Genomic DNA, 115343 nt, shown 5'->3' on the forward strand with positions numbered 1-115343 from the left:
ATCATCGATCACACGCCAATGGGAAGATTTGGAACTCCAGAAGATATTGATGGTGCACTTTTGTTTTTATGCAGCGATATGTCAAAATTCGTAACAGGAACTATCTTAAAAGTTGACGGCGGTTTTGCTGCAACAAGTATCTAAAAACTAACTCACAAAACAACATAATACACAATGGAACAAACATTAAGATGGTTCGGACCAAATGATCCTGTTTCTTTACAAGATATTGCACAAACCGGAGCAACCGGAATTGTAACAGCTTTACACCATATTCCAAACGGAGAAGTTTGGAGTATTGATGAAATTATCAAAAGAAAAGTTGAAATCGAACATCAGGACGGCGATCCTAAAAAAGGTGCTTCGGGATTAACGTGGTCAGTTGTAGAAAGTATTCCGGTTCATGAAGACATTAAAAAACAGACTGGAAATTACATTCAATACATTGAAAATTATAAAGAAAGCATTCGTAATCTGGCTTTATGCGGTATCAAATGTGTGTGTTATAATTTCATGCCTGTTTTAGACTGGTCAAGAACCGATTTATCCTATACTGTTGAAGACGGATCAAAAGCACTTCGTTTTGATATAAATGCATTTGCAGCTTTTGAATTGTTCATTTTAAAAAGACCAGGCGCAGAAAACGAATATTCTGATGAACAAAAACAAAAAGCAAGAAGCTATTTTGAGGCGATGACTGCCGAAGATAAAGTTAAATTGCAGCAAAACATTCTTGCCGGACTTCCGGGTGCCGAAGAAGCGTATACGGTAGAAGATTTCTTAATAACCTTAAGTGCTTACAATCATATTGACAGACAGGCTTTAAAGAATAATCTTTTTCATTTTTTAAAAGAAATTATTCCGGTTGCAGAAAGCAAAGGTGTTTTGATGGCAATTCATCCAGATGATCCTCCTTACCCAATTTTAGGCCTGCCAAGAGTTGTAAGCACCGAAGAAGATTTGATCGAGTTAATGAACGCTGCTCCATCTAAATCAAACGGGTTTACAATGTGTACAGGTTCTTACGGTGTTCGTGCCGATAATGATTTACCGGGAATTGTAAGACGTCATGGCGATAAAATGAATTTCATCCATTTAAGAAGTACACAACGCGATGAAGAAGGAAGCTTTTACGAAGCCAATCACTTGGAAGGCGATGTTGATATGTACGAAGTTGTAAAAGCAATTCTTGAAGTCGAAAAAAGAAATAACAGCAAATTACCAATGCGTCCGGATCACGGACACCAAATGCTGGATGATTTAAAGAAAAAAACAAATCCGGGTTATTCTGCTATCGGTCGTTTAAGAGGACTGGCAGAACTGCGCGGACTGGAATTAGGGATCAAACGATCTTTATAATTGGTTTTGACACCAAGGCGCTAAGGCACGAAGTTTTTTATTTTTTTGTTTCACGCTCCCGATAGCTATCGGGAGCGTGAAACAAAAATCTTTTTAATCCTTTTAATCTGTGGCTAAAAAAACTTCGTGCCTTAGCGCCTTGGTGGCAAAATCAAACAAAAAACTAACTAACCACAAAACCACAAACCATGATTCGCCAAGCCATTATTATCTCCTGTGGCTTTTTTATGAATACCATATTGGCGCAGGAAATACCAAAAATTATTACTTCACCCAAAACTAATTATCTTCCGGATTTTAGCTATGCAGGCTATCATTTCGGCGAAAGCCCAATTCCTGAAACTGCCGGAAAAATTATTAACGCAGCAGATTTTGGAGTAAAAGCCAATGACGAATTAGACGATTCAAAAGCACTTTTAAAAGCCTTTAAAGCAGCAAATGCTGTTGAAGGAAATGTAATTCTGCAATTGCCGGCAGGACGAATTATTCTAAGCGATATTTTGTATATCGAACGAAGCAATTTTGTACTTCGAGGCGCTGGTTCTAACGAAAACGGAACCGAAATTTACTGTCCAAGGCCCATGATGTATCTTAAAGATTCTGAAGTTTTGGCTGAACTTCGCGAATACTTAACCACTTTTGATAAAAGACAACGCGAACCAGAAAACAATATTGATCTTCCTTTTTCACAATATGCATGGTCAGGAGGTTTTATCTGGACGCAGGTTCCGGGTGAACGTGTAAAATCGTATTTAGATAAATATGAACCAGAATCCAGTCCGTTGGCGAAAGTGAGTTCAGGAAAAATAGGCGAACATATTATTACGGTTTCTGATGTAAAAGGATTAAAAGCCGGCGACGTTGTCGAATTGCAATTGTTTAATAAAGACGGCGAAAATGGCGAAATCATCAACGATCTATATCAGGGAGCTAAAGTAAAACCGGGTTCACATCATTGGAAATTTCCCAAACTTCCTATCGTGAGACAGCAGGTTGAAATAACCAAAATCTCTGGCTCTAAAATTACTTTAAAAACACCTTTAACCATTTCAATAAAACCAAGTTATCAGGCGCAATTAGTCGAATGGAAACATTTAAATGAAGTTGGAATCGAACATCTTCGTTTTACGTTTTCTGATATTCCCAGCGTCGCACATCATGTTGAACCCGGAAATAACGGTATTTTCCTGACCCGTCTTTTTAACAGCTGGGTTAAAGATGTAAAAATCACCAATGCCGACAGTGGCATTCTTGCTGAAGAAGTTTCTAACGTTACCATTCAGGATATTACGACAGATGGGCCGCACTTAGCGCATTATACAGTAACATTAGGCGGTGTGCATAATATTCTGGTTAAGAATTTGAAAATTTACAATTCAGCCGTTCACCCATTAAGTTTCAACACTTTTGCTACTAAAAATGTCTATCAAAACTGCGAAATATTTACAGATCCTGTTTTAGATCAGCACTCTGGAGCCAATCATCAAAATTTATTTGATAATATTACGGTTCATGTAAAAGCCAATAAAAACAATAGTTACGCATTGTTTGGCGGCGGAGGCGCTGATTACTGGAAACCTTCTCACGGACCTTTCAGTACTTTTTGGAATTTAAATGTTCAGGTTGAAAATCCAGATACATCAAAACCCGTTTTATTGTACGGAATGAAAGACGGCGCTTTAGCCAGAATTATTGGTGTTCACGGAAATGCAAAATTTGAAATCAAATACGACATTGATCCCTACATTGAATTTTTAAACATGCCAATTGAGAAGATTCCTTCGCTGTATGATTATCAATTAAATAAACGTTTGAAAAAATAAATTTAAACACATAGAAACATAGCTTTTAAGAGCGTAAAAAGGCGTTTCACTTGCATAAAAAATCATAGGTTTTGCGTGAAAGCTATGTGTGAAAAACTAGTTTTTTAAAAGTCTTGTTTATAAAAAGAAAAATCTATGTTTCTATGTGTTTAAAAATTAATCTCGCAAAGCCGCTAAGTCGCAATGGGAAAATTAAAAAAGAAAACTTTTGCTACTCTGCGAGAAACTCAATTCACAACATAAATCTGTGTGCTATGAAACTTAAAATAGCTCTTTTATTATTTGTCTTTGTTTCTGGGAATTTGTTTTCCCAAAATAAATACCGACTTAAAAACTTTTCTACTACAGACGGACTTTCGCAGAGTTCTGTTATTGCCATCCATCAGGATAAATTTGGGCAGATGTGGTTTGGAACCCGCGATGGTCTAAATAAATACGATGGCAGCCGATTTACTATTTTTAGGAATGAAGCTTCTAATAAATATTCAATCAGCAACAATGATATTTTAGCCATTGAAGAAGACAACTCAGGAAAAATCTGGGTAGGAACTTACAATGGGCTAAACTGTTACGATCCTGTTTCAAATCGTTTTACAAGATATCTTCATACTAAAACCAATCATACAATAAGCAATAATGCTGTTTGGAGTATTAAGGAAATTGGCGGCGAAATGTGGTTTGGAACTTCAAAAGGACTAACGATTTACAACAAAAAATCGGGATTGTTTACTTCAGTTTTTCATTCAGATGATGATGCTTCTACTCTTCCAAGCAATAATATTCTGAGCATTATAAAAACAAAAAATGGAGCTGTCTGGATTGGAACAACAAAAGGATTGTGCCAGTTAACTAGTCGAAAAAACGGAAAATTAAGTTTTAAAAATTATCCGTTAAATGCGTCTGATTTATTAAACGTACAATCGGTAATCGAAGAAAAAGACGGCTGTTTATGGGTTGGAACAAAAAACAAAGGACTTTTAAAATTTGATCAAAAACAAAAATCTTTTGTTTCTTTTTTATCAGCCGAAAAATACCGCGAAATAAATACTGATATCCGCTCATTAGTAATTGACAACCAAGGTTCTTTGTGGATTGGAGCTTACGACGGAATTTATATTTTGGGACAAGATAAAAGTCTGCAGAAAATTAACAATACCAATAACAACAACGGAATCGACAAAGTAAAGTCGGTTTTTATGGATAAAAAAGGGTCGATCTGGATTGGCTGTTATTACAAAGGCGTAAACCTTTGGGATATTTCAAACGTAAATTTCTCTAACTACAATCAAAACTCGAAAAAGATTCCGATGAGTTTTGATGTTGTGAGTTCTATTATTTCAGATAAAAACCAGAATATTTATTTTGGAACTGAAGGCGGCGGAATTACGATTTTCAATAAAAATACCGAAGCTGTAAGCTACATCAACAGCAAAACCGGACAAACCAATAAAAATGATATCAAAGCAATGTGTCTTTCTGACGATTATATTTTATGGTTTGGAACTTTTTCAAAAGGATTATCAGCTTACAATACGGTTTCGAAACGAATTGAAGACAACAGAATTACTCCTGACTTAACCGAATTTTTAAAGGAAAGCGGTGTTTATTCGCTTAAATCAGAAAATAAAATTTTATGGATTGGAACTTTTGGAAAAGGCTTAATTCGTTACGATACCGAGAACAAAACATTTGAGATTATTGGCAATGACAACACTAAACCCGTTTTCCTGACCAATAATATGGTTCGCAGTATTTTAATCGATAAACAAAATTCAATCTGGCTGGGAACACAAAATGGTTTGAATCGTATTTCACTTCGAAATTTCAATCCTAAAAAATATACGATACAGCATTTCTTTTACAACCATTCTTCTTTGTCCGGTGATGATATTCTGACTTTGTTTGAGGATTCTCAAAATAAAATCTGGGTTGGAACAAAAGCAAAAGGTTTGTATTATTTTGATGGGAAAAAATTCAGCCAAATCAATCTTAGAATCGGAAATACCATCATTACTTCTATCCACTCTATTTTAGAAGATGACGAGAAAAACCTTTGGATCAGTACAAATCAGGGAATTATTAAATACAGCACAATTAAAAAGACGGTTGTAATTTATGACCAAAAAGACGGTTTGGCAAGTAATGAATTTAATGATAATTCGGCTTTAAAATTAGGATCAAATCAATTTTATTTTGGGAGTCCTTCGGGCGCAACGTTTTTTGATGCAACCAAAATTTCCTTGAACAATTATGCGCCTCAGGTTTTAATTACTAATTTAAAAATTAAAAATGAAACCGTAAATGCGCATGATAAAGACGGTATTTTAGAGCAGAGCATTGGTTTTACCAACACCATTACTCTCGATTATGACAAAGCGAATTTCTCGATTAGTTTTGCGATTCCAAATTACATTCGATCAAAAAACAACCAATACAGTTATCGTTTAACTGGTTTAGAAAATAACTGGACGACAACTAAAAACAGCGAAGCCAATTTTGCAATTCAAAATCCTGGAACTTATACATTTGAAGTCCGCGGCGCAAATAATGACGGAGTATGGAATCAGACTCCAACCACTTTAACGGTAATTGTAAATCCGGCTCCGTGGCGCAGTATCTGGGCATTTTTATTATACGGAATCGTGATTGGTTTGGGCTTATACGGTTTAATCTGGATTATGAAATCGAAAGCCAGACTGAAACAAAAACTTGAACTGGAATATCTGGAAACGCAGCGAATTGAAGAAAACAACAAATTAAAACTGGATTTCTTTACTAATATTTCACATGAATTCAGAACGCCTTTAACTCTTATTTTAGGTCCGTTACAGCAAATTCTGGCCGATTATAACGGAACCAATGAAATGTATAAAAAACTTCTGGTTATTGAAGGAAGCGCGAATCATCTTTTGAGTCTGATTAACCGTTTAATGGATTTTAGAAAACTGGAAAATCATCAGGTTACGCTGGAATCTGCAAACGGAAATATTGTAAAATTTACCAAAGAAATCTTTTTGTCTTTTATTGAATATGCCAAAGACGGCGGTTACGATTACAGTTTTGAAACTGAGAACGAAGAAATTCTGGTTTATTTTGACCGTTACAAACTCGAGCGTGTGTTTTACAATTTGATATCAAATGCTTTTAGATATACTCCAAAAGGCGGCTCGATAAAAATTAAAATCAATCACGACCAGCAGAATCTGTTTATTGCTGTCGAAGATTCAGGAGTAGGAATCTCAGAAGAACATATCGATAAAATTTTTGATTTGTTTTTTGAAGTTCCAACCCATAATCAAGTTCAGAAAAACTATAATAAAGGCACCGGAATTGGGCTTTCGATTGTAAAAAACATTGTGGAACTGCATAAAGGGAAAATCGACGTTACAAACAAAACCACTGGAGGCGTTATTTTTAAAGTAACATTACCGCTTGGACGTGAACATCTCCTTGACAGCGAAATTATACCTGATTTTAAAATCAGTGATGATATTGAACAATATGCAGCTCAATTAGAACCTTCGGAAATTACTGAACATGAAGACATCGAAGATTTAATTGTAAACGAAGAAAAGCAGACTATTTTAATTGTTGAAGATCATAAGGTTTTGAGAAAGTTCATGAAAAATCTTCTCAAAAAAGATTATAACATTACTGAAGCAGAAAATGGTAAAATTGCTTTAGAAAAAGCTTTAAAGTTTGTTCCAAATTTAATTATCAGCGACGTTATTATGCCTGAAATGGTGGGAACTGAATTGTGTTCAAAAATCAAAGAGAACATCAAAACCAGTCATATTCCGGTAATTTTGCTGACTTCCAGATCTTCATTGGTTTATAAATTTGAAGGACTGGAAAGCGGTGCCGATGATTACATCAGTAAACCATTCAATTTAATGGAATTCAGGCTTCGCGTTAAAAACCTTCTGAATACGACTGAACGTTTAAAAATCAAGTTTTCAAGCGAGGATAGTTTTATTCCGTCAGAAATCACGGTTTCTTCTCTGGATGAAGAATTATTGAAAAAGGCATTTAAAATTGTGGAAGAAAACATTTCTAACGAACAATTTGATATTCCGTTTTTCTGTTCAGAACTGGGCGTAAGCCGAACGATGTTATTTCTAAAAATCAAAGCTTGGACGAATTGCACGCCAAATGAATTTATTCATGAAATCAGGTTAAAACGTGCGGCTCAATTATTAGAACAAAACAAATTAACCGTTTCAGAAATCAGTTATAAAGTCGGTTTCAACAATCCGAAATACTTTAGCAAATGCTTTCAGAAAAAGTATGGAGAAACTCCGTCACAATACTCCGACAAATTTTATAAATCTTCGGTCATAATTTAAAAAATCCACTGTTTTAAAGGGTTAAAAAAGGGTATCTGTATTATTGGATACCCTTTTTTGTATTTCTATATCGTTTTCGGCGTATACATTTGCGATATGAAAATCAAAAAAACAAACTTCTTATTACTGCAAATTTTGTTTGTCATTATCATAATCGGAATGAGTTTATTGCTTTTCTACTTTATCTAACATTAACCTTTAAAACCAAAAAATGAATGTGTACAGACCGAAAAATCAAATCGTTTAAATGGTGTTTACTGGTATCTTTTTTACTGGTAAATATTGTGATGCACGCACAGGAACGAAAAGTGACTGGAAAAATCACTTCGAGCGAAGATTTGCTTGGACTTCCTGGTGCTAATGTCTATATTAAAAATTCGTCTGTTGGAGCAACAGCCGATATGGATGGAAATTACACTGTAATTGTAGGAGAAAAAAATGCTGTTTTAGTTTTCAATTTTGTCGGGTTTCAAACTGTAGAAATTCCGGTTGGAGCCAAAAGTATTATCAATGTAAGTTTAAAACCAGATACAAAAGCACTTGATGAAGTTATTGTAGTAGGTTATGGAACCCGTAAAAAAAGTGACATTACAGGATCTGTATCTTCTGTAACGGCAAAAGAACTGACTTCTTTTCCTGTTTTAAATGCAGAACAGGCTTTACAAGGCCGTGCAGCGGGTGTTTCTGTAATGACCAATAATGGTGGTGAACCGGGCGCTCCTGTAAAAATAAGGGTTCGCGGGGGAACTTCTATCAATGCAAGCGGTGATGCGCTTGTTGTGGTTGATGGTTTTGCAGGTGTTTCTATGCCGGCTCCGCAGGACATTGCTTCGATTGAAGTTTTAAAAGATGCTTCGGCGACTGCAATTTACGGTTCAAGAGGTTCAAACGGGGTTATTATGGTAACTACCAAAAAAGGAAAAGTTGGAAAACCAGTAATTGAATTCAGCAATTCTACTTCGGTACAATCTGTAAATAATAAACTGCATTTATTAAATGCCGATCAGTTTGCAGCTTACCGTAAAAGTTTTACAACGCATACACAAGGTCCGGCAAATACAGACTGGCAGGATGTAATTTATCGCGACGGAATGATTTCGAATACGCAGTTATCTTTTTCAGGCGGATCTGAAAATGTGAGATATTATGTGTCTGGAACTTATTTTAATCAAAACGGAGTTGTAATCAATTCTGGAATTGACAGATATACCATTGTAAGTAATCTTGAGGCCGATTTGTCTCCTAAATTAAAAGTGGGTTTAAATACTTTTACCAGCAAACAGAACAAAGAAGGAATCATCAGCCAGACAGGTGCCGGAGGAACAGGAGCTGCAGGTGTAATTGCAGCAGCGTATCGTTTTATGCCGGATAAAGGAATTTATAACGAAGACGGTACTTATACCACAACCGCTCCAATTGGAGATGATATTGACAATCCGTATGCAACAGCTATGGAAAATATTCTGGAAACTGTTTCTATTGTAAACCGAAATAATTTCTTTGCGCAGTATCAAATTACAAAAGACCTTGACTTTAAAACAACTTTAGGTTTAACTGATAATAATTCGCAGACCGGAAGATTTATTCCGTCTACTTTAATTGCCGGAAAAAATATCAAAGGAGAAGCTTCTGTAAACAATACCAGATTTTCTTCTTTCCTTACAGAAAATTATCTGACTTTCAAACGTGAAGTAATCTCAAAAGGTATGTTAACGGTTTTGGCTGGATATTCATATCAAAAAAACAAAAACGAAAACTCGTATGCCGCTTCCAGAGGATTTTTAACCAATACCAATTCGTATAGAAATCTGGGTGCCGGAACTGTTTTCTTAAAACCGGAATCAGGTTTATCTGAAACAGAATTAATTTCTGCTTTTGGAAGGTTAAACTTTGATTACGACGATAAATATCTGTTTACGTTTACTGCCAGACGAGATGGTTCTTCAAGCTTTAGCCAAAACTACAAATACGGAACTTTCCCTTCTGGAGCTGTTGGATGGAATATTGGTAAAGAAAATTTCTTAAAAGACAGTAAAACGGTTTCAAACCTTAAGTTAAGAGCTAGTTACGGAGCAACAGGAAATCCTTCTATTGGCGCCTACTCTACTCTTTCCAGATTTTCTGAAATTTATTATGTAAGCGGTGACGTGATTACAAACGCTGTACAGTTAACTTCACTTGATAATCCAAACCTAAAATGGGAAACCTCGTATCAGCAGGATTATGGTATTGATTTAGGTTTATTTGATAACAGAATCAGCATTACTGCCGATTATTATAAAACGATTACTAAAGATTTATTGTTTAACAGACCACTTCCGGGAGTTTCAGGAATTGCTTCACAGCTTCAAAACGTGGGTGAATTAGAAAATAAAGGATGGGAATTGGGTATCACTTCAAGAAACTTTACTGGTCCTGATTTTACATGGTCGACAAACTTTAATATTTCTTCAAACAAAAACAAAGTATTAAAATTAGCAGATAACAAAGATCTTTTAATCAATTCTGCTCCGGGTCATTTCTTAGCAACTGAATCTCAGATTTTAAGAGTTGGACAGCCGGTTGGATCTTTCTTCGGATTTATTTATGATGGCGTAATACAGCAGGGAGAAACAGTATTGCCAGGAAACTTTGAAACTGCTCCGGGAGGTGAAAAATTCAGAGATGTAAACGGCGACGGAAAACTGGATTCTCAGGATAAAACGATTATCGGAAATCCAAATCCTGACTTCATCTTTGGTTTCAACAACGATTTTACCTATAAAAATCTGGATCTGAATATTTTCTTTCAGGGTTCACAAGGAAATCAAATCCTGAACTATACTTTAATGGAACTGGCTTCTGGAAACAATAATGCTACAACTGAAGTTTTAGACGCCTGGACGCCTACTAATACGGATACAAATGTTCCGGCAAATGCAGCAAGAACGAAAAGAATCACTTCAAGATTTGTTTATGATGGAAGTTACATCCGCTTGAAAAATGTTTCTTTAGGATATAGTTTAGATGAAAAAGTGGTTTCGAAATTAGGATTAAGCAAAGTTCGTTTCTACATCAGTGCGCAAAACCTTTGGACAATTACCAATTATCCGGGTTCAGATCCTGAAACGAACTACCTGAACGATACCAACTCAAGAAGTAATACCAATTTAGGATTGGATTATGGAGGATATCCAAACGTAAGAACGTTTACAGCAGGATTCAATTTAAAATTTTAATCTAATAACCTCTTTGGATTTAATGTTAAACACATAGTCCCGAAGCCTCGGGATAGATTTTATGTATTGAAATTAATTACATCCAACTAGTTCTAATAAAAATATTATGAAAAAATATATAGCTTTTCTTTGTTTCGGAACACTCGCTTTTTTCAGCTGTTCTGATCTGGAAGAAAAACCGGTAGGAATTATTCGTCCGGCGAACTTCTTTAACAATACAGACGATTTGCAAGCCGCTGTAAATGGTGCTTTTGCAAACATTGCCCATAATAATTACTGGGGAAGAGAATTTACAATTGCTTTAATGCTTCGCGATGACATGGCCGATATTGGCGACAGAACAACACAGGCTGCGCGTATCGATGTAAACGATATGTCTATGAACGATACCAACGCGCTTGTAGCAAACTTTTGGCCCCAATCGTATGTAATTATTACAGCAGCTAATCAGGCAATTGAAGGTGCTAAGAAAACACCGGGAGATCCTGCAAAAGTTAACGCAATTGTAGCTCAGGCTTATTTTGCAAGAGCATTTACCTATTATCATTTAGTACGTCTTTTTGGAGACATTCCCTACATTGATTTTGTTGTAAACGATGTTTCTCAGATCAACTCTATGAGCAAAACCAAAGAAGCAGATGTGTATCCAAAAATCATTGCCGATTTAGAGTTTGCAAAACAATGGCTTGAAGATAAACCAAAAGTAAAAGCTGTTCCGGGTAAAGGCACTGCGGCCGGATATTTAGCCTCTGTTTACCTGACTTTAGGAAATTTTCAGAAAGCATACGACGAAGCTAAATATGTAATTACAAACGAAACAAAATTTGGTTTAGGTTTAGATGCTGATTTTCAGGATTTATTTAACGCTACAAAAACGGCATCTTTAAAAGAACCGCTTTTTACAGTTGATTTTAACAACTTAACATCAGGAAATTACGGCCAGGATTATACCGCGTTTTTTACAGGATCTTTAAAAGATGACAGTTACAGCTACGGACAAGGATTCTCAGTCGCAGTTCCTTCCTTAAAAGTATTTAATACCTGGGATCAAAGAGATTACAGAAGAGCGGTAAGTTTTGATACCATTATTAGAAAGAAAACTGGTCCGGGCGGTGCTTTGCAGGTTTATCCTTCAAGCGACAACGAAAAAGCCCCGCGTCCGCATATTGCAAAATATTTCCGTTTTCCTGGAAAAGCCGGTGCTAACGGAAGAACTTCTCAGCACAACTACATTACAATGCGTTTTGCCGAAGTTTTATTAACAGCTGCCGAAGCATTAAACGAAATCACTCCGGGAACTACAGAGGCAGATGGTTATGTAAACCGTGTTCGTGCCAGAGCCAGAAACAAAGCAGGAAAACTGGTTTCTTTTCCGGCAAACGTAACTCCGGGACTTTCTCAGGCCGATTTTAGAAAAATGGTTATTGACGAAAGAAGATTAGAACTGGCATTTGAATATGTAAGATGGTATGATATTAAAAGGCTTAAAATTGGTTTAGAAGTTTTTGGCCCGTCTGGTTTAGAACCGCACGCTAATTTCGATCCAAACAAAGATTATTTATGGCCATTGCCAGGAACAGAATTGGCTATTAATCCGAATCTAAAACCAAACAACCCTGGTTATTAATTTAGCACAATTAGTATTGAACCCGGATGAAACGGATTTTTTAATCACGTTGCGTATAATTAGGTTTCACGCAGATTTAAAAAGATTTAAGCTGATTAAAATTGTTTTTTTTAATCCGCTTTATCTGCCAAAATCTTTTTAAATCTGCGTGAAATAAAAAAATCCATGCAAAATCAGCTCCTGATAACTATCAGGACTACGATAGAGAATCCGTACAATCCGCGTATAACATTTTAGTATAGAAACTAAAAATAAAGATTAATTAGTAATATGAATAAAGTTAGTTTCATTTTAATCCTTGGGTTTGCATCGCTTGCAACAGCATGCAAATCTGGGGTTAATCCTCAAACAAAAAGTACAACGGCGACAAATAATTTACTTGAAACGCGTTACAAAATGCTCCTCGATTACCCGGTCGATTCTATGTCGATGCCGAGAAGCATGAATATTAAAACCCTTGAGATTCGCAAAGTACCATCGAGAGACTGGACCAGCGGTTTTTTTGCCGGAAATCTTTGGCAGTTATACCGTCTTACAGGCGATTCTAAATACAAAGAAAAAGCTCAAAAATGGACTCCTTTCAGTAAAAAGGAAAGCGTTAATAGCAATTCGCATGACGTAGGTTTTAAAGTGTTTTGCAGTTTTGGAGAAGCGCTGAAAGTGGAAAACAAGAAAGACTATGAAGCCGTAATTGTTAAAGGCGCCGAAACTTTATGCACAAGGTTTAATCCAAAAGTGGGTTCGATTCGTTCTTGGGATTTCAACAAGGAAATCTGGGATTATCCGGTAATCATCGACAATATGATGAATCTGGAACTGCTTTTTGAAGCATCTAAAATATCAGGAAATCCAAAATACCGTGACGTTGCTATTAAACACGCTAACACAACATTGAAAAATCAGTTTAGAGAAGACAATTCATGTTACCACGTTATCGATTATAATCCGAATACTGGCGAAGTCAGAAAGAAAACCACACTTCAGGGTTATAACGACGATTCGGTTTGGGCACGCGGTCAGGCTTGGGCGGTTTACGGATTTACAATGTCATATCGATATACCAAAGATCCGGCCTATTTGAAACAAGCCGAAGGAACAGCAAAGTTTTTTATGACCAATAAAAACCTGCCGGAAGACGGAATTCCGTATTGGGATTTTAAAGATCCAGGTATTCCAAATGCGGCACGAGATGTTTCGGCTGCAATGGTTATGGCATCTGCTTTATATGAATTATATGGTTATACAAAAAATAACAGTTATTTGGCTTTCGCTGATAAGCTGATGGCTTCGGTACAAACCGACAAATATGTTTTAGATACTAAAATCAAAGCGCCGTTTTTATTTGATCACAGTACCGGAAACTGGCCGAAACATGACGAAATTGACGAACCAATAATCTACGCCGATTACTATTTTTTGGAAGCTTTATTAAGACGAAAGTAAGTTAAGGGACTGAGGTGCTAAGATACTGAGGGACTAAGGTTTCCAGCCTCAGCACCTCAGTATCTTAGAACCTCAGCATCTTAGAACCTCAGAACCTAAAAAAACTTATGAAGAACTCATTATATCAAAACAATACATTTTCAATTTTTGCGCTTTTTGTTTTTTTTCAGATTTGTCTGAGCAGCAGTTTTGCTCAGACAAAGATGAATATTAACGACAACTGGCTTTATTTAGAAAATCATACTCCAAACCTGACCGAAGCGCAAAAAGCTTCTAACTGGGTTTCTCTGAACTTACCGCATACCTGGAATGCCGAAGATGCAACCGATTTAGTTCCGGGCTACAGGCGCGATGCAAGCTGGTATCAAAAAAAATTAAATATCACACAGATCGACAAAAACAAGGTTTATTCCTTATACTTTGAAGGATCAAACGTAACGACCAAAGTTTATGTAAACGGTAAAGAAGCCGGATCACATATTGGCGGATATATTGGTTTTTCAATCGATATTACAAATTTGATTAAGGAAGGAAATAATGAGATTTTTGTTCGTGTGGACAATAGTTATGATATCGAAATTATCCCGTCTCAAAAAAGTGATTTCTTTATTTACGGCGGTATCACGCGCGATGTCTGGCTGGTTTCAAAATACAAAAATCATATCGAAAATATAAAAATCACTACTCCGGAAGTTTCTGCTAAAAAAGCTTCGGTACAAATTGTTTCTTCTTTTGTAAATCCAGATAATTCAAAGGATTTATCATTGACGGTTACTTTAAAAAATCCGAAAGGAAAAAAAGTAGCAAGTAAAACAATTCCGGTTACTGATAAAACTTCGACCATCACTTTTGAAAACATCAAAAACCCGGAACTTTGGGATACCGAAAAACCGAATTTATACAAACTAACCGCTGTTTTATCTGAAAAAAATCAAATTAAAGACAGCGTTGCCGAAAAAGTAGGTTTTAGATGGTTTGAATTTAAAGATCACGGCCCCTTTTTCCTTAACGGAAAACGTCTGCTTATTCGCGGTACACACCGTCATGAAGAACAAGCCGGAGTTGGCGCTGCCATGAGCAACGAACAGCATTGGGCAGATATGAAATCAATAAAAGAAATGGGTGCAAATTTTGTCCGTTTAGCCCATTATCCGCAAGATCCGGAAGTTTATAAAGCCTGCGACGAATTAGGTTTATTGGTTTGGGATGAACTTCCCTGGTGCCGAGGCGGCATTGGTAATGAGGTTTGGAAAACCAACACTAAAAATATGCTGGCCGAGATTATAGACCAAAATTACAATCATCCAAGTATTATTATCTGGTCTTTAGGAAACGAAATGAACTGGCTTCCTGATTTTCCTGATGGCGATAATCCAGAAAAAACAAATGTCTTTTTAACTGAATTAAATGACATCGCTCATAAACTCGATCCCACAAGAAAAACGGCTATTAGAAAATATTATGAAGGTTCTCATATTGTTGATGTTTTCTCGCCGTCAATCTGGTCAGGATGGTATTCTGGAAGTTACAAAAGTTATCAAAAAGCAATTAACGTTTATAAAAAAGAATACAAGCATTTTATTCATGCTGAATACGGCGGAGACAGCCATGTAGGCCGTCACAGTGAAAATCCGGTTACGGGTGAAAATGTTATAAAAGCTGAAGGCTGGGAAGAAGCGATAGTTCAGACGAAAGTTGCAAACATTGCTCAAATTGGCGATTGGAGCGAAAATTATATAGTCGATTTATTTGACTGGCATTTGCATATATCCGAGAATGACCCGGCGTTTGTGGGTAATGTACAATGGGCATTTAAGGATTTTGCAACGCCGTTACGTCCAGAAGATGATATTCCGTACATGAATCAAAAAGGACTTACTGATCGAAACGGAATTCCGAAAGATGCGTATTATGTTTTTAAAAGTTATTGGGCAAAAGAACCTTTTACTTATATTGAATCGCATACATGGACAGAACGTCAGGGACCTGAAAATACACCGAGAACGATCAGTGTTTTCAGTAACTGCGATAAGGTAACTTTATCTCATAACGGAAAATCATTAGGAGAAAAACAGCGAAATCTTTCTCTCTATCCGGCAAATGGCTTAACATGGGATGTCAATTTTACAAAAGGTGAAAATATTCTAATTGCTGTTGGAAAAACGAAAGAAGGAAAAACGGTTTCTGATACGCTGCAAGTTAATTATCGTTTCAATAAAAATGATACAGCAGTTTCATTACAATTATCATCAGAAAAGCTGAAAAATGGCAATTATCTCGTAACCGCAATTGCAGTTGACAATAATAATTTGCGTTGTCTGGATTATGAAGCGAGTGTTTATTTTCAATGTTTAAAGGGAGGAAAAACACTAAAAAATCAAGGAACACCAACCGGAAGCGAATCCATAAAAATGGCAAACGGAAAAGCTTCAATTGAAGTGATTCCTGATGGTTCTGGCAATCCTATTGAAATGACGGCATTGAACCAGAGCTTTAAAGGAGAATATTTGAAGATTCCAGTTAATTAACTTAACCGCAAAGAGCGCAAAGGAAAGTTCGCAAGGCACGCAAAGCTTTGCGAACTTTGCGTAAAACTTAGCGCCCTTTGCGGTTAAAATATATTTCAGAATAAAACAAAAATAATTTTACAAAATGAAAAAAATTCTAACAATATTATTCCTGACATCGTTCTCAATTGGACAATCGCAAGGTTTAATTTCTAATGTACCAAACCGAAACACAACTTCTTTAAACGGAGTCTGGAATTATATTATCGATCCGTATCAAACGGGTTTTTACAGCTTTCACTTAGATCAATACGATAAAAATGAAAAACCGGCAAAAGGAGCATTTTTCAGTAATTATCATGCCCAAAATAAACAGGAACTGGTAGAATATGATTTTGATAAATCGCCCACAATCAATATCCCAGGCGATTGGAATTCTCAGGTTGCTGAGCTGAAATATTATGAAGGAAATGTTTGGTTTAAAAAATCATTTGATTATAATTTAAAAGATAAAAAACGTCTGTTTTTATACTTAGGAGCCATTAATTATAAAGCTGATGTGTATTTAAACGGAAAAAAACTCGGCACACATGAAGGCGGTTTTACACCATTTAATTATGAAGTCACTTCGATTGTACAGCCAAAAGGCAATTATTTGGTAATAAAAGTGGATAATACACGCCATAAAGAAGATGTGCCGACTGTTAATACGGACTGGTGGAATTACGGCGGCATTACGCGCGATGTGACTTTAATTGAAGAAGAAGCTTCTTTTGTAGAAGATTATACTATTCAGCTGAAAAAAGGTAATAAATCGGTTATTTCCGGTTTTATCAAAATCAATAATTTTAATGCTTCACAAAATAACATTTCGATTTCTATTCCTGATTTAAAAATCAATTTTAAAGGAAAAGCGGATGCTCAGGGAATTTTAAACTTCGAAATTCCTGCAAAAAAAATCTCGTATTGGTCTCCTGAAAGTCCGAAATTATATGATGTAACGATTGACTTTAACGGACAAAAACTAAAAGATCAAATTGGTTTTAGAACTATCGAAACAAACGAAGATAAAATTCTGCTTAATGGAAAACCTGTTTTCTTAAGAGGAATTTCAATTCACGAAGAAAATGCTAAAGGCGGCCGCGCCAATTCTGCTGAAGATGCTTTGCGTTTATTAAACTGGGCAAAAGAAATGGGTTGCAATTATGTTCGTCTGGCGCATTATCCGCATAACGAAAACATCATTCGCGAAGCTGATAAAATGGGAATAATGGTTTGGGAAGAAATTCCGGTATACTGGACTGTAGAATTTACAAACAAAAACACGTATCAAAATGCCGAAGATCAATTAACGGCTTCTATTAAAAGAGATAAAAACAGAGCCAGTATTATTATTTGGTCAATGGCAAATGAAACACCAATTTCTGAAGCCAGAAATACTTTCATTAAAAATTTAGCATCACACACGAGATCATTAGACAATACGAGATTAATCAGCGCTGCTTTATTAACCAAAAAAGAAACTATTGATGATCCAATTGGTGAAGTTTTAGATGTTGTTGCTTTCAATCAATATTTAGGCTGGTACGGCGGTAATTTAGAAGATGCTGAGAAAATAACATGGAAATCGAAATACAATAAACCTATTGTTGTTTCTGAATTTGGCGGCGATGCAAAAGCTGGTTTTCATGGAGAAAAAAACGAGCGCTGGACAGAAGAATATCAGGAATACCTATATATTCAGAATTTAAAAATGATTGAAAAAATCCCGCATCTAAGCGGCACAAGTCCTTGGATTCTGGTTGATTTTAGATCTCCAAAAAGATTACTTCCGGGAATTCAGGACGGTTACAACCGTAAAGGTTTAATTTCAAATGACGGTGAAAAGAAAAAAGCTTTTTATATTATGCAGGATTGGTACTTGAAGAAGAGTAAAGAGTAAATAGTGAAGAGTAAATAGTGAAGAGGAAGGAGTTAAGAGGAAAGAGTGAAGAGTGAAGACCATTACCAATTCATTAACAAAAAACCGACTGTAAATTATATGATTTTTCTTCATTATTAACTTACTTTGTAGTTATTCTAAAAAATTGTAATCCTATGAAAAAATTTTATTTAATGGCAGTTACCTTGTTTGCTGCCTTTACAGTTCAGGCACAAGATGTGGTGAAATTTGCTCCATTAGACAATAGTCCTGTTGATATTTCTTATTTCCCAAACAAAGCGGTTAAGTTCAAAAAAACAGATAATCCAAATCCGGTTGTCAAAGTTATTTATGCAAGACCTTCGGCAAAAGGAAGAACTATTTTTGGTGATGTTGTAAAATTTGGAGAAATCTGGAGAGTTGGTGCTAACGAAAATACAGAAATCAAATTCTACAAAGACGTAACAATTGGCGGTAAAAAAATACCTGCTGGATACTACAGTTTATTTGCTATTCCGGAAAAAGACAAATGGACTATCATTATCAATAAAGAACTGGATTTATGGGGCGGTTATGCTTATGATGAAAGTAAAGATGTTGTAAGAGTTTCTGTTCCTGTTAAACCAGTAAACGAAACTATCGAAGCTTTATCTATTGCTTTTACAACTCAAGGTAACATAGCAAACCTTGTTATTGGATGGGATAAAACAACAGTTGAATTACCAATTACGGTTAAATAATTGATCGTTTTTTTGATATATAAAAGAGAGACATTTTTCAATGTCTCTCTTTTTTTATTCTCTATATTTATATACAATTCTCCCCGTGGTTGAAACCACGAGCTATATTTGAAAATAGGAATCCAAAAAAAATAAATCCCTTTAAATAAATCTCCTCGCATCTACAAACACAATCCTTTGCTGACATAACCCGTGGTTTTAACCACGGGGACGCAATCAAAACACAATCACTCATACCCGTGGTTTCAACCACGGGCTATATTGAGAATAAAACTCAAAAAAAAGGAAATATTTTCAATCTCCTTTTACGTTTTAAACCTTAGCGGTGTCTATAATTTTATCCAGCGTAATTGGTAAATCCCGTACACGTTTTCCTGTTGCATTAAAAACAGCATTTGCAATTGCTGGCGCCATTCCTACTAAAGCTGTTTCTCCCAGACCTTTTGTTCCCATTGGGTTACTAATTGGGTCTTTTTTGTTAACGAAGAAAACTTCTTGTTTTTCAATATCCGCATTTACGGGAACATGATAATCGGCAAAATTATTATTGATTGGACGGCCAAAACGGTGATCGATTTCTAATGCTTCCATTAATCCCATTCCAATACCTCCTACTGCACCGCCAAACATTTGTCCGGCTGATGTTTTTTGATTAATAACCGTTCCAATATCAGCACAAGAAACCACGTGTGCCAATCGTATTTTCCCTAAATTCGGATTCACTAATACTTTTACAAAATGAACTGAAAACGAATAAATAGAATATTTCTTCGCTTCTTCAGCTCCTTTTGAGAGATTTTCAACTTCTAATCCTTCTAATTTATTAGCGGTTAGTAAAGAAGTTAAAGTCATCGTTTTTTTTGTATCTTTTTTAGCAGCAATCAAACCATTTTCAAAAGTCAAATCCGTAATGGCAATTCCTTTAAAAGTTGGGTTTTGTGCAGCCAATTCTAATACTTTACTAACTAGTAAATTACAAGAATCATGAACCGCAGAACCTACAGACGAAGTCGTAGCCGATCCGCCCTGTGTAGGACCTTTTGGTAATCCGCTTTTTCCCATTTCAATGATGACATTCTCGGCAGGAAGGCCTGTAATTTCGGCGCCAATCGCCGTCATCATGGTTGCTGTTCCGGGTCCCATATCATTTACACTGCATTGCAGTACTAAATTTCCATCTGGTAAAAATTTTGCTTTTACAGAAGTCGGGCTTCTATAACAGCCAAAAGTTCCCGTTCCCATTCCGTAACCCACCAGCCAGTTTCCTTCTTTTACAGAACCGGGTTCATTTTTGCGGTTTTTCCATCCAATGCGTTCCATTCCGCCTTCGTAACATTCTAAAAGATACTTACTACTCCAGGGTTTATTTTGTTCCAAATCTTTCTCGGCATAATTCAGCTTTCGAAATTCAATTGGGTCCATGTTTAATTTATAAGCCAGTTCGTCCATGGCACATTCTAAGGCAAAAGAACCCGTAGCTTCTCCCGGACCGCGCATCCAGATTGGTGTGCAGGTATCCAAAGGCACAATTCTGTAACGTGTCGACACATTGGCACAATCATAAATAAATCGGGACATATTTACCGTTCCTTCCATAAAATCCTCGTAGCTAGATGTCATGGCAACGGCTTCGTGCGTTAAGCCAGTAAGTTTTCCGGCTTTTGTTGCGCCAAGACCCATTTTCTGAATCGTATAAGGTCTAAAACCTACATTGGTAAACATCTGCTCGCGGTGTAAAACTAATTTTACCGGACGGTTTAATTTCTTAGAACCAATTAAGGCTGCAATTTCATACGGCCAGGTGTGTAATCCCATTCCAAAAGCACCTCCTAGATATTCAGAATGAACCTCAACATCTTCAACTGGAACTCCAAAAACTCCAGCCACACTTTTTCTTGTTCCTTCTACACCTTGACTTTTAGTATATAAAACAGGTTTATTTCCGTCCCATTTGGCAATAATATTCGCCAATTCCATCGGGTTATGCACTTCTGTCGGAATCGTATATTCGGCCTCTAAAATCACTTCTGCATTTTTATATCCGTCATGTTCACCTCGGTGGTAATCATTCCCTTTATCTGTTTCGACTTTTTTCTCTTTATCAGCTGCTTTTTTTAGTTCAGTCGAATGTTCTTCTTTAAAATAATCGGCCTTAATTAAACTCGCTGCATATTGCATACGTTCAAAAGTATCGGCAATAACCAAAGCAATTGGCTGATCGTAATACAAAACCGAATCGTCTTTGAAAATCTGCAAAGGCTGACCAAAATTATGTTTGTCTTTTACTTTTTCGTAACCAACAGGTTTATCTACATTTAAATGCGTAATAACCGCCAAAACTCCCGGCGCCCATTCGGCTTTTTTAGTATCAATGGTTTTGATTCTTCCTTTTGCAATCGTGCTTCCCACTAAACAGGCGTAGACAACACCAGCCGTTTTATATTCTGCCGAATAAGTTGCTGAACCCGTTACTTTAGCAAATCCGTCAACTCTATTAATATTACTTGTCTTGCTCATAATTCTAATTATTTTGATGCTGCTATAGTAAGTGCTTCTGTTATGGCATTGGCTCCAAGTGTAATCTTAAAATCATTATCACCGTATCCTCTTGCGCCTTTCATTGATAAATTGGCCGCCTGTCTAAATATTTCTTCTGAAATTGTTTTCCCTTTCAGAAATTCCTCTGCATCTGTTAATCTCCACGGTTTATGCGCGACACCGCCCATAGCCAGTCTAACATCATTTATCACATTATTTTTTAAGTCTAAAGCCACAGCAACCGAAACCAATGCAAAGGCATAACTTGTTCTGTCGCGAACTTTTAGATAATGTACATTTTTAGTGAAATTATTATCCGGAATTTCAACTGAAGTAATTAATTCCTTTGGTTCTAAAGTATTGTCTTTTTCGGGCGTATTTCCCGGCAGTCGATGAAAATCTGTAAATTTAATTTGTCGTTTGCCTTTTGGTCCTTCTACCAAAACCTGTGCATCTAATGCTGCCAAAGCCACACACATATCGCTTGGATGAACAGCTATACAACTGTCTGAAGCTCCAAAAACAGCCGACATTCTGTTTGAACCTCCAATCGCACCACAGCCGCTTTTTGGAACACGTTTATTACAAGGCATATCAGTATTGTAATAATAAGAGCATCTTGTTTTTTGTAACATATTGCCTCCAACTGTAGCCATGTGTCTGATTTGCTGCGATGCTCCGGCCGCTAAAGCCAAAGACAGCAAAGGATATTTTTCTTTTATAGAAGCATCTTCGGCAACCTGACTGTTTTTTGCCAATGCGCCTATCGAAACTTTTCCTTTTAAAAATTCTATTTTTTTAAGATCCAGTCCGTTAATGTCAACCAGTTTATCCGGCGCCACAACATTTTTTTTCATTAAATCAACCAGATTGGTTCCTCCCGCAATAAACATCGCTTCTTTTTCTTTGCTGATATTGGTTACCGCCGAACCCGATGATAATGCTCTAATTATTTGAAAGTTTTTCATAGTTCCTTCCCTCCTTCCTTCACTTCGGTTATGGCATCAACAATGTTGTGGTAAGCGCCGCAACGGCAGATATTGCCACTCATATATTCACTGATTTCTTCTCTGCTGTTGGCGTGGCCTTCTTTGATACAGGCAATTCCCGACATGATTTGTCCCGGCGTGCAATAACCGCACTGAAAACCGTCATGTTTGATAAAAGCTTCCTGCATTGGGTGCAGTTTTTTTCCTTTTGAAAGTCCTTCGATTGTGGTTACCTGTGCATTTTGCTGCATGGATGCCAGAGTCAGGCACGATAAAATTCTTGTTCCGTTTACGTGAACTGTACATGCACCGCATTGCCCATGGTCACAGCCTTTTTTGGTTCCTGTAAGCTGTAACTGCTCTCTTAACAAATCCAGTAAAGTAGTTCTTGGTTCGATGTTAAGATTGTGTTTTTTGCCGTTTACCTCGATAGAAAGCGGTACTGTTTCTAAATACTCCGCTATTTTTTCATCCCATTTATTCTCTGAAGCCATTACCAGCGAAGGCGGCGTAAAGGCCAAAGCAGTAAAAAGACCCGATTTTTTTATAAAGTCACGACGGGAATTTGAGTCATTTTCTGCTGCCGTATTCGGATTTGTTTTTTTAGAAGCCATTCTATCTATCTTTAAATTAGCAAAATCACTTGGGTATTCTAACAAATTTAACAATCTTAATCCACAAAAAGTTATGAAATTCAAACATTACTCTTATTTAGAATAATTACAATTTCGCTTTGAGATTTAACCGCAAAGAGCGCAAAGGTTTATTATTATAGATTGGTGATAAAAACGCAAAGTTCGCAAAGCTTCATCTACACAAAGCTTTGCGAACTTTGTGTTTTTGTAAAAATCCAGCTTATACAAATCTTAGCGTCCTTTGCGGTTAAGAAAAATTATGCACATTTGTTTTTACATTGAAAATTGTACTTTTACAAGACTAAGTTTTGATTTATGCCGCAACAGCAAAATATTTATCTGGATAATAATGCCACAACCCGTGTTGATGAACGAGTTCTCGAAGCTATGCTTCCTTATTTTACAGATTTATATGCCAATTCTACCAGTCAGCATATTGCAGGATTAACGGTTAAAGAAGCAATTGAAAATGCAGCGTGGCAAACTGCTGATTTAATAAATGCTGATGCAGAAGAAATTATTTTTACATCTGGAGCAACTGAGGCAATCAATTTGGCAATAAAAGGTCTTGCAGGTCAGGAACGCAAACATATTGTTACTCTTGAAACAGAACATAAAGCAGTTCTTGAAACTTGTCGCTTTATGGAAAGTATCGGCTTTAATGTCAGCTATCTTCCTGTTGAACGTGACGGGCTTTTAGATCTTAATCTTTTAAATGAAACTATTACAGATAAAACACTGGTTTTCATTGGAATGATCTCTAACAACGAAACAGGTGTCATACAAAATGTCAGTGAAATTTCTGCTATTTTAAAACGCAAAAATGTTCTTTTTTTGTGTGACGCTACCCAGGCTGTTGGAAAAATTTCTATTGATGTAAAAGCTTTGGGAATTGATCTTTTAACAATGTCTGCTCATAAATTTTACGGACCAAAAGGAATTGGTGCTTTGTATCTTTCGGCGAAAGCCAAAATAAAACTGCTTCCGCAGATTAAAGGCGGCGGACATCAGAAAAAACTGCGAAGCGGTACACTGAATGTTCCCGGAATTATTGGTTTAGGAAAAGCAGCAGAAATAGCTGTCAATGAATTAGAAAATGATAAAATCAGAATTGAAAGACTTCGAAATGCATTAGAAAAAGGGTTATTGCAATTTAAAGGTTCTTTTGTAAACGGAAATATTCAGAACCGAATTTACAATACCACAAATATTTGTTTTCCCGGGGTAAATTCAGAACAGTTAATTATGGCTTTGGGGAATATCTCGGTTTCGAATGGAGCGTCGTGTTCGGCGGTTACTTCTGAGCCTTCACATGTTTTAAAAGCAATGGGATTGTCTGATGAAGAAGCTTTGAGTTCGATTCGTTTTAGTCTGGGAAGATTTACTACGGAAGAAGAAATTGACATTGCTGTTGAACGTATTTTGACTTCGGCTGAGCAATTGGTTTTGCCTCTAAAGCGCTAAGTTTTTATTAAGCCTCAGATTAATTCAACCTTTGCTCCTTTGCTCCTTTGCTCCTTTGCTCCTTTGAACCTTTGCTCCTTTGAACCTTTGCTCCTTTGAACCTTTGAACCTTTGCCCCTCTCAAAAAATAAGCTTATTGTAATCTTCTTCAGTATCAATATCGATACTGCCTTTTTCAAAAGGAATTGAAGCTGTATCTTCAAAATATTTTTTAATAAGTTTCTTTGCCCCTTCCTGCCCTTTTAAATCCTGTAACTCTTTAAAGTACTTTTTGTGGAATAAAACGGGTGTTCCCACAGTTTCAGAATATGCCGAAGCCGTAATTCCTTTTCCTGTTTTATGATATTCGTTTATAAGATTTTCAAAAATAAAACTACTCACAAAAGGCTGATCGCAGACTGCAAAAATGCATTGTTCACAATTGGGATTTAAATGCAGTAATTCATTAAGTCCTTTCACTATTGATGATGCCATTCCGGTTTCCCAATCTTCATTAAAACAAGTTGTGACATCAAAGGAAAGAAGTTCTTTTTCTATGATTTTGCTGTTTGATCCTGTTACAGCTATTACAAATGAATCCGGTACTTTTAAAGCTTCTGAAATTGTGTTTTTTAAAAGTGTTGATTGGTTGTATTGCAGCAATTGTTTCGGACGTCCTAATCTGGAAGAACTGCCGGCGGCTAAAATTACAATACCGGTTTTATTGTGAAATTTATTCTCCATAATGAATTTCATCGTGAATTTTTCCGGTTTTGAATTTCAGGGAAGTTCCGGTTTTTCCTGTGGCAAAGGCTTTTATTTCTGAAACAATTGATAAAGCAATTTCTTCAGAAGTTTCGGCTCCAATATCTAATCCAATTGGGCTGTAAATGCGTTTTAATTGTTCTTCGCTGATTTTTATTCCTTCATTTTGAAGATCATTGAGCATTCGCTGCAGTTTGGTTTTGGGGCCGAGGATTCCAATGTACTGACAGCTGGTTTCAAAAAGCATTTTCAAAACCGCTAAATCGTATTTGTAATTGTGGGTCATTAAAACAAAATAGGTTTGATCGTCGATTAGAATATCTTCTAAAAAGTGTTCTGGTTTTACGGCATTTACTTTATCTGCTTTTGGAAAACGTTTTGATACAGCGTGAGTGGCGCGGCCGTCGCCAATAATAACTTTCCAGCCCAAAATTGAAGCCATTTTTACTAAAGGCTGCACATCGTTTCCTGCTCCGGCAATAACAAGCGAAATAACAGGTTTTATGTATTCTATCAGGGCTTCGGTACTGTTTTCTCCCGGAAGTTTTTTTACTGCAGAAGTTTTGGTCTGCATTACTTCATTTACATCAGAAATTAGATCTGGAATATCATTGTGACAGCTTAACACGGGACTTTCTTTTCTAAAAAATAATGCTGTTCCTATTTGATGGGCATTTCTTTTTAGAGAAAAAACAGTAACTATTACGGCTTCTTTTCTTTCTAATTCCAGTTGTTGTAAAAGCTGAATTGGATTATTAGGGATTTCATCATTTATATATTCAAATAAGATATGTACAATTCCGCTGCATCCAAGCTGCAATCCTAATTCAATATCATCTTCATTATTGGTATTATAAGTAATGAGTTTATTTTGTTTTTGATTAATGGAAAGCAGTGCTTTTCGCAGTGCATCTCCTTCCAGACAGCCTCCGCTTATTGCTCCTGTAAGCTGGCCGTCTTCGGTAACAAGCATGCGCGCTCCGGGTTGTCGGTACGAAGATCCTTCAACTTTAACGACTGTAGCCAAAGCTGTTTTTTTTCCTTCCGAATTTGCTTGTGAATAGGCTTTGAGAATTTCGCTGATTTCTTTCATAAAAATAATGTTCATCAAAAAGAATTAGAATTGATGACGCTTTCATACTTTAAAAATAAAAAAATATTATAAACTTAACGAGTGTGTTTCAGTTTATAATATTTTGAATTTAAAAATCGGGATTTGTTATTTCTTAAGTTCTAAGGAATAATTGAGTTTCGATTTTATTATTTTTTTGCTGCGGTCGAGCATATAAATCTTTTTGGTATCTGAACTAAAATAGCCGTAATAAATTTGTTTTTCGGCTGGTTTGTCCCAATTTAGAATAAAAGTTGTGCCGTTTGGATCACTTTCCAGGCCTCTTTCGGTGTTAAAATTTCCTTTCTCTACAAACTCTTTTTCGGGTGATTTTCCTTTATAGATGCTGGATAATTCAAACTTTTGGTCTTCCATTGTTCCGTTTCCAAGATCAATTTTTAAAACTGTCTGAATACCGCTGCAATCTGCACAAGGCAGTAAACCTTCGTATACCAAAACATTTGTAACAACAGTATTTTCGGTTTTTACAGCTGTTGTATCTGTTTTGGTTTTTACAATTTCATCTTCCTTTTTTTTCGAATTACAAGCCGTTAACTGAATTGCAACTGCTAATAAAATAACTAAATTTTTCATCTTCTTTAGATTTATTATTCTTTCAAATATACCAAATTTTCTTACGTTATTATTCAAAAGCTTCTATTCTCAGTCCTAATACTTAACAAATTAAAAACGATAATTTTTTCTTACAATATCATTTATGTCATCAAGTTTTGTATTTTTATCAATAGCAAAATATTTATAGTTAACTTAAAATAAAACTACATGGGAAAATTTGTAATTACCAAAAGAACCAATGGTGAATTTCAATTTAATTTGAAAGCTGGCAACGGCCAGACAATTTTAACAAGTGAAGGCTATACAACTAAAGCGGCCTGCACAAACGGAATTGAATCTGTAAAAACAAACTCGCAGGATGATAATCGTTATGACAGAAAAGAAGCTAAAAATGGTAAACCTTATTTTAATTTAAAAGCTAGCAACGGCCAGATTATAGGAGCTAGCGAAGTGTATGAAAGCGTTTCTGCCAGAGAAAACGGAATCGAATCTGTTAAGAAAAATGCTCCGGATGCAGCTGTTGATGATCAGACATCTTAAATATAATAAACAAAAAACGAGGCTCTTAAGCCTCGTTTTTTTGTTATAATTGACCGAATTTCTTTTTATATCGGTTTAATTCTTCTTCTGTTTTATTTAAAAGCTTTTCCAGAAGTTTTATTTTATCTTCATAGAGTTCCTTTAAGGCTTCTCCATTATTAGAATTAATTAATATATTTCCGTTGTTGCTGTTTCCTTTTACGGTATTAAAATTGTTGAAATATCTCTGACTGTCGAAACTAATAATATCTTCTACACTAACTTCTAAAATCTTCGCAATTTCAACTAATTTGACGTAAGATAAAATGGTTTTTCCTTTTTCAATTTTACTATAACCTGCCTGCGTGACACCAAGTTGATCTGCCATATATTCCTGAGTATAATTTTTTAACTCTCTAATGCTTTTTATTTTACTTTTTATTGAAGTTGCCATAAGTTTGATTTGGGTAAGGGCGTATATAGCTGAAACAGCTGCTACTAAACTTAGGGGTATTGCAGCTATAACTTTTTATTTTGGAATCTAAATACTGCTTCAATTGTAGGTGAGAAATGAAGCCTGATTGTTTATTTTTTTCTAATTATAGTTATATAACCATAGACCATAGACCAGAGCAATAACAATAAACGCTAAATCGTAATTAGAAACATTGTTCAATAATCGATTCATTGTAATGTCTGTTTTTTTGTTTCTCTAAAATTCGGTTAAACTCAAAATTTAGGTAGTTGTCGATCTGCTTGCCAATCGCCGGGCGATCCTGAGCATTTATTTTTATTTTGGTTTCTTTTCGGTAGATATCTTTTACAATAACGAAATAATCGAACTCTGTATTGTTGTTAAATCGCATAATACTTAAAAAAGTGTAACACAATAAAGCGGGTATTACATAATAGAGTTCCATTAAATTGGTAAAAATCATGCAGTAATAGGCTAAAATGGTGACTGCAATAAAAGCTGCATTTACAAAGAGGTAGGTTCTCTTTTTTTTGAGCAGTCCAAGTTCTACAATTTCGTTAAAACTGTACTGCCATTTTTTTGATCCGTAGCAAAACTGCACTTGATCATGGGTAAGGGAAATGAACATAATAATACTAAATAATTAAAAACACAAAATTCTAAGAAAAGTTTTGGGAGACTCTTATCAGAATTTGTCTTAGGCTTAAAAAAATGTTTTTGGAGATGCTTAAATTTATGAACACATCATTTCACAATATTACGCATAATCACCTTTTTTTTCTTACAAACCAGCTTATAGAATATAACCAGAGGTTGTAATTAATTCTATTTGTATTTTTTTACTTATATTTTTACTTCTCTCATTTGAGATTTTCCCTATATATTGAAAATAAAAAAGAGGACTTAGCAGCCCTCTTTTTATATAAAATTTATTTTTCTCTAATCTAATAAAAAAACAATTAGTCCTCTTGCTCCATGCGCACCTAAAACTAACGATTGTTCGATATCTGCCGTTTTTGATGGTCCTGCAATAAAAGTCCCGAAACCATATTCCTGATTCCCTATTCTTTCATATGCTTGCTGCATGGTTCTAACAATATCTTTTTTATGAACAATTATTGCTAAATACTGTGCAATAAAAGGCGAAACACGCTGTCCTAAAATATCATCTGTTACCCAGAGCCCGCTGTTTTCTGCAACTCCAAAATGTGCTTTTATAACTGTAAGCTCAACATCCTGAAGCGAATGCGGATCGACATTGTTCCAGTCTAAAGAAGCTATTTCTGAAAGTTCCGGAAGTGTTGTAATTATTCTTTTGTCAAGATTATAATTTGCTTTTATATAATCGATGATTTCCTGATAGTTTGATACTTCAACCGGATCTCCGCCAATTCCTTTTAAAACCGTTTTATAAGTTTCGAGTGTATCAAAATTCTCGGAACCTAAAAGATTTAAATCCGGCAGTTCCGTAACCAAATCAGGCTGATTCGCTTTTATTCTGTTTAAAATTTCGGCTTTACTGCTCATTGTCTTTTGTTTTAGATTCTCTCGAATTTTTCTTGTACCATTCTCTAAAAGATTCCTGCGGCACATCTGGCATTTCGCGCTGGTCGTACCATTTGTTCATTTTATTATTTACCATTGCCGGAACATTTTTCATTACAAATCTTCCTGATTTTCCTGCAATATTAAAAATCGTTGGATTGGCCAAAACTGTTGCCATCGTTTTCATGGCTATGGTTTTTGTTTTTGGCGTATAACCGTCTTTTACCAAAACCTGACGCCATTTGTACAATTGATCGTGAATATCAATTTTTACCGGACAAACGTTGGTACAGGAACCGCAAAGCGTGCTGGCAAAAGGCAGATCGGCATTTTTACTCATATCTAAGTTAGGTGCCAAAATAGAACCAATTGGTCCCGCAACCGCATTATGGTAACTATGTCCGCCGCTTCGTCTGTAAACAGGGCATGTATTCATACAGGCACCGCATCGAATACATTTTAGTGAATTTCTAAAATCTTCGCGTCCTAACTGTTTGCTTCTGCCGTTGTCGACAATTACAATGTGAAGTTCTTTTCCGTCTCTTGGTTTCTTAAAATGACTAGAAAAAGTCGTTATAGGCTGTCCTGTGGCACTTCTTGCTAATAATCTAAGAAAAACGCCTAGATGTTTTCGCTGCGGAATGAGTTTTTCAAATCCCATACAGGCGATATGAACATCGGCTAAATGTGCGCCCATATCGGCATTTCCTTCGTTGGTGCAGACCACAAATTCTCCGGTTTCTGCCACTGCAAAGTTTACTCCGGTTAAAGCTGCTTTTCTGGTCAGGAAAGTATTCCTTAAACTATGACGGGCAGATTCTGTTAAGTACTGCGGGTTAAAATTGCCTTTTTCGGTTCCAAGATGTTCGTGGAAAGTTTCGCTTACATCTTCTTTTTTAAGGTGAATGGCAGGGAGTACAATATGACTTGGCGGTTCTTTACGAAGCTGTACAATGTATTCGCCTAAATCTGAGTCGATAACTTCTATGCCTTTTTCGGCTAAATAATCGTTTAAATGGCATTCTTCTGTAAGCATCGATTTTGATTTCACCATTTGCTTTACATCATGTTTTGCCATGATCGAATGCACTATTTCGTTGTGTTCTTTTGCATCGGCTGCCCAGTGTACTATTATTCCGTTTCTTTGGGCATTAGCCTCAAATTCTACTAAATAATCGTGAATATTTGAAAGTACATTGGCTTTTATTCTTGAAGCCGTTTCACGAAGAAGCTCCCAGTCATCAATATTATGAGCTGCTTTATCGCGTTTCGCACGAACAAACCAAAGTGTTTCGTCATGCCAGTTGACACGTTCCACATCTTTGTTGAATTTTGTTGCGGCTTCGCTGTGCGGTGTTATTTTTTCTGATGACATTTTTAATTATTTAAAAGTCAATTTTGAAATGTTTATAATGGTTTATTTAACCGCAAAGTGCGCAAAGAAAAAAACGCAAGGTACGCAAGGATCAAAATTAACTTTGCGAACCTTGCGTAAAACTTTGTGAACTTTGCGGTTAAATTTTATACTCAACATCTATTTTTAGTTTTCGAGTGAATTTAATATTTCAGCAATATGGATGGTTTTAATTCTGCTTTTTTGTCTTTTTAAAATTCCATCTAAATGCATTAAGCAGGACATATCTCCTCCTGTAATATAATCTACATCGTGACTTTCGTGATCTTTAATTCGGTCTTGTCCCATTTTTACAGAAACGGCTTCTTCGGTAACACAAAATGTTCCTCCAAAACCGCAGCATTCGTCTTTTCTCGTTAAGGCAACCAAATCAAGATCTTTAATACTATGAAGCAACTGCTCTGGTTTTGAGAAAAACGGTGCGTTTAGTTCTGACATCTGCGAAAGTTTTAAACCGCGTTGTCCGTGACAGCTTACGTGCATTCCCACTTTATAAGGAAATCTTCCGTCAATGTGGTCAATTTTTAAAACATCAGTTATAAATTCTGTCAGTTCGTAAACTGTGTTTCGAATTGCCGTTGCTTTTTCTTCCTGTTTTTCGTCATGTAAATGGTCTTTTACATGCAGAACACAGCTTCCGGAAGGACATACGATGTAATCAAATCCGGTAAAATTAGCTATAAAATTGGCATCACAGCCTTTTGTTAAGTGTGCATAACCACTGTTTGCCATTGGCTGGCCGCAACAGGTCTGTCCCATCGGAAAATGAACTTCACAGCCTAATTTCTGCAAAAGCTCGTATGTCGCAATACCCACTTTTGGATAAAACTGATCGACATAACACGGTATAAATAGCCCGATTTTCATTTTTTATTTTTTTATTTTTTGCCCGCAGGTTTGGCAGATTAAACCGATACTCGCAGATTTTCTAAAATTAAATCTGCTGTAATCTGCGGCATACATTTTAATGTTTGTAAAATTTCAAATCAATTAAGTCATTCTGGATTGGTTTAGGATTCCAGTTTTGGTGAATGGCCAATGCGGCTCCCAAAGCACTTGCCTGCGCCATTGATGCGGCGTAAACTTCTACATCCGGGAATGCTTCTGCCAGTAAATTCATGAAAATGGAATTTTTGCTGAAACCTCCGTCTACAAAAATTTTCTTTACCGGACTGTTATGAATGACTAAATTAGTTGAAAATACTTGTTGTTCCACCAAATCCAGCATTAATTGATGGTAGGCAGTTTCGTAGCTTTTAAATGTCGAAAGGTCTCTTTTTTGAAAAGGGCATTCTTTCAGTATATCAAAATTATACTTTTTAGGGTAAATAATCTGGAAATTTAAAGCTCTTAAATTTGATACGATGTTTTTATCAAAGTAAACTTCTTTGTATGTATCAACGGGAACGTTAAAGTGTTCTGCTAAACGTTTGGTTTGTACTTCGTGTTCGTTTCCTGCAAAAAGTCTTGCTGCTTTTACAGGCTTTTCTGTGTATTGCAAATAGCATAAACAATCATTTTGCAGTTCTTCAAAAGTCAGTGCTTTGTTATTAAACGGATTTAAGGAAATACTCCATGTTCCTGTAGATAATAAAACAAACGGTTCTGTAAAATTTATGGTATACGGAATAATGGCCGATGAACTGTCGTGAAGTCCTGCTCCTACTGCCAGACCTTCTTTTGTTTTTATAACATCTTTTCCATAATAAAACGGCGGAATTTTATTTGAAATACCTTCGCTTTTGAGCCATTTATGGTATTTCATTTTTTTGAAATTCCAAAGATTGGTATGACAACCTACGCTTGTAATATCGGTATAAGCTTCATTGGTTAAAAGAAAACTCAAAAATTGAGGCAGGTGTAAACAATATTTTACCTTTTCGAATAATTCTGGTTTTTCTTCTTTTAAACGGTAAATCTGCATTCCTGAATTTAAACTTCCCAAAACAGGAGAAGCTGTTTTAACAGCAAATGTTTCTTTTCCTTTGTATTTATTGTAAAAGTCATTTTTTAAATCTTCCGGATAATCTTTTAAATAATTATACAGAGGAGTTAAAACTTTTCCTTCTTTATCAATGTAGACAAAACTCGCACCATAAGTGCTGAAATTGATGGCATTTAAAACATAATTGGTTAAAACTTTTATTTCTTCTAAACGCTCAAAAATCCAGCTTTTAAGCAGTTCTATGTCTTCGCAGGGAAATCCGTCTTCGTCGACTGTTTCGTCGAAATTAACTGATTTTTCCCAGACAATTCTATAGTTTTCGTCAAATAAAAATACTTTTTTGTTTGTTTTACCAATATCAAAAATTGCAACTACATTCATTTTTTTAATTGTAAATTGTAAGTTGTGAATTGTGAATTGTGTTCAGTCTTTTTATTAACTCATAATTCACAACTCACCATTCATAATTATAGTCCTGTTGCCAATGTTTTTAGTCCTCTTTCTCCAATTAGATTTTTTCTTACAGAAACGTTTCTGTATAATTCTACAGGATTTAAAGCTGCGCCAGAACGTAAACGAGCCTCAGCAACTAATGCGCGAACATCTGTACGGAAAGCATTTTGAAGAATTTCCTGTGCTTTTACCACATCATTTTCTTCTTGTGCTTTTTCTAATGCTTTTCTGTCTACAGAAAGTGCTTGTGCATAAGCGATCATAATAGCTTCTACAGACTGCAGCAAATCTTCTAACGGATCTTTGATGTTGTGTGACGCGTCGATCATCCAGCCTAAATCTTTGGCGTGGTTCATTCCTCTTGCGTCCATTCCTTCAACTAATTCATTGAAAATCAAAAATAACTGATAAGGTTTTAAAGCTCCGGCAGTTAAATCGTCGTCTCCGTATTTTGAATCGTTAAAGTGGAATCCGCCCAGTTTGTTTTCCATTAATAATAAAGAAACAATCTGCTCGATGTTAGCATTTGGCAGGTGGTGTCCTAAATCGACTAATGTCTGCGCTTTATCGCCTAACTTTTTAACATACGAGTAAGACTGCCCCCAATCTGCTACGGTCGTTGAATAAAAGTTAGGCTCAGCACATTTGTATTCTAAAAATAATTTCCAGTTTGAAGGCAGGGCATCGTAGATTTCTTCTAAACTTTCTAATGTATTTTGATATGCTTTTCTAAAGTTTAATTGTCCAGGAAAGTTAGAACCATCGGCAAGCCAGATTGTTAATGACTCAGATCCTAATTCGATTCCGTGTTTAATAACTTCTATATTGTGTGCAATCGCCTGTTTGCGGACTGATTTGTTTACATTTTGTAATGAACCATACTTATAAGTATGTTCTGAGTCTGCCTGATCCTGAAATGTATTCGAGTTCATGGCGTCAAATTTTAAATTGTGCTGTGCAGCAAGTGCTTTAATAGCTTTGTAATCTTGCGGAATATCCCACGGAATATGAAGCGAAATTGCTCCCGAAGCGCTGTTTAATTTGTGAAGTAATCCAACATCTTCGATTTTTTCTTCGATTGAACGAGGTTCTCCTCCGCCTGCAAAACGTCCAAATCTTGTTCCTCCTGTTCCTAAAGCCCAAGATGGAATAGCAATTTGAAAGTCGATTAATTTTTGGATAATCGCCTCTGTATTATCAATTTCTGATGCTGTAAAAACCAATTTATTTTGGTGTTTTTTTAATAATCCCTCGTTATGAGATTCAATATGGTTTGATCCGATTATCATAATACTTTATATTTTAATAGCGTTTACAAGATATGCAATTTAACTTTATTCGTGTATTTTTAACACATAAAAAAATCGATTGCGTAATTTAGGCATTTTTACTCCTTTATTTCAAGTAAAAATCTATGTGACGCAAATAATTCTGAATTGGTTAAATTATATTCCTTAACTCTTTGTTTAACTTTATTTTTGGGTATTCTGGTCTGTGTGCAAAATTTATGTCTAAAAAAAATCTAACGCTCGAAATATCGAACGTTAGACCACAAAAAACCACTTTTGCTTAAACAAACTTATAAAAAAACTTAAATAATTTTTATCTATAAAAGCCCATTGCAACACCGCCGTCTACGTTTAGCGCATTTCCTGTAGATTTACCAAGTAAACCTCCAACAAAAGCAAAACAAGCATTTGCAATATCATCCGGCAATATAATTTCGTTGAGTAACGTACGTTTTGCATAATAAGCCGGAAGTTCTTCTACTGTAACTCCGTATGCTTTTGCACGGCCTTCTGCCCATCCTCCAGACCAAATATTTGAGTCTGAAATTACAGCATCAGGATTTACTGTATTTACACGAATTTTATCTGCTCCCAGTTCTGCTGCCATTAAACGTGTTAAGTGCGCCTGAGCAGCTTTTGCTGAACCATAACCAGGGTTATTTGGACCAGCCACAACAGCATTTTTAGAAACGATGTTTACGATATCACCTCCAAAACCTTGTTTGCGCATTACTTCGATTCCGGCTTTAGAAACAATAAACTGCCCTTTAACCAAGATATCGTATAATCTGTCCCATTCTTCCAGAGTATGTTCTGCGATAGATTTTGAAATACTGATTCCGGCATTGTTTACTACAATGTCAACACCTCCAAAAGCTAAAGAAGCTTCGTCTAATGCTTTTTCTGTACTTGCTTCGTCAGTAACATTTAATAAAGTGCTTGAAACGGCATCTTTACCAAATGCTTTAACAAACTCAGCAGATGCACCTTCTAAACGCTCTTCGTTGATATCATTGATTACAACACAAGCACCTTCCTGAGCGAATTTTTTAGCGATAGCTTTTCCAATTCCTCCTGCAGAACCTGTAATAAGAGCTACTCTTCCAGATAATGCTTTTGGTTTTGGCATACGCTGTAATTTTGCTTCTTCTAATAACCAATATTCAATATCAAAAGCTTCCTGGTGAGGCAGTGAAGTGTATTCTGAAACCGCTTCTGCGCCTTTCATAACATTTACTGCATTTACATAATATTCTGATGCCAGACGTGCCATTGTTTTATCTTTTGCAAAAGTGAACATTCCCACTCCAGGATATAAAATCACAACCGGATTTGGGTCACGCATTGCAGGAGAATTTGATTTCTTGCAGGCATTATAATAGTCTTTGTACATTGCACGGTAAGCTTCAAAAGCCGGAGCCAGTTTTGCTTTAACCGCATCAACATCTGATAAATCTTCGTTTGGATCTAATTCTAAAACCAGAGGGCTGATTTTAGTTCTTAAAAAGTGATCCGGACAAGATGTTCCTAATGGAGCTAATTTTGAAAGATCATTAGAATTGATGAATTCCAATACTCTTGCATCATCTGTATAATGTCCAATCATTTGGCGTTCTGATGAACAGAAACCTCTTAAAATTGGAGCCACTTTTGCAGCTTTTAATTTTCTATCTGCTTCCGGAAGACTTTCAATTTTTTGTCCTCCAAAAACCGGACGTTTTTTTCCGTAGTTGCTTTCTAAATATTCAGCACATTTTTCGATTACTTCTAATGTGTTGATGTAGCTTTCGTATGCTGTATCTCCCCAGGTAAATAAACCGTGAGAACCTAACATGATTCCTCTTAGTTTTTTACCTTTCTTTTCAGCTTCTTCTAAACAGCTTCTTAACTGAAGTCCTAAGTCAAAGCCCGGACGCTGCCAGCCTACCCAGCCAATTTCTCCGTCAAATAATTCTTCTGTAATTTTTGCTCCGTCTTTTGCAGCAGCAATTGCAATTGCTGCATCTGGGTGCAAGTGATCGATATGTTTGAATGGAAGAAAACCGTGCAAAGGTGTATCGATAGAAGGTGCTTTTGAAGCTAAATCGAAAATACAGTGGTTGAACAATTCTACCATTTCATCTTCAAACTCAATTCCTCTGTAAACATTTTCAAGATTACGAAGTCTGTCTAAGTACAAAGCCGCACAGCCAGATTTTGTTAAAGTTCCAATATCACCTCCAGAACCTTTAATCCACATAACTTCTGAACTTTCTCCTGTTAAAGGATCTTTATCAGTAATTTTTACAGAAGTATTTCCTCCTCCATAGTTTGTCAGTCTTAAATCGGCTCCTAATAAATTAGAACGATAAATGAAAAGCGCTACTTCATCTCCCGCTAGTTCTGCGGCTTTAGCATCATCCCAAAGGTAGCTTACGTGCTTAAAATTTGTATTAATTGTTTTTGTATTCGACATATACTTTATAATTATTTCTTGTATTATTTATAATGAGTTACCAATTCCTACCAAAATGATCGCAAGCATAATAAGCCCGATTCCCCAGAAAAAAGTTCTTAATGTTTTTTTCGAAACTCCTTTCCATTCTTTTAAATAAAAACCCCAAAAGTTTGCTGTTAAAATAATGGTTGCCATATGCAGAATCCATGAACTGGCACCATTTCCTAATTTGCTCTCTCCCATTCCGTAAAAGAAAAACTGTAAAAACCACATGGTTCCGGCAAGTGCAGAAAACAAAACGTTTTTAGTAATTGGAGTAGATTTATCGGTATAGTTTTTAATTGTTTTATTTTTAAAGTTTAAATAAAGACACCAGATAAAGTTGGTTGTTAATCCTCCCCAAAGCAGTACAACATAGGTTACGTTGTTTTGGAATAACGGATTTGCACCATTTACTATAGCATGTTCTGCCATTGGTTTTCCGGCTTCGATTCCGTAATTAAAAAATGAACTTAAAATTCCTGAAATCACAGCTACAATTAAACCTTTTACCAAATTGAAGTCTTTGTCCTTATCTTCATGACCTGTTGCAAAATCCTTTTCTTTCAGCATTCCAGCTTTTCCAGAAATAGCAATACCTATAAGATATACTACAACTCCAAATAAAACCAGCTGTCCGCCAGGAGTAGAAAGCATGTGTGTAAATGAAATTTTTCCTTCTGTTGGAACAATATCATAATAAATTGAAGGAACTAAAGCTCCAAATGCAGAACAAAATCCTAATGTAATTGAATTTCCTAAAGACATTCCTAAGTAGCGAACGCCCAGACCATAAGTAAGTCCGCCAATTCCCCAAATTAATCCCATTAAAAAAGTAAAGGATTTAATTGCAGGTGAAGCGGCAATGATAATTTCTGTAAAATTTGGAATCGTTAAATAAGCCGCAATAGGCGGTACAATTAACCAAGAAAAGAAACCGCCCACAAGCCAGTAACTTTCCCAAGCCCAATCTTTAACTTTTTTAAAAGGCATATAAAAACTACCTGAAGAAAATCCTCCGATAGAATGAAAAATAATTCCTAATAATGATTCCATTCAATAATTTGTTTTTGGTTAATTGTGATAGTTAGTTTGGTTTTGTAAAATAATATAATGTAAAAATTAAAACTGTCCTGTACTATCCTTTATGATTTGTGTATTTTATGTTAAAAATGCGCACTAATTGCAAAGAACGATTGGTTTATATTGGAAAAATAAATTAAAAAACCCTATTTTAGCAATCGATTTCGTAATTATATTTCCGATAATTTAATATTAAATTAACCTAAGTGCCTGAAAATAAAGTAAGCCTTTATTTAATTTATATTTTTTGTAAGGAAAGTAGCAAAATCAACACATAAAGCGTTTTTTCAAGTTTGCTTTTTTAAAAAATACAATTAAAAAAATTGGCTGCATGTTTTCTCATGAATCCAATTTGCAACATACAAGCATGATTAAATTAATTAAAATAGACGAAGATTCGAGGGTTCCAAAATACAAACAGATTGTAGACTCGATTTTGCAGAATATTGCTAACGGAAATTTAAAAATAAATCAAAAAATTCCCTCTATAAACAGTTTCAGCGAGGAGTTTTATATGTCTCGTGATACAGTTGAAAAAGCTTATAATATTTTAAAAGAACGAAAAATCATTTCTTCAATTAGAGGAAAAGGATATTATATTACGAGAACAAAACTGGAGTCTAAAGTCAATATTTTGTTTTTGACCAATAAACTAAGCTCGTATAAAATGAAAACCTACAGTGCTTTTATTAACACTTTAGGAGCCAATGCGCATGTCGATCTTCAAATTTATCATTGTGATGAAACGCTCTTTTTAAATATTCTCGACAAGTTTGAAGGCGCTTATGATTATTATGTTATAACAACCCATTTTAAAACCGATGAACTGAAACATTTAAGTTTTACAGATGAAGTTGTAGACGCCATTAAAAGAATTCCGCAGGAAAAGCTGGTAATTCTGGATAATATAAAACTGGGAACGGGAGATGATGTTATTAAAATCTATCAGGATTTTGAAAACGACATTTACAATGCATTAAAAGAAGGTTTAGAAAAAATAGCCAAATACAAACGTCTTATTTTAGTTTATCCGGATAAAGCAGTTTATCCATATCCGAGAAGAATCCTCCACGGATTCAGGAAATTCTGTGTTGAACACGAAATCAATTTTGAGATTTTAAGTGAAGTTTACGACGATATGATTCTAAAAAAAGGGGATTTGTTTATTACCATTGAAGAATCTGATCTGGTGAATTTAATGAAGCAGATTCGCGATGAAGAGTTTGTTTTAGGAAAAGATATCGGCGTTATCTCTTATAACGATACACCTTTAAAAGAATTGCTGGGCATAACGGTTATGTCTACTGATTTTAATATAATGGGAGAAACTGCAGCAAGGCTTATTTTGAATAAAGAAAAAGGACATTTTAAAGTACCGTTTAATTTTATTGATAGAAATTCTATTTGAGGTACTGAAATGCTAAGATACTAAGGTTCTAAGATACTAAGGCACTGCGTTTTTTTGTCGATTATATTAAAGTCAAATAAAAGGCTTTAGTCAAACTTTACCGTTTTGGCTAAAGCCTTTTATTGTGTTGTTTATGAAATGGTTTCATATTATAATTTGCAACCATATTTGCTCTTTGTAAAGCATAAGTTTTTTCTTAAAAAGTTAATTTTAAGCCCTTTAAAAATACCAGACAATTCTTTTGTACAATTAATCCATTGAATTATGAAAAAAATCATTTTCCTGGCAGTAATCGTATTTTTAATCACTACGGCCTGCAAAAAAGAAACTGCTTTAGATAAAACAAATACGGCAGATAACTCTGTTTCACCAGATTCTGTAACAGCCATTGCAAAAGAAGCATGGATTTACGGTTATCCTGTTTTTTACAATTATAAAATGATTTATGCTACTGCCCTCAATAAACAATCCGGAGAATTTGTTGGTTTTAATAAATTCAAAAACATTGCCATGAGTGCTACACCATCTGACACATTGGTTGTTACGATAAATAATGATACCCCTTATTCGATGGCGTCATTAAATGTTTCTGATGAGCCAGTTGTAATTGAGCTTCCAAAAGTTGAGGAAAACAGATATTATGTTATGCAGTTTGTAGATCTTTATACCTTTAATTTTGAATATCTTGGGTCGCGCGTGTCAGGAAATAATCCGGGAAAATATCTTATCGCTGGTCCTGACTGGAAAGGTGAAACTCCAAAAGGCATTAATAAAGTATTAAAATCTGAAACCAACTTAATTTTTCTTGTCGGCCGTACACAGCTTCATTCTCCAGAGGATGTGTCAAATCTAAAAAAAATACAAGAGCAGTATAAATTAATGCCGCTTCATGAATATACAAAACAGCCGGTCCCACAGGTTAAAAAGTATGATTTACCGCTTCCTGTCTGGAAAGAAGATGATTACAGTACACCTGAGTTTATCAATGTTTTAAACGCATTATTACAATATGCAAACGTAGACAGCAGTGAAACGAAACTTCGGGAACGTTTTGCTAAAATTGGGATTGTTCCGGGCAAACGTTTTGACAGTTCAAAATATTCACCTGAGACTATAAAAGCTATCGAAAAAGGAATTATCGAAGCCAAAAAAGAACTAGAATCCGGAGTTACTAATCTTAGAGATTTCGGAAATCTGTTTGGTACAAGAAAAGCTCTTGAAAACAATTATATGAACCGTGCCATTGCCGCTGCAGCCGGAATTTACGGAAACACGAAAGAAGAAGCTGTTTATACAGGAAGCGCTGTTGATAAAGATAACCAGCCTTTAGCCGGAAATAAAAATTATATTTTAAAATTCAGTAAAAACCAGCTTCCTGAGGCTAAATATTTTTGGAGCATAACCATGTATAATCTTCCTAAACGCTTATTGGTTCGAAATCCAATTTCGAGATATTCGATAGGCAACAAATCAAAAGGCTTAAAATATGAGTCAAACGGAGATTTAATTATTTACCTGCAGGCTTCTTCACCGGGAAAAGATAAAGAGAGCAACTGGCTTCCGACTCCTAAAAATGAAAACTTTAATTTTGTTATTCGAATTTACGGTCCAAATGAAAAAGTAATAAATGGCTCATGGAAAATGCCATTGCCGGAAATTGTCAAATAATATATGTGCATAAAAAAGCCTGAAATATTTAAAATTTCAGGCTTTTTACTTTTTTAAAAGCTCTTATTTAATCACTTTATCATAAGGAATATACTGATCCCATTCCCATGGTGTGTATTTATCCTGAATTCCTGTTTCTAACAGGTATTTAATTATTTTTCCTGTGCTGTAGCTGTTTGACATTATAAGCATTCCAATTCCTTTATCCGGAAATACAATACTATAATTCTGAAATCCTGAACCCTGCCCTTCTTTAAATGCTCCCGGTCCGTAAGGCGATTTTACCAGTCCCCAGCCTAAACCGTATGAAAGTTCAAGATTGTCATACCAATTGCCGTCTTCTAACGCGCCGGGTCCAAATTGGTTTTTAGAATGAATACGAATCTGCGGACTAAACAATTCTTTGTATGATTTTGAACTCAGTATTTTTTTATTCAGTATTGCAGATAAAAATTTACTGTAATCTTCAATTGTTGTTTCCAGTGTTCCTGCTCCTCTTGGTGCGTTGTCTTTGTCTTTTTCCTGTTTTTTTCCTTCTTCATCGTATCCGTATGCATAATCTTTCTCAAATTTTTCCTGCCATTTGTAACTGGAAGCTGTCATTCCCAAAGGTTTAAACACTCTTTCCTGAGCAAGTTCTTCTAAAGGTTTTCCGGTTATTTTTTCTAAAACTACCTGAAGATATGTCAATCCTTCTCCTGAATAACTGTAACGGCTTCCCGGTTCAAACTTAATGCGTAATTTTTCGTCAGATTCAAACCAGCGCCAGTTTGGGAGTCCGGTTGTGTGATCCAGACACATTCTGGCCGTAATTTTAGTGTATTCGGGATAATCCTTTAATTCTTTAAAATCTTCGTGCCATACTTTCGGCTCATACTCGTAAATTGGTTTGGTAAGATAACTTTGCAAAGGTTTGTCTAAACTAATTACACCTTCGTCTACCAGTTTCATTACTACAACAGCAAATACCGCTTTACTCAAAGAAGCTCCGTATAGATTGGTATGCAGATCTAATTTTTTATTATTTTCGACATCGCTAAAGCCGAAAGTATTCATATAAACCGGTTTTTTAGAATTGAAAACCGTAATGGCAAGTCCTTTTACATCGGCTTTGTTCATAAGATTTTTAATGGCCGATGTTAAGCTGTCCTGAGAAATAGTGCTTCCGTCAAGCCTTTTAATCAAAGCTGCATTTTGTGAGTGAACACCAAAAATGCCTGCAAAAAAAATAAGTAAGAAAAAGTGTTTCATATTCAGTTTTATTATATTGCTGTTTACTATTTACTGTGCGTAACCTTATAATTTCTTTATAAAACTTTTCAAACAGCAATTTACATAAAACAGCTTGATAATAAGTCAAATAAAAAAACTAAGAATCTTAAAATCAATTTAAATCCCATTTTAATTATTATATTTCAATCCAAAAAATCATACAAATATATTTTCCATACAACCTTAAGACAATACTTATAAATAACCATTTTTGATGAAAAACATAAAAAATGATCTGAATAAAAAGTTACTGCATCAGAATAATTCTGCCGATTTAAAAAATATCACGCAATTAAAAATCTGCCAGAAAACTGCACAAAATTTTGCCGAATTAGAAAACGGGATTGCTGTTTTAAGTGATCTATATCATAATAAAAGTTATGTGTATTCTGGGAAAATTGCAGATGAACTAAACATTTTCAAAAAAAATCAAATGCAGGAATTAGAAAGCATTTGGGAAGAAGAACTTTTTGATAAATTGAATAATGAAGATGTTCTGCAAAAATATCTTCTGGAACTTCAGTTTTTTCAGTTCATTAAAACAGTTCCAATTCATGAAAGAAGGGATTTTTGCGTGATAAGCAGATTAAGATTCAAAGACAATACAGCCAATAAATCTTTACTGCACAAGATGTTTTATTTCTCGAATGAACATGAAGATATCGAACTGGCTTTATGCCTTTATAATTTCGATTTTTCTCAGGCTTTTCATTACGAAGGGAAGATTATAAATACGGCAAACGGAAAGGTTATGCAGCAAAATGAAGCCGGAAATTTTTCTTTTCTTTCTTCAAGAGAAAAGGAGATCCTAAAAATGCTGCAAAAGGGTAAACAGAGTAAAGAGATTGCGTCTCTGCTCTTTATCAGTAAAAATACCGTCAGCCGGCACAGACAGAATATTCTCGAAAAAATGAAAGTAAACAATACGGCAGAAGCCTGTACACTTGCTGTAAAACTGAAGTGGATATAGTTTTTTTTGAGGTACTGAGGTGCTAAGCTACTAAGGTACTAAGATGCTGAGATGCTAAGGTGCTAAGTGCTGGATTTTATAATAAAAAAGCCCGAACGTTGTTCGGGCTTTTTTATTTCTTAATCTTAAATCCTATTAGAATTTATACGTTACGCTTCCCATAAAAGTACGAGGCGCCTGAACGTTGATTGTTGTATAACCGTTAAAGTACAATTCGTCTGTAAGGTTGTTTACTTTTAATGAAACTCTGTATTTAGGCTGATCGTAGTACAAAGCAGCGTTAATTACAGCGTAAGATGGAAGTTCGAAAGTTTCAGTTCCGCTGTTGTAAATATACGTAGCGTCTCCGTAGTTACCTCCAAATCCTAAACCTAAACCTTTAAATGCAGCATTTTGTAAATTATAGCTGATCCAGTAGTTAATTAAGTTTTCTGGTCCTGCAGTTACAGGTCTTAATCCATTTAATTTAGAATCGTTGTTTGAATACCCCACAAGAAGGTTTAATCCTGGAATTGGGTTTGCTGTAACTTCTAATTCAAAACCTTTACTGTATTGAGTTCCGTTTTGTACACTTGCGTTTGGTAAACTTGGATCTGCAGTTACAATATCTTTTACTTTAATATCGTAGTAGCTAAGTGTAGCGCTCACTTTGTTTTGGAAAGCATTTACTTTAATACCTCCTTCAAACTGGTTTGCTCTTTCCGGATCAAATTTTTGCAATTGAAGATTTCCTCCAACATTTGCATTAGCATATCCTACGTTAGTAAAACTATTTTGGTAGTTACCAAAAACAGAAACCTGGTCTTTTATTACTTGGTACACTACACCAAATTTTGGAGAAAATGCATTTTGTGAAAAATCACCTGCTTTTTGACCTGTAGTATCATCTGTAGTTCCTTGGTTTTCATAGTGATCAAAACGCACCGCTGCTGAAACAATTAAACTTTCTGTAATGTTGATAGCATCTGCAACATAAGCACTATAGGTTGAAAGTGCGCTGTTTGTTTTATAATCTGATCCGTTTACAAATTGAGCATTTACAGCCGTTGGATTAAAGTTATTATAAGTTGGTGCAGCTCCTGTATAACTTATTTTATCAAAATCTTCACCTGGAAGAAGTCTGTATCCTAATCTGCTTGTTGAATGGAATAAATCACCACCAACTAAGAAACGGTTTCTCATGCTTCCGAAAAGTAAGAAGTCACCATTAAAGTTCTGCTGGAATTCAATTGCATTGTCTTTTCCGTTAGCATTCCATGCATTTCTAGATAAACTTTCGTTTGGTAAAAGGTAGAACCAAGTTTGTGGTCCAGAAGCTCTGTTAGATGTACTGCTGAATACAGACTGAGAAGTCCACTCATCAGAAATTTTATAATTTGCCTGAGCAAAAACGTTGAATGTTTTTGTATTGGTTATGAATTCGTCTCCCCAAAATGATCTTTTGAAATCCATTTTAAGATCTTTTGCATTGTTAAATCCTATGTCAGCAATTGATACTCCAAACGGAAGATAGATTAAAGGCATACCTGAATTATTTTGGTCACCAATTTCGGCATCAAGAGATAAAGTCAATTTATCGTTTACTTTATAAGAGAATGATGGCGCCACAAAGAAACTTCTTGAAGATCCGTAATCCTGAAAAGTATTCGTATTGTTATAAGAAGTATTTAATCTAAATAATGCTGTATTGTCATCGTTTAATGGTGTATTGATGTCAGCAGAAACACGGTTAAATCCGTAGCTTCCTGCCTGATAAGCAATCTCTCCTCCAAAAGTTTCATACGGTTTTTTAGTTACACGGTTAATTAAACCTCCGTAAGAAGAAAGTACGTTTCCAAATAATGTAGCAGAAGGTCCTTTGATAACCTCAATTCTTTCAAGGTTTGCAGCATCAGAATTACTGTTTACTTTTCCTGCAATACCATTTCTTACTAAACTTTGAGTAGTAAATCCACGTAATGAGTACCAAGAACCTCCATCACCTGCACGGTTAGTCGCTCCCCATAATTGGTATAAACCCGGAACGTTTTTCAACGCTTCGTCTTGGTTGGTTACCAATTGGTCTTTCATTAACTCTTTAGTAACTACGTTGTAAACTTGTGAGTTTTCAAGGTTTTTAACCTGCATTCTCGATACGTATTCACTTTCTGATTTTGTGTATTTGTTTGCATTTCCTTTTACAAATACTTCAGTAAGGTTTTCTGATGTAGTAATTAATGTAAAATTTTCTATAATTTCATTCGCAGAACTAACGGTAATGCTTTTTTCTTTTGATGAAAATCCTACTGCCGAAACTCTTATAGTATAAGTTCCCGGTTTAACATTTTTTATTTCGTAATTTCCCTGCGCATCAGTTGTAGTTCCAACACGTGTTCCTTTTAGAGTTACTGAAACGTTATCTGCAGCTTCATTTGTTGATAATGAAATCATACCTTTAATGGTAGCCGTTTGTGCGGATGATGCTACACTTGTAAGCAGCATTAAGCAGAAACTTAACAGCGGAAATAATATTTTTACCTTCATTTTTATTTAGATTTATTTTGAATAAGGCAAATTTATATGTTGTGTTAAACTCTTCCAAATTATTTTTATTTATTCCAGATAATAATCTTTTTGTTTGCATTTATAGTTGAATTATTATTTTTTTAAGTCAAAAAAATCAATAATTCTTTTTTTTAACAAAATTTCCTATGTTAGCATAACAAAAAAAAGATATCAGTAAAAGTAGTTTCTGACATCTTTTTTATTATTTTATCTTCAATTGCCTGTAGTTAAGGATTTCTATCTCTTTAGTGGTAATAAAACAATATTTGGTTTAGGCGCTTGTTTCATGTCTTTTCCCATGTAAAAACTGGTATGTGGCGGCTGGTTATAACCAACATTCTGCCAGGCAACACTTAATCGATATTGAGGATCGTGCATTAAAGTGTACTGTTTTACATTTGTTGGAATTATCGTAGAATAAATCCTAAGTTCTTTATTATCTTCAGATCTTAAAATTAATTCTTCCCGCCAATCTCCCAGAATATCTGCCGAAAGTGCCGGAGTCGATTTAGTTCCGTTATTAGAAACTGCTCCTTCTGCTGTAAACAATCTTCCTGAATTGTATTTGTCAATATAGTTAGAATTTAAAAGTTCTCTAGAAGTATCGCCGTCCCAATAAATTAAAAAATTAGTCGAACTTGGTGCTTTACCAATGTTATTTCCTTTCATATCATGCAGATACGGCGAGCCAGACCACCAGCACTGCGCACCTTTTCGGGTCGCATCAATATTATCTGCAACGCCCCGGCCTACATCTTCATTAAGAGAACCTGTAAACAATACTTTTCCGTCTTTGGCCGAAAATAGAGTGACACCAGGTCCCGTTGTACCATTTTCGATTTCATGAATGCCAAAAACTTCCAGACCCGGAATATCCAGATCAAGATCAGAAACATGAATCGCGTCTCCGTGCCTGAAACCCGTTGTATACAAACCTTGACCGTTGTCGTCAACACACATCGATCCATAGATTATTTCATCTTTTCCATCATTGTCAACATCGGTAACCGTAAGATTATGATTTCCCATTCCCGAATAGGGATTTTCAGCATCTTTACTGTCGAAAACCCACTTCGAAGTCAGTTTTCTATTTTTAAAATCCCAAGCAGCCAAAACTGTTCTGCCATAATAACCACGGCACATTACAACACTGGGATGAACGCCGTCGAGATACGCAATACAGGCAAGAAAACGATCCATTCGGTTTCCTTTTGTATCATTTCCTCCGCTTCCTCCTCTTCCGCCCCAGCCTGCTAAATCGCCTCGCTGCGGCATATAATCTACAGTAGTAATCAATTTTCCGGTTCTTCCGTCAAAAACAGAAAGATATTCCGGGCCTTTTAAAATCTTGCCATACGTTTTAGAATCAGGGTCGCGGTCAACCCAGTCTTTTGAAGCGTCTCCAGCCACATTTCCTTCACTGTCTGTTGTTCCGTCGGCAGTTTTACAGACCAGTTCAGCAAAACCGTCACCGTCTAAATCATACACCATAAACTGCGTATAATGTGCGCCTTCGCGAATGTTTTTTCCAAGATTGATCTGCCATAAAAACGTTCCGTCTAAAGTATACGCCTGAAATATAGGCGGATCTGTAATTCCGGTTTGAGAATTATCATGTCCTTTGCCGGTCATGTGAACTATTAATTCATATTTTCCATCACCATTTAAATCGCCAACAGAAACATCATTTGCTGTATAGCCTTCGATTTCTTTTAATTTAATAGATAAATATTGCTTATCTGAGGCATTCGCCGGAATTGTAGAACTTCCTGAAGCTGCAGCTTCTTTTCCTTTTAAAACCGTTTTTACAAACCAGGTATTTTCTTCTTTGGCATTGGCTTTGGCATCAATAAAATTAGCTGCGCCTGTAATGGGTTTTTCATTTAATAAAACCGCTTTTTGAGTACCGCTTTTTCGATACAGATTAAAAGCCAGATCATCAGGATCGATTCCTAAAACCCTCCAGCTGATAAAAAACTGTCCTTTGTCTTTTATGGCGATGATACCCCGGTCTAAGTTTTCCATTTGTCTTTGGCTCAAAGCTTTCAAACTCACAAAAAGCAATAAAAAGAGAATATATTTTTTCATAGAATTTATATTGAATTGTGGTTAGTTGTTTCACGGAGATTTTTATTAATCTCGCAAAGTCGCGAAGACGCAAAGATTTTTTTTAAATAAAAGCTTTACGACCCCAAAAAAACTTAGTCCCTTAGCATCTTAGAACCTTAGAACCTCTAAAAAACTAAAACATCTTCTTAAACCCTTCGCTTTTAACTTTCCATGTTCCATCTTTTGGAAAACCCGGATTTTCTCCTTCAGATCCGTCCCAGCCGGCGCACATCATGGCAACTGCCGTCAGAATTCCGCCGTTACCCGGAAGATAAAGCGTTAATCGTTCTGCCTGATAATTATGTCCGTTTTTTAAATACGTATTTGTCGTTACTTTCATAAAAAGGGCATCAACTGCTTTGTCTGGCATATTCAATCGTGCTGCCGACATCGCTGTCATTGGGAAATCCCATCCCCAGGTTTTATCCCACGACCACGTTTTCCAAACCAGATCAAAAGTGTTTTTCATGATTTTTTTATCCAAAAGAGACGTTTCAGGAAGCATTCCAAACGTTCCTAAAACCGATGGATGATCTGTTTTAAATTCAGGATTCGTATAGGAATCTGCCGCGCTTTCTGTTGCCAGATACACATTATCAGCAACCGGAAGTTTTGATAATTTGGCCAAAACCGTTTCCCATTTTTCGGGTACTTTTTGGTTTAGTTTTTTCTTCCATTCGATTGCTGTTTTCAAAGCCCAGTTCCAATATGCTAATTCATACGTTGGATTAAAAGTTTCCATCGCTTTAAAACGTTCCTGAGCCGGAATTACGCCCGGACCTAAAACATAACGATCTGTTTTAGAATCATAATTGGCAAACGAAGCCATAAAATCGGCCGTTGCAAAAACACGTTCGCTGTATAAATTTAAGGTTGAATTTGTTGGTTTCGCTCTGTACATTAATTCAGCATACGTAATAAAATGCGGTTGCTGCCAAATTAAAAATGAACCTACAGACGATGGACTTTCGTTTCCGTCTGCATCAACCATTTTCTGCCATCTTGCACCTTCAAAACCTTGTCTTTTGGCAATATTTTTAGCTTTATCAAATACTTTTTGATACCACGGAAGACTTTTTTCTAATAATTCAGGACGGTTCCAAAGCGCAAAATGAACACCGTGCCACCAGTGCATTTCTAAATGCGGTTTTCCATACCAGCTGTTATACGTTAAACCTGTTTCCTGAGGCGGTACTTTTCCCGTACATTGCAGTTTAGTAAGATATTGTGATAAAATAATTCTGCGTTCCAGTTCATTTGCGCGAGGATCTGTACTACCCGAAAAATCAACCGATGCACCGCTGTTCCAAAATTTTCCCCAGCCTTTTATACTGCTGTTTTGAATGTCTGCAAAAGAAGAATTTTTAACCGATTTTTTCTCTGCCAAAGCAAAAAGAGCACTCAATTCTAATGTATTGGTGTTCGAAGCTTCAACAACAAAATAATGATCTGATATTTGTTTAATCTGCGCATTTCCTTTCCAGTTCAAATGAACGTTGTATGAAATACTATCCATAACGTGAGTCACAACCGCTTCTGTTTTTGATTTTTCAGTCAGAGTGCTTTTATAATCCTGTTTTCCTTCCCATTTTGTTCCCATATCAGCCCAGTCTCCTGTTGGAAACGGAATTCGAAGACTTATTTTTAAACGTTTCTGCTGTAATAAATCCGATTTTACTTTTACCCCAATTTCATCTTTTTCCTGATGTGAAGCAGTTAAAACTGTAACCGGGGTTCCTTCAATTTCAAAATAACTTTCTATTTCTCCTGTCCAGACATTTAGCTTTTGTGAAATCGCTTTTACATCCGAAGGTTTTACCAGACTTCCATCTTTCTTTGTAATTTCAAAACCTAAATTCCCAAGCTGCAATAAATGCGGATTCTGTCTGAACCAGTTTACAGCTTCTACTTTTCTTTTGGGTTCTTTAATCTGAACGGTATACGAAATGTCTCTACCGTATTGTTTGTAATCTCTTAAGGTTTCAGAAAACTTATAATTATTCGTGTTTTTATAACTGTCCCAGCCCCACTCCGACTGCGTTCCAAGCGGAATCCCGTTTTGATATTCTTTCGGAAAAGTCTGCAGTCCGGTTGCATCAACCGTAAAAGCAAAAGCGCCGTTCCCTACCGTTAAAGAAGCCAGAGTATCAATAGCCGAAATTTGAACATTGTGCCTTGTTACCAAAGCCTTTCGATCTATTTTCTGTGCAAAAAGCGAAACCGAAAATAAGAATACGGTTATGAGTTGATAGTTTTTCATGTGGTTATTTTGTTTGATAGTTTTTTGAAGTTTCAGGTTTCAGGTTTCAGGTTTCAGGTTTCAGGTTTCAGGTTTCAGGTTGGCTTCGACTACGCTCAGCCTGACAATTAATTTTTTAAAGATTCTTGTTCTTTACTACTTTGTCCCTTTGTTACTTTGTCACTTTGCCCCTTTGCCCCTTTGCCCCTTTGCTACTTTGTCCCTTTACCTACAATTATCTAATTAAAGTCACACTCATTAAACCAATCACAACATCATTTGCAATAGTTTTCAGAGTCAGGTTTTTCAATGTTTTATTTTTATCCAAAGGCAGTTCTAAAATCGTTCCTGCTCCGCCATCAACACCGTAATTACTAAATCCTTTTATGGTTTTGAAATTCTTAAAATCTCTCGAGATTTCTCCTGTTTTAAAATAAACCCTCGGCGGTTTTGGAGCATCGGTTGTAAAAGCAAGTCCGTCTGTAAAATAATCCTGCTCTATCGGCCACCAGTTTTCCGGATTTTTTAAGGGGAGAATTTCAGAAGTTCCGTCTGTATATTCTACTTTTATTTCTCCGTTTACAATTCGGCTCTGCATAGGATTTGTAGTTCCGGCCAGCATAAAATATGCACGCGAAGCTTTTCCGTTTAACGGCACATTGATACTTTCCGGGAAATTATCCCACATAGAAGTAAAGATTATATTTTTCTGATTTTGATCAGAAGGTGTTTGAAACGGGATTCGGTTTGGAGTTACAATCTGCCCTGTTTGTTTTGCTTTTTCACGCAGCCCTTTATCATCAATCTGGACCGAAACATTGGGATAACACCAGTTTCCAATTCCTTGTTTTGGTAATTGTAAGGTTACCGTATTAGGTCTTGGCGACAAATATTCGTAATTAAAAATATCGGTAACTTTTGAATTGAAAAACGGAACAAGAGAAATCGTCTCTAATTGTGCGGATTTATCCAAAGGTTTATCCCAGTCTGTAACTGTTTCATTTGATTGTTTTTCTGCTTTTGCATTGAAATGAATTGGCAGCCACCAAGAGAATTCTCCTTGTTTTACTTCTATAAAAAAGACTTTACTGCCTGCTGAATTCACTTTCGTTTTAAGCGAATATTCTGTTTTCGAAACAGCACTCAAAACCTGCTGCGGATCATAAACAGAAATGATTTTGGCTTTTGAAGTATTGATTTCTAAAGCTTCATTAAAAGCATAATTTTCTTTTGATACGATTTCTTCTAAAGAATCTCCTTTCCATATAATCTGAATATCATAATTGGAACTATACGGAACCTCAATACTGATTTTTGGTTTTCCGATGTTCTCTGAAACGGCTTTCCATAATACTGATTTTCCGTTCACCAAAATGCTTTCAACAGTTTCAAAATTGGCATTCAAAAACAATTTTAAATTCATTTTGGCCAAAAACTGATTCTTTATTATATAAGTATCTTTTTTATTTTCTCTTTTAAAATCAATTGAAATATCCGGAATTTCTAGTGAAGCTTGATTCCATTTTTCTGGAAAACCGGGTTTTATAGTTAAAACTTCATTTAAAGCATCGGGCTGAATCCCGAAAAGTCCTTCTACTAAAGTTCGTGAAGCCATGCCAATTGGGTCAGCAAAATCGCGGTACAATTCGCCTCGCATCGCATCCTGAAACAAAAGCTGTTCGAAACCGCCCGGCGAAGCGCCCAAATACATACTTTCGATCAAAGCACTTTCCCACATTGTATAGGCTTTTTCAGATTGTCCGCCCTGCCAGAACGCCAGCGAAGTATGCAATTGCTCTGCCAGCGCCACATTATTGGTCGACCACGTATAAGGCTGCCAATTGGTGGTGCTGATAACGTACAAGTCTTTTTTGTCTAATCCTTCCGCACTAATCGGAATATGCGGAATCTGATTGTTCACATAATCGAGCATTTGATAACTCTCAAACGGATTCGACAATTCTGAATCGATCGTATGATAAATACTCCAGACTCCCGGTGAATCGTGCAGTATTCTATTTCCTAAAGCATCTTTGTATTCAGCAAAAATGCCTTTTTTCGGAATCCAAAGCTGGTTGTTTGCTGCTTTTAAAATTTTGTCTGCTTCTTTTTCAAAAGCAACGGCATCAATGTTTAATTTTTTTGCCAGTTCTGCCGCCATTTTATTCGCATAATAATTATAAGCTGAGGAATGAATTACACCGCCGCCGCTGTATTGCAAAGCATCGCTTGCCCAGATTGAAGCATAAGCATCATAAAGTCCGTCATTATCCGGATCAAAATTTCGTTTTTCCCATTTTAAATGTCGTTCAATTGTCGGCCACATTTCTTTTAAGAAAGCCGTATCGCCAGTCCATTTAAAATGGCGGAACATCTGATCGAAAAAAACCAGATTCATATCATAATGATGCGGCACATTGTTCTTATTCGGACTTCGGCTGATGTAACCGCTGCTGAACATAGATGTTCCTATTTCTTCTTTTTGTCGAGCCAGATTTTTTTCTTCATCAAAAACAACAGGACCGCTTTCAGGCGAGGTTACCTGCGAATTGCTGTAACTTGTAAAATGCGTTTTGGCTCTGTCGTGCCAGCCCAATGGATCTGCCGTATAAGCGCCCCGCCATGCATTTAAATACATTCGCCACGCAATAGCTCCGTGAAGATACGCCGGACTTTCCCAAATTCCGTCAGAAGCAATAGCAAGTGCAGAACCCAGCGTGTTAATATAAGTATCAGGCGTTTTCACCTTTATTCTATTGGCTAAAAGATGTGTTTCTGTAACCGATTTTTCATAAAGTTGGGCAATCGTTTTTTGTGTGTAATTGACTTTTGAAACTTCAGGAACAAACAGCCAGTAATTGGCTTTTTCTGAAACTGAATTTATTTTTCCGCTTATTAAAGGCAGTGTTTCAGCCTTAGATTTAAAAAGTTCCAAAGGTTTATTCTGAATATTGGCATCAGCTAAACGAATTTCTGAATTGGGAAAGAAACCGCTCAGACTTTTATTATTTCCTGTTTTTTGTTTGTTGCTTTCAGAACCATAATCCAAAAGGAAAGATTCTTTTTTGAGCGTATATTTATTATTGAGGCAGTAATTGGGCTGTAAATAAAAAACCGATTCCGGATCTGCGCCAATATCGCCATCACGACTGAACTTTTTACCTGTTGCTCCGCCAAAAGCCCAGATTAAATTGATGTTTTTAGATATTTTTTGACCATACACTTTTACAATAAAACCTTCGCTTTCTTTTAATGCCACAACATCAATAAACAATTTACTGTCTTCTAAAATTGGATCTTCAATGGTATACTGCATTATTCCCAAAACATAACGTGTATCAATTTTTGCCGCTTCGGTAATCCATTTACTTTCTTTTCCGTTTGTTAAACCCAATTTAAAATTTCCTCCCATTCCGGGCATATACATGGCAAATTCCGGTAAATCTCCGGTTTCAACTCTAAATCCCGTATTCGAACCATAAAGAGCACGGTTGAATTTTCGGGTTCCATTTTTTAAAACAAAACTATTGCCTTCAGGTGCATAATGTATTTTACGAATGGGTGTTTTTTCCTGACCAAAAACAATCAGAGTTGAAGTCAGAAATAAGCCCGCTAAAGTGCAAATAGTTCGTTTTTTAATTTCCATAAAATTCAAAAAATTGACAATTATTAAAATTTGAATAATAAAATTAATCCCTGATTATTTTATCAATTCAATAATACAGATGCAATTTCTTTGTTTTTTTGTGGGATAGTATCCTGTACCTACCTGATTTTAGAAATTTAAAAAATGTATTAATTTTTAGAATAATCTAATATTTTTTAACATCATAGTACAGGATACAATATAAAAATGGATCAAGTAGATTTGAAAATACAATTTCTTTTTGAGCCTGAATTTTAAAGAAAAACAAATGCAGAAAAGAAGTTTTTAAACCACGAAATACTAACCTGTTTTAAAGCCCGACTCCACTCTATGCTTTCAAAAAAACCAATCAGAACTTTATTTTTTCTCTTACATTGTTTTTTTATTATTCCGAATATAAAAGCGCAGAAAACAGATAAAATTTACCTTTCAGGAAAAGATTTTGAGCATCCTGTTCAGTGGGACTTTTATTGTACAGATGGAAACAACAGTAAAGTATGGTCTAAAATAAATGTGCCTTCGCAATGGGAACTGGAACGTTTTGGCGAATATACATACGGGCGCTGGTACAAAGAATTAAACCAAAAAGAGCCCAGCAAAGAAGAAGGTTTATATAAATATGATTTTGAAATACCGCTTGATTATAAAAACAAAACAATTCTAATTGCTTTTGGCGGTGCGATGACAGATACAGAAGTAAAAATCAACGGGAAAACTGCCGGACCAATACATCAGGGAGGTTTTTACGAGTTTAAATACGATATTTCTTCACTTTTAAAATTTGGTTCTAAAAATACTTTGGAAGTTCATGTCTGGAAACATTCTGCCAATAAATCAGTAAATAATGCCGAAAGAAGAGCAGATTGGTGGCTTTTTGGAGGTATTTATCGTCCGGTTTGGCTCGAAGTTTCACCAAAAGCACATATCGAAAATATTGCGGTAAATCCGAAAATGGACGGCTCAATTACGGTTGATTTAAATCTGCAGCAAATTCCAAAAAATACGCTTTTACAGGTTTCACTTTCAGGTAAAAATGGAGAAAATTTCCCTGCTTTTACTTTTCCGCTTAAAGCGAAAAAAACCAAAGAAACAATAACTGCCAAATGGGAAAACATCAAACCGTGGAATCCTGAAACACCTAATTTGTACAATTTAAAACTGGTTTTAAAACAAAATGGAGCTGTACTTCATGAATATGATACGAAAATTGGTTTTAGAACTTTAGAGTTTAAAAAGAAAGACGGCATTTATGTAAACGGCACCAAAATTATTATGAAAGGTATTAATCGTCATTCGTTTTGGCCGGAAGGCGGACGAAGCACGAGTAAACGTATCAGCGAGCTGGACGTTCAATTAATTAAGGATATGAATATGAATGCTGTTCGCGGGCATTATCCGCCTGACGATCATTTTCTGCAAGTCTGTGATTCACTTGGTCTTTTTGTTTTAAATGAACTAGCGGGCTGGCAGAATTCTTATGATACCGAAACCGGAACTAAACTGGTTAAAGAAATGGTGGCTCGCGATGTCAATCATCCATCGGTAATTATTTGGGACAACGGAAATGAAGGCGGGTGGAATAATGAGGTTGATAAAGTTTTTGCTGAAAATGATCCGCAGAAAAGGATTGTCATTCATCCGTGGGCCGATTTTAACGGCTGGGACACACATCATTATCCTACTTATTTAACGGGAATGCATCGTTTCAATTCTGGTGAAAACGTGTTTTTTCCAACTGAATTTATGCACGGAACGTATGATAACGGACATGGCGCGGCGCTGGAAGATTTCTGGAATCGATATAAAGAAAGTCCGCTTTTTGCGGGAGGTTTTATGTGGGCAATGCTCGACGAAGCGGTAAAACGTTCGGACTGGAAAGGCGAACAAAAGTTTGACTCTAAAGGTTCTTTGGCGGCCGACGGAATTCTGGGCCCTCATCGTGAAAAAGAAGGCAGTTATTTTTCGGTTAAAGAAATCTGGGCGCCAATTCAGTTTCAGCCCAAACAAATTACAGATGCTTTTGACGGTTCTTTTTTGATTACCAATGATTATTTGTTCAGTAATTTAAATTCCTGTAAAATGGAATTTAGAATTTTAAAATCTGAAAATGATGTTTTGTATTCTAATAAAAAAGCTCAAGAAATAAGCCGTGGGAAAATTGAAATTCCGAGTATTGATCCGGGAGAAACCCGAAAAATAAAATTTGATGTACCGCAAAATTTCTTTGAAGGCGATATTTTATCGATTACGGCTTTTGACCAATTTAATAAAGAAATTTATACCTGGACCTGGCCTGTTCATAAAGCTGCTTTTTATGTTTCTAAATTTCTGGCGGTTCAAAATACAAAAGCAAAAGCTTCGGTAACTAAAACCGATTCTGAAATTACTTTAAAAGGAAATGATGTTACGGTAATTCTAAATACTGCGACAGGAGAAATTCAAAAAATAAGCAATAAAACGGCTGTAATTCCGCTTACGAATGGTCCTCGCCCAATTGGTATGAAAGCCAAATTAAAAGACATTCAGATTTCTCAGGAAGCTGAAAAAGCGGTTTGTATTGTAAATTATTCAGGCGGATTATCTTCTATAAAATGGATTATGGAAGCTGACGGAAGGTTTAAAATGGAGTTATTGGGTTTAAAAAATGCTTCTGGCGGAGAAGGTTTTGACGGTGCTTTTTTTGAGGATAAAATCAATGCTTTTGGTATTACGTTTCGTTTTCCTGAGCAAGAAGTTACAGGAATTAAATGGTTTGGAAGAGGTCCATACAGAGTTTGGAAAAACAGAATTAAAGGAACCACATACGGTTTTTGGGAAAAGGAATACAACAATACGATTACGGGAGAAAGTTTTGAAAACCTGATTTATCCTGAATTTAAAGGGTATCACGCGAATTTATTGGGTGCCAGTTTAAAAGCAGGAACCTCATCGTTTAAGGTTTTCAGCGAATCTGATAATTTATTTTTGAGATTGTTTACACCTGATTTACCTAAAAATGGTTTTCCTGGAAGTTCTCCCCAGCCTGATTTTCCCGAAGGCGATATTTCGTTTATGTATGAAATTCCGGCTATGAGAGATTTTAAACCTTTGGAACAGCAAGGTCCGCAAAGCCAGCCCACAAACATCCGAATTAAAAAAGGCGACGACGGAATAAAAATGGATTTGTGGTTTGATTTTAGAAACTAAATTTTGCTTTAGGTTGAAAAGACAATATTATTTAACCGCAAGGTTCGCAAAGATTTACGCAAGGTTAGCAAAGCCTTGCGTGCTTTGCGCTATTTCAACAATAGTTTTAAAAAAAACTTTGCGAACCTTGCGGTTAAATAAAATCATTCCACAACTCACAATTCACAATTGAAAAAAAAACATGAAATCACTTAAACTACTTTTCTTTTTATTTCTGGCTGTATTATTCTTCAATTTTACGCCAAAACAAGACAACAAACCCACTCTTTTTATGATTGGTGATTCTACTGTAAAAAACGGAAAAGGCAACGGCGCTGGCGGACTTTGGGGCTGGGGAGATTTTATTGGGCAGTTTTTGGATACAACCAAAATTAATGTAGAAAATCATGCTTTGGGCGGTACCAGCAGCAGAACTTTTCAGGATAAAGGTTTGTGGAATACCGTTTTAAATAAACTTAAAAAAGGTGATTATGTTTTAATTCAGTTTGGGCATAATGATGACGGAGCTATAAATGACAGCCTTCGTGCGCGAGGTACTATAAAAGGGATTGGAAATGAAACTCAGGAAATTGATAATATTCTCACCAAAAAACACGAAATAGTACACAGTTACGGCTGGTATATTCAGAAAGTAATTCGCGAAGCAAAATCAAAAGGCGCCATTCCGATCGTGTGTTCGCCAATTCCGAGAAATGACTGGAAAGATGGAAAAGTGCCCCGCAATGATACTTCATACGGTTTATGGGCGAAACAAATTGCCGAAAAAGAGAAAGTTACGTTTATCAATTTGAATGAGAAAATGGCGCTTGAAATGGAAAAATTAAGCGAAGAAAAAGTAACCGGAACTTATTTTTACAAAAAAGACCATACGCATACTTCTGCAAAAGGTGCTGTTTTGTCTGCTGCTATAATTATTGAGGAATTAAAAAACAGTAAAAATTCATTAAAAAACTACATTTTAAAAAACCCAAAAATTGTTCTGCCAGTTAAAAACAAAGTCTTTTTAATTGGTGATTCTACTATGGCCGATAATGGAAATCCGGATGCTGTGGGCTGGGGCGTTGTGTTTCCTAAATACTGTGACACTACCCGAATTGAAGTAATAAATAAAGCAAAAGGCGGACGAAGCAGCAGAACCTTTGATTATGAAGGTCTTTGGGATGAAGTCAAAAATCAGTTACAGCCGGGAAATTTTGTTCTGATTCAGTTTGGGCATAATGATGCCGGCGCAGTTGACAAGGAAAAATTCAGAGGTTCTTTAAAAGGAATTAGCGATGAAACGCAGGAAGTAATTCGTCCTGATGGTTCAAAAGAAATCGTTCATACTTTTGGATGGTACATGACGAAGTTTATTCGAGAAGCTAAAGCAAAAGGTGCGATTCCGATTGTTTTGAGTTTAACGCCAAGAAACGAATGGCCAAACGATAAAGTAGAGCGCAGAACCGATACCTATATTAAATGGTCTAAAGAAATTGCTGAGAAAGAAAATGTGTTTTATATTGACTTAAGCGAGGCTGTGGCTCAAAAATATGAGGCTTTGGGAAAAGAAAAGGTAAAAGTATTTTTCCCAAAAGATCATACACATACAGGCATTGAAGGCGCTGATTTGAATGCTTTAACCGCAGCGGAATGGATTAAGAAGAATTATGAATTGTGAATTGTGAATTGTGAATTATAAAAAAGTTAACCTAAAACCTGGAACTTTAAACCTGAAACAAAAAAGCAAAAAAAAACCTCGTCGAGGGACGAGGTTTAGTTGTATTATTTTTTTGATTCTTCGATAGAAACTTTTCTGAACTCTTTCAAAAGTTTTTCGATTTCTAAAGTAGCTTTACGTGCTCTTGGTCCTGCAGCTTTGATACCTTTTTCAGTTAAAGATTCAGCTTCTGCTTTGAATGTTTCAATTTCGGCGTTGATTTTTACTAATAGATCTTTCATGCTTATAATTATTAAATTAAGGCGCAAAAATAGAAACTTGCCTGAGAGTTACAACATATTTGCTGTTAAAATTATCATTGTTTTTTAAGTCTAAATTTAACTAAAAGTTTACGCTTCAAATTTTTGAAAATTTTCCTTTTACAATAAACTATTAATCAGACATTTACTAACAAAATTAAAATCACAACCATTACTGAAGGCTTTACATTAAGGCATAAAATATTTTTTACTAAACTTTTAAAAGTGTTAAAAAACATAAGATTTTGGCTTAAAATCCTGTATACCGAATTGAGAATGTGCGGAAAAATTACTCGATTAACTGCTTATTCACGTAGACATTCTTAAATTCAACACCTTTTATTACGCTTTTATCAATATTCGTTTTTACGGTTTCGATATTTAAATTTTCAAATGTAAAATTGGTTAAACGAACATTGGGATCATTCTCGACTCCATAAAATGTATCGCATTTTAAATCGATATTTTTCAGCGTTACATTATCTCCGTAAGACAACGGAATATCAGGACGTCCTTTTAAATCAAAAAACTGTTTCCATGCAAAAATCACCAGACCAGTTTTGGCCTGTCCTTTTATATCTTCTACTCGTATGTATTCGTATCGCTGCGGCGTATCGGGACGCATTTTAAGCCATAACATTCTCGAAGCTCCGTCTATCTTGCAGTTTCTCATAATTACATTTCGGTTATGGATCGATTCACTTCCGTTTGTTAAGGCTGAATGACAGAATCCGAAATTGCAGTCTTCTATAATAATATTCGTGTTAGGGCCGTTGTTTTTATCCTGATCGGCATAAGGGCCTTTTCCTCCTTTTAAGGCAATGGCATCGTCGTTAACGGACATATAACAGCCTTTTACCAAAAAGTTTTTGCAGATATCAATATCTATAGCATCTGTACTTGGTGCTTTAATTTCGATGTGCGGCGAAAAAATATACAAATCAAGCAGTTTTACATTATTGCATTTGTAAAAGTGATTCGTCCAGAAACCGGAATTGATCAGTTTTACATCCTGAAGCTGTGCGTTGTTGGAATTCCACACAAAAACTAATCTTGGTCTTGAAACTTCGAGATTGGTGCATTTTGGGTTTTCCTTGCGTCGTTCCCAAAAAGCTTCCCAGTATTTTTTTCCATTTCCGTTTATTGTCCCTTTTCCTGAAATCGAGAAATTATCAACATTATAGGCATTTACAAGTGCAGGAAAATAATCCAGATTCTGCCCTTCCATTCTTGATGGCATAATAGGGAAATCGGCAATATTATCTGAACCTTTTAAAACCCCTCCTTCTGATACATACAAAGCTGTTTTCGGTTTAAAGAATAAGGCGCCGCTTAAAAAAACACCTTTAGGAATCACGATTACTCCTCCTCCATTTGCCGAAGCTTTATCGATTACTTTTTGTATGGCAGTGGTCTGGATTTTAGTACTGTCTTTACTTACTCCAAAATCGGTTATGGTGTATTTTTTCCCTAAATCTTTCAGCTGAATTTTAGAATAATCTTTAAACCAATTGGAGATCGGGGTTCCGTCAGGAAATGTGTCATTAGTGTAATTCTGCGAAATTGCCGTTTGAGCAAAGGCAATAACACAGAATATGATTTTTAAGATGGTTTTCATTGGGTTAGTTGTTAGTTTTGTGGTTATTGAACTTTGTCAAAGCTTGAAACTTTGACAAAGTTTTGGATTGCTTTTATCTCATTATTTTACCTCAACTTTTACTTTTGCAGATAATTGTTTGGCAAGAGTTGCTACATAACTGGTAAAATAAGCCGAATCTTTAAAACCTTTGTCTGCGCTTAATTCCCAGCCGGCTATTGGGTAATAACTTATCTGCTGGTTATTTTTAGCAGACGTTTTTATTAAATACGAATCTGTCAGCTGTCCTTTTTTGGGCGCTTCTATATATCCTTTATAAAGATCTTTTGGAAATAGTATGGCTGTACCTAAAATCCATTGGCGTTCGTAGGTTAATTTATCATGCTGAATAAGGCATACAAAATCTCCTGAATCGATTACCTGCAGCGGATTTTGGTTGTTAATATTTGAAAGAGCAATTAAAACGGTATCATTGTCTTTTAGACCGTTTACAGAAACGGTATTTTTATAACCGTACATTCCCGGCCATATTGAAGCTGTTTCTTCTGCTTGATATTTATTTCCTGAGGCTTCCCAGTTTTCGTATTTATAATTTAAAACTGAATTTTCAGGGCCTTCGCTTACAATTTTAAAAGTTGTTTTCTCAATGTTATTTACAGTATCGTTAGCAAGAATTCCTAATCGGTGTAATTTATTGTCGCTCGTTAATAAAGCAAAACCGCCTAATCCTGACGAACTTCCTACCGGAAAAATATCCCTTCCCCAGTCGAGCATTACGTGATAATTGTCTTCAACTTCTCCTTTGCTGTTTATCCCCACATCTTCTGGTGTAATTCCGGGTGTTTTTTTCCCGAAAACGTCTTTACAGTTTCTTCCGTCGAGATAATGCCTGAAACCTACTTTATCATTTTCCCAAGTCGGTCCGTCGGTTTGGTATTTTTGGTAACCAAGTTTTTTAAGAACCTGATTTGCTAATAAAACTTCTTGTGTATCGGGGTGAACCGGCAGATTTTTCCCTTCTCTTTTCCCAAATCTGGCGCTTGTTCTTATCGTGAATTTTGGATCAGTATCTGACCAGCTCAAAACGGCTTTCTTTTCTTCTTTTGGAGCGAAATCAGTTACCAGAAACAATTCGTCCCATTTTCCGTCGCTGTCTAAATCATTTACCTGTGCCGGAATTGTATCGTTTTTATAAATTAAAATTGGATATTTTCCTGAATCATTTTGTGAAGAAAGCTGTTTTCTTTTTATAGCAATTGCTTTTTGAGGCAGTTCTAAGCTGGAAGTGTTTTTTAAGACAATTGTATTGCCCGTTTTTTTCTGCGCATTAGCGTTTGCAAAAACCAATATTGAAAATGCAATTGGGACGTAAAGTTTGATTGTACCTTTCATTATTTTATTACTTTTTTATTGAAAAACAATTTAATCATTTAATCTAAATGAAAAACCTCTTTTAGGGAGTTTGTTTTGGGTGAATTATCTGGATTTGTTTCCATTATATCTGACATGTGATTCCACCATTTTCGCATAAGCGGATGACTGGAAAGCTGTGAACGGTCAAAACCTGTGCTTAATTTTTGAACACCAAATAGAATTCCGGTTTCTTCATCCAGAAAAATAGAATAATCACATATACCGCTTTCTGACAGCAATGCTGTGAGTTCAGGCCAGATTTGATCGTGTCTGATTTTATATTCGGTTTCAAAACCTGATTTTACTTTCATCGTAAAAGCATTTCTAATTGTGTCTTCCATTTTTTCACTTTTAAATTATCTTAAAAATAAAGGCCGAAGCAGTTTCGTATTTTCCGCCTTGTGAAGCGGTAAACATATAGGTCGCTTTTCCGTTTTGAAACAGTAACTGCGGGCGTTCTGCACGTCCGTAGCGGTTTAAATGTTTTGGCGCATCGGGCTGTTTGATATATTTATCTAAAGGCTGATAGGAAATCTGCGGGTCATTCCAGTGAATTCCGTCATCAGAATCCATATAAAGTCCGTAATCCATTCCAAAAACTCCCATATCTCTTGCCAGCATTTTAAATTTCTTGTTTTCGTACCATACAAAAGCATCTTCGCATTGTTTATTATCTCCGAGTTTTGAAAAATCAATTACAGGATTTTCCGGCGATTTTATATAAGGTCCTTTTAGTGATTTAGAAACTGCGAGTCCGTATTTTCGGTTTCCTTTTACGGGATATTTTGGATGCACATAATTTTCTGTATCCAATGATTTATAATAAAGCCAGTATTCTCCGTTTGGATGTTTTAAAAAAGAAGGATTTGTGGTCAGCAGATCGTCCCACGAACCAGTTTTTCCCGGAAGCAGCAATGGTTGATCTGGTCGTTCCCACGGGCCGTAAAGTGAATCTGAAACGGCTAAGCCGATGCGTTTGGTATCCATTTTTCCATTGGAATTTCCCATGAAAAAAAGCGCATATTTTCCGTCTACAAAATGAATACTGGGATTATGACAGGTTGTGGCATCCCAAAAACCTTCGCCTCTTGGAGCTAAAATAGTGCTGACATATTCATAAGGACCTTCTGGTTTGCTGGCAACTGCATGGGCAATTTCTGAACCGTTTATCCAGCCGCTCATGCTTTTTGATTTTTTCCATCGTGAGAAAAAAACATGAATTTTTCCGTCCGGACCTTCAATGGGGCTGCTGCACCAAACGTAATACTCTTCAAATTCTAAAGCGCGCCCAACTGGACGGAGTTTTTTCTCAAAATCCGAAAGTCTGGGATCGTCTAAAAAATTAAGGGCTTTCGCCGAAAATGGAAGACATAATCCCATAACAGCCAAAGAATTTCCTATTATAAATTGTCTTCTATTCATTTGCTCTTTGATTTTAAATTTATACACATAGAAACATAGATTTTTTAATTCTATAAAAGAGCTTTAAAAAAACTACACATAGCTATGTTCGTTTATGCAAGTGAAACGCCTTTTTTAAAGTTCCTCAAACTATGTTTCTATGTGTTTAATTTTATCGCTTTTACTTCTTTTCAACTATTACCCAGTCATCTGTTCTAAAAGGAGAAGCCGGTAAATTATCATTGTTGAATAAATTGGGTTCCGGAACGGCTTTCCATGCAAAACGAACGGCTATTGGAATTTTGACTTTTGAAGAAGAAACCACTACAGTTTTTCCATCAATTTTAGCATCTGCGGGATAAAAAACCTGATCTTCTCCGGCAATTTCAAATTCTTTTAAAACATCATCTGTTTTCTTTAATCCCGAATCAGCGTAATCAAAAAACAATTGTACTTTTTGTTTCTTTACTTTCATGTGATTGAAAATCGGTCCAGAATAAACCAGTTTGTTTTCGCCATAAGTTTTTGCTCTTGCAATTAAGGCGAGTCTGTAACCTACTGTCTGTTTATCGATTGGGTGAATGTTCTGCGCGTCGCCAACATCGGTTGTTACAACCATACCGCTGTTTGGAATTGTTTTTAATGACATTAACTGTGCTTCGCGTATTTCGGCATTTTGTCCTTTGTGCGGTGTAATTTGTACATAATAAAACGGGAAATCGCCTTGCTTCCACTCGTCTCTCCAGCTTTTTACCATTGCCGGAAACAAACTTCTGTACAAATAGGCTTTTCCGGAGTTGCTTTCGCCCTGATACCAAATTGCTCCTTTTATGGTGTAATTTACAATTGGGTGCAGCATGGCATTATACAAAACATACGAAGTTTTGTTGGGTTCTTTTTTAGGCTTTTTCAACTGTCCTTTTGGAGCGTTTGCAGCACTTGCAATTCTTTCATTGGTTAAAGCCAGATAGTAGGCTTCGAGTTTTTCCTGATGTATTTTTTCGTTTTTGGCATCTTCCTGAAGAATAGGCAGAAACGCGGTTTCTTCTTCTAAAATATTCTGAGCTGTCCATGCTTCGGCTTTTGTTCCTCCCCAAGAAGTCGAAATTAACCCAATTGGCACATTTAGTTTTTGATATAAATCTCTTCCGAAAAAATAGGCAACAGCCGAAAATGTTTTGATGTTTTCCGGCGAACATATTTTCCAGTTTCCTGTAACATCTTCAAGCGGTTTTTGCGAAGCATTAAGTGCCACTGTAAATAATCTAATATTAGGGAATGAAGCGTTTTTTACTTCTTCTTCATAATTTTTAACTCCGGTTTTCCAGGTTCCTTCTTCTCTTCCAACTGGGAAAAACATATTTGATTGTCCGGAACAAAGCCAGACTTCACCTATCAGAATATTTTTTAGTACAATTTTATTAGCAGCATTAATTGTGATATCAAAGGCTTTGTCGCTTCCGTTTGGGGTAGAAACGGCAGTTTTCCAGTTTCCTTCTGCATCGGATGTTACCTCAACAGGATTATTTGCCCATCCTAAATTCAGCGTGATTTTTTCGTTTGGAGAAGCCCATCCCCATAAATTAACTTTGGCATTCTGCTGTAAAACCATATTATCGCCAACTAAAGCCGGCAGTTTTACTTGTGCTGTTACAGAGAATTTTACACTTAAAACTAAAAAAAGAAACAGTAATTTTTTTGAGTTAATCATTGGCATTGATTTTTAAGTACATTTTAAATTTAAAATAGTTACACCAGTTATGCATCCTGTGCTTTCCTGTTTTGTGTAATACAAAAATGAAAAAAAAGCTGTCAGAAAAGACAGCTTCTTTCAAAAAAAACAAAAAATAAAAGTGGGGCAAAATTTATTAATCGTAACCAAGATTTTGATCGTAAAGTCCAGGAACCGCTAAGATTTCTGACAACGGAATTGGATATAACAATGAATTATTATCAATAGTTCTGATTTTGTTTTCAGTATCTTCGGCCGCTTTCCAGGCGTTCATAATTGCTACTGCTTTTCCAGATCTTATTAAGTCAAACCATCTTGTTCCTTCTGCAAAGAATTCTTTTCTTCTTTCATCAAATAATTGGTCAAGGGTAATATTTGAAGCGTTTGCAGTAAGTCCGGCTCTGGTTCTTACTTTGTTTACAATATCGTCAACTTCAGCCTGAGAACCTCCTCCGCCATGCAGCGTACATTCGGCCATAAGCATTAATACATCTGTGTAACGAGTAATCATAAAATCAACTCCCCAGTCTTCACGACCGTTTCCATATCTTGCTGCATCGATATATTTTTTGAAAACCGGAAGTGTATAACTGCCCTTGTAAGTTCCTGAAGCTACGGTATAACTTGTCGCGATTCCGAAAATTTTTCTTTTATCTGTTGCGGTAAACATATTCATGAATCCGTTTGAAATTGGTCTTGCTTCTAAAGCTCCTTGTGCCGATAAATTCAAAGAAGCAAAATAAGGTTCATAGCCTAATTCTACCATAAAATTACCTCCTACCGGAGTTGAAATATTTTGTGTGTACGGAATTACCAATACATTTTCTTTATTCGCATTTCCTTCGGTTTTAAAAATCGGATCGTAATCTGTTCCAAAGGCATATAAACCGCTTAACTTAATATCGTTTAATTCTTTGTAGGCTTTGTCCCATTCGTTTAAGCCCAGCATTGCTCCGTCAATTCCGTAAGTCGGGCTTGAACGTGTCATGTAAACCAAACCTAAAATAGCTTTTGCACCATATTTAGTAACTCGTCCAAAATTGGCAGTATCATAAGACGGAGCAAGATCCGGAATAGCCAGTTCTAAATCTGAGATGATTAGTTTATAAATATCGGCAACAGCACTTCTTGGTATTTTTGATGCTTCCTGAGCCGTTACTGTTTTGTCTATTAAAGGCACTCGGCCAAACCATCTTACTAAATCAAAATAACAAAATGCTCTAAGAAAACGGGCTTCTGCTGCCATTGCGGTTTTATCTGCCGGATTTGTAAAAATGGCATCTCCTTTTTCGGCTATTTTTTCTAATAACTGATTGGCTTTGTAAATGGCATTGTAATTCGTTAAATATGCTTCTTTCACGTAGGTGTTAGAACTAATAGAAGTATAAAAACTGTTAATTCCTTCCCAGTCTCTTGATGCTTGTGTTGTGGCCATCAAATTATCTGATCTGGTTTCGCTTAAATTCATTAATCGGTTTGCATAACCGTATACACTTGTTCCGTGAAAAGCTATTGAATAGGTTGCATTTCTGGCCTGAACAAAATCGCCGGGAGTTGCATAAAAATTCTCAATTGTTCCCTGAGACAAAGGCAGCTGTGTCAGCTCGTCTGTACAAGATGACTGTGCAAATAATAGTAAAGCACCTGCCGCTATGAAGATATATTTTTTCATTTTCTTTTAATTAAAATTAATGTTAAGCCCGATCACTAAAGATTTTGCCAAAGGCGCTCCTCCGTAATCTACCGGCACCGAAAAATCGCTGTTTGAACTTGCTGAAGTATTTACGGCTTCTGGGTTGAAACCTACTTTGTATTTGTTCCAGTAGAACCAGTTTTCGCCCGTTACATATAATCTTGCGTTATCAATTCTTGAAATTCCTTTAAGAGCCTGTCTTAAATTATATCCAATTGAAATGCTTCTAACACTTACATAATCAGATTTGTACAACCAGTCTGAGTTTGCCTGATAACCAAAAGAGGTTCGCCAGTTTCCTCTCACTGCCGGATCAACATTTAGAGAATTTTCTACAGATCCCATTCCGGTACGGTCAATTGCACGACCAGTTAATCCGTAAACTGTTCCTCCGTTTTGTCCTTGTACCAAAACACTCAAATCAAAATCTTTGTATTTAAAATTGTTGGTAATTCCCCAAGTATATTTTGGTGTTGGGTTTCCTAAATCAACACGGTCTTCTGAATTGATTTTTTTATCACCGTTCTGATCTACATATCTAGGATCTCCAAGAACCAGTTTATTTCCTCCAATCGTTGTACCTCCTGCATCAATATCTGCCTGAGTGATTACGCCATTCTGCTGTAAACCAAAGATGGTATACATTGGTTTTCCAACTTCCAGTTTCACAAACGGAACACCTCCGTCATAAGCATTGCTTATTTCAATTTTTGACTGATCAGGACCTAATGCCAAAACTTTGTTTTCGTTATGGCTGATATTGGCAGAAGTTCTCCATTCAAAACTTGGCGTTTTCACGTTTAGTGAGTTTAACTCAAATTCCCATCCCTGATTTTGCACCTCTCCAATGTTGGTTAAATACGTTTGAAAACCAGAATCTCCCGGAACCGGAACTCTTAAAAGCAGTTCGCTGTTGTTTTTTCTATATAGCTCGAAAGTTCCTGTAAGTCTGTTTTTGATAATTCCGAAATCAAGACCAAAGTCAATACTTTTTGATTCTTCCCAGTGCAATGAAGGGTTTGGTATAGAAGCAGCTCCCTGACCAATGGCTACTGCACCGCCAATTGAGTAATTGTAAGTTCCAAGAGTAGCATACTGCGCATAACTTCCAATATTGTTACTTCCGTTTATACCAGTGCTTGCTCTTAATTTAAGTTCAGTTAACCAGTCAACATTTTGTAAAAATGCTTCTTGTTTTACTCTCCATCCTAAAGAAAGAGAAGAAAAAGTTCCCCATCTTCTGTCTGTTCCAAATTTAGAAGAACCATCACGTCTTATACTCGCTGCCAAAATATATTTTTCTTTGAAATTGTACTGGATACGAGAAAAATAAGATAATAACGTATTTTTTTCTGCAGTTGTAGAACCAATAGATCCGGCAGGCAGAGTTTCGATACTTGAACTGTTGTAAAGCGCTCCCGAAGACATAGTCGATTTTGTAATTTCATACGCATTAAAAGACTCTCCTAAAAGCAGGTTAAAGCTATGATTTCCAAAAGTTTTATCATAAGTCAGTGTATTTTCATTTACGATATTCTGTCTTCTGTAAGTATTATAAGCTCCTCTAATACTTGCAATTACATCGTTTGGCGTATAACTTTCGTTTACGTTGTCTGAATTATCAAAGTTGATGGTGCTTTTCAGCGTAAAACTTTTAGCAAACTGATAGCTGGCATATCCAGAAATCAGGTTTCTGTACATAGAGTTTCTTCCAGTTCTTGCCAGAGCATTCAGCATGTTGGTTGTACTCGAACCCCAGGCATAACGTGTTGTATATTTTTCTCCAGCTGCATTTGCTGCACTTTCAAAAACCGGAGTTGCTGTTAGTGCTTTAAAGAGTGTATTGTCTTTTCCTTCAACACCCGGATCGTTTTTAATCGAATACGAAGGTGCCAGATTGATTCCCATTTTAAAGTTTTCAGAAAGCTTAATATCTATATTGGCTCTTGCCGAGAAAAGAGAATAATCTGTCCCCACAATATATCCCGTATTTTTTTGATAGTTGGCAGAAACATAATAATTTACTGCATCTGTAGCTCCAGAAGCGGTTAATTGATAATTGCTGAATTCTCCTGTACGGAATACTTTATCCTGCCAGTCGATGTAATCTAATCCAGGATGTCCGGGCATATCCCATCTGTCATCATGCAGATAGGTGTAATATCTCGAATTGGCTGTAGTAAGCGGAGCTGTTGGGTTTACAGCGTTATAAGCTGCAATTCTTTCTGCCGTAGTCTGGCTGGCAGATGCTCCGGCAATTCCAGATCCTACCCATTGTGAATCGATCATCGTTTTAGCACGGCTGATCCATCCTTCAGCCGTAAGCATATCCACTCGGTTAACTTCTTTGTTAACACCGCCGTAGGTATTAAAAGTAAATTTCGGTTTTCCTTTTTTCCCTTTTTTGGTTGTAATAATTACTACTCCATTTGAAGCTCTCGAACCGTAAATAGCAGCTGCCGAAGCATCTTTTAAAACTTCAATCGAAGCCACATCATTTGGGTTCATATTGTCAAGCGGACTTCCGTTTGAAAATCCTCCGTTGCTGTTTGATCCTTCGGTATAAATTGGAAATCCGTCAATTACGTACAAAGGCTCGTTTCCTGCTGTAATAGAACCTGCTCCCCTGATTTCGATACTAAAAGGCTGTCCCGGTAAACCTGTAGTCTGCTTTACACGAACTCCGGCTACCTGACCAATTAATCCCTGATCGATTCTCGAAATCGGACGTTCTGTGAAAGATTCGGTCTTAATTCCTGAAATTGCTCCAGAGGTAAGTTTTTTCTTTTGAGTACCGTAACCAATTACTATAACTTCACTCAGGTTGGCACTTTCGGCTTCCATTGAAATATTGTAACTCGGTGCAGCGCCAATTTTTATTTCCTGCTTTACAAATCCCACAAACGAAAAAACTAATGTTTCTCCCGGAGCGGCCGAAATCGAATATTTTCCGTCAAAATCTGTACTGGTCGACCTGTTGGTTCCCTTGACAATTACGTTAACCCCAGGTATTGATAATTTGGCTGGATCGGTAACGGTTCCTGTCACCGTTTTTTCTTGCGCATAGCCTGATGAGTACGCTAGTACAAACAGGGCCATAATCAGCAAAAGATTAAGCTTGTTTTTCATAAAAGTTCAATTTGGTTAGTTAATTAGTTCAAACCAAATTTATTTAGAAGCACTTTTCGCAGTATCCTGTAGTATCCTGTTAGATTTCAATATCTTATAAAATTATTTAAGTTTACTTTAACAGAAAACACGCACAACTGCTTGATTTACAACCGCTAATTCATTGAGAATTTGAAAAATATATTTTTAAAAATTTTAGTAAATTATTTTTTTATATTTCATATTTATTTACATAAAAAAATATCAAATACTAATTTATATATAGAATTATCTGATGATTTTATTTTTTGAAATATTTTAAAAAAACAGGACGCTACAGGATAGCTTTTTGATACACTGATAATACTTTTACTTTATTGAGACAAAATTTCTATAACCGTATTCAATACAAAAAAATAAGAAAAGATTTATTTTTTAACCAGTCAAAAATCAAAAATTATATAATGAAACTATCCTTAAAAACCTGCTTTTATACAATGCTGCTTTTTAGTTTTTTTCATGCCTTTTCGCAGGAAAAATTAGTTTCGCCCTGGCCGGAATCCAGTAATATAAATCAGCCGTGGGCACGCTGGTGGTGGATGGGAAGTGCGGTGGATAAACCTAACTTAAAAAGAAGTTTGATTGATTTTCATAAAGCCGGAATAGGCGGTGTCGAAATTACGCCAATCTATGGCGTTAAAGGAGAAGAAAATAATTTTATTGATTATTTATCTCCAAAGTGGATGGAAATGCTTGATTATACAATTCACGTTTCGGACAGCTTAAAAATGCAGGTTGATATGGTTTTAGGAACCGGATGGCCATACGGAGGATCGCATGTAACCCTGCCTCATGCCGCAACCAAACTAATTGTAGAAAAATATACCGTAAAGAAAAACGAAACTTTTGATCGAAATATCACTCTAGACAGCAGTAAAGAAAAAACACCAGCATCTCTTTTATATGTTGTAGCATACGGAAGCGACGGTTCGTTTGTTAACCTGACCAATGAGCTTCAAAACAAAAAGGTTAATGTAAAAGACAAAGGACTCGAAGGCTCAAACATTAAACTTCCTAATAAACTTGAACCAAATAAATTAAACTGGAAAGCAAAAAAAGCAGATTATACAATTTATGCTGTTTTTAGCGGTAAAACGGGACAACAGGTAAAAAGAGCTGCTCCGGGAGGAAAAGGATATACATTAGATCATTATTCTGAAGAAGCTTTAAAAGCTTATGTCGTTCCTTTTAATGAGGCTTTGAAAGGCAGAGAAGGAAAAATAAGAGCCGTTTTTAATGACAGTTTTGAAGTCTACGGAACTGATTTTACACCAAATTTTTTCGAAGAATTTCAAAAATTACGCGGTTATGATTTAAAAAAACAGCTTCCTGTCCTTCTGAATGAAACTGATAATGAAATTGGAAACCGAATAAGAAGTGATTATCGCCAGACTATTTCTGATTTGTTATTGAATAAATTTGATAAATCCTGGACGAACTGGGCGCATTCTAAAAACTTTAAAACCAAACTGCAGGCGCATGGATCTCCTGGAAATTTAATCGATTTGTATGCTTCTGCCGATATTCCGGAATGCGAAACTTTTGGTTCAATGCCTTTTGATATTCCGGGTTTCAGACGTGACAAAGAAGACATCCGTGAAGGAGATGCTGATCTTGTAATGTTGAAATTCTCATCTTCAGCAGCGCATATTTCAGGAAAAAATCTGGTTTCATCCGAGACTTTTACATGGCTTCGAGAACATTTCAAAACTGCTTTGTCTCAGTGTAAACCCGAAGCCGAAGATTTAATGCTCAATGGTGTTAATCATATTTTTCTGCATGGATCTACTTATTCGCCAGACCGTGCTGTATGGCCTGGATGGCAGTTTTATGCTTCTGTAAATTTCAATTCTAATAATACCATTTGGGAAGATGCGCCGGCTTTGTTCTCGTATATTTCAAACTGTCAGTCGCTGTTACAACAGGGAAAACCAGACAACGAAATGCTGCTTTACTGGCCTATTTTTGATGCTTGGGATAAATATGAAAAAGGCACTTTGTTTTATCAGTTCAAAATACATTCTTTATCTGACTGGCTTTATGGAACTTCTTTTTACGATACCACAAAAAGTCTTATGAAAAAGGGCTACAGTATTGATTTTATATCTGATAATTTCATTTCCGAAGCCAAAGTTGTCAATGGAAACATTGTACTGCCTGGAGGAAATTTTAAATCATTGGTAATTCCGTCCTGCAAAAAAATGCCTGTTGAAACCCTGCAGAAACTTATCGAATTAAAAAAAGCAGGAGCCTCTATCCTATTTGAAGGACTTCCAGAATCGGTTCCAGGATTTAAAGATTATAAAAAGCAAGAACAGAACTTAAAAAATCTTTTAGCTGAAAATAAAATACAAGCCGTTTCTAATATTTTTACAAGTTTAGAAGATGCCAAAATTCAGCCTGAAAGCTTGGTAAATACCGGTTTAAAATTCATCAGAAGAGATATTGACGGCGAAAAAATCTATTATCTAGTCAATCATACTGCTAAAACAATAAACGATTTTATTCCGCTTCAAGTTGAAAACAAAGAAGTTATTATTCTTGATCCGCTAACACGTGAATTTGGAAATGCCATTGTCAATAAAAAAGATAAAATCACTTATGTAAAAATCAAAATGGAACCGGGACAATCTTATTTTTTAAAGACTGAAAATACAGCTTCACAAAAAAAATGGAACTATTTTGAAAGCGCTTCTGAACCCATAGCACTAAAAGGAAACTGGAAATTATCGTTTGTCAAAGGCGGTCCAAAATTACCTGCTGACGCTGTAGTTTCCAATTTAGAATCATGGACAAAATTAAGTCTCGATGCTGAAGCTTTTTCGGGATCAGCAGTTTATACGCTTCAATTTGAGAATCCAAACCCTAAAATAGAAAATTGGAGTCTTAATCTTGACGATGTACGCGAAAGTGCTAAAGTCTGGCTGAATGATGAATTTATTGGTACTGCATGGTCAGTTCCGTATAAACTGAACATTCAAAAATTGAAACCCGGAAAAAATGTTTTAAAAATTCAGGTAACCAATCTTCCCGCAAACAGAATACGCGATATGGAATTAAAAGGTCAGGAATGGAAAATTTTTTACGAAATAAATATGGTCGACAAAGATTATAAAAAGTTTGACGCCACAAAATGGAATCCAATGCCGTCCGGACTTTTGAGTCCTGTAACCCTGACCGCTCTAAAACAAGAAAACTAACTGCCAAATAACCACAAATGAAAAAATTAATTTCACTTTTAGCCGTCTCCATTTTTTATACTTCGAGTCTTTCTGCACAAGAACCCTTTGATAAAAAATTAGTTTTAAAGCAAATGATGCTTGCCAATGATTATTTTATGCAGAAATGGCCCGACACAGGAAAAACAATTATTACCAATAAAGAACGTCCCAGTAATATCTGGACGCGCGGGGTTTATTATGAAGGATTAATGGCACTGCATGAAATTTTCCCAAAAGAAGCATATTATGATTATGCTTATGCCTGGGCTGAATTCCACAAATGGGGATTTAACGGCGGCAACGTTACCCGAAATGCTGATAATTACTGTGCAGCTCAAACCTATATTGATTTGTACAATTTAGAACCTGATCCTAAAAAACTTAAAAATACAAAGGCTAATATAAACATGTTTCTCAACACGCCTCAGTTAAATGACTGGTCATGGATTGATGCCATACAAATGGGAATGCCTGTTTTTGCCAAAATGGGAGTGTTAGAGAAAGACAATCGTTATTTCGAAAAAATGTACGACATGTATATGTTTTCACGAAACAAACACGGCGATAATGGCTTATACAATCCTAAAGAAGGCTTATGGTGGCGTGATGCGGATTTTGATCCGCCGTATAAAGAACCTAACGGCAAAAACTGTTATTGGAGCCGTGGTAACGGATGGGTTATTGCTGCTCTGGCAAAAGTTTTAACTATTATTCCTGAAAATGCACCTCATAGAGAGCAGTATGTAAAAGATTTAAAAGCTATGGCCGCAGCACTGGTTCCCATTCAAAGAGCTGATGGTTTTTGGAATGTAAGCTTACACGATCCATCAAATTTTGGGGAAAAAGAAACATCAGGAACTGCTTTATTTATTTATGGAATGGCATACGGAATAAACAGCGGGATTTTGAAAAAAGAAACCTATTTACCTGTTATTCAAAAAGCATGGAATGCTATTACAACCGAAAGTCTGCACACAAACGGTTTTTTAGGTTACCTGCAGTCAACTGGCAAAGAACCAAAAGACGGACAGCCGTTGTCTTACGACAAAATTCCTGATTTTGAAGATTATGGTTTAGGCTGTTTTTTACTGGCCGGATCCGAAATTTATAAGTTAAAATAACAGCAAAAAAGGCGGCCATATAATATGAACCGCCTTTTTCTATAAAAACACTAATAACAAAATATCCTACATCATAAAAACAAAGCTTTTTGAAGAGTATCAAACTGCACTTGATCTGCATAAGGCTTTAAAAACTTTATACCTGATATTTTTGGAACAAATTCAGATTTACTTTTAAAATACAAGGCTAAATCTTTAAAAATTTCTGTTCTGTTTTTTGAACCATCTATTAAAACCAAATTTTTTATTTCTTTAAAAAAAGACAAACTGCTAAATAATTGTTTATCAAATAAACAAAGCATAACATTTGTTCCTTTTTTTTCTAATCTCAAAAAATCGAGTAACTCAGCTTTATCATATACTACAAATATTGAACGATCAAAATCACTTGAATCGCTGCCGTTTTCTAACAAAAATGAATCTTCAGAAAATTCAAAATCGCTTCTAAACTTTCTTTTAAACATCTTTAAAAACACTCCTTTATTATCCTGCTCCTGGTAAAAATGGGATGCCGTTAGGATCTGTTGAAATTTTCCATTCATACAGTCCTGTTGTGGTGTTTAATACCGGATCACTGATTGTTTTAGTTGTACCGTTGTAAGTTAATTTACTCGTACCCGATTTTGCACCATAAGCTTCAGGGAAAAGAGCCTGCATTATCAGTCCTTCTGAATTTCCTGAACCTGTATTAGTTACTGTCATCGTATAATTGATTGGATTTTCTCCAGGAGTCGTATTGGTACAGAACTGTACTGGACTAAGCGGAGATGTTACCAGCATACCAATACTAACATCTTTTGGAAATAAGTTCAGGTCTGCTGAGCTTTGGCTTGATGCACAAGTTGTAACAGAACCTCCAAAACCAGAATCTGGATCTATAGGATAACCTGACGCTCCAAAACTATACGTATAATGTAGTTTGTCATTGGTACAAGTAGTATAGGTAGCCACCACATTATAAGTCGCCGTAGTAGCAATATTACCTAATTTTACCCAGTATTTACCCGTACCGTAATTAATTGTGGGATATTCTATACCTGTACTGATATCTACTAATTTGGTTACCGTAATATTATTATTTGCCGATACGAAACTCATCCAGTTGTTTGGAAGGGCTGTACTTAAACCTGTTGCCGCCATAGCTGCAATATCAGTCGTATTGGTTACTTTTACCTGCCAGTTCACTATACTGCCAATTCCATCTACGTTCTGCAATGTAGGCGTTGAGTTCGCGGCATAACTTACATAGCTAATACCTCCTGTTGTAATAGTATTTGTTGCGTTTTCTACATTACTTAAATCTGGACCTGTAGTATAATTATCAATACTCATATCGGTTTTTACCGTTACAGCTCCAGTAGGCACACATATTGGCTTCATGTATATATAGACACGCTCAACACCATTATTTACTACATAATCATTTGCAGGTAAATTACTAGCCGGGTCAGGAAGACCATTTACTCCAAATGCTGCATTTGTAAAATTAATTACTGTATTACCGCCTACATACGTTATAGTAAACATTGATGGATTTAAAAGATAAGATCCAACAACTGATGCACTATATGCAGGTAGTATACTTGGATCTATAACCCAGGTTCCAGGCACTGTAGCCGTTGCACTGCGTATATTAGAATACTCACGAACTTCGTTTGGAAATTTATCTATTGCGCTATTAGTATTATCATTATTATTTACCATTCCCATCTGTATACCAAGAGTCTGGTCACCCGCAATATTTAAAACACCATAATAATTGCTCTGCCCTTTTGTAAGGCGCTGTAAATACAAGATACCTGGTAAAGGAGTACAACTTGATTCTATATTTCCTGAATCTTTCGTGTAAAATTCTCCCTGCAAATTAGAAATTGCCGAATAAGTCCATGGCAAATTATCACGACTTGCTGTTACCTGCCAGTCAATAGAGATTTCATCTCCCACTGCCAAATTGTAATTGATAGCGAGACCGCTGCCAATTTTTGCCCCAACATTTACCTGCATTATCTGCAGTAAATTGGCAGAGTCGTAACTGAACACTACATCTCCTACGGTAATATTGGTATTTAAAGTACTTCCATCTGACACATTTTTTACTTTAAGCACTCCAATTACAGTAGAAGCATTTACCGACAAAGGATCAAAATGAGACAAATTAGCCGCCACACCCACTGGGGTATATTTTATCCTTGCCCATAACTGACTGAAAGTTGCACTGTTTACTGCACCGTTAATATTAAAACGTATTTTATCTTTACTAACCGCTCCCTGTAAATTTATACCTGGAGTATTTTCGTTTACAAAAGCTGTAGGGCGATAAAATACATTGTTTCCACTTGCATCTGGCACAAAACCATAAGTGGTACGCACCGCACTAAACCCTGTTGTGTTGACTGTAGGACAGTTAGTAAAAAAACCATAATTCAATGCTGTGCTTCCACAGCCATAATCACGTGAGATTCCAGGACAATTGTTCTGAGAATAAGTTGCTTTATAATTTATAGTTTTGCTTATCGCTGTATTACTGTTGGCTATAACCGGAACCGTAATAGCATCATTAGTTCTAATATAGGTGTAAGTGACAGACGAAAGCGTAATGGTTAACGTTTTACCTGTATAAATTGCCACAGAAGCTGGCAGTATATTGGTGCCAAATTTTAAGACACCCGTAGGATCATAATCTAAACCATCTGGCATCACAAAAGTAAATTTCTTAGTAATGGGCACCGCTCCATTATAAAAAGCCCCACTGATGTTCGACATCATTGTAACCACAATATTCGACTTATCTCCTAAATTAAAAAGGGCTTTATCAATCGTTGCACTGTTTAAGTTCAGCGCCTGGTTTGCAATTAAGAAACTCTGACCTGTTGATGTAATAGAAGCTACATAACTGTAGTCAAATTTATTAACGGCAATACCGCACTGGTTTTTAAAAGAAGTTCCTAGACTAAAATATCCATTTCCGTCACCATTTGTTATGGCGCTTTGCAACATGCAGGACTGAAACTTGCTTAAATCAAAACCATACTCAAAATCAATTTGAAAAGTTTGACCCGGCATTAAGTCATCAAAATGCCCGTCGCCATCTAAATCTACTAATGACACACCGCCTGGAGCGCTAGTTAAAGCTGCCAGATTAATAACCTTTACATTTTGTGCCGCCGGTATCAAAGCACCGCTGCCTGTACCATTATTTTGCAAGACCAAGGATGTAACATCAACTCCGCCAATACTTACTTTTTTAAGTATAATTCCATCGACGGGTGTATTGGTAGCAATTTGTCCAGAACTAGCCCTATAAACACTCCATGGTAATTTTATATCATGCAATGCTGATTCTGTACCTCCATTACCTGAATTCTTAATAGTATAAGAAGTTTTACCATCGGTACAAAAAGTGGGATAGGTACCCGTTGCTACTATACGGTTAAAATCTATACTAGGATTTCCAACTGTTGTAGAGATTGCTGCCGTAGATCCGTCAGAAAAACAAAAGCTTCCTTTTGTGTCTCCGGAACCTGCCTTCATGTTTAAGGCTATACTGGTCGTTTGTGCACAGCTTAACATTTGTTCTGTAAGCACTACTGTAATTTCTTCACCGGCATCAAAACTCATATTTGCCGCACCCACTGTAGTGGTAATAGCAGCCTGAAGCGCTGCTCCGGTCAAAGTTAAACGGTAACCATTGGTTACTGCTGAAACGGTGCCATTATTGGCACTCATTACTTTATAAGATGAATATTGAGAAGCTGTTGCAACAGTGCTTTCTATATACACTGTTGAAACCGATACGTTTCCACTATTTTTGAATTTAATAGTTCGAAGTGCATTCGTTTTAAGGGGTGTATTAAGCACCTGCGGCGTAGGTACTGCCGTAAGCACATAAGCCGGCGAAGGCGTATTTGCCGCAACCGCACTTGTAGCTGTCGCCAATGGCGTGGCTCCCTGAAGCACATTGTAGGTAATTAGAGAAGTGGAATAACCGCAATTAATACGGGCGTTAAAAGTTACCACCAATGTATTACCTACAGGAATACTATTTAAGGTAAAGGTGGGACTCTGCAGGTTACTGACATTCGCCTGAGTCGCGGCCGTGATTGTACCGGCAACATATTCCAATCCGGTGGGCAGCACTAAAGAAAATGTTGCTCCGCTCAAAGCTGCACCGGTATTGTTTATAATGTCTACCTTATAAGTCCCCAGAGCACCTCCCTGCTCCAGATTCGAAGGCTGATAAGATAACGGGGCATTGATCTGCACTTGTGCAAATGCCGCTCCTCCTATCAATGACAACAACAATAAGAACAAAATTGATGTATTTTTTGCTTTCATAAATCGTTTTTTTAATTAAAAAAAAAATCATACACCCTTAAAAAACAATATATTAACTCTTAAAAATTGAATGTATTTCTTTACTTTTAACCTCTTGTTTTTAAATAATTTAATAATTAATACCAAGCGGCAAAGTTCTCTCTACCTTGAGTTAATATTGCTAGTAAAGGATAGCCGTTTAAAAATTTTTTGTATTCAGTTTTCAGTCGATTTTTATTATTCAGCATTTAGTTTACGTACAGACTCAAAACTGCGGTTAAATACTGAACACTAAAGTCCTGTTATAATAAACTCGCTTCGTCTATTCATTTGGTGTTGTTCTTCGGTACAATCTACACCGTCGGAACATTGGTTTACCAACTGGGTTTCACCATATCCTTTTCCTGTTAATCTATTTTTGGCAACTCCGTTTTTAATAAGCCAGTCTACGGTTGCTTTTGCTCTTCGTTCAGAAAGTATTTTGTTGTAAGTGTGAGTGGCTCTGCTGTCTGTGTATGAACGGATGTCCAGTTTCATTGCAGGATGCTGGTTTAAAACGTCCAGTATTTTTTCGAGATCTATAGCTGCTTCGGTTCGAATATTATATTTATCCAAATCGAAATAAATCATCTTAATTCCAAAACAAACGCCAAGATCATCACCTACAGCAACTTTGCACACAGTTTTGTCTAAAGCAATGGGCAGGCTGGTTTTTCCGGTTGTTCTGCCAATTACTGCAGTGATTTCTTTAGTTGCATATTCGTTTTTTTCAACTCTTACACTATAACTTTTACCACATTCAACAGGAAAACTATATTGGCCGTCTGCTCCTGAAACTGTTGTGTTTTTTATCTGCTGGTTTTCGTACAGCGTTATTTTGGCTCCGGGTAAAACAACTGCAGATACTGCATCTGTAATAACACCATTTAATTCCTGAACACATTTTAATTTTCTGGTTTCTAAAAACTTATAAATATCATCAGAACCCTGTCCTCCTTGTTTATTAGAACTGAAATAGCCTTGTCTCGAAACAGGATCAATACTATAAGCAAAATCATCTTGCGGTGAATTAATGTCATTACCCAAATTTTGAATATTGACTATGGCACCGCTGTTTTCTATCTGTCCTACAAAAACATCAAGCCCTCCAAGTCCGGGATGACCGTCTGAGGCAAAATAAATTTCGTTTTCACTAGTTATGTAAGGAAAGGTTTCTTTTCCTTCTGTATTAATGGGTGAGCCAAGATTTTCTGGACTGCCAAAACTGCCGTCGCTGTTTATACTTACTTTATAAATATCAGACTGGCCAATGGTTCCCGGCATGTCTGAGGCAAAATATAATGTTTTTTCATCCGGGCTGAGTGCAGGATGAGCCGTACTGTAGTTGTCACTTGCAAATGGCAGTGCGGTTATGTTTGTCCAGTTCCCAGTTTTAAGACTGGCTTTGTAAATTTTTACCAAGGTAATTTTATTCTCATTTTTTCCTTTTTTGCCATTTACAAAGTTGTTTCGGGTAAAATAAATTGTATTCCCGTCTTTGGTAAAAACAGGAGTAGATTCGTGAAATTTACTGTTTATAGAAGTTTTGAATTTATCGGGTTTAGAAACTGCCCCACTCTGCTGGTCGAGATTGGCACTGTAAATATTGGTAAAATATTCCCCGGTCCATTTGTGTTTTCGCTGGCTGAAATTTCCGGTGTCTCTGGCCGTTGCAAAATAGATTTTGTTGTTGTAAACAAAACTGCCGTAGTCTGAATATTTTGAGTTGATACCTGCATCTTCGATTTTATAACGTCCTGAATTGGCTTTGATTTCATCCAGATAGTTTGTACTTTCTTTGTAGAGTTTTCCTCTTGAATCGTCTTTATATTTTGTATTGAATTCGTTTAAGACTTTATTGGCTTTATCCATCTGGCCGGACGATTTTAAAGCCTGCGCATATCGATAGTAATATTCGGCTTCAGGCGAAGGATTAAGAGCAAAGAGCTCGCCGTACCCTTTGGCCGCATCTTCGAATTTAGAATTGAAATAATAGGAATCTCCTAATTTTTTAAACAAATCTTCAGATTTATAACCTTTATCGGCTATACGCTCGTAAGTTTTTATGGCATCGACATACGCATAGTCGTTGTATTTTTTATCTCCTGAATTCGTTTTCGACTGTTGCGTATAACCGCAGTGTATATTCAGAATTAATAAATAGAGAAGTGTATAGTTTTTCATGATTAGTATTTTTAGAAGAAACGAGGAGTTGTCATTTTGCCATTCTTTTTAAAGAATTCATAACGCAGAAATATTTCATGAGAACCTGAATTGTAGTTGTTTAAATTAGAAGTCTCACGGTCGTATCCATAGCCAATGTAGAGTCCGTCTGTAATTTGAAACCCGGCCAAAGCACTCACAGAAGCATCCCATCTGTAAGCAACACCTACAACAAATCTTTCTATAAACATAAAATTTGCAGAAATATCAACCTGAAGCGGCGCTCCATCGGTCATTTTAATAAGTGTCGCAGGTTTAAATTTGAAATTTTGGTATTTATCGAGATTAAATACATACCCTCCTATTAAATAATAATTGATTTTACTTTTGTAAATAGCAACATCATTATCATCGTATTGATTGGTTTCGATAAAATTGGGTACTGATAAACCAATGTAGGCCTTATCAGAATGCCAATAAATACCAGCTCCTATATTGGGTGAAAATTTATTATCGAGATCCTGAAACTGAGGATCACCCTGCTGTGAAGGATTTAGTTTGTTGATGTCGAGATTGAATAAGTTTCCCGTTGCCTTAATCCCAAAAGAGAGTTTAAAATCAGCCAATGTCTGAACGGTATAGGAAATATCCGCAGAAATATCAGTATCGTTTGTAGGGCCTATTTTGTCATTAACTAAAGATAAACCCACTCCAAGCCTGCTGTTATTGATTGGGGTATTGATAGAAAAGGCGCTGGTTTCCGGAGCTCCGTCCAGACCCACCCACTGGGTCCTGTAGAGTCCAAAAATGCTCAGCGCCCCACGAGATCCGGCATAAGCCGGATTAATGTTGATCGTATTATACATATACTGTGTATATTGTGCATCCTGCTGGGCATAACACGAAATACTAGCACATATAATGATTAAGAAAAATAATTTTGATCTCATAATAATATATATTAGTGATTAGTACTATTTTCAATTCTCCTAAAAAACAACAGGACTGCATAATGCAGTCCTGTTGGTGTATATAAATTATTTTTTGTCCTGTTTTTGAGCTGTTATTATCTTTAAAATAGCAATACTATTTTTTAAAGAAACTTTATATGTATTGATGCACTCTTTTATGCAATAAGAAAAACACACAAAGCAATAAGGCACACCAAATTTGTGTACATTACCAGCAGCAATAGTTTCTGCTTCTCTTTGCTCTTGCATTGAAAAGACAGTGAAAAAAAAGGGCGATATTAATAGTGAACTCTGTGCATTCATGGTTTTCTACTATTAAAACAAATAATGATACTATTTTGCCATCATTTGCATTAAGCAGATTTTGATAAGATATCGCATACAGCTCTTTGTCTATTTTATAAAAGCAGGCAAAACGAAATCAAATGCACTTAAAATGATAACAGAAGATTTTCTGCGTAATAAATAAAAGAATAATTTAAATTATGGCTTGTAAAATTCACTTCGATTCGGGGTTAATCTGAAGCGCCAACATAAAATAAGGTAAGAAATAATAAAAAAAGATACTAAACTCTTAAAAATATGTAGAGAACAAATTTTAAAAAACAGAAGATATTTTGAAGAGCGATTAATTCTAATTCAAATTTTAATCGAGTGCAATGTACAACTTACTATAATACAATGATTTAAAAAATTGTTGCAAGTTATAACTTGCAACATAAAAAGACAGTCAAAATTTCTTTGGATTTAATGATGAGATACAATTTAAAAACAAAAAGAGAGAACATAAGTTCTCTCTTTTTTAAAAGACGCGAATTATTAAGGCTAATAAAACTGAAATATTTTAGAGTTTCCAAAAATAAACTATGCCAGCTTTTATTATACAGGACAAATTTAGGGGATCTATTTTCAGATTTAAACCCCTATACGTTTTTTAAATATCACTTTAGGGTATATATTATAAATCATAATTATTTATTTGAGAGAATACGTAAAACATTTCCGTGCCAATTTCATGACTACTCTTCTTGTAAATTTCTTTTTGGTGCGGAGTAATGTCTGATTTTTTCGGATCATCAAAAGCAATCGGAATTCGTTTTTCGGCTCCTGAAATAAAAGGACAGTCTCCATCAGCCTTAGAACAAGTCATAATGGCTGCAAAATCATCCTGAGGATTAAAATCAGCATCGTACAATTTTGAAAAACCAATAAGAGGATGCCTGTTTGAAGCATATTTTATAGAATAAACAGGATTTACACCTTTTGACAGTACTGTAATTTTAAAACCTGATGCTCTTAAAGTTTCAGCAATCATTGGGTACATTGCTGTTTCCTCTGTTCCTCCAGAGTAACAATAAACCGGTTTTATTTTATAATACGCTGCACCAGTCTGCGCCCATATCTGCGATAAATGGCTTCTTCTGGAATTATGTGTACAAATAAAGTTAAGGTTAACTTGTTCCTGGTTGTTTACTTTATTTTGAATATACTCTATTAAAGGCTGCAATATAGCTTTACGATCGTTTGAAATTTCATTAAAATCAAACGACTGAACTGTTCTTTCTATTTCGGAAAATAACATACTCTTAAAAAAGTTACGTTTAATTAAATTAACAGCATCCTCCGCCCGGCGCACATGAATTTGAATTATCTGTATGAAGCTGTGTCAATTTTATTTTGGGTTTCTCAGAAGGAATACCGCATTGATCCTGAGCCAGACAAGCCGTTTGCTTGTTTAATAAAATGAAATTTTTACCGTTAAAGTCTAAATCGTATTTACCAATAGTAGTATCCTGATATTCTACTTCTATTTCATGATCTTCAATACCTAAAACATTTTGAGAAAGTTCAATAATATGAATCAGTTTCTGCGGTTTCAGCCTATGTTCATAATCGTTGGCATTCCAAAGTTGAAAATTTACTACTGTTTCCTTTCTTACTGTACCGCCGCAGTCAATAAAGTTTTTGGTAATTAAACCTACTTCGGTTACATGAAAATATTCCGGAACAAAATTTCCGTTTGGCAGTTCAAAATTTACCGTTTCTACTGTTTTTAATATCTCTTTAATTTCTGATAGTTTCATAACACTTTATTTTAGTTAACAACATTCGTTTCTTTTTTTGGCCAGATGAGCCGAAATATGCTCAAAAAAGCTTTTTATTTTTTCTAAACCCGGTTCGTTAATACAATAGCAGATAGAATTTCCTTCAATGTTGCCTTTAATAAGTCCGGCATTTTTTAATTCTTTAAGATGCTGCGATACCGTAGGCTGTGAAAGAGGAAGCTCATTTACAATATCGCCGCAAATGCAGGCATCTACTTTTAATAAATATTCAATTATAGCAATACGGGCTGGATGCCCTAAAGCTTTGGCCAAAACTGCCAGTTCGTTTTGACTTTCTGTAAAGTGATCTGTTTTTGTTGCTCCCATTGTAATATTTTTATATTGCAATATTTTTATATTGCAATATTACGATATAAATTTAAAAAATGAATAAATTATTCTATTTTTTTTAAAATAAGCTGATTTCGAGATTGCTTTGTAAACAAAAAAAGAGAAAGCTAAAAAGCTTTCTCTTTACAAGGATATATAAAAATGTAAAAAATCTCAGCCAAGAATTTCACAACCAGCCCGATGTTTACAGCTGCAAATTTCAAAATACTGCATTTTTTCAACTGCCTCTAAACGGTATTTTAATTACAATTTAAGACATAATTAAAATTCATGGTGCAGAATATTTGTTTTTAAATTTATAGCAGACCAACAGCATTGGAAGATATAGCGTTATAATGTCTTTTTTCGTTCTTCTTTATACACTTCCCAATTAAACTGCTCCAAAAAAACTAACGCTGCCTCCACTCCTGCTAAGAATAATTTCCTTTTTTCATTTTTAGTGAGCGCAAAATTCAGCCAGCTTATTTTTGTATGATACGTATTTATTTCGGCAATGCTGAATTTTTTATAAAATGGATTAATTGCCAAAAATGAAGAATCTTCGTTATTTCGCAGTGTATTGAGAATACTGAAAGCGTAACTTGAAAAGGTAAGGCGCAGCTTTTTATTTTCAACAGGCTTCTCATCCTGTATGCGCGCTCCAAAAATGGGCACCCTGGCCTCTGTTATATGGCTGTTATGAAATAAATTAATAGGAAAATTTGAAAGTGAGCCTCCATCAATAAAAATACTTTCGGTTGAGAGATTGGTAAAACCTTTTGTTTTCATCCAGTCATTGGTATTATTTACGGGAATTTTTTTTGGCTCAAAAAACACAGGTATTGCCATAGAAGCTCTTACAAATACTGCGGGGCTGCCCTCATGATCAAACTTATATAGATTTTCGTCTTTAGGCAGTACAATTTTGCATTGATTGGCAATATCTGTTGTCACAAAAGAATAGTCAAAACAAATTTTATCAATGCTTTCTTTCTGATGTATTTTCTCTTTATTGGTTAGCGCATTGTAATCCTGAGAGTCTTCTTCCCTGATAAGGTAGAGATTAGGCGGGTTTTGATTAAAATTTGAATTATTAAATTCAAAAGCCTTATTATCAACTGTCTTCTCAAGCACCTCATCATAAATGTCCGAATACCATTTTTTATCTGATACCGCATTTTTAAGACTAGAAAAGTTATCGAGTGACTCCACTCTGCCCCCTTTTGTACTCATGAAAATTTTATCATTTAGGATAAAATAGCCTTCGGATTTAGATTTTAAATCATTTAGATTTTTGATTCCGACATTTTCTAATTCCTTCTTTAAAAATTCCTCAAAACTTTTACCGGGATTAATGCCATAATTGTATTTGTGGAATCTGTATAGCAGCATTCCTACTCTTACCGTGATAAACACAAAAACCGCTAAAAAAATGAAATATGCAATTTTTAGGGAAAATCCCATCGCCATAAAAATTGGCAGAATAATTAATACAAACAACGCAATAATGCCATAAAAGCGAACTAAATTTTTCAAAAAATTAGAACCGCTGGTAAAAGAAAAAATTATTTTTTTGACAATTCCCAATTTAGCATCAACAAAACTTTTGAGAGAAAACCGCTTATCATCCATCATCATATCATACAACTCCGCTGATTTAGGTTCATCTTTACTGCCCATTGCAGCAAGAAATAAGGTATTAATGGCTCCTGCGCTGGTTCCTGCAATTCTAAGAAACCGTATGCCGACATATTCTAATACAAAAGCGTAGCCCACTAATGAAATACCGAGTGTTCCGCCTCCTTCCTGTACAAAATTGATCCATTGCAGAATACGTCCATTTTCGTCTTTTGAAATTACATCCGAAAATCTTTTATCTGACAGTTTATCCAGCCGTTCAGAAACTGATAACAGATTCGTTCCCAGTCTTTCAGCTCCGATATCTTTTTTAATTACTTCTAGATCTGTTTTCATAGTTTAGGTTAATTTTTGTATTTGAATTTCTGTTTTTTTCACCAGATTGGTCTTTCTGGAGATTATTTCTTTCTAACCAACATTTACCGGCCTCTAATTATCACTGATTTACAATTACTTACAATTCAAATGTATTATTTTCTGCTAAATACAACACAACGTATTTATACCTAATTTTCTATTAAAAAATTGGCTGAACGAGCCAAAATGTATCTAATAAAAAAAGCTGTTCCATAAATTATGAAACAGCCTTTTCTATTTTGCAAGATACCCCTATAGTTTAGTTTTTAATATAAATAGTTTAATGCTGTAATATCATTAGCATTGAAAGCGCCGGTTTCGTTTGAACCGAAACATGCTCTCATGTAAGAAGTGGCATCATATCCAGAAGGTGTTCCCGGAATAAGAATTGCTCCTACACCAGCAGTTCCTTCATTTGAATTCTGCCCGCAGCTTTGACGGCTGAACCAGTCTGTATGACGCAGACCTATACAATGTCCTATTTCATGTGCCGCAACGTGTGCGTTTACATTTGTTGAATAAGAATCTAATCCTGAATATAAGGTAACTGAATTATATGGATTTCCTCCAGAAGGGAAACCAGCTACTCCGCCGGCAGATCCGGTTTGTCTCCGCACTACAATGTTTGCGCCTGAAGTACTTGAACTAAAAGTCAAAGTAAAGTTGATAGACAACCCTAAATTATTGTATCTGTTTATAGCAGCCTGCAGTCCGTTACGCATGTTGGTTGTCAGAGCTGTTGTACCAGTTCCTGATAAACCAACTACTCTAATAGTTCTTGGAGCAGATACTAAATTAGTTGTACGGTATTGTTCTGTTGTAATACCTCCGTGAAGATCCATTTTGTTTAATTGCGCTTGTGTGATGATAATATCTCCTTCGACAAGGAATGCATCTTCAACAGCACCCTCTAAACTAGTATTTTGGATCACCTGCACATCTGAGGTGTTCAAAGAAAGTGATTTAAGTTTTTCTAACACCTCTGGTGTTACTTTTAAAGACTCTTGACCAGATGATACGGTCTCATCTTCTTTATTACAAGACAATAGTACTAATGCTGCAAATGACAGAATCAGGATTGATTTAATTTTTTTCATAATAATTTCTTTAGTTTGTTAAATAAATTGATAGACAGGGGTTCTTTTACAAAATATTGTAATATTTATTATCAAATTTATATATATTTTAATCTTAAAATACTTATAAAAATTAAATATAACAAAATTAACACTTTTTGTTATAATATTACAAATCAAACATTTAACCTTAATTGTCTTAATAATGGTGTTAACCCGTTTATTTACTAGAGATATGTAAATCAATGCATTAAACAGAAAAGCATTTTTAAAATTTTTATTTTTGTTCTGGAGGAGTTTAAAAACACTTTTTTCAGTCATGAATTCTATTCAAAAATCTAATTACACCTTCTAAGAAAATAGTGTTTCAATAAATTTAAAAGGTTAGACAAGAAAAAAATAATAAAATTTTTACAAATATTTTAATAACTTTGATTTATCTGCAGCAGATTACTATTTCAAACACAAACGATTATCTCCTTGCCTGATCAGAATTAAGAGGTACTAAAAACCTGCAGACGCCTTAACATCTACAGTAAATGAAGACCACAATTACTTTTTTCATTTTTATGATCACCACAATCAGTCTCTCGCAAAGCTCTGATAAATGGAAACAATACATGAAAAAGGAAAATGAAATAAAATTTGAAAAATATTATTTTACGTCTTTAGAGAATGCCCGCCTCAACCATTATAAAATTGTAAAAAAACTCGACAGTACTTTTTGTATTGTTGAAAACCAAAAGTCCAGATCTGGCAAGTCTTTACAAAAGATGCACCCAGTTAATAATTTGTGGAAACTGCCGTCTAATTTTTCAAATCACAACGAAGACAAACCGTATATAATAGCTGCTGATTCTCTTCAAAATTTAATTTCCGGCTTGAAATCACTCGACATTACAGACATTAAAATACTTAATGATCATCTTGTATTGATAAAAAGTGATTCTAAAAAAATTATGGATCAGGTTGCTGCCCTGAGCAGTGTATCTTCTATTTCACAGGAATCACTTTTGGCAAAAACGGAATCTAAAATAACCGATCAAAATTTTAGTATTAATTATATCAATAAAGCTCATGCAGATTTTCCTCTTTTAAGAGGTGAAGATCAAACGGCAGTAATTAAAGATGATTTTTTTGATGTTAATGATGTTGATCTTTTGAACAAGCATATTGCTTCTACAACACAATCTGCTGTGGTATCGAACCACGCAACGGCTATGGCTACTATAGTGTGCGGTTTAGGAAATAGTTCTGTATTAGGAAAAGGTGTCGCCCAAAAGGCCAGAATCCTCTCATCTGATTTTATGAATATTTATCCTGATGAAATCGAGACTTTACAAGGAGCCGCAACTGCAAATCATTCCTACGGGACAATAATTGAGAATTTTTACGGCTCGCTTGCTAATGCTTATGACGATCAATTATTTTTAAATACAGATTTGACGCATTGCTTCTCATCTGGAAATACTGGTCTTGAAGGTTATAAATCTATTACTGGTAATTTTAAGCAGTCTAAAAATAGTATCATAATAGGCTGTGTGGACCAAAACGAAGTAATTATGCCTTTTTCTTCAAAAGGTCCAGCGTATGACGGTCGGATAAAACCAGAACTTGTCGCGTTCAGTACTCAGGGGACTTCAAATTCAACAGCATTGGCTACAGGAATTATCACGCTGATGAAACAACATTATAAAAACATACACGATAAGGCTCTGACCAATGCCGCAACAAAAGCAATTTTGATTAACAGCGCCAAAGATTTAGGCAGTACAGGTCCAGATTTTACTTATGGTTATGGCAATATCAATGCTGATAAATGCCTGAAAACCATCAGCGAGAACAGAATTATATCCGGCAGTCTGACCTCTGCCCAAACAAACACACATACGATTAATGTTCCTGAAAATGCAAAAAACTTAAAAATCACCTTAGTCTGGAACGATCTGCCGGCCGCAATCAACAGTAATATAAGTTTAGTAAATGATTTAGATCTTGAAGTTATTACGGCAGACAATTCCGTTTTTCTGCCTTGGGTTCTTAATCCTAATTTCCCGGAGCAGCAAGCGCAGAGAGGAAAAGACAAACTTAACAATATTGAACAGGTTACTATTGAAAATCCCATATCGGGATCCTGTACAATCAATATCATGGGTTCATATATTTCAAATACTTCCCAGATATACAGTATTGCTTATGAATATGAACTGGAAAATCAGTTTCAATGGAATTATCCTGTTGCAAATGATAATTTCCCTTATGACGGTAAAACGATTTCACCCTTTAAATGGGATTCTTCTTTTTCGGGTATCTCAGGAAAATTGTCTATTAGTTATGATAATGGACAGAACTGGGAAAGTATTGCAGACGGCATCAACTTGGATTCCGAACAATTTACCTATACGCCTTCTGAAAAAAGATTTTCAAAAGCAAAATTAAAAATGACTATCAATGATACTGCTTATATATCGGATGACTTTATTATTTCTTATGATTTAAATATCCGCACCAGCTTAGTTTGTGACGGCACAACTGCAATTAACTGGGACAAACCCGCCGATATTGCTTCTTTTAATATTTATCAACTCAAAGGAGATGGTTTTGAATTTAAAGAACAAATAACAACCGCAGATTATACTTATACAGATGGAAATTTTTACACTGTTACTCCTGTATTTGATAACAGCGAAGGAATAAAAAGTGAGTCAACACTGCAGTATGCCCAAAACTCAAATTGTTATTTTGAACTGGCTTCTGCCGAAATTTATCAGGAGGATCAAGTAAAGATTGATGCCGGTCTTTTCAGTTTGTACAATATTAAAAGAATTGAGCTGGTTAAAATAATTAATAATGTTCAGAATGTTATCAGTACAATAAGTGATATCAATTCCAAAACATTTTATTTTTTAGATACTGAACCTGCTAAAGGCAGAAATCAATATAAAATAAATTTAATTTTAGAAAATAACAATGTAATAAGCTCCTCAATTCTTGATGCTGATTATAGAGATAGTGATTTCTTTTTTATTCATCCTACGCTTATAGGCAAAAATGAAGAATTATTTATCGAGGCCCAAAAAGAACAAAATGCTGTTTTTTATCTCTACAATATCAGCGGACAAAATACGATTACTTCACCTCTCATTTCCTTAACTAATACCATTACTCTAAAAAATACTGCCTCAGGAATTTATATCTACAAAATAATTACGAGTTCAGGTAAAGTGCAGACAGGGAAAATTGCCGTTTTTTAAGCACTTTGAGGAATTTTTACATATTATTTTACCTGTGAATTGTATAAGAAATACCGCATAAATATATAACCATTAAAAAGGAAATATTTGTAAATTTAAGACTTAATTTATCTGTCATGAGAAATCCCTTTGTCCATGCCTTATAATGAATCTGAACGCCTGGATATTCTAAAGCGTTACAGTAATATGCTGGAAGCTCTTCCGGGATATGCATTTGATGATGCAACTTCCCTGGTATCCTATATCTGTGGTGTACCGATTGCCTACATTGCTTTTATCGACGAAAACCGCCAATGGTTCAAATCTGAAATTGGCCTAGGTTTTTCCATAGTGCCTCGGGAGATTACTTTCAGCCGTTACACTATCATGGATTCTTCTCTGGTCGAAATTCAGGACACACTGCTCAACGAACGCTTTAAAGATGATCCTGATGTAAAAGGAGGTTTGAAAATACGATTTTATGCCGGAATGCCGCTTATCACGCCAGATGGTCACGCAGTTGGGGTTTTATGTGCTGCAGATCATGAGCCGCGCTCACTCAATGAAAATCAAAAAAGGGCACTTCATATTGTAGCACGCCATGTTATTACAACACTTGAACTTGGAATAAAAAATAACGAACTGCTGAGACAAAAAAAAATTGCCGAAAGTGCTGTACTGGCAAAAGAATCTTTTCTGGCTAATATGAGCCATGAAATCAGGACGCCTCTAAATGCTATTATAGGCTTTACTGAACTTCTATCCGAAACACGTCTCGATAAACAACAGCAGGCTTTTATACAGGATGTTCAAACAGCCGGTGAAAATCTTTTACTCATAGTAAATGATATACTGGATTTGTCTAAAATTGAATCAGGAGGACTTTCTCTGGAAAAGCAGCCCTTTAATTTAAAGAAATCACTCCGCCATGTCTACGACCTTCTAAAAGTAAAAACTGCCGACGGTGTTGAATTTAACTTGTTTTTGGATGCCGAACTTCCTGATGTTATTACAGGTGACCAGGGAAGATTGAATCAGATAATGGTAAATCTGGCAGGAAATGCTCTTAAATTTACAAATGAAGGTGAAGTGACCATTTCTGTAAAAAATAAAGGAGAAACGGAGGATTCTTATACCATTCGGTTTTCTGTTAAAGATACTGGAATAGGCATTCCAAAGGAGCATCTTGAATCTATTTTTGAGCGATTTACACAGGGTCAGGAAGACACTGTAAGAAAATTTGGAGGTACTGGTCTGGGATTGAGCATTGTTAAAGAGCTGGTAAAACTGCACGATTCGAAAATACAAGTTAAAAGCCGTGAAGGCGCAGGATCGGAATTTTTTTTCACAGCGACGTATAAAAAACCAGTCTATATAAAAGAAAATCCTAAACTGCTTCCCGTAAATGATCTGGGCAGGCTTAAGATACTTCTTCTTGAAGACAACCGCTTAAATCAGAAACTGGCACAAAACGTTATTGAAGGGTTTGGATTTGAAATCGATATTGCTGAAAATGGAGATCAGGGTATAAAACTTCTTTCAGAAAACCAATATGATCTGGTATTAATGGATCTTCAGATGCCTGTAAGAGACGGCTATCAAACTACACATTACATTCGCAGTGAACTCAAAAATGAAATTCCTATTATAGCCATGACAGCCCATTCTCTTGCCGGCGAGCATCATCGTTGTCTAAATGCCGGAATGGACGGTTATGTACCAAAGCCTTTTAAACAGCATGAACTTCTGGAAGCCATCAAACAAGCTTTGAAAAAAGATCGTCGTCCTTTGATTCCTTCCAAAGCAGATTTATCTGCAATTGAAAAAACCGACAGGAAAAAACCTGGGTGGAAAAAAGAAGTAACCTCCCAGTTTATGCAGAAGGCTCCTGTAGAGTTAAAGGAATTACAGCAGGCTGTTTATCGTAAAGATTTTAGATCAGTACTGCAAACTGCAGAACAGCTTCAGGTATGGCTGCATCTTTTCCTGCTGGAGGACTTAAGTCAGACCCTCTCCTCTATCGAAGATCAGGCCCGAAAAAAAGAATTCACTGCCGAAACTGCTGACAATCTTGATATCCTGCACTGCAATATTGAGGAAATTATAAAAGAACTGTAATTACTTTTTACTGAATTTCTGGTCTGTTTATTAAACCTGCATTATAGTAGCTGCCTGAGCAAAAATACCATCAATATTTTTTAATATAAACCGTTTTTTTGTTCACAAATTCCTGTATTCCATCAACGGATAGTTCACGTCCGTATCCTGAGTTTTTTGTTCCTCCAAACGGAAGTCTTTGATCGCTTTTAACAATCTCGTTTACAAATACTGCCCCGTCTTCAAATTTAGGGATGAGTTTATAAGCTCTCTCAATGTCTTCTGTGTAAAGAGATACACCTAACCCAAAAGAGCTTTTATTGGCAAGATCTACTGCCTGTTGATCTGTATCAAAAGTAGTAATTCCGATAACGGGACCAAATGTTTCTTCTTGAAATAAAGGCATATCGGGCGTTACGTTATCTAAAACTGTCGGTTCAAAAGAGGCATTTTCTCTTTTACCTCCCAAAAGTATATTTGCTCCCATTTCAACTGATTTTTTTAATTGCCCTTCCAGTTCTTCTGCAAGATCAACTCTTGCCATAGTGGCGATCGAAGTCTGCTTATCCATAGGATCTCCCTGTTTAAGCTGTTTTACCTGTTCTATAAAAGCTGTTTTAAATTCATTTACAATAGTAGCTTCTACCAAAAGTCGTTTACCGGCAATACAGCTTTGACCAGCATTTTGAAACCGCGATAAAACGCAGCTCTTCACTGTCTCATTCAGGTTGCAGTCTGCAAATACAATCAAGGCATTGCTTCCTCCCAGTTCTAATACTGTTTTCTTGATTTCGCTTCCCGCAGCAGCAGCCACAGATCTTCCCGCTTTTTCACTTCCTGTCAGGGTAACGGCCTTCACTATAGGATTTTTGATAATTTTTTCTACTACTGCGCTTGAAACAGGCAGGTTTGTAAAGCACCCTTGCGGAAATCCGGCTTTTTTAAATACAGCTTCGATATTCTGGGCACTGTTCATTACATTACTGGCATGTTTTAGAACTGCCGTATTGCCTGCCATTAATCCCGGCACTGCAAAACGAAAGACCTGCCAGAATGGATAATTCCACGGCATAATTGCCAGTACAACACCAATTGGCTCATATTTTACATAACTTCTGTAAGCTTCGGTTTCAATTTCTTTATCTGCAAGATGTTTTTCGGCATTTTCAGCATAATAGTCGCAAAGCTTGGCACACTTTTCAATTTCTGCAGCAGATTCAGATATTGGTTTACCCATCTCTAAGGTAATCACCGCTGCATAATTTTCTACATTTTTTCTCAGTTCATCTCCAACAGATTTTATCAAGGCTGCTCTCTGGGCAAAAGATGTTTCTTTCCATGATTTGTACTGTTCGTCTGCTTTATCCAGTGCTTTTTGAATTTCATCGTCATTAAATTCTCTTATTTCGAAAACTTTCTCAGATGTATAGGGATTTATGGATGTTATCATAAAATAAATATTTAAAATCAAGAATCTTTTTAAAAACAAAAGTTACGATTTTTCTCGTAAACTATGTGCATTAAAATAAGATTTGCAATGAACTGCAGGCTATTTATAATCTATAATTTCAAATAACAGATCGTACTTATCCCCTAATTTTTTCTTTAATCGCTGTTTGCTTTTTTTGACAGCATCGATTGTAACACCCAATAAATTAGACATTTCATAATTATTAAAATCTAATTTTTGAAGCATAATTATTTTAAGATTGGATTCTTTTAGTTCAGGAAAATTTTCCATTATCGCATTATAAAAATCGGTATGCTGATTTATAAACTCTCGTTTAAATGCATTCCAATTTTCATCTGTCATTAAATGAGTACTTAACATTTCCTCAAGCTTTCTTTTCTCGTCATTTAAATGTCTGGAAGTTGTAGTTTTAATTACTTCAAGCTCATTTTCTAAAATAGAAATCTGTTTATTTTTATTTTCAAGATATTCTGTATACGCATCTATATCTGAACTGGCATCATTAAGCTTTTGTTCAAAAAGCAGCCTGTCATTTTCAAGTTTTATTCTTTTTGCTTTTAATTTTTTATTTAAAGAATGGTACAAAACAATACTTAATGAAATCGTTAAGATTAAAATTAGAATATAGATTTTCTTCATTTTTTCTCCCTGCTCTAATTCCAGCCGGATTTTATTAGTATTATTTTCATATTTCTTTTTCTGAATAAGCCAATGCGATCTTTGCAGTACGGTATTGCCGTTTGTACTAAGAAGATATTCATCAATTTGTTTAAGCTGGCGTCTTAACAAAAGCTCTTTTTCTGGATTTCTACCCTTTAAAATACTAAGTTTTAATTCAATTACTTCTTTTAAAGAGCTTCTGTAGTAAGATTTTGAACTCGCAATATTTCCGGCTCTGTCTAATATTTCTTCAACCTTATCGGTATCTTTTAGTTTTAAAAGAATTTTAGCCAATAATATAGAAGCATACATCTCATTCTTATCAATTTTAAATTTTTGAGAGTAGAAAATATCTTGTTTTAATAAATGTACAGCATCTTTTAGATTTCCTTTTTCTTCGTAAATGAGTGCTTTATCACCTAAAATTTTTGCATATCTTATACTGTCGCCAACTTTTAAAGCCATAGTTTCAGATTTATTAAAATAATGCATGGCATTTGCTAAATCTTTGTTTCTAAAATAACAGTTGCCAATTGCGTTTAAAACACCAGCAGATTCTGAAGAAGGAGTTTTCATATACTGCATAGATTTTTTATAGTAACCAATTGCAGACATATCTTCAACAGTAGACATTATCCAGCCAAAAAATTTAAAAGTCTCTTGAGGTAAAATCATTTCTGACGGATCAGTTTGATCACATTTATCCATTGTATTGAGTACAATGGGAATAAGCTTATCTATCTGGCAATAGAAATATAAATATTTTGAATAATTAAGCTGAGTCCAAATCATAAGACTCGGATCATTTAACTTTTTAGATTCTTCAATTGATTTTAAATAATTATACTCGCTCCTGCTGTTAATTTTATCGAAGAATGAAGAAAAACCATTTGCCAGTAAGGCGTAGTATAAAATTTGTGATTTTTTGCCGGAAGATTTCTTTAAAAAAGACAAACGATTTTTGAGTTTTATGGTGTCTTTTTTTGAATTATTTTCGCTGATTATTATAGATTCTATTCCCGTAATAGATTCTACATCTGCTGATGATAGTTTTTGAGCGTGTAATTTTGAAAAAAAAACAAAGGCGTATAAAACAAAAAATAATTTAATTTTTTTTGTGCAGAAAATCATTTTGGAATGGGGACTTATTAGGGCTGCTAAACTATAAAAAAATAAATATTTTACTAAAAAAAGTTTAAGAGAATAATCAATTATTTTGAACTAAAGGCTTGAAAATCTTAAATATAAAATTTTTCTTATAGTCATCTAAAAACCTTTAAGGTTAATAACAAATTATAAAAGAATCTTTTTTACAATTACCTCTAATTCTTTGAAAGAATTTTCTATCTAATCTCATAGAAAAGAAAATTACTGTTTTGAATTGGTAATTGAAACTCTATTTTTTCTCTTTTTGGCCGTTTAGTAAATGTTGAGTAAAAAGTCTTTTCTTTAAATACATATAAATCAAAAACTTGCATTTCTACAAGTATTAATTTGTCCTCATTTTGTCCCTCCTTATTATTTAGTTAATCCTTTTTTTTGAAATAATTTCGGCGTTTGCTGCAAGATGTGAAAGATCTTGATTACTCTGAATTATTAATTATTTAAATGATATCTATGAAAACAAAATTACTCTTAATGTTATGTCTTTTTTGTGCATCAATTTCCAATTATGCCCAAAGTTCAGCCTCTCAATCGGGAATAGCCGTACAGGGAATTGCAAGAGATGCTAATAATACTGCTTTAACAAATCAGACAATCAATCTTACTTTTACGCTTTATTATCTGGATGCTTCAAGTATTGAACAGAATATTTATAAAGTTACCAGAAATGTAACGACAGATGCATTTGGTGTTTTTTCGGATGTAATAGATCCAACGGCGGTTAATAACAGTTTATTTGCTAATAATACTGCCTATCTTAGAATTGAGAAAGGTTCAGAAGTTATTTCTGATGAAAAACTGCGTCATGTGCCGTATGCTATTGCTGCTAATAACGGTGTTCCAACAGGTTCAATTATGCCTTTTATTGGGACTGTTGCTCCAGAAGGCTGGGTGTTTTGCAACGGAGCAGCACTGCCTGCAACTGCTAAGGCATTAATTGCATTGCTTGGCGGAAATAATGCACCAAACCTGCAAGGTATGTTTTTAAGAGGTACTGGAACAAATCCTGTCAATAATCAGGCTGGACCAGCTTTAAAAGCAACACAAAATGAAGAATTAAAAAGCCATTTACATGCTAAGGGTACATTAGCTACCCAAACAGCGGGAGATCATAACCATGCTAATGGCAGTTTTGATAAACTTATGAGTATTACTGGAAATAATTCTGTTAATGCAGTAGATGGAGATCCTGGTATGGTACAACCCGATCTTGGTTTTGCAAGAACAATGTCAAACGCTGGTGATCATACACATAACATAACTGGTTCTACAGCAGACACAGGAGGAAATGAGACTCGCCCTGTTAACTACGGTGTAAACTATATCATCAAATTATAAAGCTGTAATTATGAAAAAAATAATTGCAGTTCTCGGAATGTTTGTTCTGGGAGCGGGACTTTATGCTCAAAATAATAATGGAGCTAAAATAGTACCCGTTTCGCAGGCAATTCAAAAAAATGGTTTCAACATTCAAGTTGGACTTCCATTTTTAGGACAAAATAAAACAGTGCCAAGACGTACAAATCCTGCTGATATTCGTTTTCCATGGAATGTTCTTTACTTATACAACACATTTGCAGAAGAATCATTTAGCGTTTCAAAAGGATTTTACGGAGACAAGGTTTTAATTGCTTGGAATTTAAGAGCCAATGAAAATCTGGTAAAAAGCATTAAGATTTACAGAAGGGTTTATACAGAGTCAGGAAATCTCCCTTACAATTTAGTAGTAAGTCTTTCTCCTACACAAACTACTTATGAAGATAAATATGTAGAAGGTGGCGTTTTGTATGAATATATGGTAGAGGCGCAGGGAATTGCTGCAACTCCTATTCTTTACAGTACCTATATTACTGGAATTGGATACAGAAACCCAACAGCGGTTGTAACAGGAAATATAAGTTATAAAGGCGGAAATCCTGTTAAAGATGTTGTGGTTACAGCAACTCCAAATGGCAGCGGTGCTGTTAAAGGAAGTGGTTTAAATGTTCCCGCTTCTGGTTTTGTAGACCTAAGCGGTTTGAGTACATTAATTTCAACTGCAGCTACTTTTGAGACTTGGGTAAAACCAAATGGTGCTTATACAAGTGATTCGGATAATGCGATTCGATTGTTTAATCTTTCAAGTTCAACAAGTGCAGATAATCTTGATGTTACTGTAAAACTAAATGCTGTCAGCAAGTCACTTGATGTAAATATTGGAACAAACAAATACACATTAAGGAATTATTTCCCTTCGGGTAATTTGAACTCAAGAGGAAATGATTTACTTGTACCTGTATCAGAATTCAATAAATCATTCGTACATTTTTCTGTTGTAATTAATGATAATCAGGTTCCATTGTTATACGTTAACGGAAGGCAGATTACACAAGCCTATGTAACTGAGGCCGACAGTAAATTAAAAGGACTTGATGCTTCTTATACCGCTCCTTATTTTAGTGCCATAATTCCAACAGGCACCGTAAAACTTTCAGGCGTAACTTGGGATAATGCTAAAGTGGGTGGCGGCAAATCAAGTTATATTGACGAAATCAGAATTTGGAAAGCCGCATTAGAATCGTCTGTCATTAGAACAGATTATTCACGATTTATAAGCGGAAACGATTCCAGACTAGTAACGTATCTGAGAGCCAATGAAAAAGCAGGAAGATTTGCTTACGATTTGTCTCGTAATGGTTTTAATTATAACGAAAATCATGGTAAACTTTGGGATGCTAATACAGCGCCAGACAATAAAGTCTTATGGGCAGCAGAAGCCGATAATTACCCAACAACCTCTCAATTAGGAGTTTTAGGCGTAACAGACAGTAAAGGAAATTACCAAATCAGTGCGATTCAGTATTCTGGTACGGGAGAATCTTACAATATTACTCCAATGTACGGTCAGCATAAATTTGAGCCTAACCAGCAATTGGTTTATTTAGGACTAGGTTCAGAAGTGGTTAATAAAATTGATTTTATCGATCAGTCTTCGTTTAGTTTTAAAGGTGTCGCAGCATTTGATACCAGAGGAGTTTTCCTTTCTTATTTAGAAGCATCAGGCAAAGAAAAAGATAGTAGTACTAAAGATACCGACTGGATTGACGGAGGAGCTAATATTCTTGATGAAGGTTATAACTACTATGAAATAAATGGTGAAAAATTTCCTAAAGCAAAATATTGGAAAAATGATGCTGGATCTCCTAAAGATAAATCAGACGATTATTTAGATCGTTATGCTTCCATATATACAGTCGGAGCAAATGTTTATATTGACGGAAATATTGTTCTAGATGCCAATAACATTCCTGTAGTTACAGATGATAACGGTTATTTTGATATCAGCGTTCCTATTGGAAAACACTATATCACCATCAAAAAAGACGGCCATCAGTTTGTGTATAATGGACGTTTCCCTGCTGCGACAACTGAATTTAAAGAGTTTTTTGAAGATGCTAATGAGCCTGTTTATTTTGTAGACAACACAAGAGTTACTGTTGTAGGTAAAGTTGTGGGAGGTTCTGTAGAAGCCGAAAAGCCAATTGGTTTTGGCGGACAAGGTGTGGTAACCAAAACAATTATTGACTCTGGAATTACAAAAAATCTAGAAGTCAGCGCTAAAAATAATATTGGTGAAACCAATTTTACATTAGGATACGCACCAGTTGGCGCCAATGTAACCAATTATACCAAATTTAAATATACAACCAATACAGCTTCGGGAGAATATAGAGTTGCAGTAATGCCTTTAAAATATAATCTAGAAGCAAATGATTTGGTTGTTAAAAGCAATTCGGCTATTTCGTTATTAAAAGCAGGAACTACTGAAACATTTGATTTTTCTGAAATTCCAGTTACTAAAACACCAGAATTTAAATACAAGGAAAATAATGTCGATAAAACGTTAACAGGAACTCCGTATCATTACGAAAAAAGTTTTACTTATAGATCGACTCCTGTATTGCAGGTTATCGAACAGACTTCTGATAAAACTATCGATGTTGCAGGAACAAAAGTATCTACAGAAAACTTTGCAAAACCAATTTACACGCAGTTTATGGCGTATAAAATTGTAATGAATCGTTTTGAACGTTACACCAATAATGATTCTGGAACAGCTGTAGAAGTAAAAGTTCCCGTAACAGATGGAGAATTGGTAAAAACCAATAATATTGCTTTGCCGGACTCAGAAACGATTACAGCAGACGGCAGTACTTTAACCTACGGATTCAAAGGTGGTATTCCATCAATTACACCTCCGTTTGAAATAAAAAGTACTTTAAAATACCGATTAAATGAAGTAGATTATCCAGTTGAAAATTTTAATGATACCGGAATTATTTTAGGAGGAAAAGCTGACGGAAGCCAGACTTTTGTAACTGCTGCGCCAGATGTTCCTGCGATTATTTTAAGAGACCCGCCGGGGTCTAATAGTTTTGCTTCGATTGAATCGGGCGAAAGTATTTCGTTTACATCCGAAGCCTCTTTGGCACACCAGGAAGGAGTTGAAGAAGAACTTACTATCGCAGGAGGTATGTATTTTGAACTTCAGGGAGGTTTAGTACCTACACCCAAAGTATCCATCGAGTCAAAAAACTCGGGAGTTACGGGTATGTCGCTGTCTAATACTTCTCAAGATGGTAAAACTGTAACAAGCACTTATACTTTCAGTAAAGCTATTTCAACCAGTGATGCCTCAGATTATGTAGGTTCAGACGGGGATTTATATATCGGAAACTCGAAAAACATATTTTACGGTTCGTATGATAATATTGAAACATCTAAAACAATTCCTCAAAAATTTGTAAATGGTCAAGCCGTACCTTTGAGTTCAAACGAATATATAAACTTAGGTACCGTAAATACCCCAGTTTATGTAAGTAAACAAAAGGCCCTTAGTTTTGTAGATAAACCTACAGAAACATTCTTTATTTATTCGCAGAAACACATTTTAACTACTTTGATTCCAGAGTATGAATCGTTTATTACAAATAATCTGAATGGACCAGATCCTAACTCTGCAGCTAACAAGCAAAAGAGAGAAGAATATGCAGAGAAAATACGTTTATGGCGAAAAGTAATTTTAGATAACGAAAAAGTAAAATACGCTGCTAAAAATGATCGTGCAGCTTACAAAACAGGTTTATCAAATGTTATAACAAATTTTAATAATCAAGTTAAAGGAGTTTATGACGGAATTAGTGATCCTGCAGCAAAAGCAAGATTGTCCAATCAGCTTACATCTTCTAATGAGATTAAAAATATGCTTGGATCTGAATTTGAGAAAAACGTTTCTTTTGATGCAGGTTTAGGATCATATTCGCGCAGTGTAGAAACAAGTGTTGTATCTGCCGCTACTACTTCTTACAACTTGGTTATCGATCAGTCGGTAGCTTTGATTCTAGGTTTTGAAGTGAACAAAGTGGGAATGGAATCGAACACAAAAGCATTTTTTCAGCAAGATATCAATTCATCATTATCTACAGAAAAAGCCACAACAACAAACATAAGCTATACTTTTAAAGACAATGACAAAGCGAATTTTTTAAGTGTAGATGTTGTAAACTCTTTTGATGGTAATGGTCCCGTTTTCATCACGCAGGGAGGAAGAACTTCTTGTCCTTATGAAGATGCAGAACAGACTCATTTTTACAATAAAACCGAGTACAGTGATACAGCAGCAGTAATAAATGAACTGCCGGAAGACAAACGTGAAAAGTTAAGTTTTGCTACTCAAAAAGTAGAAGTTCCTGTACTTGCAGTAACAGACAATGATGTTGCTAATGTTGTAGAAACTAAAAAAGCTGAGTTTGAATTAAAACTTCAAAACAACAGTGTATCTGGTTCTGATGCTGATTTCTTGTTAGTAGTAGACAATACTACTAATCCAAATAATGCAATCATTAATATTGAGCCAAATGGTACTATTGTTCACGTTCCTTATGGAAAAGAAGTTATTTATAAACTCACTTTAGGTAAATCTATTTCAGATATTTATGAATATAAGGATATAAAAATCAGACTGCAGTCATTATGCGACGGCGAAGATGTAAGTTCTGAAGTACTTATTTCAGCAAGTTTCGTTCCATCATGTTCAAGCGTAACAGTAAGCGCACCGCTTAACAACTGGGTTTACAATAGAGAGAAAGCTTATAATACAGACGGAACAACTAAACCGCTATCTATAAACTTAACAGGCTATAACACCAAGTTTAAAAGCTTCAAAAAAATTGATTTGGAGTATAAATTAGCAACAAGTCCTAACTGGATTCGTCTGCATACCTATTATGGAACTCCGGAATTTTACAATGAAGCAGTAAACAATAATGAAACACAGATTTCATCTATTGGTGCTGCAGTAAGCTTAACGTACAATTTTGATATTGCTGCTTTAAAATTAGCAAATGGAAATTATCAAATCAGAGCAAGAAGCACTTGTACAAACAATACCGAATTCATATCTGAAGTTATTTCAGGATTGGTCGATTTAAGTGCGCCTCAGTTATTTGGCACGCCTCTGCCAACAAATGGTATATTAAGTGCAGGTGAAGACTTAAAAGTAAGCTTTAATGAGAATATTTTCTACAACCCAGCGGTTAGTACAATTGAGATAAAAGGACAGACAAATCAGTTAAAAATTGATCACAATGTAAGTTTACGTTTCGAAGGAAATAATAATACGGCAGTAATCAACAGTCCTCAAATTAGTTCTGGAAATTTAAGTCTTGAATTCTGGCTGAATAACGAAACCAAAACGTCAAGCGCTTCTATTATGTCTCAGGACGGCGGTTTAAACATCGGATTAAATAACGGAAATATATCTTTCACATTAGGAGATGTTACTGTTCAAGGCGGACTTAAAAACGATAATTTATTCCACCATTATACTTTTACATACAACAGCAGTAACGGTGATTATAGAATTTTTGAAGATGACAACGAAATTGGATCTAAAAGCGGTAAAGCAAATATGCAATTTGCTAATAATAATGCTTTAATTGTTGGAGGAAACACATTTGTTGGAAACGTTCATGATCTTCGTTTATGGAATAAAACATTGACCAGAGAAGATTCTTATGCAAAAATGTATACCAAATTAATGGGTAACGAAGCTAATCTGACTGGTTTTTGGCCAATGAATGAAGGAAGAGATGCTTTAGCCAAAGATTTAGTAAGATTTAAGCACGCAACGGTAAATGGTTCATGGGACATTAAGCCAAAAGGAAATTCATACGACTTTAATAACGGACAGTATCTGGTTATGGACAATGTTAATTTTGTTCAGATAACCAAAGAAATGGACGCCACTATGGAGTTTTGGATCAAAACAGGAACTTCTCAGGAAGCTACTATATTCTCAAACGGAAAAGGTGATGGTTTTGATATTGTCCAAAGCAACGGATTATCTAATAAATGGTCTGTTGATATGAATAATTCTGGTAATCTTTTATTAAACAGCGAAGGCAAGTCGTATGTTTTAACAACAAAAGGACTTTCTGATAATGCATGGCATCATGTAACGCTATTATTCAATAGAACAGGATCACTTAGAACTTATGTAGATACGAAATTAGTATCTTCAAATACGATGACTTCCATTGGAGGTTTCTCTGGAAATAAAATTTGGCTTGGAGCCAGAGGAGCAAAAGATCTTTCAGGCAAAGAAACCGTTGATCGAACTTTTACAGGTAAGATAGATGAATTCCGTTTATGGAATACACTTCGTAATGTTGAACAAATCAACAGAGACAGTTATAATGAAGTTGATGTAGAAAGCATTGGTTTATTATTATACTCACGCATGAATGTTCCAGATCCGGTTACAGCAAACGGACCGAGATATTATCATGCAGATGCAAATCAGAGTGTAGTGGTAAACAACGCACTTTTAAGCAGCGGAGCCGTGAATTATTCAAATGATACTCCGGCGATAAAGCCAGAACGTCAGCTGGTTAAGTTTGTAACTACAAATGTTATAAAAGACGGTGAAATGATTATTGCGCCGGTTATTACAGACTGGGCATCATTAGAAGGACAGATTTTAGATATTACAGTGCACAGAATGTTTGACAGTGCCAATAATATGCAGGAATCTCCTGTTACCTGGACTGCTTATGTAAATCGTAACGAAGTAAGCTGGTTTGCCGAAGGATATAATGAAATTGTAGACCTTACAAAGAACAGCGGTGAAACCAAAACATTTGAAATTACATTGGTTAACAAAGGAGGAAAACAACAGCCTTACACTATTAACAATATACCAAGCTGGTTAACTCTTAGTAAAACAGCCGGAACAATCGACCCTAACAGTAAAACTACGATTAAGGCGACGGTTGATGAAAATGCTGCTGTTGGAGAGTATCTGGAAAATTTATATTTGCAGACTGATTTTGGTTACGATCAAAAATTACAGATAAAATTAAGAGTATTAGCTCCAGAACCAAATTGGAATATTGATCCTACTCACTTTGATTACAGTATGAATATCATTGGAAAAATAAAAGTCGACGGTGTGCTGTCTGCTGATTCTTATGATAAAATTGCTGTTTTTTATAACGAAGAAACAAGAGGATCTGCAAAACTGGTTTACAATGAAGCTTACAAGGAATATTTCGCCTTTTTAACGGTTTACAGCAATGCAAATTCTGGCGAAAATCTGAAATTTAAAATCTGGGATGCTTCTCAGGGTAAAATTTTAGAAGCTTCTGTAGAATCTAATCCTTATATTACTTTTATGAATAATGAAGTATTAGGAACTTTAAGCAAGCCTTATATTTTTGTGAATTCTGGTTTAGTAGAGCAGGAAATTAAACTAAACAAAGGATGGACCTGGGTTTCTTTAAATACAAACGATGCTGCTTTTTCAGATTTGAATGCATTAACGAAGAATTTAAAATTAGAAACCTCTAACCGTATTTTGAGCCATTCCCCTGCCCTTTTGGAAACTTATTTTAAAGACAATTCAAACCCGGCAAACAGCGGATGGTCAGGTACAATAAGTGCAAATGGAGGACTTTCTTCTTCTAAAATGTATAAAATAAACGTAACAGAGGAGCAGACATTAAAAATCAAAGGAAAAAGTGTCGATGTTGCAGTATGGAGTTTTCCAATTAAAGAAAACTGGAACTGGCTTGCTTATCCTTTAGCATCGAATCAAACTACAAATGAAGCATTGGCTTATTTTGATGCTGCTGATGGAGATGTTATCAAATCGCAGAATTTGTTTGCAATATATGATCCTATTATTGGCTGGAACGGAACTTTAAAATACTTAGAAGCCGGAAAGGGTTACATGATTAAATCAAGTAAGGATCAAACTTTTAAGTATCCAGATAATTTAGAGAAAAGTAAAACCGGAAAATCAGTTTCTAACAATGAGCAGGAAACAATTGCATCAGAGTTTAAACAATATTCACAAAACATGAATGCCGTTGTTTTACTTCCAAAAGGATTTGATGAACTATTTGTGTATGATTCTAAAGGTGTTCTAAAAGGAACAGCAAGAAATCAGATTATAAATGGAAAAGAACTGAGTTTTATAACCATTTTTGGTGATGATACAAAAGAACTTTCATTTACGCTGGGAGATGGATTTGCAAAAAAAGGAACTTCTAAATCATTCACTTTTAAAGGAAATGATGTACTGGGAACAATTACGAATCCAGTTATTTTAGAAGAAGTTTCAAAAACCGAAAATAGTATTTATCCAAACCCATTTGGAACAATCTTGAATATAGAACTTAATGCCCTTAAAAAGCAGGAAGTGAACATTCAGCTTTATTCTGTAAACGGTCAATTGGTATTCAGCCAAAAGTCAATTATCGAAAATGGCGGCAATGTGATTTCAATTTCTCCAAATATAGCCCAAGGTGTCTACATAGTTGAAGTTAAGGTTGATGGAAAACTAGTAAAAACTAAAGTTATTAAAAATTAAACAATCAATAATTGAGCTCCTAAAACAGCTGTAAAAGTTTGTTTTAGGAGTTTATAATCAATTAAAAATGAGAAATTATATCCATATAGCAATATTGCTTTTTATAATAAGTAATACTGCATTTGGCCAATCACCAGACTGGTCAGTAAATGAAAATAAATTTCAATATACAATGTCATTTGAAGGTTTCATAAATGTCGATGGAAAAACATTAACAAGTTCCAGTGACAAAGTAGCAGCTTTTGTGAATGGAGAGTGTCGCGGAATTGCCAGTCCAATTTATGTACAGACTGAAAAAAAGTATGTGGTTTATTTAACTGTTTTTTCTAATACAGATAATGAAATAGTTAATTTCAAGATCTATGATGCCGCAAACAATGCTGTTAAAAATGTAGAAAAGACAAAAGTATTTGAAAACAACAAACACTACGGAGATTTATTCCAATCTTATAGCTTTGCAAGCCCTGCATTGAAAAGTGAAACTGAAATTATAGATTTTAGTTTGAAAGATTTGAAAGCAGCTAAAACTATTCAGGGATCACAAATAACATTGTATGCAGGTAAAGGAACAAATGTTACGACATTAAATGCTTTGTTTGAATTGAGTCTTGGAGCCAAATTGTTCATAGGAACAACTAATAAAATTTCAGGCTCAAATAGTATTGATTTTACTAATCCTGTAAAGTTTCAAATACTTTCAGAAGATCAATCAGTAGTAAAACAATGGACCGTTACGGTTAAATTAGGCAGCGCTGTTTTTTATAAAAAAGACGCAGTGTGTTATGCCGGCGGTGTTATCAAAGTTCTTTACGATGAAAATGAAGTTAAAGCCGATTTGACAAAAGATGGTGTGAAAATTTCAAGCCAGAACATTCAAAATGGCCAGGCCGTTTTTAATGATTTACAAACAGGTAAATATATTGTGAGTGTAGGCGGTACTGATAAAGAAATAGTAATAAATCAAAAACAATAATCATGAAAATTAAACAATACTGTATTTTAGCATTAGTTATATTTCTGTTTTTGGCTTGTTCAGAACATGAAGAAACACCTATTTATACTAAAGGCATTTCTTTTGTACATGCTGATGGTTCAAAAATATCTGAAAATGAATGTATCAGTCCAAATACAAAATATGGAATAAAAATCGAAACTAATTTTGTTGATATAAACAGACCTTTTAGAGTAGATTATTCTGTAAACGGAGTTGTTTATACAATGACTTTTACAACTGCAGCTTCACAAGTTAATCCAATTACTTTAAATAATGGAGATAATACTGCACAAATCGTTGGAAGCAACTACAAAGCTATTCTTAAGTATATTGATCAAGGAGATTTTGAATTGGTAGAATAACAAACTAAAGCTTTCTATCACATAATAGTTTCAATTTATTACTCATTTTGAAAAACAGTAAAAAAGGACAGTTTTAAACTGTCCTTTTTTATTTCACATCTTTTACTATATTCTCTAATTCATCAATTACATGCGTCGATTAGTGGTTATATTCTTTTCTAATTTTATATTTGATTTTTTATCATTTGTTCTCTATTTCTTGTAATGAAATATTCTGCAATATACTTTTACAAGTTGACTTTCTAATTTCCTGATTATATAAAAAGTACATTCTTTAAAAGCTAATCATATACTATTCGTTTTATATTCTTTTAGGGCAAACTGCTCGAAAACTGGATCGAAATATTCTTAGAGGATTGATGGCAAGAGAAACAAATTCTATACATGTAAGACCTTGAATTTCAGAATTAAGAAAAATAATAAATATAGATTTTTTTTCAAAAGAATGTTTTAGCCTAATTTCAGTTTCACATTCTGAATCTCATCAAAAAAAATGTATTTCTTAAATATAAAAATGGAAATAGTTTTATTACCAGACTGAAAACAAAAGAAGAAATAGAAATTTTAAAACAGTTTAATAGATTATAAACCACAAAATCAGAAGGAATAAAAGAAAACCAAAAACAATTATAAAACAAAAAACCCTATCCAATTCGGATAGGGTTTTTAAAAGAAAGGCGACGACATACTCTCCCACAAAACTGCAGTACCATCTGCGCAGGCGGGCTTAACTTCTCTGTTCGGGATGGGAAGAGGTGAGCCCCGCCGCAATAACCACCTTAAGGCTATTCGCTGCTAGCAGCTTTTAATTATTAATTATCAATTATAAATTGTTAATTATCAATTAAACAATATTTTAACATACTGAGATAAAGAAAAGTAAGTTTTGTTTTAGAAAGTTTCCTCCCGAGCCTTTCGGCCCGGGAAAAGGGTGTACATAAGCTTACGGATTATTAGTACTACTCGACTATGACATTACTGCCTTTACATCTATAGCCTATCAACGTGGTCATCTTCCACGATCCTTAAAAGAAATCTCATCTTGTGGTGGGTTTCGCGCTTATATGCTTTCAGCGCTTATCCCTTCCCAACGTAGCTACTCTGCGGTGCCCCTGGCGGGACAACAGATACACTAGAGGTTAGTCCAATTCGGTCCTCTCGTACTAGAATCAGATCCACTCAAATTTCTAACGCCCGCAGTAGATAGAGACCGAACTGTCTCACGACGTTCTGAACCCAGCTCGCGTGCCACTTTAATGGGCGAACAGCCCAACCCTTGGGACCTTCTCCAGCCCCAGGATGTGACGAGCCGACATCGAGGTGCCAAACCCCCCCGTCGATATGAGCTCTTGGGGGAGATCAGCCTGTTATCCCCGGCGTACCTTTTATCCTTTGAGCGATGGCCCTTCCATGCGGAACCACCGGATCACTATGCTCTACTTTCGTACCTGATCGACCTGTATGTCTCTCAGTCAAGCTCCCTTATGCCATTGCACTCTACGCACGGTTACCAAGCGTACTGAGGGAACCTTTAGAAGCCTCCGTTACTCTTTTGGAGGCGACCACCCCAGTCAAACTACCCACCAAGCACTGTCCCCCGCAGCACGGGGTTAGGCCTCAGATAAACAAAGGGTTGTATTTCAACAATGACTCCACAACGCCTGGCGACGCCGCTTCATAGTCTCCAACCTATCCTACACATCATTTATCCAAGGTCAATACTAAGCTATAGTAAAGGTGCACAGGGTCTTTTCGTCCCACTGCGGGTAAACGGCATCTTCACCGTTACTACAATTTCACCGAGCTCATGGCTGAGACAGTGTCCAGATCGTTACACCATTCGTGCAGGTCGGAACTTACCCGACAAGGAATTTCGCTACCTTAGGACCGTTATAGTTACGGCCGCCGTTTACTGGGGCTTCAATTCAATGCTTCTCCGAAGATAACATCTCCTCTTAACCTTCCAGCACCGGGCAGGTGTCAGGCCCTATACTTCATCTTACGATTTTGCAGAGCCCTGTGTTTTTGATAAACAGTCGCCTGGACCTCTTCACTGCGGCCCTGATTGCTCAGGGCGACCTTTCTCCCGAAGTTACAGGTCTATTTTGCCTAATTCCTTAGCCATGAATCTCTCGAGCACCTTAGGATTCTCTCCTCAACTACCTGTGTCGGTTTACGGTACTGGTACTAATTACCTGAAGTTTAGAGGTTTTTCTTGGAAGCCCTTAGGCGCACTATCTCTTTGTCCGAAGACTCCGAGTACTATCGTATTTCACCAGTTCCTGCGCATTTTACTACAGGACCTATAGCTAGGTACTTCAACGAACTATTCCGTCAGTTCGCGGCGCTTTCATCACTCCGTCACCCCATCACAGTAATTAGTAGTACGGGAATATTAACCCGTTGGCCATCGACTGTCCCTTTCGGGTTCGCCTTAGGACCAGACTAACCCACAGCTGATTAGCATAGCTGTGGAAACCTTAGTTTTTCGGTGTGCGGGTTTCTCGCCCGCATTATCGTTACTTATGCCTACATTTTCTTTTCTAACCAGTCCAGCCCTCCTTACGAAAAACCTTCAACCCTGTTAGAATGCTCCCCTACCACTTGCAATTACTTGCAAATCCATAGCTTCGGTAATATGCTTATGCCCGATTATTATCCATGCTCGTCCGCTCGACTAGTGAGCTGTTACGCACTCTTTAAATGAATGGCTGCTTCCAAGCCAACATCCTAGCTGTCTGGGCAGACAAACCTCGTTCTTTCAACTTAGCATATATTTGGGGACCTTAGCTGATGGTCTGGGTTCTTTCCCTCTCGGACTTGGACCTTAGCACCCAAGCCCTCACTGTTAGTGAACATTATACAGCATTCGGAGTTTGTCAGGAATTGGTAGGCGGTGAAGCCCCCGCATCCAATCAGTAGCTCTACCTCTGTATAACTTTATAACCAACGCTGCACCTAAATGCATTTCGGGGAGTACGAGCTATTTCCGAGTTTGATTGGCCTTTCACCCCTACCCACAGGTCATCCGAAGACTTTTCAACGTCAACCGGTTCGGTCCTCCACTGTGTGTTACCACAGCTTCAACCTGCCCATGGGTAGATCACACGGTTTCGCGTCTAACACTACTGACTAAAGCGCCCTATTCAGACTCGCTTTCGCTGCGGATCCATACCTGAAGTACTTATCCTTGCCAGCAGCGTTAACTCGTAGGCTCATTATGCAAAAGGCACGCCGTCACCCCACGAAAGGGCTCCGACCGCTTGTAAGCGTATGGTTTCAGGATCTATTTCACTCCGTTATTCACGGTTCTTTTCACCTTTCCCTCACGGTACTGGTTCACTATCGGTCTCTCAGGAGTATTTAGCCTTAGCGGATGGTCCCGCCGAATTCAGACAGGGTTTCACGTGCCCCGCCCTACTCAGGATACCACTATCTATTACATTTATTACCCATACGGGGCTATCACCCTCTATGGCGTCACTTTCCAGTAACTTCCGGTTCTGCATGCATAAAATGTCGTGGTCCTACAACCCCAGCACTGCCGTAACAGCACTGGTTTGGGCTAATCCGCGTTCGCTCGCCACTACTTACGGAATCACTTTTGTTTTCTTCTCCTCCGCCTACTTAGATGTTTCAGTTCAGCGGGTTTGCCCACCTATCGGTGTGCTATATCTTCAATATAGCGGGTTGCCCCATTCGGATACCTGCGGATCAATCTGTGTGTGCCAGTCCCCGCAGCTTTTCGCAGCTTATCACGTCCTTCATCGCCTCTGAGAGCCTAGGCATTCCCCATACGCCCTTATTTTGCTTATTGTACCAATCTTGTTACTTAAAACAAGACCGTTTTTTTTTGTTTTTGTTAGTTATAACAAAAACGCTTTCTACTTTCTTATTATTTTCTTATCTCAATATGTCAATGAACTTTAACAATTAATAATTATCAATTGATAATTGCCAATTATTTTGTGGAGAATAACGGAGTCGAACCGTTGACCTCCTGCGTGCAAGGCAGGCGCTCTAGCCAGCTGAGCTAATCCCCCAATCTAATTATGAATTGTGAATTATGAATTAGGAATTATTTGTAATCCGTAATCTTTCAACTCTAGAATTTCCTTCTTTTTAAGCTTTTCAGTCTTTTTAATTAGCAATTAACAATTATTAATTGTCAATTCTTAAAAAGTAGTCCCGGGCAGACTCGAACTGCCGACCCCTACATTATCAGTGTAGTACTCTAACCAGCTGAGCTACGAGACTCTGTTTTACTTAATTTTTATCATTTTTTTTAAATTAACAGCAAGAGTAATACAATCTAAAATTCAAAACCTTTAAATTTCATCTTTTTTCCCAAGCGTGCATTACTGCTAACACCCAGGCTCTAGAAAGGAGGTGTTCCAGCCGCACCTTCCGGTACGGCTACCTTGTTACGACTTAGCCCTAGTTACCAGTTTTACCCTAGGCAGCTCCTTGCGGTCACCGACTTCAGGCACCCCCAGCTTCCATGGCTTGACGGGCGGTGTGTACAAGGCCCGGGAACGTATTCACCGGATCATGGCTGATATCCGATTACTAGCGATTCCAGCTTCACGGAGTCGAGTTGCAGACTCCGATCCGAACTGTGACCGGCTTTATAGATTCGCTCCTGGTCACCCAGTGGCTGCTCTCTGTACCGGCCATTGTAGCACGTGTGTAGCCCAAGGCGTAAGGGCCGTGATGATTTGACGTCATCCCCACCTTCCTCACAGTTTGCACTGGCAGTCTTGTTAGAGTTCCCGACACTACTCGCTGGCAACTAACAACAGGGGTTGCGCTCGTTATAGGACTTAACCTGACACCTCACGGCACGAGCTGACGACAACCATGCAGCACCTTGTAAACTGTCTTGCGAAAGATCTGTTTCCAAATCGGTCAGTCTGCATTTAAGCCTTGGTAAGGTTCCTCGCGTATCATCGAATTAAACCACATGCTCCACCGCTTGTGCGGGCCCCCGTCAATTCCTTTGAGTTTCAAACTTGCGTTCGTACTCCCCAGGTGGGATACTTATCACTTTCGCTTAGCCACTGAACTTGCGCCCAACAGCTAGTATCCATCGTTTACGGCGTGGACTACCAGGGTATCTAATCCTGTTCGCTCCCCACGCTTTCGTCCATCAGCGTCAATAAACTGGTAGTAACCTGCCTTCGCAATTGGTATTCCATGTAATATCTAAGCATTTCACCGCTACACTACATATTCTAGTTACTTCCCAGTAATTCAAGTTCAGCAGTATCAATGGCCGTTCCACCGTTGAGCGATGGGCTTTCACCACTGACTTACTAAACCGCCTACGGACCCTTTAAACCCAATGATTCCGGATAACGCTTGGATCCTCCGTATTACCGCGGCTGCTGGCACGGAGTTAGCCGATCCTTATTCTTACGATACCGTCAAGTCCCGACACGTCGGGATGTTTCTTCTCGTACAAAAGCAGTTTACAATCCATAGGACCGTCATCCTGCACGCGGCATGGCTGGTTCAGACTTGCGTCCATTGACCAATATTCCTCACTGCTGCCTCCCGTAGGAGTCTGGTCCGTGTCTCAGTACCAGTGTGGGGGATCTCCCTCTCAGGACCCCTACCCATCGTAGCCTTGGTAAGCCGTTACCTTACCAACCAGCTAATGGGACGCATGCTCATCTTTCACCGTTGTGACTTTAATTATAAAGTGATGCCACTCCATAATACTATGAGGTATTAATCCAAATTTCTCTGGGCTATCCCTCTGTGAAAGGCAGATTGCATACGCGTTACGCACCCGTGCGCCGGTCTCTAGCACCGAAGTGCTATACCCCTCGACTTGCATGTGTTAAGCCTGCCGCTAGCGTTCATCCTGAGCCAGGATCAAACTCTTCATCGTATATTTTAATATTATATCTCGACAAATATCTATCGGTTTCTTTCGAATCTTTCGATTCTATTACTCTTATTTCTTTTGTTCTAACATCTCTGTTAAAACGGCTGTTAATTCAATATGTCTACGAACGTAATTTCTTTGTCTTTCGCTTGTCTCTCAAAGCGGGTGCAAAACTAAAACTTCTTTTTGTTTCTCGCAAGAAAAATTTAAAAAAAAATTGAAACTTTTTTTCGTCTCTGTTTTTCTTCTTTTCCTGCCAGTCTCTCAATGAACTTTCCGTGTTTTGCGGGGTGCAAATGTAAAAAGCATTTTCAAATCCCACAAGCTTTTTCGAATCTTTTTTTTGAAAATTTCTTCTCTTTTAATTCGTATTGCCTGTCAGTATTTCTGTGAACGTTTTTCGCTGTTGCGGGTGCAAAAGTACCACCTTTATTTACATTTACAAGCCTTTTCCTTATATAATTTCAATCTTTTTTAAAACTTTTTCTTAACTAACTCATAACAGCTGATTTACAATCTCAACTTTTTTGAACAACTGTAAGAAATTATTTCATTCCTGCTATTTTTCATTTATACTACCACAAATGATATTGATTTTTCATCTGTATATTCTCTTTATTATAGTCTATATTATATAATAGATAGGTATCGAAGATGTATTAATTCTCTTTATATTTAAGTAGTAATAGTGTTTAATGTTATTTGATTCCCTTTTTAAGTCTTAAAAGAGACGAATCTTCTTCCGCTTTAATCCTATTGATCACAATTTGTGCTATTGCTTTTGCCCCTTCCAAAGAAAGATGTGTATCATCGGCTTTGTCTTTATCATAATACGGATTCTCTCCTGCTTTAAAATGAAGATGCAGTTTTTTTGATTTTTCCGGACCATAAGATTGTTCCAACAATTCTGTATAGTATTCTAAATCTATAAAAGGCACCTTATATTCTTGTGCGGTTAAACGTGTTTCAAGCGGATAATCGCCATGAGTAGGAACTAAAACTCCTTTTTCATTAAAATTACGTCTGGCAATAGATGTAAGCAAAACTGGAATAGCTCCTTTTTCACGACTTTCTTTTACAAACCGAATCAAATTATATCTATATGTAGTATGTGGATTGGTATAACGGGTTGAGTCTTCTATTTTTTCATCGTTATGCCCAAATTCTATAAATACGTAATCTCCTTTTTTCAGTTTTTTATAAATAGAGTCCCAGCGCTTTTCATTTATAAAGCTTTTGGTGCTTCTGCCATTTACAGCTTTATTTACTACTATAATATCATCATTAAAAAAAGACTGCAATACTTGAGCCCATCCATGTTCTGGATTTCGATCCGGATCTTTCTTATTGGCCATTGTAGAATCACCTATAGTATATAAGGTTGTTTTTTGTGCGAAACAGGTTGTGGAGATTAATAATATTAAGCAGATGAGTTTTTTCATTTTATTCTTTTATTTAATGTTTTGAAACCGCCGTTGGCACAGTTGCTCTTTTACCTATAAAAACATCAGTCATTATTACATTTTCTGCATTTTCATTTGACAAGGCATTTTTTGCTTCTTTTATATCTATATTATTTAAGGATATGTTTCTGATTTTTTTATCGGGGAATCCCTGAATAACAATTCCAGATTCTGATGCTTTATTACACGTAATATTTGAAAAATGGATATTTGAAATATCAGACTGATAACCTTCACCTTCTCCATGATAATTTGCTGTTATATAAAGACAATCTTCGACTTCATCTAATTGTAAATTTTGAACAAACACATTTTTGATGTGACCTCCTCTGTCTGCATTGGTCTTTAAATAAATTCCTCTTTTTAAATAGCCGGCGGTTTTGCAGTTTTCAACAAACACATTTTGTACACCTGCTGACATTTCACTGCCAATGACAACTCCGTGCAGTCCTTTAAAGTTACAGTCCCTAATTACGATATTCTCGCTTGGCGATGCTGTATTGGCTCTTCCTTCAT

Annotated in this window: 67 protein-coding genes, 2 tRNA genes and 3 rRNA genes (2 of these 72 running past the window's edge); 25 read left to right on the top strand and 47 right to left on the bottom strand. The window is 35.9% G+C overall.

Annotation, left to right across the window (positions count from 1 at the left end; genetic code table 11):
- From PQ462_RS14460 to PQ462_RS14505, 10 genes are all read left to right on the top strand, one after another.
- A protein-coding gene (locus PQ462_RS14460; protein ID WP_012026164.1) for an SDR family oxidoreductase crosses the window boundary here: on the top strand, positions 1–144 show its 3' end. It extends 669 nt beyond the left edge of the window; the window shows 144 of its 813 coding nt (coding positions 670–813); the start codon falls outside the window, past its left edge; its stop codon occupies positions 142–144.
- Between the two features lie 30 nt (positions 145–174).
- Positions 175–1359 (top strand): mannonate dehydratase, encoded by a 1185-nt coding sequence (uxuA, locus tag PQ462_RS14465; protein ID WP_274250511.1) that lies wholly within the window; start codon positions 175–177, stop codon positions 1357–1359.
- 188 nt (positions 1360–1547) lie between these two features.
- Entirely contained in the window at positions 1548–3182 is a 1635-nt protein-coding gene (locus tag PQ462_RS14470) for a hypothetical protein (protein WP_274250512.1), read from the top strand.
- Positions 3183–3436: 254 nt separating this feature from the next.
- Positions 3437–7528, top strand: a complete 4092-nt coding sequence (locus tag PQ462_RS14475) for a two-component regulator propeller domain-containing protein (protein WP_274250513.1) — start codon at positions 3437–3439, stop codon at positions 7526–7528.
- A gap of 215 nt (positions 7529–7743) precedes the next feature.
- Complete coding sequence (locus PQ462_RS14480) at positions 7744–10746, top strand: SusC/RagA family TonB-linked outer membrane protein (RefSeq protein WP_274250514.1); 3003 nt, start codon at positions 7744–7746, stop codon at positions 10744–10746.
- 106 nt (positions 10747–10852) lie between these two features.
- Positions 10853–12373 carry a RagB/SusD family nutrient uptake outer membrane protein gene (locus PQ462_RS14485; RefSeq protein ID WP_012026169.1) on the top strand — a complete coding sequence of 507 codons (1521 nt, stop codon included), beginning with the start codon at positions 10853–10855 and terminating at the stop codon, positions 12371–12373.
- 270 nt (positions 12374–12643) lie between these two features.
- A complete protein-coding gene (locus PQ462_RS14490; RefSeq protein WP_274250515.1) occupies positions 12644–13816 on the top strand; it encodes a glycoside hydrolase family 88 protein in 1173 nt (390 codons plus the stop codon).
- Positions 13817–13923: 107 nt separating this feature from the next.
- Entirely contained in the window at positions 13924–16344 is a 2421-nt protein-coding gene (locus tag PQ462_RS14495) for a glycoside hydrolase family 2 protein (protein ID WP_274250516.1), read from the top strand.
- Between the two features lie 124 nt (positions 16345–16468).
- Positions 16469–18265, top strand: coding sequence for a glycoside hydrolase family 2 protein (locus PQ462_RS14500; RefSeq protein WP_274250517.1), 1797 nt, complete (start codon positions 16469–16471; stop codon positions 18263–18265).
- A 155-nt stretch (positions 18266–18420) separates the two neighbouring features.
- Positions 18421–18984 (top strand): DUF2911 domain-containing protein, encoded by a 564-nt coding sequence (locus tag PQ462_RS14505; RefSeq protein ID WP_274250518.1) that lies wholly within the window; start codon positions 18421–18423, stop codon positions 18982–18984.
- 312 nt (positions 18985–19296) lie between these two features.
- On the opposite strand, the gene PQ462_RS14510 is transcribed toward PQ462_RS14505, so the two are convergent.
- From PQ462_RS14510 to PQ462_RS14520, 3 genes are read right to left on the bottom strand one after another with little or no spacing between them, the layout of a single operon-like run.
- A complete protein-coding gene (locus PQ462_RS14510; protein WP_274250519.1) occupies positions 19297–21501 on the bottom strand; it encodes a xanthine dehydrogenase family protein molybdopterin-binding subunit in 2205 nt (734 codons plus the stop codon).
- Between the two features lie 8 nt (positions 21502–21509).
- On the bottom strand, positions 21510–22490 hold the full coding sequence (locus PQ462_RS14515; RefSeq protein WP_274250520.1) for an FAD binding domain-containing protein: 981 nt from the start codon (positions 22488–22490) through the stop codon (positions 21510–21512).
- Positions 22487–23125 (bottom strand): (2Fe-2S)-binding protein, encoded by a 639-nt coding sequence (locus tag PQ462_RS14520; protein ID WP_274250521.1) that lies wholly within the window; start codon positions 23123–23125, stop codon positions 22487–22489. Before PQ462_RS14520 ends, PQ462_RS14515 begins: the two co-directional genes overlap by 4 nt.
- A gap of 336 nt (positions 23126–23461) precedes the next feature.
- Here PQ462_RS14520 and PQ462_RS14525 point away from each other — a divergent pair, with 336 nt between their 5' ends.
- Positions 23462–24610 carry a cysteine desulfurase family protein gene (locus PQ462_RS14525; protein ID WP_274250522.1) on the top strand — a complete coding sequence of 383 codons (1149 nt, stop codon included), beginning with the start codon at positions 23462–23464 and terminating at the stop codon, positions 24608–24610.
- Positions 24611–24730: 120 nt separating this feature from the next.
- On the opposite strand, the gene PQ462_RS14530 is transcribed toward PQ462_RS14525, so the two are convergent.
- From PQ462_RS14530 to PQ462_RS14540, 3 genes are all read right to left on the bottom strand, one after another.
- Complete coding sequence (locus PQ462_RS14530) at positions 24731–25333, bottom strand: nucleotidyltransferase family protein (RefSeq protein ID WP_274250523.1); 603 nt, start codon at positions 25331–25333, stop codon at positions 24731–24733.
- Positions 25323–26462: an XdhC family protein gene (locus PQ462_RS14535; RefSeq protein ID WP_274250524.1), complete on the bottom strand. Its 1140-nt coding sequence runs from the start codon at positions 26460–26462 to the stop codon at positions 25323–25325. Before PQ462_RS14535 ends, PQ462_RS14530 begins: the two co-directional genes overlap by 11 nt.
- 111 nt (positions 26463–26573) lie before the next feature.
- Positions 26574–27059 carry a copper resistance protein NlpE gene (locus PQ462_RS14540; RefSeq protein WP_274250525.1) on the bottom strand — a complete coding sequence of 162 codons (486 nt, stop codon included), beginning with the start codon at positions 27057–27059 and terminating at the stop codon, positions 26574–26576.
- Between the two features lie 189 nt (positions 27060–27248).
- Here PQ462_RS14540 and PQ462_RS14545 point away from each other — a divergent pair, with 189 nt between their 5' ends.
- The gene (locus tag PQ462_RS14545; RefSeq protein ID WP_012026181.1) at positions 27249–27581 is read left to right on the top strand and encodes a YegP family protein; all 333 of its coding nucleotides are present in this window, start codon (positions 27249–27251) and stop codon (positions 27579–27581) included.
- 43 nt (positions 27582–27624) lie between these two features.
- Here the strand turns inward: PQ462_RS14545 and PQ462_RS14550 are convergent, their stop codons facing one another.
- From PQ462_RS14550 to rhaT, 9 genes are all read right to left on the bottom strand, one after another.
- Positions 27625–28014, bottom strand: coding sequence for a helix-turn-helix transcriptional regulator (locus PQ462_RS14550; RefSeq protein ID WP_012026182.1), 390 nt, complete (start codon positions 28012–28014; stop codon positions 27625–27627).
- 205 nt (positions 28015–28219) lie between these two features.
- Positions 28220–28663: a hypothetical protein gene (locus PQ462_RS14555; protein WP_012026183.1), complete on the bottom strand. Its 444-nt coding sequence runs from the start codon at positions 28661–28663 to the stop codon at positions 28220–28222.
- A 311-nt stretch (positions 28664–28974) separates the two neighbouring features.
- Positions 28975–29562, bottom strand: coding sequence for a LutC/YkgG family protein (locus PQ462_RS14560; RefSeq protein ID WP_274250526.1), 588 nt, complete (start codon positions 29560–29562; stop codon positions 28975–28977).
- Positions 29552–30955, bottom strand: a complete 1404-nt coding sequence (locus tag PQ462_RS14565; RefSeq protein ID WP_274250527.1) for a lactate utilization protein B — start codon at positions 30953–30955, stop codon at positions 29552–29554. The genes PQ462_RS14560 and PQ462_RS14565 overlap by 11 nt, the downstream gene beginning before the upstream one ends.
- 165 nt (positions 30956–31120) lie before the next feature.
- Entirely contained in the window at positions 31121–31861 is a 741-nt protein-coding gene (locus tag PQ462_RS14570) for a (Fe-S)-binding protein (protein WP_073410766.1), read from the bottom strand.
- Positions 31862–31958: 97 nt separating this feature from the next.
- A complete protein-coding gene (locus tag PQ462_RS14575; RefSeq protein ID WP_274250528.1) occupies positions 31959–33320 on the bottom strand; it encodes an FGGY-family carbohydrate kinase in 1362 nt (453 codons plus the stop codon).
- A gap of 86 nt (positions 33321–33406) precedes the next feature.
- Positions 33407–34681: a TIM barrel protein gene (locus PQ462_RS14580; protein WP_274250529.1), complete on the bottom strand. Its 1275-nt coding sequence runs from the start codon at positions 34679–34681 to the stop codon at positions 33407–33409.
- A gap of 313 nt (positions 34682–34994) precedes the next feature.
- Positions 34995–37136 carry a bifunctional aldolase/short-chain dehydrogenase gene (locus PQ462_RS14585; protein ID WP_274250530.1) on the bottom strand — a complete coding sequence of 714 codons (2142 nt, stop codon included), beginning with the start codon at positions 37134–37136 and terminating at the stop codon, positions 34995–34997.
- Positions 37137–37163: 27 nt separating this feature from the next.
- On the bottom strand, positions 37164–38213 hold the full coding sequence (rhaT, locus tag PQ462_RS14590) for an L-rhamnose/proton symporter RhaT (RefSeq protein ID WP_274250531.1): 1050 nt from the start codon (positions 38211–38213) through the stop codon (positions 37164–37166).
- A gap of 394 nt (positions 38214–38607) precedes the next feature.
- Between rhaT and PQ462_RS14595 the strand changes: the two genes are divergently transcribed.
- Both PQ462_RS14595 and PQ462_RS14600 read left to right on the top strand, forming a co-directional pair.
- A complete protein-coding gene (locus tag PQ462_RS14595) occupies positions 38608–39648 on the top strand; it encodes a GntR family transcriptional regulator (protein ID WP_012026191.1) in 1041 nt (346 codons plus the stop codon).
- A gap of 264 nt (positions 39649–39912) precedes the next feature.
- The gene (locus tag PQ462_RS14600) at positions 39913–41316 is read left to right on the top strand and encodes a DUF1254 domain-containing protein (protein ID WP_274250532.1); all 1404 of its coding nucleotides are present in this window, start codon (positions 39913–39915) and stop codon (positions 41314–41316) included.
- A 63-nt stretch (positions 41317–41379) separates the two neighbouring features.
- Here PQ462_RS14600 and PQ462_RS14605 read toward each other — a convergent pair whose 3' ends face one another.
- Positions 41380–42567 (bottom strand): serine hydrolase domain-containing protein, encoded by a 1188-nt coding sequence (locus tag PQ462_RS14605; RefSeq protein WP_274250533.1) that lies wholly within the window; start codon positions 42565–42567, stop codon positions 41380–41382.
- 235 nt (positions 42568–42802) lie between these two features.
- Here PQ462_RS14605 and PQ462_RS14610 point away from each other — a divergent pair, with 235 nt between their 5' ends.
- Positions 42803–43558, top strand: a complete 756-nt coding sequence (locus PQ462_RS14610; protein WP_274250534.1) for a response regulator transcription factor — start codon at positions 42803–42805, stop codon at positions 43556–43558.
- 135 nt (positions 43559–43693) lie between these two features.
- Here PQ462_RS14610 and PQ462_RS14615 read toward each other — a convergent pair whose 3' ends face one another.
- The 4 genes from PQ462_RS14615 to PQ462_RS14630 all read right to left on the bottom strand — a co-directional run bounded on the left by PQ462_RS14615 (position 43694) and on the right by PQ462_RS14630 (position 54096).
- Positions 43694–46081, bottom strand: coding sequence for a TonB-dependent receptor (locus PQ462_RS14615; protein ID WP_274250535.1), 2388 nt, complete (start codon positions 46079–46081; stop codon positions 43694–43696).
- A 258-nt stretch (positions 46082–46339) separates the two neighbouring features.
- Positions 46340–48190 (bottom strand): rhamnogalacturonan lyase, encoded by a 1851-nt coding sequence (locus tag PQ462_RS14620; protein WP_274250536.1) that lies wholly within the window; start codon positions 48188–48190, stop codon positions 46340–46342.
- Between the two features lie 154 nt (positions 48191–48344).
- Positions 48345–50471, bottom strand: a complete 2127-nt coding sequence (locus tag PQ462_RS14625) for a hypothetical protein (RefSeq protein ID WP_274250537.1) — start codon at positions 50469–50471, stop codon at positions 48345–48347.
- Positions 50472–50685: 214 nt separating this feature from the next.
- Positions 50686–54096 (bottom strand): DUF4450 domain-containing protein, encoded by a 3411-nt coding sequence (locus tag PQ462_RS14630; RefSeq protein WP_274250538.1) that lies wholly within the window; start codon positions 54094–54096, stop codon positions 50686–50688.
- Between the two features lie 330 nt (positions 54097–54426).
- Between PQ462_RS14630 and PQ462_RS14635 the strand changes: the two genes are divergently transcribed.
- Together PQ462_RS14635 and PQ462_RS14640 are read left to right on the top strand one after the other, a co-directional pair.
- The gene (locus PQ462_RS14635; protein WP_274250539.1) at positions 54427–57282 is read left to right on the top strand and encodes a glycoside hydrolase family 2 protein; all 2856 of its coding nucleotides are present in this window, start codon (positions 54427–54429) and stop codon (positions 57280–57282) included.
- Positions 57283–57463: 181 nt separating this feature from the next.
- Complete coding sequence (locus tag PQ462_RS14640; protein ID WP_274250540.1) at positions 57464–58939, top strand: rhamnogalacturonan acetylesterase; 1476 nt, start codon at positions 57464–57466, stop codon at positions 58937–58939.
- Between the two features lie 104 nt (positions 58940–59043).
- On the opposite strand, the gene PQ462_RS14645 is transcribed toward PQ462_RS14640, so the two are convergent.
- The 8 genes from PQ462_RS14645 to PQ462_RS14680 all read right to left on the bottom strand — a co-directional run bounded on the left by PQ462_RS14645 (position 59044) and on the right by PQ462_RS14680 (position 70203).
- Positions 59044–59220 carry a histone H1 gene (locus PQ462_RS14645; RefSeq protein ID WP_012026201.1) on the bottom strand — a complete coding sequence of 59 codons (177 nt, stop codon included), beginning with the start codon at positions 59218–59220 and terminating at the stop codon, positions 59044–59046.
- Between the two features lie 307 nt (positions 59221–59527).
- The gene (locus PQ462_RS14650; RefSeq protein ID WP_274250541.1) at positions 59528–60856 is read right to left on the bottom strand and encodes a rhamnogalacturonidase; all 1329 of its coding nucleotides are present in this window, start codon (positions 60854–60856) and stop codon (positions 59528–59530) included.
- A gap of 81 nt (positions 60857–60937) precedes the next feature.
- Positions 60938–62227, bottom strand: coding sequence for a DUF4861 domain-containing protein (locus PQ462_RS14655; RefSeq protein WP_274250542.1), 1290 nt, complete (start codon positions 62225–62227; stop codon positions 60938–60940).
- Between the two features lie 38 nt (positions 62228–62265).
- On the bottom strand, positions 62266–62589 hold the full coding sequence (gene rhaM / locus PQ462_RS14660) for an L-rhamnose mutarotase (protein ID WP_274250543.1): 324 nt from the start codon (positions 62587–62589) through the stop codon (positions 62266–62268).
- A 10-nt stretch (positions 62590–62599) separates the two neighbouring features.
- Positions 62600–63670: a glycoside hydrolase family protein gene (locus PQ462_RS14665; RefSeq protein ID WP_274250544.1), complete on the bottom strand. Its 1071-nt coding sequence runs from the start codon at positions 63668–63670 to the stop codon at positions 62600–62602.
- 160 nt (positions 63671–63830) lie between these two features.
- The gene (locus tag PQ462_RS14670) at positions 63831–65360 is read right to left on the bottom strand and encodes a sialate O-acetylesterase (RefSeq protein WP_274250545.1); all 1530 of its coding nucleotides are present in this window, start codon (positions 65358–65360) and stop codon (positions 63831–63833) included.
- 157 nt (positions 65361–65517) lie between these two features.
- Positions 65518–67053, bottom strand: coding sequence for a RagB/SusD family nutrient uptake outer membrane protein (locus tag PQ462_RS14675; protein ID WP_274250546.1), 1536 nt, complete (start codon positions 67051–67053; stop codon positions 65518–65520).
- Between the two features lie 6 nt (positions 67054–67059).
- The gene (locus PQ462_RS14680; protein WP_274250547.1) at positions 67060–70203 is read right to left on the bottom strand and encodes a SusC/RagA family TonB-linked outer membrane protein; all 3144 of its coding nucleotides are present in this window, start codon (positions 70201–70203) and stop codon (positions 67060–67062) included.
- 443 nt (positions 70204–70646) lie between these two features.
- Here PQ462_RS14680 and PQ462_RS14685 point away from each other — a divergent pair, with 443 nt between their 5' ends.
- Together PQ462_RS14685 and PQ462_RS14690 are read left to right on the top strand one after the other, a co-directional pair.
- The gene (locus PQ462_RS14685) at positions 70647–73442 is read left to right on the top strand and encodes a glycosyl hydrolase (protein ID WP_274250548.1); all 2796 of its coding nucleotides are present in this window, start codon (positions 70647–70649) and stop codon (positions 73440–73442) included.
- A gap of 17 nt (positions 73443–73459) precedes the next feature.
- The gene (locus PQ462_RS14690) at positions 73460–74584 is read left to right on the top strand and encodes a glycoside hydrolase family 88/105 protein (protein WP_274250549.1); all 1125 of its coding nucleotides are present in this window, start codon (positions 73460–73462) and stop codon (positions 74582–74584) included.
- A gap of 71 nt (positions 74585–74655) precedes the next feature.
- Here PQ462_RS14690 and PQ462_RS14695 read toward each other — a convergent pair whose 3' ends face one another.
- The 10 genes from PQ462_RS14695 to PQ462_RS14740 form a co-directional block, all read right to left on the bottom strand.
- Positions 74656–75126, bottom strand: coding sequence for a hypothetical protein (locus PQ462_RS14695; RefSeq protein WP_274250550.1), 471 nt, complete (start codon positions 75124–75126; stop codon positions 74656–74658).
- A complete protein-coding gene (locus tag PQ462_RS14700; RefSeq protein ID WP_274250551.1) occupies positions 75068–78919 on the bottom strand; it encodes a hypothetical protein in 3852 nt (1283 codons plus the stop codon). The genes PQ462_RS14695 and PQ462_RS14700 overlap by 59 nt, the downstream gene beginning before the upstream one ends.
- A gap of 270 nt (positions 78920–79189) precedes the next feature.
- Complete coding sequence (locus PQ462_RS14705; RefSeq protein ID WP_274250552.1) at positions 79190–81121, bottom strand: OmpA family protein; 1932 nt, start codon at positions 81119–81121, stop codon at positions 79190–79192.
- Between the two features lie 11 nt (positions 81122–81132).
- Positions 81133–82050, bottom strand: coding sequence for a PorP/SprF family type IX secretion system membrane protein (locus tag PQ462_RS14710; protein WP_274250553.1), 918 nt, complete (start codon positions 82048–82050; stop codon positions 81133–81135).
- An 87-nt stretch (positions 82051–82137) separates the two neighbouring features.
- On the bottom strand, positions 82138–82374 hold the full coding sequence (locus tag PQ462_RS14715) for a hypothetical protein (protein ID WP_274250554.1): 237 nt from the start codon (positions 82372–82374) through the stop codon (positions 82138–82140).
- Positions 82375–83029: 655 nt separating this feature from the next.
- Entirely contained in the window at positions 83030–83653 is a 624-nt protein-coding gene (locus tag PQ462_RS14720) for an arsenate-mycothiol transferase ArsC (protein ID WP_274250555.1), read from the bottom strand.
- 28 nt (positions 83654–83681) lie between these two features.
- Entirely contained in the window at positions 83682–84155 is a 474-nt protein-coding gene (locus PQ462_RS14725; RefSeq protein WP_274250556.1) for a DUF6428 family protein, read from the bottom strand.
- A gap of 15 nt (positions 84156–84170) precedes the next feature.
- A complete protein-coding gene (locus tag PQ462_RS14730) occupies positions 84171–84503 on the bottom strand; it encodes an ArsR/SmtB family transcription factor (RefSeq protein WP_274250557.1) in 333 nt (110 codons plus the stop codon).
- 354 nt (positions 84504–84857) lie between these two features.
- Positions 84858–86480 carry a patatin-like phospholipase family protein gene (locus PQ462_RS14735; RefSeq protein WP_274250558.1) on the bottom strand — a complete coding sequence of 541 codons (1623 nt, stop codon included), beginning with the start codon at positions 86478–86480 and terminating at the stop codon, positions 84858–84860.
- 287 nt (positions 86481–86767) lie between these two features.
- Positions 86768–87598 (bottom strand): M57 family metalloprotease, encoded by an 831-nt coding sequence (locus PQ462_RS14740; protein WP_274250559.1) that lies wholly within the window; start codon positions 87596–87598, stop codon positions 86768–86770.
- Between the two features lie 518 nt (positions 87599–88116).
- Here PQ462_RS14740 and PQ462_RS14745 point away from each other — a divergent pair.
- Positions 88117–90831 carry a S8 family peptidase gene (locus tag PQ462_RS14745; RefSeq protein WP_274250560.1) on the top strand — a complete coding sequence of 905 codons (2715 nt, stop codon included), beginning with the start codon at positions 88117–88119 and terminating at the stop codon, positions 90829–90831.
- A 135-nt stretch (positions 90832–90966) separates the two neighbouring features.
- Positions 90967–92928, top strand: coding sequence for a GAF domain-containing hybrid sensor histidine kinase/response regulator (locus PQ462_RS14750; RefSeq protein ID WP_274250561.1), 1962 nt, complete (start codon positions 90967–90969; stop codon positions 92926–92928).
- A 70-nt stretch (positions 92929–92998) separates the two neighbouring features.
- Here the strand turns inward: PQ462_RS14750 and PQ462_RS14755 are convergent, their stop codons facing one another.
- Together PQ462_RS14755 and PQ462_RS14760 are read right to left on the bottom strand one after the other, a co-directional pair.
- On the bottom strand, positions 92999–94357 hold the full coding sequence (locus PQ462_RS14755; protein ID WP_274250562.1) for an NAD-dependent succinate-semialdehyde dehydrogenase: 1359 nt from the start codon (positions 94355–94357) through the stop codon (positions 92999–93001).
- 99 nt (positions 94358–94456) lie between these two features.
- Positions 94457–96169 carry a tetratricopeptide repeat protein gene (locus PQ462_RS14760; protein ID WP_274250563.1) on the bottom strand — a complete coding sequence of 571 codons (1713 nt, stop codon included), beginning with the start codon at positions 96167–96169 and terminating at the stop codon, positions 94457–94459.
- A gap of 486 nt (positions 96170–96655) precedes the next feature.
- On the opposite strand from PQ462_RS14760, the gene PQ462_RS14765 reads away from it, so the two are divergent.
- From PQ462_RS14765 to PQ462_RS14780, 4 genes are all read left to right on the top strand, one after another.
- Entirely contained in the window at positions 96656–97540 is an 885-nt protein-coding gene (locus PQ462_RS14765; protein WP_274250564.1) for a phage tail protein, read from the top strand.
- A 10-nt stretch (positions 97541–97550) separates the two neighbouring features.
- Complete coding sequence (locus PQ462_RS14770; RefSeq protein WP_274250565.1) at positions 97551–106115, top strand: LamG-like jellyroll fold domain-containing protein; 8565 nt, start codon at positions 97551–97553, stop codon at positions 106113–106115.
- Between the two features lie 67 nt (positions 106116–106182).
- The gene (locus PQ462_RS14775; RefSeq protein ID WP_274250566.1) at positions 106183–107088 is read left to right on the top strand and encodes a hypothetical protein; all 906 of its coding nucleotides are present in this window, start codon (positions 106183–106185) and stop codon (positions 107086–107088) included.
- Positions 107089–107090: 2 nt separating this feature from the next.
- Complete coding sequence (locus tag PQ462_RS14780; protein WP_274250567.1) at positions 107091–107471, top strand: hypothetical protein; 381 nt, start codon at positions 107091–107093, stop codon at positions 107469–107471.
- A 672-nt stretch (positions 107472–108143) separates the two neighbouring features.
- Here the strand turns inward: PQ462_RS14780 and rrf are convergent.
- From rrf to PQ462_RS14815, 7 genes are all read right to left on the bottom strand, one after another.
- Positions 108144–108253 (bottom strand): 5S ribosomal RNA (gene rrf, locus PQ462_RS14785).
- Positions 108254–108404: 151 nt separating this feature from the next.
- Positions 108405–111288: ribosomal RNA gene (locus PQ462_RS14790) — 23S ribosomal RNA — on the bottom strand.
- 152 nt (positions 111289–111440) lie between these two features.
- A tRNA-Ala gene (locus PQ462_RS14795) sits at positions 111441–111514 on the bottom strand.
- Positions 111515–111654: 140 nt separating this feature from the next.
- Positions 111655–111728 (bottom strand) — tRNA-Ile (locus PQ462_RS14800).
- A gap of 125 nt (positions 111729–111853) precedes the next feature.
- Positions 111854–113367: ribosomal RNA gene (locus PQ462_RS14805) — 16S ribosomal RNA — on the bottom strand.
- Together the 16S, 23S and 5S rRNA genes with 2 tRNA genes alongside form the textbook arrangement of a ribosomal RNA operon.
- Positions 113368–114062: 695 nt before the next feature.
- On the bottom strand, positions 114063–114806 hold the full coding sequence (locus PQ462_RS14810) for a rhamnogalacturonan acetylesterase (RefSeq protein WP_274250568.1): 744 nt from the start codon (positions 114804–114806) through the stop codon (positions 114063–114065).
- Between the two features lie 13 nt (positions 114807–114819).
- Positions 114820–115343, bottom strand: the final stretch of a protein-coding gene (locus tag PQ462_RS14815; RefSeq protein ID WP_274250569.1) for a glycoside hydrolase family 28 protein. 823 nt of this gene lie beyond the right edge of the window; only the last 524 of its 1347 coding nucleotides appear in the window; its start codon lies off the right edge, out of view; its stop codon occupies positions 114820–114822.

The sequence above is a fragment of the Flavobacterium sp. KACC 22758 genome (assembly GCF_028736135.1).
Classification (GTDB): domain Bacteria; phylum Bacteroidota; class Bacteroidia; order Flavobacteriales; family Flavobacteriaceae; genus Flavobacterium; species Flavobacterium johnsoniae.

Coding starts and splice junctions, on each gene's coding strand:
- uxuA (WP_274250511.1), top strand. CDS start 175: ATGGAACAAACATTAAGATGGTTCGGACCAAATGATCCTGTTTCTTTA.
- PQ462_RS14470 (WP_274250512.1), top strand. CDS start 1,548: ATGATTCGCCAAGCCATTATTATCTCCTGTGGCTTTTTTATGAATACC.
- PQ462_RS14475 (WP_274250513.1), top strand. CDS start 3,437: ATGAAACTTAAAATAGCTCTTTTATTATTTGTCTTTGTTTCTGGGAAT.
- PQ462_RS14480 (WP_274250514.1), top strand. CDS start 7,744: ATGTGTACAGACCGAAAAATCAAATCGTTTAAATGGTGTTTACTGGTA.
- PQ462_RS14485 (WP_012026169.1), top strand. CDS start 10,853: ATGAAAAAATATATAGCTTTTCTTTGTTTCGGAACACTCGCTTTTTTC.
- PQ462_RS14490 (WP_274250515.1), top strand. CDS start 12,644: ATGAATAAAGTTAGTTTCATTTTAATCCTTGGGTTTGCATCGCTTGCA.
- PQ462_RS14495 (WP_274250516.1), top strand. CDS start 13,924: ATGAAGAACTCATTATATCAAAACAATACATTTTCAATTTTTGCGCTT.
- PQ462_RS14500 (WP_274250517.1), top strand. CDS start 16,469: ATGAAAAAAATTCTAACAATATTATTCCTGACATCGTTCTCAATTGGA.
- PQ462_RS14505 (WP_274250518.1), top strand. CDS start 18,421: ATGAAAAAATTTTATTTAATGGCAGTTACCTTGTTTGCTGCCTTTACA.
- PQ462_RS14510 (WP_274250519.1), bottom strand. CDS start 21,501: ATGAGCAAGACAAGTAATATTAATAGAGTTGACGGATTTGCTAAAGTA.
- PQ462_RS14515 (WP_274250520.1), bottom strand. CDS start 22,490: ATGAAAAACTTTCAAATAATTAGAGCATTATCATCGGGTTCGGCGGTA.
- PQ462_RS14520 (WP_274250521.1), bottom strand. CDS start 23,125: ATGGCTTCTAAAAAAACAAATCCGAATACGGCAGCAGAAAATGACTCA.
- PQ462_RS14525 (WP_274250522.1), top strand. CDS start 23,462: ATGCCGCAACAGCAAAATATTTATCTGGATAATAATGCCACAACCCGT.
- PQ462_RS14530 (WP_274250523.1), bottom strand. CDS start 25,333: ATGGAGAATAAATTTCACAATAAAACCGGTATTGTAATTTTAGCCGCC.
- PQ462_RS14535 (WP_274250524.1), bottom strand. CDS start 26,462: ATGAACATTATTTTTATGAAAGAAATCAGCGAAATTCTCAAAGCCTAT.
- PQ462_RS14540 (WP_274250525.1), bottom strand. CDS start 27,059: ATGAAAAATTTAGTTATTTTATTAGCAGTTGCAATTCAGTTAACGGCT.
- PQ462_RS14545 (WP_012026181.1), top strand. CDS start 27,249: ATGGGAAAATTTGTAATTACCAAAAGAACCAATGGTGAATTTCAATTT.
- PQ462_RS14550 (WP_012026182.1), bottom strand. CDS start 28,014: ATGGCAACTTCAATAAAAAGTAAAATAAAAAGCATTAGAGAGTTAAAA.
- PQ462_RS14555 (WP_012026183.1), bottom strand. CDS start 28,663: ATGTTCATTTCCCTTACCCATGATCAAGTGCAGTTTTGCTACGGATCA.
- PQ462_RS14560 (WP_274250526.1), bottom strand. CDS start 29,562: ATGAGCAGTAAAGCCGAAATTTTAAACAGAATAAAAGCGAATCAGCCT.
- PQ462_RS14565 (WP_274250527.1), bottom strand. CDS start 30,955: ATGTCATCAGAAAAAATAACACCGCACAGCGAAGCCGCAACAAAATTC.
- PQ462_RS14570 (WP_073410766.1), bottom strand. CDS start 31,861: ATGAAAATCGGGCTATTTATACCGTGTTATGTCGATCAGTTTTATCCA.
- PQ462_RS14575 (WP_274250528.1), bottom strand. CDS start 33,320: ATGAATGTAGTTGCAATTTTTGATATTGGTAAAACAAACAAAAAAGTA.
- PQ462_RS14580 (WP_274250529.1), bottom strand. CDS start 34,681: ATGATAATCGGATCAAACCATATTGAATCTCATAACGAGGGATTATTA.
- PQ462_RS14585 (WP_274250530.1), bottom strand. CDS start 37,136: ATGTCGAATACAAAAACAATTAATACAAATTTTAAGCACGTAAGCTAC.
- rhaT (WP_274250531.1), bottom strand. CDS start 38,213: ATGGAATCATTATTAGGAATTATTTTTCATTCTATCGGAGGATTTTCT.
- PQ462_RS14595 (WP_012026191.1), top strand. CDS start 38,608: ATGATTAAATTAATTAAAATAGACGAAGATTCGAGGGTTCCAAAATAC.
- PQ462_RS14600 (WP_274250532.1), top strand. CDS start 39,913: ATGAAAAAAATCATTTTCCTGGCAGTAATCGTATTTTTAATCACTACG.
- PQ462_RS14605 (WP_274250533.1), bottom strand. CDS start 42,567: ATGAAACACTTTTTCTTACTTATTTTTTTTGCAGGCATTTTTGGTGTT.
- PQ462_RS14610 (WP_274250534.1), top strand. CDS start 42,803: ATGAAAAACATAAAAAATGATCTGAATAAAAAGTTACTGCATCAGAAT.
- PQ462_RS14615 (WP_274250535.1), bottom strand. CDS start 46,081: ATGAAGGTAAAAATATTATTTCCGCTGTTAAGTTTCTGCTTAATGCTG.
- PQ462_RS14620 (WP_274250536.1), bottom strand. CDS start 48,190: ATGAAAAAATATATTCTCTTTTTATTGCTTTTTGTGAGTTTGAAAGCT.
- PQ462_RS14625 (WP_274250537.1), bottom strand. CDS start 50,471: ATGAAAAACTATCAACTCATAACCGTATTCTTATTTTCGGTTTCGCTT.
- PQ462_RS14630 (WP_274250538.1), bottom strand. CDS start 54,096: ATGGAAATTAAAAAACGAACTATTTGCACTTTAGCGGGCTTATTTCTG.
- PQ462_RS14635 (WP_274250539.1), top strand. CDS start 54,427: ATGCTTTCAAAAAAACCAATCAGAACTTTATTTTTTCTCTTACATTGT.
- PQ462_RS14640 (WP_274250540.1), top strand. CDS start 57,464: ATGAAATCACTTAAACTACTTTTCTTTTTATTTCTGGCTGTATTATTC.
- PQ462_RS14645 (WP_012026201.1), bottom strand. CDS start 59,220: ATGAAAGATCTATTAGTAAAAATCAACGCCGAAATTGAAACATTCAAA.
- PQ462_RS14650 (WP_274250541.1), bottom strand. CDS start 60,856: ATGAAAACCATCTTAAAAATCATATTCTGTGTTATTGCCTTTGCTCAA.
- PQ462_RS14655 (WP_274250542.1), bottom strand. CDS start 62,227: ATGAAAGGTACAATCAAACTTTACGTCCCAATTGCATTTTCAATATTG.
- rhaM (WP_274250543.1), bottom strand. CDS start 62,589: ATGGAAGACACAATTAGAAATGCTTTTACGATGAAAGTAAAATCAGGT.
- PQ462_RS14665 (WP_274250544.1), bottom strand. CDS start 63,670: ATGAATAGAAGACAATTTATAATAGGAAATTCTTTGGCTGTTATGGGA.
- PQ462_RS14670 (WP_274250545.1), bottom strand. CDS start 65,360: ATGATTAACTCAAAAAAATTACTGTTTCTTTTTTTAGTTTTAAGTGTA.
- PQ462_RS14675 (WP_274250546.1), bottom strand. CDS start 67,053: ATGAAAAAATATATCTTCATAGCGGCAGGTGCTTTACTATTATTTGCA.
- PQ462_RS14680 (WP_274250547.1), bottom strand. CDS start 70,203: ATGAAAAACAAGCTTAATCTTTTGCTGATTATGGCCCTGTTTGTACTA.
- PQ462_RS14685 (WP_274250548.1), top strand. CDS start 70,647: ATGAAACTATCCTTAAAAACCTGCTTTTATACAATGCTGCTTTTTAGT.
- PQ462_RS14690 (WP_274250549.1), top strand. CDS start 73,460: ATGAAAAAATTAATTTCACTTTTAGCCGTCTCCATTTTTTATACTTCG.
- PQ462_RS14695 (WP_274250550.1), bottom strand. CDS start 75,126: ATGAATGGAAAATTTCAACAGATCCTAACGGCATCCCATTTTTACCAG.
- PQ462_RS14700 (WP_274250551.1), bottom strand. CDS start 78,919: ATGAAAGCAAAAAATACATCAATTTTGTTCTTATTGTTGTTGTCATTG.
- PQ462_RS14705 (WP_274250552.1), bottom strand. CDS start 81,121: ATGAAAAACTATACACTTCTCTATTTATTAATTCTGAATATACACTGC.
- PQ462_RS14710 (WP_274250553.1), bottom strand. CDS start 82,050: ATGAGATCAAAATTATTTTTCTTAATCATTATATGTGCTAGTATTTCG.
- PQ462_RS14715 (WP_274250554.1), bottom strand. CDS start 82,374: ATGAATGCACAGAGTTCACTATTAATATCGCCCTTTTTTTTCACTGTC.
- PQ462_RS14720 (WP_274250555.1), bottom strand. CDS start 83,653: ATGTTATTTTCCGAAATAGAAAGAACAGTTCAGTCGTTTGATTTTAAT.
- PQ462_RS14725 (WP_274250556.1), bottom strand. CDS start 84,155: ATGAAACTATCAGAAATTAAAGAGATATTAAAAACAGTAGAAACGGTA.
- PQ462_RS14730 (WP_274250557.1), bottom strand. CDS start 84,503: ATGGGAGCAACAAAAACAGATCACTTTACAGAAAGTCAAAACGAACTG.
- PQ462_RS14735 (WP_274250558.1), bottom strand. CDS start 86,480: ATGAAAACAGATCTAGAAGTAATTAAAAAAGATATCGGAGCTGAAAGA.
- PQ462_RS14740 (WP_274250559.1), bottom strand. CDS start 87,598: ATGAAAAAAATTAAATCAATCCTGATTCTGTCATTTGCAGCATTAGTA.
- PQ462_RS14745 (WP_274250560.1), top strand. CDS start 88,117: ATGAAGACCACAATTACTTTTTTCATTTTTATGATCACCACAATCAGT.
- PQ462_RS14750 (WP_274250561.1), top strand. CDS start 90,967: ATGCCTTATAATGAATCTGAACGCCTGGATATTCTAAAGCGTTACAGT.
- PQ462_RS14755 (WP_274250562.1), bottom strand. CDS start 94,357: ATGATAACATCCATAAATCCCTATACATCTGAGAAAGTTTTCGAAATA.
- PQ462_RS14760 (WP_274250563.1), bottom strand. CDS start 96,169: ATGATTTTCTGCACAAAAAAAATTAAATTATTTTTTGTTTTATACGCC.
- PQ462_RS14765 (WP_274250564.1), top strand. CDS start 96,656: ATGAAAACAAAATTACTCTTAATGTTATGTCTTTTTTGTGCATCAATT.
- PQ462_RS14770 (WP_274250565.1), top strand. CDS start 97,551: ATGAAAAAAATAATTGCAGTTCTCGGAATGTTTGTTCTGGGAGCGGGA.
- PQ462_RS14775 (WP_274250566.1), top strand. CDS start 106,183: ATGAGAAATTATATCCATATAGCAATATTGCTTTTTATAATAAGTAAT.
- PQ462_RS14780 (WP_274250567.1), top strand. CDS start 107,091: ATGAAAATTAAACAATACTGTATTTTAGCATTAGTTATATTTCTGTTT.
- PQ462_RS14810 (WP_274250568.1), bottom strand. CDS start 114,806: ATGAAAAAACTCATCTGCTTAATATTATTAATCTCCACAACCTGTTTC.